Annotated in this window: 113 protein-coding genes and 10 pseudogenes (1 of these 123 only partly in view); 55 read left to right on the top strand and 68 right to left on the bottom strand. The window is 69.8% G+C overall.

What is annotated here, in order from left to right; all coding sequences use genetic code 11:
- Nucleotides 1-648: the 5' portion of a winged helix-turn-helix transcriptional regulator gene (locus tag ABFX50_RS32580; RefSeq protein WP_346151769.1), read on the bottom strand. It extends 54 nt beyond the left edge of the window; the window shows 648 of its 702 coding nt (coding positions 1-648); it begins with the start codon at nt 646-648; its stop codon lies beyond the left edge, outside the window.
- A gap of 111 nt (nt 649-759) precedes the next feature.
- Between ABFX50_RS32580 and ABFX50_RS32575 the strand changes: the two genes are divergently transcribed.
- The 5 genes from ABFX50_RS32575 (at nt 760) to ABFX50_RS32555 (ending at nt 5,418) form a co-directional block, all read left to right on the top strand.
- Nucleotides 760-1,665: an alpha/beta fold hydrolase gene (locus tag ABFX50_RS32575; protein ID WP_346151767.1), complete on the top strand. Its 906-nt coding sequence runs from the start codon at nt 760-762 to the stop codon at nt 1,663-1,665.
- 77 nt (nt 1,666-1,742) lie between these two features.
- Nucleotides 1,743-2,270: a PadR family transcriptional regulator gene (locus tag ABFX50_RS32570; protein WP_183643319.1), complete on the top strand. Its 528-nt coding sequence runs from the start codon at nt 1,743-1,745 to the stop codon at nt 2,268-2,270.
- Nucleotides 2,267-2,977, top strand: coding sequence for an ABC transporter ATP-binding protein (locus tag ABFX50_RS32565; protein ID WP_346151765.1), 711 nt, complete (start codon nt 2,267-2,269; stop codon nt 2,975-2,977). The genes ABFX50_RS32570 and ABFX50_RS32565 overlap by 4 nt, the downstream gene beginning before the upstream one ends.
- Nucleotides 2,974-5,286: an FtsX-like permease family protein gene (locus ABFX50_RS32560; RefSeq protein WP_346151763.1), complete on the top strand. Its 2,313-nt coding sequence runs from the start codon at nt 2,974-2,976 to the stop codon at nt 5,284-5,286. Before ABFX50_RS32565 ends, ABFX50_RS32560 begins: the two co-directional genes overlap by 4 nt.
- A gap of 3 nt (nt 5,287-5,289) precedes the next feature.
- On the top strand, nt 5,290-5,418 hold the full coding sequence (locus ABFX50_RS32555; RefSeq protein WP_346151761.1) for a hypothetical protein: 129 nt from the start codon (nt 5,290-5,292) through the stop codon (nt 5,416-5,418).
- A 10-nt stretch (nt 5,419-5,428) separates the two neighbouring features.
- Here the strand turns inward: ABFX50_RS32555 and ABFX50_RS32550 are convergent, their stop codons facing one another.
- Nucleotides 5,429-5,881 carry a sigma factor gene (locus ABFX50_RS32550; protein WP_346151759.1) on the bottom strand — a complete coding sequence of 151 codons (453 nt, stop codon included), beginning with the start codon at nt 5,879-5,881 and terminating at the stop codon, nt 5,429-5,431.
- Between the two features lie 418 nt (nt 5,882-6,299).
- Here ABFX50_RS32550 and ABFX50_RS32545 point away from each other — a divergent pair, with 418 nt between their 5' ends.
- Complete coding sequence (locus tag ABFX50_RS32545) at nt 6,300-7,439, top strand: cytochrome P450 family protein (RefSeq protein ID WP_346151757.1); 1,140 nt, start codon at nt 6,300-6,302, stop codon at nt 7,437-7,439.
- Nucleotides 7,440-7,690: 251 nt separating this feature from the next.
- On the opposite strand, the gene ABFX50_RS32540 is transcribed toward ABFX50_RS32545, so the two are convergent.
- The 8 genes from ABFX50_RS32540 to ABFX50_RS32505 form a co-directional block, all read right to left on the bottom strand.
- A complete protein-coding gene (locus ABFX50_RS32540) occupies nt 7,691-8,677 on the bottom strand; it encodes an NAD(P)-dependent alcohol dehydrogenase (RefSeq protein ID WP_346151755.1) in 987 nt (328 codons plus the stop codon).
- A gap of 57 nt (nt 8,678-8,734) precedes the next feature.
- Nucleotides 8,735-9,424, bottom strand: a complete 690-nt coding sequence (locus ABFX50_RS32535; RefSeq protein WP_346151753.1) for a response regulator — start codon at nt 9,422-9,424, stop codon at nt 8,735-8,737.
- Nucleotides 9,421-10,557 (bottom strand): sensor histidine kinase, encoded by a 1,137-nt coding sequence (locus ABFX50_RS32530; RefSeq protein WP_346151751.1) that lies wholly within the window; start codon nt 10,555-10,557, stop codon nt 9,421-9,423. The genes ABFX50_RS32535 and ABFX50_RS32530 overlap by 4 nt, the downstream gene beginning before the upstream one ends.
- Nucleotides 10,558-10,717: 160 nt before the next feature.
- Nucleotides 10,718-11,062: a TetR-like C-terminal domain-containing protein gene (locus ABFX50_RS32525; RefSeq protein WP_346151749.1), complete on the bottom strand. Its 345-nt coding sequence runs from the start codon at nt 11,060-11,062 to the stop codon at nt 10,718-10,720.
- A 2-nt stretch (nt 11,063-11,064) separates the two neighbouring features.
- Nucleotides 11,065-11,523, bottom strand: a complete 459-nt coding sequence (locus tag ABFX50_RS32520; RefSeq protein WP_346151747.1) for a hypothetical protein — start codon at nt 11,521-11,523, stop codon at nt 11,065-11,067.
- Between the two features lie 77 nt (nt 11,524-11,600).
- Nucleotides 11,601-13,337 (bottom strand): ABC transporter family substrate-binding protein, encoded by a 1,737-nt coding sequence (locus ABFX50_RS32515; protein ID WP_346151746.1) that lies wholly within the window; start codon nt 13,335-13,337, stop codon nt 11,601-11,603.
- Nucleotides 13,338-13,364: 27 nt separating this feature from the next.
- A complete protein-coding gene (locus ABFX50_RS32510; RefSeq protein WP_346151745.1) occupies nt 13,365-15,173 on the bottom strand; it encodes a serine hydrolase in 1,809 nt (602 codons plus the stop codon).
- Nucleotides 15,170-16,777, bottom strand: a complete 1,608-nt coding sequence (locus ABFX50_RS32505; RefSeq protein ID WP_346151743.1) for an N-acyl-D-amino-acid deacylase family protein — start codon at nt 16,775-16,777, stop codon at nt 15,170-15,172. The genes ABFX50_RS32510 and ABFX50_RS32505 overlap by 4 nt, the downstream gene beginning before the upstream one ends.
- 152 nt (nt 16,778-16,929) lie before the next feature.
- On the opposite strand from ABFX50_RS32505, the gene ABFX50_RS32500 reads away from it, so the two are divergent.
- The 3 genes and pseudogenes from ABFX50_RS32500 (at nt 16,930) to ABFX50_RS32490 (ending at nt 20,828) form a co-directional block, all read left to right on the top strand.
- Entirely contained in the window at nt 16,930-17,910 is a 981-nt protein-coding gene (locus ABFX50_RS32500) for an ABC transporter permease (RefSeq protein WP_346151906.1), read from the top strand.
- Nucleotides 17,903-18,772: an ABC transporter permease gene (locus tag ABFX50_RS32495; protein ID WP_346151742.1), complete on the top strand. Its 870-nt coding sequence runs from the start codon at nt 17,903-17,905 to the stop codon at nt 18,770-18,772. Before ABFX50_RS32500 ends, ABFX50_RS32495 begins: the two co-directional genes overlap by 8 nt.
- Nucleotides 18,769-20,828, top strand: a pseudogene (locus ABFX50_RS32490) (ABC transporter ATP-binding protein). The gene ABFX50_RS32495 and the pseudogene ABFX50_RS32490 overlap by 4 nt, the downstream one beginning before the upstream one ends.
- A 137-nt stretch (nt 20,829-20,965) precedes the next feature.
- Here ABFX50_RS32490 and ABFX50_RS32485 read toward each other — a convergent pair.
- From ABFX50_RS32485 to ABFX50_RS32475, 3 genes are read right to left on the bottom strand one after another with little or no spacing between them, the layout of a single operon-like run.
- A complete protein-coding gene (locus ABFX50_RS32485) occupies nt 20,966-21,208 on the bottom strand; it encodes a substrate-binding domain-containing protein (protein WP_346151740.1) in 243 nt (80 codons plus the stop codon).
- A 9-nt stretch (nt 21,209-21,217) separates the two neighbouring features.
- On the bottom strand, nt 21,218-21,679 hold the full coding sequence (locus ABFX50_RS32480; RefSeq protein ID WP_346151738.1) for a hypothetical protein: 462 nt from the start codon (nt 21,677-21,679) through the stop codon (nt 21,218-21,220).
- Complete coding sequence (locus tag ABFX50_RS32475; RefSeq protein WP_346151736.1) at nt 21,676-22,110, bottom strand: hypothetical protein; 435 nt, start codon at nt 22,108-22,110, stop codon at nt 21,676-21,678. The genes ABFX50_RS32480 and ABFX50_RS32475 overlap by 4 nt, the downstream gene beginning before the upstream one ends.
- Before the next feature lie 19 nt (nt 22,111-22,129).
- On the opposite strand from ABFX50_RS32475, the pseudogene ABFX50_RS32470 reads away from it, so the two are divergent.
- Nucleotides 22,130-22,345 (top strand): annotated as a pseudogene (locus ABFX50_RS32470) (electron transfer flavoprotein subunit alpha/FixB family protein); the annotation flags it as partial.
- Nucleotides 22,346-22,520: 175 nt separating this feature from the next.
- Here ABFX50_RS32470 and ABFX50_RS32465 read toward each other — a convergent pair.
- The 4 genes from ABFX50_RS32465 to ABFX50_RS32450 all read right to left on the bottom strand — a co-directional run bounded on the left by ABFX50_RS32465 (nt 22,521) and on the right by ABFX50_RS32450 (nt 25,191).
- On the bottom strand, nt 22,521-23,486 hold the full coding sequence (locus tag ABFX50_RS32465) for an NAD(P)-dependent alcohol dehydrogenase (protein WP_346151734.1): 966 nt from the start codon (nt 23,484-23,486) through the stop codon (nt 22,521-22,523).
- A gap of 101 nt (nt 23,487-23,587) precedes the next feature.
- On the bottom strand, nt 23,588-24,541 hold the full coding sequence (locus ABFX50_RS32460; protein ID WP_346151732.1) for a permease prefix domain 1-containing protein: 954 nt from the start codon (nt 24,539-24,541) through the stop codon (nt 23,588-23,590).
- On the bottom strand, nt 24,538-24,873 hold the full coding sequence (locus tag ABFX50_RS32455) for a PadR family transcriptional regulator (RefSeq protein ID WP_346151730.1): 336 nt from the start codon (nt 24,871-24,873) through the stop codon (nt 24,538-24,540). The genes ABFX50_RS32460 and ABFX50_RS32455 overlap by 4 nt, the downstream gene beginning before the upstream one ends.
- Nucleotides 24,874-24,942: 69 nt before the next feature.
- Complete coding sequence (locus tag ABFX50_RS32450; RefSeq protein WP_346151728.1) at nt 24,943-25,191, bottom strand: DoxX family protein; 249 nt, start codon at nt 25,189-25,191, stop codon at nt 24,943-24,945.
- Between the two features lie 228 nt (nt 25,192-25,419).
- On the opposite strand from ABFX50_RS32450, the gene ABFX50_RS32445 reads away from it, so the two are divergent.
- Together ABFX50_RS32445 and ABFX50_RS32440 are read left to right on the top strand one after the other, a co-directional pair.
- On the top strand, nt 25,420-26,079 hold the full coding sequence (locus ABFX50_RS32445) for an ATP-dependent DNA ligase (protein ID WP_346151726.1): 660 nt from the start codon (nt 25,420-25,422) through the stop codon (nt 26,077-26,079).
- A gap of 86 nt (nt 26,080-26,165) precedes the next feature.
- Nucleotides 26,166-26,306, top strand: coding sequence for a hypothetical protein (locus ABFX50_RS32440; RefSeq protein ID WP_346117330.1), 141 nt, complete (start codon nt 26,166-26,168; stop codon nt 26,304-26,306).
- A gap of 266 nt (nt 26,307-26,572) precedes the next feature.
- Here the strand turns inward: ABFX50_RS32440 and ABFX50_RS32435 are convergent, their stop codons facing one another.
- Nucleotides 26,573-26,920, bottom strand: coding sequence for a hypothetical protein (locus ABFX50_RS32435; RefSeq protein ID WP_346151724.1), 348 nt, complete (start codon nt 26,918-26,920; stop codon nt 26,573-26,575).
- 463 nt (nt 26,921-27,383) lie between these two features.
- On the opposite strand from ABFX50_RS32435, the gene ABFX50_RS32430 reads away from it, so the two are divergent.
- A complete protein-coding gene (locus ABFX50_RS32430; RefSeq protein WP_346151722.1) occupies nt 27,384-27,509 on the top strand; it encodes a hypothetical protein in 126 nt (41 codons plus the stop codon).
- 321 nt (nt 27,510-27,830) lie between these two features.
- On the opposite strand, the gene ABFX50_RS32425 is transcribed toward ABFX50_RS32430, so the two are convergent.
- Both ABFX50_RS32425 and ABFX50_RS32420 read right to left on the bottom strand, forming a co-directional pair.
- The gene (locus ABFX50_RS32425) at nt 27,831-28,463 is read right to left on the bottom strand and encodes a response regulator (protein WP_346151720.1); all 633 of its coding nucleotides are present in this window, start codon (nt 28,461-28,463) and stop codon (nt 27,831-27,833) included.
- Nucleotides 28,460-29,623 carry a sensor histidine kinase gene (locus ABFX50_RS32420; RefSeq protein WP_346151718.1) on the bottom strand — a complete coding sequence of 388 codons (1,164 nt, stop codon included), beginning with the start codon at nt 29,621-29,623 and terminating at the stop codon, nt 28,460-28,462. Before ABFX50_RS32420 ends, ABFX50_RS32425 begins: the two co-directional genes overlap by 4 nt.
- 45 nt (nt 29,624-29,668) lie before the next feature.
- Between ABFX50_RS32420 and ABFX50_RS32415 the strand changes: the two genes are divergently transcribed.
- A complete protein-coding gene (locus ABFX50_RS32415) occupies nt 29,669-30,763 on the top strand; it encodes an ABC transporter permease (protein WP_346151716.1) in 1,095 nt (364 codons plus the stop codon).
- On the top strand, nt 30,760-31,536 hold the full coding sequence (locus ABFX50_RS32410; RefSeq protein ID WP_346151714.1) for an ABC transporter ATP-binding protein: 777 nt from the start codon (nt 30,760-30,762) through the stop codon (nt 31,534-31,536). Before ABFX50_RS32415 ends, ABFX50_RS32410 begins: the two co-directional genes overlap by 4 nt.
- A gap of 243 nt (nt 31,537-31,779) precedes the next feature.
- Here ABFX50_RS32410 and ABFX50_RS32405 read toward each other — a convergent pair whose 3' ends face one another.
- Complete coding sequence (locus ABFX50_RS32405) at nt 31,780-32,613, bottom strand: SDR family oxidoreductase (protein ID WP_346151712.1); 834 nt, start codon at nt 32,611-32,613, stop codon at nt 31,780-31,782.
- Nucleotides 32,614-32,904: 291 nt separating this feature from the next.
- On the opposite strand from ABFX50_RS32405, the gene ABFX50_RS32400 reads away from it, so the two are divergent.
- Nucleotides 32,905-33,894, top strand: a complete 990-nt coding sequence (locus tag ABFX50_RS32400) for an IS110 family RNA-guided transposase (protein WP_346151710.1) — start codon at nt 32,905-32,907, stop codon at nt 33,892-33,894.
- A gap of 215 nt (nt 33,895-34,109) precedes the next feature.
- On the top strand, nt 34,110-35,075 hold the full coding sequence (locus ABFX50_RS32395) for a helix-turn-helix domain-containing protein (RefSeq protein ID WP_346151708.1): 966 nt from the start codon (nt 34,110-34,112) through the stop codon (nt 35,073-35,075).
- 62 nt (nt 35,076-35,137) lie between these two features.
- Here ABFX50_RS32395 and ABFX50_RS32390 read toward each other — a convergent pair whose 3' ends face one another.
- Entirely contained in the window at nt 35,138-35,329 is a 192-nt protein-coding gene (locus tag ABFX50_RS32390) for a GNAT family N-acetyltransferase (protein WP_346151706.1), read from the bottom strand.
- 576 nt (nt 35,330-35,905) lie between these two features.
- Here ABFX50_RS32390 and ABFX50_RS32385 point away from each other — a divergent pair.
- Nucleotides 35,906-36,952: a serine hydrolase domain-containing protein gene (locus ABFX50_RS32385; protein ID WP_346151704.1), complete on the top strand. Its 1,047-nt coding sequence runs from the start codon at nt 35,906-35,908 to the stop codon at nt 36,950-36,952.
- 70 nt (nt 36,953-37,022) lie between these two features.
- Here the strand turns inward: ABFX50_RS32385 and ABFX50_RS32380 are convergent, their stop codons facing one another.
- From ABFX50_RS32380 to ABFX50_RS32370, 3 genes are all read right to left on the bottom strand, one after another.
- The gene (locus ABFX50_RS32380; protein WP_346151702.1) at nt 37,023-38,249 is read right to left on the bottom strand and encodes a cytochrome P450; all 1,227 of its coding nucleotides are present in this window, start codon (nt 38,247-38,249) and stop codon (nt 37,023-37,025) included.
- A 515-nt stretch (nt 38,250-38,764) separates the two neighbouring features.
- The gene (locus ABFX50_RS32375) at nt 38,765-39,619 is read right to left on the bottom strand and encodes a hypothetical protein (RefSeq protein WP_346151700.1); all 855 of its coding nucleotides are present in this window, start codon (nt 39,617-39,619) and stop codon (nt 38,765-38,767) included.
- 474 nt (nt 39,620-40,093) lie between these two features.
- A complete protein-coding gene (locus ABFX50_RS32370; RefSeq protein ID WP_346151698.1) occupies nt 40,094-40,525 on the bottom strand; it encodes a hypothetical protein in 432 nt (143 codons plus the stop codon).
- Between ABFX50_RS32370 and ABFX50_RS32365 the strand changes: the two genes are divergently transcribed.
- The gene (locus tag ABFX50_RS32365; RefSeq protein WP_346151697.1) at nt 40,508-40,642 is read left to right on the top strand and encodes a hypothetical protein; all 135 of its coding nucleotides are present in this window, start codon (nt 40,508-40,510) and stop codon (nt 40,640-40,642) included. The two genes, ABFX50_RS32370 and ABFX50_RS32365, sit on opposite strands and share 18 nt — an antisense overlap.
- A gap of 52 nt (nt 40,643-40,694) precedes the next feature.
- On the opposite strand, the gene ABFX50_RS32360 is transcribed toward ABFX50_RS32365, so the two are convergent.
- On the bottom strand, nt 40,695-41,240 hold the full coding sequence (locus ABFX50_RS32360; protein ID WP_346151695.1) for an Lrp/AsnC family transcriptional regulator: 546 nt from the start codon (nt 41,238-41,240) through the stop codon (nt 40,695-40,697).
- An 86-nt stretch (nt 41,241-41,326) separates the two neighbouring features.
- Between ABFX50_RS32360 and ABFX50_RS32355 the strand changes: the two genes are divergently transcribed.
- Entirely contained in the window at nt 41,327-42,106 is a 780-nt protein-coding gene (locus ABFX50_RS32355; protein WP_346151693.1) for an aspartate/glutamate racemase family protein, read from the top strand.
- A gap of 761 nt (nt 42,107-42,867) precedes the next feature.
- On the opposite strand, the gene ABFX50_RS32350 is transcribed toward ABFX50_RS32355, so the two are convergent.
- On the bottom strand, nt 42,868-44,124 hold the full coding sequence (locus ABFX50_RS32350) for an amidohydrolase family protein (RefSeq protein WP_346151691.1): 1,257 nt from the start codon (nt 44,122-44,124) through the stop codon (nt 42,868-42,870).
- Nucleotides 44,125-44,209: 85 nt separating this feature from the next.
- Here ABFX50_RS32350 and ABFX50_RS32345 point away from each other — a divergent pair, with 85 nt between their 5' ends.
- Together ABFX50_RS32345 and ABFX50_RS32340 are read left to right on the top strand one after the other, a co-directional pair.
- Entirely contained in the window at nt 44,210-44,824 is a 615-nt protein-coding gene (locus tag ABFX50_RS32345) for a TetR family transcriptional regulator (protein WP_346151688.1), read from the top strand.
- Between the two features lie 54 nt (nt 44,825-44,878).
- Nucleotides 44,879-45,802: an alpha/beta fold hydrolase gene (locus ABFX50_RS32340; protein WP_346151686.1), complete on the top strand. Its 924-nt coding sequence runs from the start codon at nt 44,879-44,881 to the stop codon at nt 45,800-45,802.
- On the opposite strand, the pseudogene ABFX50_RS32335 reads toward ABFX50_RS32340, so the two are convergent.
- Nucleotides 45,760-46,026 (bottom strand): annotated as a pseudogene (locus ABFX50_RS32335) (Tn3 family transposase); the annotation flags it as partial. The gene ABFX50_RS32340 and the pseudogene ABFX50_RS32335 overlap by 43 nt on opposite strands.
- Nucleotides 46,027-46,028: 2 nt before the next feature.
- Complete coding sequence (locus tag ABFX50_RS32330) at nt 46,029-46,172, bottom strand: hypothetical protein (protein WP_346151685.1); 144 nt, start codon at nt 46,170-46,172, stop codon at nt 46,029-46,031.
- A 236-nt stretch (nt 46,173-46,408) separates the two neighbouring features.
- Here ABFX50_RS32330 and ABFX50_RS32325 point away from each other — a divergent pair.
- Nucleotides 46,409-47,325 (top strand): annotated as a pseudogene (locus tag ABFX50_RS32325) (aminoglycoside phosphotransferase family protein).
- A gap of 126 nt (nt 47,326-47,451) precedes the next feature.
- Here ABFX50_RS32325 and ABFX50_RS32320 read toward each other — a convergent pair.
- Nucleotides 47,452-48,132, bottom strand: a complete 681-nt coding sequence (locus ABFX50_RS32320) for a TetR/AcrR family transcriptional regulator (RefSeq protein WP_346151684.1) — start codon at nt 48,130-48,132, stop codon at nt 47,452-47,454.
- An 83-nt stretch (nt 48,133-48,215) separates the two neighbouring features.
- Between ABFX50_RS32320 and ABFX50_RS32315 the strand changes: the two genes are divergently transcribed.
- The 5 genes from ABFX50_RS32315 to ABFX50_RS32295 all read left to right on the top strand — a co-directional run bounded on the left by ABFX50_RS32315 (nt 48,216) and on the right by ABFX50_RS32295 (nt 52,287).
- A complete protein-coding gene (locus tag ABFX50_RS32315) occupies nt 48,216-48,896 on the top strand; it encodes a GAP family protein (protein ID WP_346151682.1) in 681 nt (226 codons plus the stop codon).
- A gap of 36 nt (nt 48,897-48,932) precedes the next feature.
- Nucleotides 48,933-49,751: an alpha/beta fold hydrolase gene (locus ABFX50_RS32310; protein WP_346151680.1), complete on the top strand. Its 819-nt coding sequence runs from the start codon at nt 48,933-48,935 to the stop codon at nt 49,749-49,751.
- Nucleotides 49,748-50,209, top strand: a complete 462-nt coding sequence (locus tag ABFX50_RS32305) for a GbsR/MarR family transcriptional regulator (protein ID WP_346151678.1) — start codon at nt 49,748-49,750, stop codon at nt 50,207-50,209. Before ABFX50_RS32310 ends, ABFX50_RS32305 begins: the two co-directional genes overlap by 4 nt.
- Before the next feature lie 315 nt (nt 50,210-50,524).
- Nucleotides 50,525-51,046 (top strand): SigE family RNA polymerase sigma factor, encoded by a 522-nt coding sequence (locus ABFX50_RS32300; RefSeq protein WP_346151676.1) that lies wholly within the window; start codon nt 50,525-50,527, stop codon nt 51,044-51,046.
- Complete coding sequence (locus ABFX50_RS32295; protein WP_346151674.1) at nt 51,043-52,287, top strand: hypothetical protein; 1,245 nt, start codon at nt 51,043-51,045, stop codon at nt 52,285-52,287. Before ABFX50_RS32300 ends, ABFX50_RS32295 begins: the two co-directional genes overlap by 4 nt.
- A gap of 25 nt (nt 52,288-52,312) precedes the next feature.
- Here ABFX50_RS32295 and ABFX50_RS32290 read toward each other — a convergent pair whose 3' ends face one another.
- On the bottom strand, nt 52,313-52,894 hold the full coding sequence (locus ABFX50_RS32290) for a helix-turn-helix domain-containing protein (protein WP_346151672.1): 582 nt from the start codon (nt 52,892-52,894) through the stop codon (nt 52,313-52,315).
- 56 nt (nt 52,895-52,950) lie between these two features.
- Between ABFX50_RS32290 and ABFX50_RS32285 the strand changes: the two genes are divergently transcribed.
- Nucleotides 52,951-53,598: an HAD-IA family hydrolase gene (locus tag ABFX50_RS32285; protein WP_346151670.1), complete on the top strand. Its 648-nt coding sequence runs from the start codon at nt 52,951-52,953 to the stop codon at nt 53,596-53,598.
- 959 nt (nt 53,599-54,557) lie between these two features.
- Here ABFX50_RS32285 and ABFX50_RS32280 read toward each other — a convergent pair.
- Both ABFX50_RS32280 and ABFX50_RS32275 read right to left on the bottom strand, forming a co-directional pair.
- A complete protein-coding gene (locus tag ABFX50_RS32280; RefSeq protein ID WP_346151669.1) occupies nt 54,558-55,775 on the bottom strand; it encodes an FAD-dependent monooxygenase in 1,218 nt (405 codons plus the stop codon).
- A gap of 23 nt (nt 55,776-55,798) precedes the next feature.
- Nucleotides 55,799-56,725: a quinone oxidoreductase family protein gene (locus tag ABFX50_RS32275; protein WP_346151668.1), complete on the bottom strand. Its 927-nt coding sequence runs from the start codon at nt 56,723-56,725 to the stop codon at nt 55,799-55,801.
- Nucleotides 56,726-56,928: 203 nt separating this feature from the next.
- On the opposite strand from ABFX50_RS32275, the gene ABFX50_RS32270 reads away from it, so the two are divergent.
- Nucleotides 56,929-57,381, top strand: coding sequence for a MarR family winged helix-turn-helix transcriptional regulator (locus ABFX50_RS32270; protein WP_346151666.1), 453 nt, complete (start codon nt 56,929-56,931; stop codon nt 57,379-57,381).
- Nucleotides 57,382-57,408: 27 nt separating this feature from the next.
- Here the strand turns inward: ABFX50_RS32270 and ABFX50_RS32265 are convergent, their stop codons facing one another.
- From ABFX50_RS32265 to ABFX50_RS32255, 3 genes are read right to left on the bottom strand one after another with little or no spacing between them, the layout of a single operon-like run.
- Nucleotides 57,409-58,068: a response regulator gene (locus ABFX50_RS32265; RefSeq protein WP_346151664.1), complete on the bottom strand. Its 660-nt coding sequence runs from the start codon at nt 58,066-58,068 to the stop codon at nt 57,409-57,411.
- Complete coding sequence (locus ABFX50_RS32260) at nt 58,065-59,219, bottom strand: sensor histidine kinase (RefSeq protein ID WP_346151662.1); 1,155 nt, start codon at nt 59,217-59,219, stop codon at nt 58,065-58,067. The genes ABFX50_RS32265 and ABFX50_RS32260 overlap by 4 nt, the downstream gene beginning before the upstream one ends.
- Nucleotides 59,216-60,037 carry a CPBP family intramembrane glutamic endopeptidase gene (locus ABFX50_RS32255; protein WP_346151660.1) on the bottom strand — a complete coding sequence of 274 codons (822 nt, stop codon included), beginning with the start codon at nt 60,035-60,037 and terminating at the stop codon, nt 59,216-59,218. The genes ABFX50_RS32260 and ABFX50_RS32255 overlap by 4 nt, the downstream gene beginning before the upstream one ends.
- Nucleotides 60,038-60,296: 259 nt before the next feature.
- Between ABFX50_RS32255 and ABFX50_RS32250 the strand changes: the two genes are divergently transcribed.
- From ABFX50_RS32250 to ABFX50_RS32240, 3 genes are all read left to right on the top strand, one after another.
- On the top strand, nt 60,297-61,196 hold the full coding sequence (locus ABFX50_RS32250) for an alpha/beta fold hydrolase (protein WP_346151658.1): 900 nt from the start codon (nt 60,297-60,299) through the stop codon (nt 61,194-61,196).
- 110 nt (nt 61,197-61,306) lie between these two features.
- Entirely contained in the window at nt 61,307-62,191 is an 885-nt protein-coding gene (locus ABFX50_RS32245; protein ID WP_346151656.1) for a DUF2268 domain-containing putative Zn-dependent protease, read from the top strand.
- 10 nt (nt 62,192-62,201) lie between these two features.
- Nucleotides 62,202-62,960: a MerR family transcriptional regulator gene (locus ABFX50_RS32240; RefSeq protein WP_346151654.1), complete on the top strand. Its 759-nt coding sequence runs from the start codon at nt 62,202-62,204 to the stop codon at nt 62,958-62,960.
- Nucleotides 62,961-63,053: 93 nt separating this feature from the next.
- Here ABFX50_RS32240 and ABFX50_RS32235 read toward each other — a convergent pair whose 3' ends face one another.
- The 6 genes and pseudogenes from ABFX50_RS32235 to ABFX50_RS32210 form a co-directional block, all read right to left on the bottom strand.
- Nucleotides 63,054-63,485, bottom strand: coding sequence for a VOC family protein (locus tag ABFX50_RS32235; protein WP_346151652.1), 432 nt, complete (start codon nt 63,483-63,485; stop codon nt 63,054-63,056).
- 244 nt (nt 63,486-63,729) lie between these two features.
- A complete protein-coding gene (locus tag ABFX50_RS32230; protein ID WP_346151650.1) occupies nt 63,730-64,722 on the bottom strand; it encodes an alpha/beta fold hydrolase in 993 nt (330 codons plus the stop codon).
- A 226-nt stretch (nt 64,723-64,948) separates the two neighbouring features.
- A pseudogene (locus ABFX50_RS32225) lies at nt 64,949-65,122 on the bottom strand (HAD-IA family hydrolase); the annotation flags it as partial.
- A gap of 48 nt (nt 65,123-65,170) precedes the next feature.
- Nucleotides 65,171-65,848, bottom strand: coding sequence for a carboxymuconolactone decarboxylase family protein (locus ABFX50_RS32220; RefSeq protein ID WP_346151649.1), 678 nt, complete (start codon nt 65,846-65,848; stop codon nt 65,171-65,173).
- 20 nt (nt 65,849-65,868) lie between these two features.
- Complete coding sequence (locus tag ABFX50_RS32215; protein WP_346151647.1) at nt 65,869-66,687, bottom strand: SDR family oxidoreductase; 819 nt, start codon at nt 66,685-66,687, stop codon at nt 65,869-65,871.
- Nucleotides 66,688-66,703: 16 nt separating this feature from the next.
- Complete coding sequence (locus tag ABFX50_RS32210; protein WP_346151645.1) at nt 66,704-67,168, bottom strand: SAM-dependent methyltransferase; 465 nt, start codon at nt 67,166-67,168, stop codon at nt 66,704-66,706.
- A 58-nt stretch (nt 67,169-67,226) separates the two neighbouring features.
- Here ABFX50_RS32210 and ABFX50_RS32205 point away from each other — a divergent pair, with 58 nt between their 5' ends.
- A complete protein-coding gene (locus ABFX50_RS32205) occupies nt 67,227-67,349 on the top strand; it encodes a hypothetical protein (RefSeq protein ID WP_346151643.1) in 123 nt (40 codons plus the stop codon).
- A 90-nt stretch (nt 67,350-67,439) separates the two neighbouring features.
- On the opposite strand, the gene ABFX50_RS32200 is transcribed toward ABFX50_RS32205, so the two are convergent.
- Complete coding sequence (locus tag ABFX50_RS32200) at nt 67,440-68,039, bottom strand: HXXEE domain-containing protein (RefSeq protein ID WP_346151641.1); 600 nt, start codon at nt 68,037-68,039, stop codon at nt 67,440-67,442.
- A gap of 121 nt (nt 68,040-68,160) precedes the next feature.
- Here ABFX50_RS32200 and ABFX50_RS32195 point away from each other — a divergent pair, with 121 nt between their 5' ends.
- From ABFX50_RS32195 to ABFX50_RS32180, 4 genes are read left to right on the top strand one after another with little or no spacing between them, the layout of a single operon-like run.
- Nucleotides 68,161-68,655: a hypothetical protein gene (locus tag ABFX50_RS32195; protein ID WP_346151639.1), complete on the top strand. Its 495-nt coding sequence runs from the start codon at nt 68,161-68,163 to the stop codon at nt 68,653-68,655.
- On the top strand, nt 68,610-69,068 hold the full coding sequence (locus ABFX50_RS32190; RefSeq protein ID WP_346151638.1) for a hypothetical protein: 459 nt from the start codon (nt 68,610-68,612) through the stop codon (nt 69,066-69,068). Before ABFX50_RS32195 ends, ABFX50_RS32190 begins: the two co-directional genes overlap by 46 nt.
- A gap of 32 nt (nt 69,069-69,100) precedes the next feature.
- A complete protein-coding gene (locus ABFX50_RS32185) occupies nt 69,101-69,400 on the top strand; it encodes a hypothetical protein (RefSeq protein ID WP_346151637.1) in 300 nt (99 codons plus the stop codon).
- A gap of 55 nt (nt 69,401-69,455) precedes the next feature.
- The gene (locus ABFX50_RS32180) at nt 69,456-70,172 is read left to right on the top strand and encodes a DUF1330 domain-containing protein (protein WP_346151635.1); all 717 of its coding nucleotides are present in this window, start codon (nt 69,456-69,458) and stop codon (nt 70,170-70,172) included.
- 1 nt (nt 70,173) lies between these two features.
- Here ABFX50_RS32180 and ABFX50_RS32175 read toward each other — a convergent pair whose 3' ends face one another.
- Both ABFX50_RS32175 and ABFX50_RS32170 read right to left on the bottom strand, forming a co-directional pair.
- Nucleotides 70,174-72,894, bottom strand: a complete 2,721-nt coding sequence (locus tag ABFX50_RS32175; protein ID WP_346151633.1) for a LuxR C-terminal-related transcriptional regulator — start codon at nt 72,892-72,894, stop codon at nt 70,174-70,176.
- A gap of 46 nt (nt 72,895-72,940) precedes the next feature.
- The gene (locus ABFX50_RS32170) at nt 72,941-73,828 is read right to left on the bottom strand and encodes an alpha/beta hydrolase (protein ID WP_346151631.1); all 888 of its coding nucleotides are present in this window, start codon (nt 73,826-73,828) and stop codon (nt 72,941-72,943) included.
- Between the two features lie 79 nt (nt 73,829-73,907).
- On the opposite strand from ABFX50_RS32170, the gene ABFX50_RS32165 reads away from it, so the two are divergent.
- From ABFX50_RS32165 to rph, 3 genes are all read left to right on the top strand, one after another.
- Nucleotides 73,908-74,609 carry a TetR family transcriptional regulator gene (locus tag ABFX50_RS32165; protein WP_346151629.1) on the top strand — a complete coding sequence of 234 codons (702 nt, stop codon included), beginning with the start codon at nt 73,908-73,910 and terminating at the stop codon, nt 74,607-74,609.
- 350 nt (nt 74,610-74,959) lie between these two features.
- A complete protein-coding gene (locus tag ABFX50_RS32160; protein WP_346151627.1) occupies nt 74,960-75,670 on the top strand; it encodes a DUF6461 domain-containing protein in 711 nt (236 codons plus the stop codon).
- A 444-nt stretch (nt 75,671-76,114) separates the two neighbouring features.
- Nucleotides 76,115-78,712 (top strand): rifamycin-inactivating phosphotransferase, encoded by a 2,598-nt coding sequence (rph, locus tag ABFX50_RS32155; RefSeq protein ID WP_346151625.1) that lies wholly within the window; start codon nt 76,115-76,117, stop codon nt 78,710-78,712.
- Nucleotides 78,713-78,732: 20 nt separating this feature from the next.
- Here the strand turns inward: rph and ABFX50_RS32150 are convergent, their stop codons facing one another.
- From ABFX50_RS32150 to ABFX50_RS32140, 3 genes are read right to left on the bottom strand one after another with little or no spacing between them, the layout of a single operon-like run.
- Entirely contained in the window at nt 78,733-79,983 is a 1,251-nt protein-coding gene (locus ABFX50_RS32150) for an RNA polymerase sigma factor (protein ID WP_346151623.1), read from the bottom strand.
- Entirely contained in the window at nt 79,980-80,351 is a 372-nt protein-coding gene (locus tag ABFX50_RS32145) for a YciI family protein (protein ID WP_346151621.1), read from the bottom strand. The genes ABFX50_RS32150 and ABFX50_RS32145 overlap by 4 nt, the downstream gene beginning before the upstream one ends.
- Before the next feature lie 43 nt (nt 80,352-80,394).
- Nucleotides 80,395-81,048: a DUF998 domain-containing protein gene (locus ABFX50_RS32140; protein ID WP_346151619.1), complete on the bottom strand. Its 654-nt coding sequence runs from the start codon at nt 81,046-81,048 to the stop codon at nt 80,395-80,397.
- Nucleotides 81,049-81,223: 175 nt separating this feature from the next.
- On the opposite strand from ABFX50_RS32140, the gene ABFX50_RS32135 reads away from it, so the two are divergent.
- Nucleotides 81,224-81,658, top strand: a complete 435-nt coding sequence (locus ABFX50_RS32135; protein ID WP_346151617.1) for a hypothetical protein — start codon at nt 81,224-81,226, stop codon at nt 81,656-81,658.
- Nucleotides 81,659-81,943: 285 nt separating this feature from the next.
- Here the strand turns inward: ABFX50_RS32135 and ABFX50_RS32130 are convergent, their stop codons facing one another.
- Together ABFX50_RS32130 and ABFX50_RS32125 are read right to left on the bottom strand one after the other, a co-directional pair.
- Complete coding sequence (locus tag ABFX50_RS32130) at nt 81,944-82,321, bottom strand: GntR family transcriptional regulator (protein WP_183643179.1); 378 nt, start codon at nt 82,319-82,321, stop codon at nt 81,944-81,946.
- Nucleotides 82,318-83,109 carry a hypothetical protein gene (locus ABFX50_RS32125; RefSeq protein WP_346151614.1) on the bottom strand — a complete coding sequence of 264 codons (792 nt, stop codon included), beginning with the start codon at nt 83,107-83,109 and terminating at the stop codon, nt 82,318-82,320. Before ABFX50_RS32125 ends, ABFX50_RS32130 begins: the two co-directional genes overlap by 4 nt.
- Before the next feature lie 510 nt (nt 83,110-83,619).
- Here ABFX50_RS32125 and ABFX50_RS32120 point away from each other — a divergent pair.
- Nucleotides 83,620-84,924, top strand: coding sequence for an aspartyl protease family protein (locus ABFX50_RS32120; RefSeq protein WP_346151612.1), 1,305 nt, complete (start codon nt 83,620-83,622; stop codon nt 84,922-84,924).
- A 213-nt stretch (nt 84,925-85,137) separates the two neighbouring features.
- Here ABFX50_RS32120 and ABFX50_RS32115 read toward each other — a convergent pair whose 3' ends face one another.
- Both ABFX50_RS32115 and ABFX50_RS32110 read right to left on the bottom strand, forming a co-directional pair.
- Nucleotides 85,138-85,977 carry an MBL fold metallo-hydrolase gene (locus ABFX50_RS32115; RefSeq protein WP_346151610.1) on the bottom strand — a complete coding sequence of 280 codons (840 nt, stop codon included), beginning with the start codon at nt 85,975-85,977 and terminating at the stop codon, nt 85,138-85,140.
- Nucleotides 85,971-86,138 carry a hypothetical protein gene (locus tag ABFX50_RS32110; protein ID WP_346151608.1) on the bottom strand — a complete coding sequence of 56 codons (168 nt, stop codon included), beginning with the start codon at nt 86,136-86,138 and terminating at the stop codon, nt 85,971-85,973. The genes ABFX50_RS32115 and ABFX50_RS32110 overlap by 7 nt, the downstream gene beginning before the upstream one ends.
- A 109-nt stretch (nt 86,139-86,247) precedes the next feature.
- On the opposite strand from ABFX50_RS32110, the gene ABFX50_RS32105 reads away from it, so the two are divergent.
- Nucleotides 86,248-87,114 (top strand): LysR family transcriptional regulator, encoded by an 867-nt coding sequence (locus ABFX50_RS32105; protein ID WP_346151606.1) that lies wholly within the window; start codon nt 86,248-86,250, stop codon nt 87,112-87,114.
- Here ABFX50_RS32105 and ABFX50_RS32100 read toward each other — a convergent pair.
- The gene (locus ABFX50_RS32100; RefSeq protein WP_346151605.1) at nt 87,092-87,223 is read right to left on the bottom strand and encodes a hypothetical protein; all 132 of its coding nucleotides are present in this window, start codon (nt 87,221-87,223) and stop codon (nt 87,092-87,094) included. The two genes, ABFX50_RS32105 and ABFX50_RS32100, sit on opposite strands and share 23 nt — an antisense overlap.
- A gap of 24 nt (nt 87,224-87,247) precedes the next feature.
- Between ABFX50_RS32100 and ABFX50_RS32095 the strand changes: the two genes are divergently transcribed.
- From ABFX50_RS32095 to ABFX50_RS32075, 5 genes are all read left to right on the top strand, one after another.
- The gene (locus ABFX50_RS32095; protein WP_346151603.1) at nt 87,248-88,486 is read left to right on the top strand and encodes a DUF1963 domain-containing protein; all 1,239 of its coding nucleotides are present in this window, start codon (nt 87,248-87,250) and stop codon (nt 88,484-88,486) included.
- A gap of 364 nt (nt 88,487-88,850) precedes the next feature.
- Complete coding sequence (locus ABFX50_RS32090; protein WP_346151601.1) at nt 88,851-89,033, top strand: hypothetical protein; 183 nt, start codon at nt 88,851-88,853, stop codon at nt 89,031-89,033.
- Nucleotides 89,030-90,460 carry an MFS transporter gene (locus ABFX50_RS32085; protein ID WP_346151599.1) on the top strand — a complete coding sequence of 477 codons (1,431 nt, stop codon included), beginning with the start codon at nt 89,030-89,032 and terminating at the stop codon, nt 90,458-90,460. The genes ABFX50_RS32090 and ABFX50_RS32085 overlap by 4 nt, the downstream gene beginning before the upstream one ends.
- Nucleotides 90,461-90,553: 93 nt before the next feature.
- Nucleotides 90,554-91,771, top strand: coding sequence for a cytochrome P450 (locus ABFX50_RS32080; RefSeq protein ID WP_346151597.1), 1,218 nt, complete (start codon nt 90,554-90,556; stop codon nt 91,769-91,771).
- A gap of 18 nt (nt 91,772-91,789) precedes the next feature.
- The gene (locus ABFX50_RS32075; RefSeq protein WP_346151596.1) at nt 91,790-91,987 is read left to right on the top strand and encodes a ferredoxin; all 198 of its coding nucleotides are present in this window, start codon (nt 91,790-91,792) and stop codon (nt 91,985-91,987) included.
- A gap of 77 nt (nt 91,988-92,064) precedes the next feature.
- Here ABFX50_RS32075 and ABFX50_RS32070 read toward each other — a convergent pair whose 3' ends face one another.
- The 4 genes from ABFX50_RS32070 to ABFX50_RS32055 form a co-directional block, all read right to left on the bottom strand.
- Nucleotides 92,065-92,244: a hypothetical protein gene (locus ABFX50_RS32070; RefSeq protein WP_346151594.1), complete on the bottom strand. Its 180-nt coding sequence runs from the start codon at nt 92,242-92,244 to the stop codon at nt 92,065-92,067.
- 163 nt (nt 92,245-92,407) lie between these two features.
- Complete coding sequence (locus ABFX50_RS32065) at nt 92,408-93,640, bottom strand: RNA polymerase sigma factor (protein ID WP_346151593.1); 1,233 nt, start codon at nt 93,638-93,640, stop codon at nt 92,408-92,410.
- Entirely contained in the window at nt 93,637-93,960 is a 324-nt protein-coding gene (locus ABFX50_RS32060) for a YciI family protein (RefSeq protein WP_346151591.1), read from the bottom strand. The genes ABFX50_RS32065 and ABFX50_RS32060 overlap by 4 nt, the downstream gene beginning before the upstream one ends.
- Before the next feature lie 53 nt (nt 93,961-94,013).
- A complete protein-coding gene (locus ABFX50_RS32055; protein WP_346151589.1) occupies nt 94,014-94,622 on the bottom strand; it encodes a dihydrofolate reductase family protein in 609 nt (202 codons plus the stop codon).
- On the opposite strand from ABFX50_RS32055, the gene ABFX50_RS32050 reads away from it, so the two are divergent.
- From ABFX50_RS32050 to ABFX50_RS32035, 3 genes and pseudogenes are all read left to right on the top strand, one after another.
- Nucleotides 94,606-95,097, top strand: a complete 492-nt coding sequence (locus ABFX50_RS32050; protein ID WP_346151587.1) for a hypothetical protein — start codon at nt 94,606-94,608, stop codon at nt 95,095-95,097. The genes ABFX50_RS32055 and ABFX50_RS32050 overlap by 17 nt on opposite strands.
- Nucleotides 95,082-95,770, top strand: a pseudogene (locus ABFX50_RS51430) (Tn3 family transposase); the annotation flags it as partial. The gene ABFX50_RS32050 and the pseudogene ABFX50_RS51430, both read left to right, overlap by 16 nt.
- Before the next feature lie 114 nt (nt 95,771-95,884).
- On the top strand, nt 95,885-97,921 hold the full coding sequence (locus ABFX50_RS32035) for a tetratricopeptide repeat protein (RefSeq protein ID WP_346151581.1): 2,037 nt from the start codon (nt 95,885-95,887) through the stop codon (nt 97,919-97,921).
- An 11-nt stretch (nt 97,922-97,932) separates the two neighbouring features.
- Here the strand turns inward: ABFX50_RS32035 and ABFX50_RS32030 are convergent, their stop codons facing one another.
- From ABFX50_RS32030 to ABFX50_RS32005, 6 genes are all read right to left on the bottom strand, one after another.
- A complete protein-coding gene (locus ABFX50_RS32030; RefSeq protein WP_346151578.1) occupies nt 97,933-98,547 on the bottom strand; it encodes a hypothetical protein in 615 nt (204 codons plus the stop codon).
- A complete protein-coding gene (locus tag ABFX50_RS32025; protein ID WP_346151577.1) occupies nt 98,544-98,855 on the bottom strand; it encodes a hypothetical protein in 312 nt (103 codons plus the stop codon). The genes ABFX50_RS32030 and ABFX50_RS32025 overlap by 4 nt, the downstream gene beginning before the upstream one ends.
- Before the next feature lie 8 nt (nt 98,856-98,863).
- Entirely contained in the window at nt 98,864-100,135 is a 1,272-nt protein-coding gene (locus tag ABFX50_RS32020; RefSeq protein WP_346151575.1) for a CHAT domain-containing protein, read from the bottom strand.
- 408 nt (nt 100,136-100,543) lie between these two features.
- Nucleotides 100,544-100,777 (bottom strand): hypothetical protein, encoded by a 234-nt coding sequence (locus ABFX50_RS32015; RefSeq protein ID WP_346151573.1) that lies wholly within the window; start codon nt 100,775-100,777, stop codon nt 100,544-100,546.
- 287 nt (nt 100,778-101,064) lie between these two features.
- Entirely contained in the window at nt 101,065-101,268 is a 204-nt protein-coding gene (locus tag ABFX50_RS32010) for a hypothetical protein (RefSeq protein WP_346151571.1), read from the bottom strand.
- Complete coding sequence (locus ABFX50_RS32005) at nt 101,241-101,648, bottom strand: recombinase family protein (protein WP_346151569.1); 408 nt, start codon at nt 101,646-101,648, stop codon at nt 101,241-101,243. The genes ABFX50_RS32010 and ABFX50_RS32005 overlap by 28 nt, the downstream gene beginning before the upstream one ends.
- A gap of 339 nt (nt 101,649-101,987) precedes the next feature.
- Here ABFX50_RS32005 and ABFX50_RS32000 point away from each other — a divergent pair, with 339 nt between their 5' ends.
- Both ABFX50_RS32000 and ABFX50_RS31995 read left to right on the top strand, forming a co-directional pair.
- The gene (locus tag ABFX50_RS32000; protein WP_346151567.1) at nt 101,988-102,539 is read left to right on the top strand and encodes an RNA polymerase sigma factor; all 552 of its coding nucleotides are present in this window, start codon (nt 101,988-101,990) and stop codon (nt 102,537-102,539) included.
- Nucleotides 102,536-103,348, top strand: coding sequence for a hypothetical protein (locus ABFX50_RS31995; RefSeq protein WP_346151565.1), 813 nt, complete (start codon nt 102,536-102,538; stop codon nt 103,346-103,348). The genes ABFX50_RS32000 and ABFX50_RS31995 overlap by 4 nt, the downstream gene beginning before the upstream one ends.
- A gap of 148 nt (nt 103,349-103,496) precedes the next feature.
- On the opposite strand, the pseudogene ABFX50_RS31990 reads toward ABFX50_RS31995, so the two are convergent.
- The 4 genes and pseudogenes from ABFX50_RS31990 to ABFX50_RS31975 form a co-directional block, all read right to left on the bottom strand.
- Nucleotides 103,497-105,175 (bottom strand): annotated as a pseudogene (locus ABFX50_RS31990) (Tn3 family transposase); the annotation flags it as partial.
- A gap of 50 nt (nt 105,176-105,225) precedes the next feature.
- Nucleotides 105,226-105,381: pseudogene (locus tag ABFX50_RS31985) on the bottom strand (beta-galactosidase); the annotation flags it as partial.
- Nucleotides 105,382-105,433: 52 nt separating this feature from the next.
- A pseudogene (locus ABFX50_RS31980) lies at nt 105,434-105,514 on the bottom strand (hypothetical protein); the annotation flags it as partial.
- Nucleotides 105,515-105,593: 79 nt separating this feature from the next.
- A complete protein-coding gene (locus ABFX50_RS31975; protein WP_346151563.1) occupies nt 105,594-108,395 on the bottom strand; it encodes a discoidin domain-containing protein in 2,802 nt (933 codons plus the stop codon).
- 346 nt (nt 108,396-108,741) lie between these two features.
- Here ABFX50_RS31975 and ABFX50_RS31970 point away from each other — a divergent pair, with 346 nt between their 5' ends.
- Nucleotides 108,742-109,935 (top strand): tyrosine-type recombinase/integrase, encoded by a 1,194-nt coding sequence (locus ABFX50_RS31970; RefSeq protein WP_346151561.1) that lies wholly within the window; start codon nt 108,742-108,744, stop codon nt 109,933-109,935.
- Between the two features lie 245 nt (nt 109,936-110,180).
- Here the strand turns inward: ABFX50_RS31970 and ABFX50_RS31965 are convergent.
- Nucleotides 110,181-110,265: pseudogene (locus ABFX50_RS31965) on the bottom strand (IS5/IS1182 family transposase); the annotation flags it as partial.

The following is a 110,265-nucleotide window of genomic DNA, read 5'->3' as shown; positions in this document are numbered from 1 at the left end:
CACCGTGAGGTCGCCGTCATCGATCGCCGAGCCCAGTGTTCGTTCGTGGCTCAGTACGGACTGCAACATGAGGTGGTCACCCTCGATGTACGCGTCCGCAGGGCCGGGGTCCTGGCCGCGCGCGACGGTGCCCAGTTCGCCGTCGACAACCTCGACGCGGTAGACGTCGCGCCCCAGGGCGATCCGGTAGGTCGCAGTCCACGACGCCTCCGGCTGCGGCACGAAGAAGGCGCGCAGGCCGAGCAGTACGGTATCGGCACTGATCCCGCCGGTCAGCGGCACGACCGGTGAGCGCATGCCCCAGGTCCGAAGCGCCGCGAACACCGGCTCCAACTCCGCGCCCCATTCGGTCAGCTCGTAGGTCCTGCTGGCCGCAGGCGGTGGCAGCGTACGCCTGCGCAGAACGCCGACCGCCTCGAGATCACGTAGCCGCTGCGCGAGCACACTGGGGCCCAGTCCGGGCAGGGCGGCCTGCAGGTCGGCGTAGCGGCGTGGCCCAAGGCGCAGTTCCCGCACCACCAGCAGGGCCCAGCGCTCGCCGACCATGTCGAGCGCGTGGGCGATGGGACACGCCTGCCCGTACGTGCGCTTTCCGACCTTCTCGCCGATGTTCTCGGAGGTTTCCTCAGGAATCTTCGCGCTCTCCATCGCCACCACGTCCGTAGTCGGCCCTGCTAACTTTGAAAATAGTAGCATCTACTTTGATTTTAGAAGTATGGTCATGACGAGGCACGCTCGACCCGACCCCGGAGGCACACCATGCACGACAGCCGACCGACCACGACTCCGTCCCAGGCCACCGGGGAGGCGACGGTGCACGCCAACGACGTCGACCTGGCCGTACAGGCCTTCGGCGACCCGAGCACCCCCGCGATCCTGCTCATCTCCGGCGCGGAGGCGTCGATGGACTGGTGGGACGACGACTTCACCGCGCGACTCGCCGCGTCCGGCCGGTATGTGATCCGCTACGACACCCGCGACACCGGCCGCTCCACGACGTTCCCCGTCGGCGCGCCGACCTACACACAGGATGACCTGCTCGCCGACGCGGTCGGCGTGCTCGACGCGTACGGCCTCGCCGCGGCGCACATCGTGGGCATCTCGATGGGAGGGGGTCTCGCACAGCGGCTCGGCGTCGAGCACCCGGAACGGGTCCTGTCGCTCACCTTGATGTCCACCAGCCCCGGCGGGCCCGGCGGGCCGGACAACCCCGACCTGCCGCCGATGAGCGAGGCGCTGGCCAAGATGTTCGCCGAGCCGGCCTCCGCCCCCGACTGGTCCGACCGTGACGCGGTCATCGCGTACTTCCTCGCCGCCGAGCACGCCTTCTCCGGCACGATCCCGGTCGACGAGGACCGGGTACGCCGCACCGCCGGGCGTGCGTTCGACCGCAGCCCGGTTCCGGCCGCCGCGTCGAACCACTGGATGATCGAGGGTGGCGAGCCGATCCGCGCCCGTCTCGACGAGATCACCGCACCGACCCTGGTCCTGCACGGCACCGAGGACCCGCTCTTCCCCTACGGCCACGCCGAGGCCCTGGCCCGCGAGATCCCCGGCGCCACGCTGATCCCGCTGACCGGCATGGGCCACCAGATGCCGCCGCTCCAGGTGTGGGACACGGTCATCCAGGCGATCGTCGAGCACACCGAGCCCACCCTGCGGTGACCGACCCCCGGTCGCGATGCCTGACCCCCGCTGCACGTGTCCCTCGCGTATATACCTCCGGCATATAGTGATCTGCCATGACAGTCCCCTTGGCCCTCCTGGGGCTGCTGGACCGCGAGCCCAGCTACGGATACGACCTGAAACGCGGCTACGACACCTACTTCGGCAGGGGCAAGCCGCTCCCCTTCGGACAGGTCTATTCGACGCTCGGCCGCCTGGCCAGGGACGGCAAGGTCACGGCCGGTCAGAGCGAGCCGGGCGACGGCCCCGACCGCAAGCGCTACGCCATCACCCCGCTCGGCAAGCAGGAGGTGGAGGCGTGGCTGGCCGAGCCCGTAGCGGCGGAGCCGTTCCTGCAGACGGTGCTGTTCACGAAGGTCGTGCTGGCACTGATGCTGGGCCACGACGCGCAGAGCTATCTCGACACCCAGCGCGCCACGCACATGAGGCGCATGCGCGAGCTGTCAGAGATCAAACGCAGCGGCGCCCTCGTGGACGCCCTGCTGGCCGACCACGCCCTGTTCCATCTGGAGGCCGACCTGCGCTGGATCGATGTGACCACGGCCCGGCTGGGCGCGCTGGCGGAAATGGTGCGCCCCGCATGACCGTCGACGGCCTTCCCGTGCCGGGCCCGCTGCTGGAGGCCCGTTCCGTCGACCGCTCCTACGGCAGGACGCAGGCGCTGCGCGAGGCGAGCCTGGCGGTGACGGCGGGAGAGATTCTAGCGATCATGGGCCCGAGCGGCTCCGGCAAGTCCACGCTGCTGCACTGCCTGGCGGGCATCTTCACCCCCGACGCGGGCGAGATCTGGTTCGACGGGCGGCGGCTGGACCTCCTGAGCGACGCCAGGCGGTCCGAGCTGCGCCGCACCACGTTCGGCTTCGTCTTCCAGTTCGGCCAGCTGGTGCCGGAGCTCACGGTGGCCGACAACGTCGCCCTGCCGCTGCTGCTCGGCAGGGCCAGGCGCAAGCAGGCCTACCAGCGAGCCGGCGGCTGGCTGAAGCGGCTGGAGCTGGACGAGTTGAGCGAGCGGCGCACCGGCGAGCTGTCCGGAGGGCAGGCGCAGCGGGTGGCGATCGCCAGGGCGCTGGTGACCCGCCCCAAGGTGATCTTCGCGGACGAGCCCACCGGCGCGCTCGACTCGCTCACCGGCGAGAAGGTCATGGAGCTGCTCGTCAGCCTGGCCCGTCAGGAGGGCACGACCGTGATCGTGGTGACTCACGACGCCCGTGTCGCTGCCTGCGCCGACCGGGAGGTCATGGTGCGCGACGGCAAGGTCACCGACCCCTACGCCGGCGCGGCCGTCCGATGACGCTCTGGCTGGGCCTGCGGCTGTCGCTGCGCGGCGGCCGGGAGGCGGCCGTCCGGCTGGCGCTCGTCGCCACCGCCGTCGCGATGGGGGTGACGGTGCTGCTGTCCACGGTGGCGCTGTTCAACGCCTTCCAGGTCACTGCGGACCGCCCATGCTGGGAGTGCACGACCGGCTCAGCACCGGGCGGCCGGGCGCTGGGCGCCACCCCGGGCGCCGTGCTGTGGAACCACCGACAGGACTCCTACGCGGGCCGCCCGATCAAGCGGCTCGACGTCGCCGTCCTTGACGCGAGCCCCACGCCGACCGTGCCCGGCGTCCCCGCACTGCCCGGCGCCGGGCGGTACTACGTCTCCCCCGCCCTCGCCGAGCTGATGGACGCCGTGCCGCGCGAGCAGCTCGCCGACCGCTTCCCCGGCGCCCGCGCAGGCCTGATCGGACGGGCGGCGCTGTCCGGCCCTGATGACCTGGTCGTCGTCGTGGGCCAGACCTCCGACGGGCTGACCGCCATGGCCGGCACCGTGGCCGTCGACGCCGTCGCCGCCACCCCTGTCGCGGACGACACCACGGCCCTCTACGAGCACGGCTTCGGCATCGCCGCCATCGGCCTGATCTTCCCGCTGCTCGTTCTCGTCGGCACGGCCACGCGCCTGGCCGCCGCCCGCCGGGAGGCGCGCTTCGCTGCGATCAGGCTGGCGGGCGCCACCGCGCGCCAGATCAGCGCGATCGCCTCGGTGGACGCGGCGCTCGGCGCGCTGCTGGGCACGCTCGCCGGCATCGCGGTCTTCCAGGCGCTGCGGCCCGCCCTGGCAGGCGTCGCCATCACCGGCTCTCGCTTCTTCCCCGACACGGTCGCGCCCACCGCGCTGCAGTACGCCGCCGTGGTCGCGGGTGTGCCGCTCGCCGCCGCCGGCGCCGCCCTGTGGTCGCTGCGCCGGGTGCGGATCACGCCGCTCGGCGCGGCACGCGAGGTGCGGGCCTCCGCTCCGGGTTGGTGGCGGGTACTCCCGCTCCTGGCAGGGCTGGGATTGTTCGCGGGTCCGGTGTTCGCCGGCGGCGGTGACCCGAACGCGGTGCTCGTCGACGTCGGCCTGGCGCTGATCATGGTCGGTCTCGTGGTGGCCGGGCCGTGGCTGACGATGCTGGCCGCGCGGCTGGCCGCCCGGGTCACGTCCGGCGCGGCGACGCTGCTGGCCGCGCAGCGGCTGGCGGCCGACCCGAAGAGCGCCTTCCGGTCGGTGAACGGGATCGTGCTGGCGGTCTTCATCGGCACGGCCGTCGCCGGCATCGTCCCCGCTGTCGTCTCGGGCCAGACGGCGGCGGGCGGCGGCACGCTGAAGGAGGTCATGCGGGTGTCGTTCGGGTACGGCGAGGCCGCCGAGGGCCTGCCTCTGACGCCTGGCACGGCGTCCGAGCTGCTCGCCGAGGTACGCGCCCATCCCGGCGTCACCGTCCTGCCGGTCTACCGCAGGGCCGAGACACCGGCCTCGCCCGGCGGGCCTCCGCCGTGCGACCCTGGCCCCGGCTGCCGGCTCGACTTCCTGCTCGGCCACGTGGTCGAATGCGGCGCCCTGACCGGCTTCCCTGCGCTCGGCCGGTGCGCCCCGGGTGCCCCAGCGGTGACAGCCGACTTCAATCGGCTGCTGACCAGCGACAACATGCTCTCCGTCGATCGCAACCTGCCGATCGTGGACGCGGCCAACCCTGCCGCACCCCGTGGCTCAGGCAACTCAGGAAAACACGACCGGACCGCCTCAGCCGGCCTGCCCTTGGCGGCCGTGCTGATCCGCGCGCCCGACCCGGCCGTCCATGAGCAGATCCGTACACTGCTCACGCCGTACGTCGCCCGCTCCGGCAGCGCCGAGATGCCCCAGACGTTCGCCGAGGTCGCCCAGGCCCGCGCGGTGCTGCTGGACCAGGTGGAACACGTCGCGCTGGCCATCGTCGCGCTGACCCTGGTGGTGGCGGGCTGCGGGCTGCTGGTGTCGGTCGCCGGCGGCGTGGTGGAGCGCAGGCAGCCGTTCACGCTGCTGCGGCTGTGCGGCACGCCGACACGGACCCTGTCCAAAGTGGTGCTGCTGGAGACTGCTGCCCCGGTGGTGCTGGCCGCCCTGGTGGCGGCGGCCGCGGGTTTCGGCGTGGCCGAGCCGGTGATCGACCAGCTGGCCATCAGGAGCGCGCCGACAGCACTGCCAGGCCCCGCCTACTTTCTGACCGTCGGCGGCGGGCTGCTGGCCGCCCTCCTGGTGATCCTGGCAGGCCTGCCGCTGCTCAGACGCGTGACCGCGCCCGACACTGCCCGCTTCGAATGAGACATGATCATGATCCTGGTCCGGCGGCTGTCCGCACCGCTCGTGGCGGCCCTGGCCGGCGCCCTCCTCGTGGCGGTGCCCGCGCCGACGCGAGCGATCTGGATCAAGGACCTCACCCGGGCCGTCTCTTGATCACGACCCGCTACACGCCCTGGCGCAGCCACCGCATAGCGGCGTCGGCGCAATCCTCGGGGCTGCTGTTGAAGGCGACGGCGGCGTCGGGCGCGTGCTGCCGGACCAGGTTGACCACCTTCTCGAAGAATTCGAGCAACGGCTCGTGCGTGCGGATGCCGCCCCCGATCACCACACAGGCGTAGTCGTTGCGGGTCAGCGCCTCGACGATCGCTCCTTCATCGACCTGACCCATGTGGTCGGCGGGCTCCGTCCTGTCGGGTGGCGACTGCGTCGAGACCTCCGACTGTCTCCAGCGGCGCCGCCACCACGACACATGGACGTTGACGATGATCTTCCTGACGTACGCCTCGCGTTCCTCGCCGATGCGCGGCCAAGCCAGCCACGCCTTCATCAAGGCGGTTTGCACCAGGTCCTCGGCCATCGCCCAGTCCCTGGTGAGCAGGTAGGCGGTCCTGAGCAACCGATGCCACGTCGCCGCGACGAACGCGTCGTAATCCGCTCGATCCGCCGTTCAGGAGCCTCCTCAGCTGTGCCGTTCACCCGGACGACGCCTCCAGCGCTCGAGAAGGTTGGCCTTCGAGGAGGCTGAGTCAGAAGGCCAAGGGTGCGTGGCCCCCCTTGCGGGCCATCGCCGGCACCGATCCGGATGCCCCGGATCTCGCCTCACTCGCGCGGGCGGGCGTCAACTGCGGGAACGCAAGGTAACCGTCACGCTACTGATCACTGACTCGTGTTGTTTGCGGATCACAACGGATGTTGGATGAGATCACTTGTCACTCCTCCCCCAAAGGGGTCAAATGACGCCAAACCTCCCCTCATTCCCTGCCGCTGACGAGAACCTTCTCGATACCTGCATCCGGTTACGGGAGATCGCTCCCGTGGTGGAGGTGGAATTCCCCGGGGGTGTGCCTGCCTACCTGGCACTGACCCACAAGGCCGTACGCGAGATCCTCGCCGGGGACAACAAGACCTTCCTCAGGGATCCCCGGCACTGGCCCGCTCTGCACGACGGATCAATCCCCGAGGACTGGCCGCTTCGCGCCATCGTTCAGGGCGGTCACCTGTCGACCATGGACCGTGGCGACCACAGGCGGCTGCGCGGCCTGGTCAGCAGGGCGTTCACCCCGGCCCGGGTGCAGGCATTGGAGCCGCGGATCCAGCAGATCATCGATGGCCTCCTGGATGACGTGGTGGCCGCCGGTGACGGCGTCGACCTGGTTCCCACCTTCACAGAGGCGCTGCCGATGTGGGTGATCTGCGAGTTGTTCGGTGTGCCCGCCGAGGACCGGCTCCGGCTGCGAAACTGGACCGGCGCGCTGCTGGCGCACACCACTCCGCCGGATGTGGCGTTCACGACGCAGAACAACCTGCAGGCCTTCCTGCACGAACTGGTGGAGCGCAAGCAGCGCGAACCGGGCGACGACCTCACCTCCGGCCTGGTTCAGGCCCGTGACGAAGGTGACAGGCTCACCACCGACGAACTGGTCGGCGTGCTGTGGCTCATGCTCGTCGCCGGCCACGAGACCACCGTCCATCTGCTCGGGCACGCTGTCGTGGCACTGGCCCAGAACCCTGACCAGCTCGGGATGGCGAAGGCCGAGGACCGGTGGGCCGACGTGGTGGAGGAGACCTTGCGCTACCGCCACTCGGTGATGATGACCAGCTTCCGCTTCACGGCGGAGGACGTGACCATCGCTGGGGTGCACATCCCCAAGGGCAGTGCGGTGGGTGTGGTCTACCAGGCGAGCGGCGTCGATCCGGCGGAGTACGGCACCAGCGCGGACCAGTTCGACATCACCCGCGAGCAGGCCGGACGCCTCGGCTTCGGCCACGGCCCGCGGTATTGCATCGGGGCGCCGCTGGCCCGGCTGGAGAGTCGGCTGGCGCTCGCCTCGCTGTACCGGCGGCTGCCGGAGCTCAGCCTCGCGATCGACCCCGACGACATCCCGTACTCCCCGTCGTTCTTCACGGTCGGCCCGATGTCCTTGCCGGTCAACCTCGGTATCGCCAAGCCCTGACGTGGCATCGGATGGCCCTGCAGCCCACGGTTGCCGGGCCAGACCGGTTCCCGCGCGTCCCGCTCACCGGGTCAGCTCTTGACCGGCATGGAGCGGGTGGGCCGACCGGCCTCACGCTCGGCCAAGTGAAGCCAAGATCCACCTCTGCGATGCCGGCTCATCGTCGTTCAGCGGCTTTCTGCAGAAGCGGGAGCAGGCCGCCCACGCGTCGACTCGACCTTCAAGCACATCCGGGGCCGCTGGAGCGACAGCTACTGGAGCCGGGCCCCGATGACGACCTTGCCCGCGGCGTGGCCCTCTTCCTGGTACGCGATGGCCGCCGGGATCTCCTCGAACGGGTAGCTGCGGTCGATGACCGGCATGACCCTGCCGTCCTCGATGAGTTCGGTCAGCGTCATCAGATTGCGCTTGTTCGCGGTGCAGCGGACCACGTCCGTCAGGACCGTGCGCTGCGACGCGAACAGCGATGCCGCGAGCGTCGCGACCATGCGGCCGGCGGGTTGCAGCCACCGGCCGCCCGGTCCGCCGACGAGGACGTGGGTTCCCTTGCGGGTCAGCGCCCGGCGGCAGGCGCGTCCGGAGCGGCTGCCCGCGATGTCCACCAGGAGGTCGTGGCGTCGGCCGGTCCGGGTGAAGTCCTCCTTGGTGTAGTCGACGACCTCGTCCGCGCCGAGCGACCGGACCAGGTCCACGTTACGGGGGCCGCAGACGCCGGTGACCTCCGCGCCGAACGCCTTGGCGAGCTGCACGGCGAATGTGCCCACGCCTCCCGAGGCTCCGTTGACCAGCACCCTCTGCCCCGGCTGGACCCCTCCCTGGTCGCGCAGCGCCAGCAGGGCGGTGCCGGCCGCCAACGGCACCGCCGCCGCCTGCTCGAAGGTCAGGTTCTTCGGCTTGGGCGCGAGCTCCGCCGCCGCCACGAGGGCGTACTCGGCGAAGCCGCCCTGCTTGGGCATGGCGAACACCTCGTCGCCGGGGCGGAAGTCCGTCACGTTCCGGCCGACCGCCTCGACGTGACCCGCGACGTCGGCACCCAGAACGGCGAACTTGGGCTTTCGGAGCCCGGGCCCGCCGCCCATCAGGCGCGCGATGTACGGCTGCCCTCTCATGAAGTGCCAGTCGTACGGTTGGACGGAAGTGGCCCGCACCCGGACGAGCACCTCGTCGTCGCCGGGCAGGGGTTTGTCGATCTCGGCCAACCGGAGAGAACCGTACGAGCGTAGAACGAACGCCTTCATCACCGTCTCCTCATTCACTGCGGAGCATCAGCGTAGAAAGGCCGTCCGCACGGCTCATCAGCCGAAAGTACGCCGGTTCGGCGGCCGATCGGCCGGCTGGACACGGTCGGTCTCGTACGCCCACATGGCGAGCTCGACGCGGTTGCGGGCGCCGAGCTTGGCCATCAGGCTCGCGATGTGCGACTTGACGGTGCTGAGCGAGATGCGCAGCTCGTCGGCGATCTCGCTGTTGGTGCGGCCCCGCGCCAGGGTGGCGAGCACCTGTTCTTCTCGGTACGTGAGCGCCTCGACCGGGTGGACCGAGGGCATGGCGCGTCCGGTGCGGGCGAAGGCGCCGAGCAGCCGCGCGGTGATGCTCGGCGCGATGAGCGCGTCGCCACTGGCCGCGGCGTGGACGGCCTGGGAGAGCAGGGCGGCGCCGGAGTTCTTCAGCAGGAAACCCCGGGCGCCTGCCCGCAGGGCGGCGTACACATACTCATCGAGGTCGAACGTGGTGATGACGACGACGGCGAGAGGATCGGCGACGGCCGGCCCGGCGAGGGACCGGGTGGCCTCGATACCGTCGAGGCCGGGCATGCGGATGTCGAACAGGCACACGTCGGGGCGCAGGCGGCGGGCGAGCTCGACGGCCCGCCGCCCGTCGGCGGCCTCGCCGACGACCTCGATGTCCGGCTGGGCGCCGAGGATCATCGAGAGCCCCGTGCGGACGATCTCCTGGTCGTCGGCGACGACCACCCGGATGGTCATGTCGCCGTCCCGGCCCGGGGCAGCACGGCGGTCACCGTCCAGCCCCGATCGGGATCGGGGCCGGCCACGCAGGTGCCGCCGAGCAGGACCGCGCGTTCGATCATGCCGATGAGTCCGTACCCGGACGACCCGCTCTGGCGGCCCGCGTGGTCGCCGTCGTCGCTCACGCGCAGGCGCACCGACGTGTCGTCGGCGGACACGCGGACCTCGATGCGGGTGGCGTGCCGCGCGTGCCGCCGGGCGTTGGTGACCGACTCCTGGGCGACCCGGTAGATCGCCGCGGCGACCGACGGAGGGAGATCGTCGAGGTCGCCCGAGAGCTCCACGTCGACGGTCAGGCCGGACGGGTCACGGCCGGCGAGTCGCGGGAGGTCGCCGATGCCCCGGCCGGGCGCCAGGTCCACCGGCTCGTTCCGGCGCAGGACGCGGACCATGGCGTTCATCTCGGTGAGGGCGCGCGCCGCCTCGGCCTCGATCACGCGCAGCGCCTCGATCGCGGAGTCCGGCCGCGACGCCGCGGTGGCCAGGCCCGCCTGCGCGCGGATCGCCATGGCCGAGACGTGATGCGCGACGGTATCGTGCAGGTCGCGGGCGAGTTGCTCGCGCTCGAGCAGTTTGACCTGGTCGAGCTCGCGCTGCCGTGCCCTGGCCCGGTAGCGGAACGCGGTGCCCAGGGCGATGGCAGCCACCATGACGGCGCCCGCCCCGACCGCGTCGGCGGGGCCGATCCGGCCGACGGCGATCGACAGGCCGAGCGAGACGAGCATCAGGGCCAGCCCGGTCACGGCCGCGCGCCCGGACCCCCACCGGAACAGCGCGTACACCAGCAGCAGCAGGTACGCCAGTGTGTACGTCTCTCCGGCGTCGCCGCCGGTCAGCAGCGCGACCACGCTCGTGACGCCGAAGGCGATCGCGAGCATCGGCAGCGGCCGGGTCCGGCGCCACAGCAGGGTGGGCACCAGCGCGACGGTGACGGCCACCGCGAGGACCCACCAGGGCAGGTCGGGCCGCAGGAATCCTTCCAGCACCGCGACCGGCACGAGCACGCCCGCGAGCGCCCAGTCGCGCCCCACCCGCGCCGGCGGGTCGGGGGGAGGCGGCTCGTTCCACACGGAGCGCATGAGGCCGTGCACGCCCTCATGGTACGGGGGCGTCTGCCGTTCAGCCGGTGGTCAGGTCCCCGAACTACGGCTTCATCGCGGGGCTGCGCCGCACTGAGGTGTGACCTGCTCCATGCCCGTGGGGGCACAGCACACCGGACAAGTCCGGTGCCTCACACAGGTTCGTCCCTGCTCAGTGCGCCAGCAGGTCGTCCAGTTCGGCTGCGAAGAGCAAGGCAGGGTCGAAGCCCATTCCGGTGAAGTGGCCGGCGAGTTCCAGGGACAGGACACCGTGCAGCCGGGTCCAGAAGCTCAGGGCCTGGTGCAGGACCGCGGGCGGGGCGGGGTGGCTGCCCGCCCACTCCCGGTGGTGCTCCAGATGGCTGTCGAACGGCGTGGCGGGGCGTTCCCGGGCTGACGCCGAGCCGGCGTCGAGCAGCATCGCCATGATCTCGGATGAGATGAGCGTGATGTCCTCGGGCGCTTGGTAGCCGGGGACGGGGGTGCCGTAGATGAGGAGGTACCGCTGGGGCAGCACGGTCAACTCCTCCTGTTTTCCTTGCCCGACACCCGCTTGAAGGCGTTGATGAGCTCCTCGGTGACCTTGCGCTCGGCCCGGGCGCCCACCCGGTGGACCGTGGCGATCAGTAGGTCGACCAAGGCGTCGGTGACCTCGCGTTCCCGCTCGACCAGCAACGCCGCCAGCAGGGTGATGGTGGCTTCCGGGGCGTTGTGCGCCCGCGTACGCAGGTGCGACGGCGATTCCACCGGGGCCCGGAACCGCCACCCGGCCAGCACCTTCGGCGCCACGTCGGCGAATAAGTCGGCGGGCAGGCCGATGGCCCGGATGGCGGTGAGCTTGCGGATCTCGGTGAGCATGGAGTCGAGGCTGACGTTGCCCGGCATCGCCTTGATCAGGGACAGCACCGATCCCTGATCTTCGTCCAGGTCGTTGTCGGTGTCCTCCTCCTCGGCCTCTGGAGCCTGGTCGGCGGCCACCAAGGCGAGGATGCGGGCGCTCGTCTCAGCGCCCAGTCGCGTCGCGATTCGCGCGAACCGGCGGCTCCCTGGCCAGGTCAGGACCCGTTCAGCAAGCCCCACTGCTCGCTGTTGTAGGTAGGGAACGACAGGCTGTTGTCGCGGATGTTGCCGAGCTTCGCGTCGTACGCGAGGAACGACCTGTTCTGGTAGAGGGGCAAGATCGAGTAGTCCGATGAGACGAGCTTGTCGGCCTCCTGCAGCTTCTTCGTCGCCTCCTCGGAACTGGTCGCGGACAGGGCTGAGTCGAGGAGCTTGTCGACCTTGAGGTTGCGGTAGTTACCCAGGTTGAAGCGGCAGAAGTTCACCCCTTCCTCGCAGCTCAGGAAGTATGGGATGTTGCTGGTCGCGGTGAACGGCGACTGCGACACCGTGCCGACCGTCATCGCCCAGTTCCCCTCCTGTACGGCGTCGACGGTGTTGGACACCGTGGCCACCTGCACCTCGATTCCCAGCGGGGCGACAGCCGCCTTCACCAACTGGGCTTCAGAGGCGCGCAGCTGGTCGCCGGCCTGGACGGCGAAGCGCAGCGCGGGTACGGGCTTGCCGTCCGGTGCCACCAGTTTCGAACCGACCCCGGTGTATCCGTCATCGCCCAGCGTCTTCTTCGCCTTCTCGGGGTCGCCTATGCCGTACTCGAATTCGCTCACCACGTCGGCGTAACCGGGCGCGCCGCTCAGGAACATCTGGCTCAGCCGGGGCTCGGCCGTACTGTCGAACTGGCCGATCGTCTTGGCGATCAGATCCTTCACGTTCACTGCCTGGAAGATCGCCTTACGCAGGGCGACGTCCTTCAGGGCCGGGGCGTTGTGGTTCAGCCAGATCTGGTGCACCGACGCGCTCGGTGACACCTGGTAGCGGACCGCGGGCAGATCGTCGACCTGCTGGACGATGTCGACCTGCGGGTTCGGGTAGATCACGTCGACCTCCTCGTTGGCGAGCGAGGTCGGTTGCTGGGAGACGTCCGTGATGAGGCGGAAGATGAGTTTGTCCAGGTTCGGGGGCTTGCCGTACCACTTCTCGTTGCGGACCATCACCACCGAGCCGTCCGCCGTGAACTCCTCGATCCTGAACGGCCCCGCCGAGAACTTCGGCACCGACTTGGCGAGGCCCTCGTTGAAGCTCTTCTCCAGGCCCGCGGGGGTTTCGGTCGGGCCGTAGGTCTTCGCGACGTGGGCGGGCAGGATCGGCGAGAACAGCGCCTTCCAGTCCACGTACGGCCGGTCGAACACGACGGTGACGGTACGGCCCTGCTCGGAGCCCTTGACGGACTTGATCCGGTCGTAGCCGGCGTTGTTGGCCGCCTGGCATTTCGGGCACGTGCGGGGGTCGAGGGCTCGCCAGGTGTAGGCGAAGTCGTCGGCCGAGATCGGAGTGCCGTCGGACCAGACGGCCTTCGGGTCGATCGTGTACGTGATCGTCTGTGGTGAGTCGGCGGTCTTCTCCGCGCTGGTCACGAGTGTCGCGTTCTGGGTGACCGAGCCGTCGGGCTGGAGGGAGAACGCGCTCGGCAGCAGCACGCTGGAGATGTCGATCACCGAGTACGTGGCGCCGCCGGTGTTCAGCACGTTCCAGTTCGAGATCGGATACGTGATCGTGTAGGTCACGGTGCCGCCGGTGCCGACGGGCGCGGTGTTCACCGTGTTCAGCTCGCCGGTGACGCGGCCGTCGCCGGACGTCGCCGTCTTCGTGCCGCCTCCGTCCGCGCAGGCGGCGAGCAGGAGCGCCAGGGCGCCGGCGGTCAAGGCCATCGAGTGTGTGCGACGCAAAGCCATGTTCCGCTCCAAAGGGGTTGAGTTGGATCAGTGGCGCTCGCCGCGCAACTGGGCGACGGCTTCGGCGGCCGCCCAGCCAATCAGCGCGTCGAGGTGCGGGGCGTTGGGGGTGGGGTCGGCGGCGCGGGTGAAGACGCCCACGGCGTACCTGCCGCCGTCGCGGAACTCGAGCACGCCGGCCTCGTTGCGGATCAGCGGCAGGGTGCCCGTCTTGCCGCTGATCACGACGTCATCTCCTGGGAATCCGCTGCTCAGGCGGTGTGGCCAGATCTGGGCGCCCATCCAGCCGCGTACCAGGGCGCAGGCCTGCGGCGCTGCCGCCTCCTCGCGCCAGATGCCGGCCAGCAGGCGGGTGATCTCCTCGGGCGTGGTGCGGCAGGTCTGAGCCGGATCGAGCGCGCGCAACGTTCGCAGTCGCTCAAGCGGCACCGCGACAAGCTCGCGTTCGTCGTCGCCGTAGGCCTCGCCGAGGTCCTCCGCGACAGTGCCCAGAATCTCGGCGCAGTTCTGCGGTACGGCGGTGCCCTCGAGACCCAGCTCAGCCAGAAGAGCGGCCACCCGGTCCTTGCCCACCCGATCGAGGACCAGGTCGGTGGCCACGTTGTCGCTGATCACCATCATCAGCTGGGCCAGGTCGCGGTAGGAGACGACGACGTGGTCACGGTGTGCGGCCAGGCCGTAGGGCGACGGCACCTTGCCCTCGGCCGGGACGGTGACGCGCTGGGTGAGGTCGATCTCGCCGGCCGCCGACTGGCGGGCCAGTTCGAGGGCGACCGGCACCTTGAAGACCGAGGCGGTGACCAGCGGGGTGTTCTCGCCGATGCCGACCGACTCGCCGGTGTCGAGGTCGCGCGCGTGCAGCCAGATCTCGGCGCCGAGCCTGCTCGCCTGCTCTTGAATCGCCTCGGGCGTGGCCGCCCTGACCGTGCCCGGTCTCCGCGCGCCACTCCTCCGCGATCGCAGGTGATCGGCCGACCACACGAGCTCGTCCGAGGAGCGCAGGTGGTCGACGGCGAGTCTGCCGAGGGTGCCGACGCAGGCGTCGGCGGCGGGCTGGCGGTAGCGGTGGTCTTCGGTTCTGAGGAACACCGCTACCGCATACCTCCCGCCGTCGACCTCCACCACCCCCGCCTCGTTACGCCAGAACGGCAGAGTCCCGGTCTTGGCGCTCACCCGCGCCCCAGGCTCGGTGAACCCGGCCCGCAGCCGATGCGGCCAAGCCTGCAGCCCGAGGATGCGCCGCATCTCGGCACACTCGCCCGGCCCAGCCGCCTCGTCCCTCCAGATGGCAGCGAGCAACCGGGTCACCTCGCGTGGCGTACCGGAGTGCTGGGTGCGCTCAGGATCGACCGCCCGCGCGGCACGCATCGCCTCAGGACCCGCGCCTTCGGGAACGTCCTCGTACATCGTCTGGTAGAGGTCGTCGCAGGTGCCGTCGACCCTGGTCCTGGTCAGGCCAAGCTCGCGCAGTGTCGCGTTGATCGCGTCGACGCCCAGCAGGCCGACCAGGATGTCGGTGGCCGCGTTGTCGCTGACGCTCATCATCCAGTAGGCCAGGTCACGCAGCGAGAGCTCGATCGGATCGGCCATCACGGACAACCCGGTAGGCCCGGCCGACCGCCCCGAGGCGGGAACATCAAGCCGTTCGGCCGGGGACAGCCGCCCGTCCCCGAACCGCCGGAACAAGTCCACCAGCACCGGAACCTTGAACACGCTGGCCAGCGCGACCAGCCCGTACTCGCCGTACCCGACCTCGGAGCCGGTGTCGAGATCGACGGCATGCACCCAGGCTCGCGCGCCGAGAGGACCGAGGACCTGCTCCACCTGCTCCTTCACAAGAACCTCCCCCGCCGCAGCGCGCGCCCGGCCAACCGCCCGGTGGGAACACCGTCGGCGAACGCCGTCTGGCCGTTGACCACCACGTGCCGCATCCCACGCGCGTACTGGTGCGGGGACTCGTAGGTGGCCAGGTCACCGACGGTCTCGGGATCGAAGACCACGATGTCGGCATAGGCGCCGACGGCGAGCCGGCCACGGTCACGCAGACGCAGGTTGTCGGCGGGCAGGCTGGTCATCCTGCGTACGGCCTCGCCGAGCGTGAGCAGCGACTGCTCGCGGACGTACCTGCCGAGGATGCGGGCGAACGTGCCGTAGGCCCGCGGATGCGTGGGCGTATCGGTGTAGGGCGGTTCGGCGGCGAAGGTCTCGGCGTCGGACCCGACGGACACCCACGGGTTGCGCAAGGCGGTGCGCAGCACGTCCTCGTCCATCATGAAGTACATGGCGTCCAGCCCAGGCTCCTGCTCGACCAGTTGCAGCAGCATCTCGACGGGATCGGCGCCCCGGTCCTGGGCCGCCTGCCGAAGGCTCAGGCCGCGGTAACGGGCGGCGGGGCCCTTCGGGTCGGGAAGGAGCATCACACCGTCGGCGCCGCCCGAGGCCAGGTAGATGTTCTCCCAGCGCTCCGACGGCGTCCGCACCCCTTCGCGGATGAGGGCCCGCTCGGCCGGGTCGGCCAGCCTGGCCGTGAGCGCCGCGTGGCCGCCCTCGTGGAAGTGCGGCGGGATCGAGGCGGCCAGGCTGGTCTGCCCGGCTAGGTAGGGGTAGATGTCCGCGGTCACCATCTGCCCGGTGGCGCGGGCGGCCTCGACGCGTTCGACGGCGCGGGCCATCTTCGGCCAGTTGTCCCGTCCTGCGGCCTTGAGGTGGTAGATCTCGGCCCGAGCCCCGGACCGGCGGCCGATCTCGATCAGCTCGTCGACCGCGTCGAGGAAGTGGTCGCCTTCGCTGCGCATGTGCGAGATGTACATGCCGTCGTGGCGGGCGACGACCTCGCACAGCGCGACCAGCTCATCGGTCGGGGCGAAGCAGCCGGGCGGGTAGATGAGCGCCGATCCCAGGCCCAGGGCGCCGTCGGCCATCTCCTCGTCGAGGATGCCGCATACGTGGGAGAGCTCGGCCGCGGTCATCGGCCGGTCGTCCGAGCCCGCGCCGATCATGCGCAGGTTGTGCGCGCCGACGAAGCTGACGACGTTCTGGACCACCCCCTTGCTCTCGAGGTGGGAGAGGAACTCCGACAGCCGCTCCCACTCCATCGGCGGCCCGACGAGGCCGAAGCTCGCTTCTAGCTCCGCCCTGATCGCGGGGGTGAGCGGCCCGATCGACACTCCTTCGCCGAAGACCTGAGTGGTGACGCCCTGGTAGAGGTCGGACAGGCCACGGCCGTCCTTCTCCAGGGCGAAGTACGCGTGGCTGAGCACGTTCACGAATCCGGGGGCGACCACCAGCCCGGTGGCGTCCAGTACAGGCGCGTCGTGGCCGCCTGCCGAGGGGCCTACGGCGACGATCCGATCGCCTTCGACCAGGACGTCCGCGACCCGGCCAGGGCCGCCGCCGCCGTCATGAACCGTGCCACCGCGAATCACCAGAGAAGCCGACATGCGGGCATCTTGCGACGTCACGCTCACCGAATGTTCATCGAATCCTATGAAGTGGCGCAGATCTTACGTCGCATCCGACGAAGTGCGAGCGAGGCGGAGCGACTGCACTGGGTAACCAAAGCCCCTGCCACAGAGAGCCGGTGACCCCTATCGTGCTCACCTATACCTTCCGCCGTCTCCTGATCTCCATCCCGGTGATCGTCGCGTCGACGTTCGTCGTGTTCCTGCTCGTGACGATGTCCGGCGATCCGCTGGCCAACCTCAAGGGCCGCAACCCGCCGCCGTCCCCGCAGGTCATCGCGGTCGAGGAACACCGGCTGCACCTGGACCAGCCGGTGCTGCAGCGCTACTGGACCTGGATGACCGGCGTGGTGCGCGGGGACTTCGGCCCTTCGGTGCGGACCAACCTGGACATCGGCCACGAGATCGCTGCCCGATTCGGCGTCACGCTGCGGCTCATCGCGGTGGCCGTCGTCCTCGCGCTGCTGCTGGCCGTGGTCGTCGGCGTGCTCAGCGCGGTAAAGCAGTACTCGAGCATCGACTACGGGTTCACCTTCGCGGCGTTCCTGTTCCTGTCGATGCCGTCGTTCTGGTTCGCGGTCCTGCTCAAGCAGGGCGGGATCTCGCTCAACCAGCTCGTCGGCGACCAGGTGGTGTACACCATCGGGGAGAAATCGGTGGTCGTGGACGGCGGCGTCTGGGCCCAGCTGGCCGACGCGGCGGGCCACATGGTGCTGCCGACGATCTCGCTGGCGCTGATCTCGTTCGGCGCGTGGAGCCGGTTCCAGCGGGCCTCGATGCTCGACGTGCTCAACAGCGACTACGTCCTGTTTGCGCGGGCCAAGGGGCTGACGCGTCGACGCGTGGTCGTACGGCACGCACTGCGCACCGCGCTCATCCCCATGACCACGGTGACCGCGCTCGACTTCGCCTCCCTGATCTCCGGCGCGGTGATCACCGAGACGGTTTTCCAATGGCGCGGGCTCGGCGACTTCCTCGTCTCCTCGATCAACCAGCGCGACGCCTACGCGGTGCTCGCGTGGCTGCTCGTCGTGGCCGTGGCGGTCATCGTGTTCAACCTCATCGCCGACCTCCTGTACGCCCTCCTCGACCCCAGGATCCGCTATGAGTGACGACAGAGTGCGCCAGCGCACTCAGCGCGAGCTGGTGCTGCGCCGATTCCTGCGGCACCGGGCGGCCGTGGCCAGCCTGGTGCTGTTCGCCGCCGTCGTCCTGCTGGCCTTCGCCGGCGGCGCCCTGTGGCGCTACGACTACGCCGACATCACCTCGGCGGTGTCCGTCCCGCCCTCCCTGGAGCACCCGTTCGGCACCGACAACCTCGGCCACGACACCTTCGCCCAGGTGCTGCGCGGCACCCAGCGCTCGATCGAGATCGCCCTGCTCATCGCGCTCCTAGCGGGGTTGGTCGGCACCCTGTGGGGCGCCTTCTCCGGCTACTACCGGGGCGTCACCGACAGCGTGATGATGCGCATCGCCGACCTGGTCCTTACGCTGCCGCTGCTGGCGGTCGCCGCGGTGCTGACCCGCGGCACGTCGGGCTCGTGGTGGTTCGTCGCCCTCGTCATCGCCTCCCTGCAATGGGCCTACGTCTCCCGCGTGGTGCGCGGCGTCATCCTGTCGCTGCGCGAGAAGGAGTACGTCGAGGCCAGCCGCGCGCTCGGCGCCACTGACCGGTGGATCATCTTCCGCCACCTGATCCCCAACGCGCTCGGGCCGATCATCGTCAACGTCACGATCCTCGTGGCCGCCGCCATCCTGGTGGAGACGGCGCTGTCGTTCCTCGGGCTGGGCGTCCAGCCGCCCGACACCTCGCTCGGCCTGCTGGTCAGCGAGGCCGACACGGCGGTCAGCACCCGGCCGTGGCTGTTCTACTTCCCCGGCGCGTTCATCGTGATGATCGCCCTGACCATCAACTTCATCGGGGACGGGCTGCGCGACGCCTTCGACCCGACGCAGCGGAAGGTGCGCACATGAGCGAGCACGAGATCGTGCTGGAGGTCGAGGACCTCACCGTGTCGTTCCCCACCGAGGACGGCCTGGTCAGGGCGGTGCGCGGGGTCAGCTACGCGCTGCGGCGGGGCGAGGTGCTCGGCATCGTCGGCGAGTCCGGCTCGGGCAAGTCGGTCACCTCGATGGCGGTGATGGGCCTGCTGCCGGGATCGGCGAAGGTCGGCGGCTCGGTCCGCTTCCGCGGACAGGAGCTGGTCGGGGCGCCGGACAAGGAGCTGCGGGCCATCCGCGGCGGCCGGATCGCGATGATCTTCCAGGACCCGATGACCTCGCTCAACCCCGTCCATCCGGTGGGCGACCAGATCGCCGAGGCGGTCAGGGCGCACAACGCCGTCAGCGCCGCGGCGGCCCGCGAGCGCGCGGTCGAGCTGCTGGCGATGATGCAGATCCCCCGGCCGAAGGAACGCGCCCGCGACTACCCACACGAGTTCTCCGGCGGTATGCGCCAGCGCGTGGTCATCGCGACCGCGATGGCCAACGACCCCGACGTCATCATCGCCGACGAGCCCACCACCGCGCTCGACGTCACCGTCCAGGCGCAGGTGCTGCGGGCGCTGGAGACCGCGCGGGCGGCGACCGGCGCCGCCATGGTGCTGATCACCCACGACCTCGGCGTGATCGCGGGAAGCGCCGACCGGGTCCTGGTCATGTACGCGGGCCGGCCGGTGGAGCTCGGGGAGGTGGACGCCATCTACTACGAGCCGCGCATGCCGTACACGCTGGGACTGATCGGGAGCCTGCCCCGGCTGGACGACGCCCGCAGGGGCGAGCGGCTGGTCCCGATCACCGGCTCGCCGCCGTCGCTGCTCGATCTGCCGCCCGGGTGCCCGTTCGGGCCGCGCTGCCCGATGCGGCAGGAGAGGTGTCATAGCGCCGAGCCCGAGTTGCTCGCCACCGCCCCCGGCCACCTGGCCGCCTGCCACTTCTCCGCCGACCTGGAAGGCCGCCGCCCCGAGGACGTCTTCGCCCTGACCTCGGCAGACCACGATGGAGGCGCAGCATGAGCGGGTCGCCGCTGCTGTCGGTGCAGGACCTGGTCAAGCACTATCCGGTACGCGGAAAGGGCCTGATCCCGCGCACCACGGGACAGGTGCACGCCGTCTGCGGAGTCTCCTTCGACCTGCACCGGGGCGAGACCCTCGGCCTGGTCGGCGAGTCGGGCTGCGGAAAGTCGACCACCGGCCGGGCCGTGCTCAACCTGCGGCCGCCCACCTCCGGAACGGTGCGGTTCGACGGCCAGGACCTCCGGAGCGCGAGCGCCGCGGAGATGCGGCGGCTGCGCCGGCGCATGCAGATCGTGTTCCAGGACCCGTACGCCTCCCTCGACCCTCGGATGACCGTCAGCGACGCCATCGCCGAACCGCTGCGCATCCACGAAACCTACCGCCGGGAGGGCCCGGAGCGGGTACGCGAGCTCCTGGCCACCGTCGGTCTCAACCCCGAGCACGGCAACCGGTATCCGCACGAGTTCTCCGGCGGCCAGCGCCAGCGCGTCGGCATCGCCAGGGCGCTGGCGACGCGGCCCGAGCTGATCGTGCTGGACGAGCCGGTGTCAGCGCTCGATGTGTCGATCCAGGCAGGCGTGGTGAACCTGCTCCAGGACCTGCAGGAGCAACTGGGCCTGGCCTACCTGTTCGTGGCGCACGACCTGTCGGTGGTGCGGCACATCGCGCACCGGGTCGCGGTCATGTACCTTGGCCGGGTCGTCGAGGTCGGCGACAGGGACGAGCTGTTCGAGCGGCCCGCCCACCCCTACACCCAGGCACTCATCTCGGCCATCCCGCTGCCCGACCCGCGCCGCGAACGCGTCAGGGCGCGCGAGCGGATCGTCATCGGCGGCGACGTGCCCAACCCGGTCAGCCCGCCGAGCGGCTGCCGCTTCCGCACCCGCTGCCCGAAGGTCACCCGGCTCAGCGAGGGCGAGCGGGCGATCTGCGTCGAACAGGCGCCCGAACTGATCGACCGCGGCCACGGTCATCCGGCCGCCTGCCACTACGCGGAGGTGGCCGCCGTCGTTTGACGCTCTACCGCTACGGCTCGCCATGCTCGTCGCCGACCTCAGCGCGAGAACACCACCTCGATCGGGGGTGGGGGCACCGTTCCGCCGACAGTGGTGTACCCCTCGACCAGGGTGCAGTCCACAGTGAACAGTCCCGGTTAGTGGTCACCGCCGATGGCCCGCAGCAGATGTCCCACAGCGGCCGTGCCAACCTCCTCCAGGTTGGGGTCGATCGTGGTGAGCAACCGCTCGTGGACGCTGGTGATCCGGCTGACGTTGTCGTAGCCGACGATGGCGACGTCTTCGGGCACCCGGAGCCCGGCGCGGGTGAAGGCGGCGTAGGCGCCCAGGCCGATCTCGTCGTTCCCGGCGAAGAGGCCGTCGACGCCGAATACCGTCAAGGCGACGCATCAGAGCGAGTCCAACCTCATCATCTGGGCGCTGGACAGCCACTTCTCCTGCAGCAGGTCAGGCATCCGGTAGCTGGCGGCGAGCTTCACGCGGGGTGCGTAGTAGCCCAAGGGGTCCGTGGTCCCAGTCGGCAGTGTGACCACCTCGGGAGCCGATACGACCTTGCAGTCACCGAGGCCGAAGACGTGGTAGTTCTTGGAGTTGTCGCGGGACCTGCGGTAGTCCAGGTCAGAGAAGGATGCGACCGCGATGCGCTCGACGCTGATCGAGTCCGCGAACCAGTGCCCGTCGTGGCTGATGTCCTCCAAGTGGAAGCCGGACTTCTTGTCCACGACACCGGTCATGGCCCAACCGGTTCCGTTGGTGTGAGCCTTGGTGAGCGCACGAACAGCCGACAGCGACATCCAGCTAGTGTCGCCCAGAGCCGACACCAGGCGCACACCGGCACGCCGCAGCCTCACGATCGCGATTTCAGGCCTCGGGAGCGCTCATCGATGCAGGCCCCGACGAAGTACGTCGGCAGACTGGCGCGCCCGGGTTGCCATGTGCCGTCATGCAGCTTGAGCAGGTAGGGGTCGATGGCGTCGAGGAGGATGTGGACGGCCAGGTCGCCACGTTCGTCGGCAGATGCCCGCAACACCTCGTGCTCGTCAGGAGTGAGAGTGAGGACGGCGCGACCGAGGCGGGTGTTGCAGTCGCTGACGATCTCGCGCGTTTGGATCTTGCTCAGAAGTGTGGGCCACGCGTAAGTGAACACGTGGTTAGTGATCGTCCGGGAGATGCCGCTGGGGATTCCCGCGTGTTGCAGACGGCTCACCCACTCCTCTCCGTCGCGCAGGTGGTCGGCCGCCCATGCTGCTGCGGTTCTGGTGCCGTCAGGATCGTCGTTCATCAGGTTGAGGGTTTGCTCCGGCCAGACGGGCAAGGCCGTCTCGCCGCAGCTGTACATCGCCGCCGGCATCTCGGGCGCGATCCAGCACAGGGCCGGCATGCAGACCGCGAAGACCATCGTCGCGATCAACAAGGACCCTGAGGCGCCGATCTTCGAGCTGGCCGACTTCGGCGTGGTGGGCGACCTGCACAAGGTCGTCCCGCAGCTCACCGACGAGGTCAGCAAGCGCAAGTAGGTCGATCGAGCGGCGGCCCCCTGCTTCATCGGGGGGCCGCTTCTCTAGTTCTGGACGATCGTCTCCGCCCACCCGGTCAACGCCTGCCTGAGCTCGCCGGCCTCGTCCGAGTGCAGCACCGGACCTATTTCGGGGTCACGCTCGACTGGCTCCCGGCGCGCCCAGCTGAGCGCCGTCACACGGTGAGCACGATCTTGCCGCGCGCGTGTTCGGCCTCCAGGGAGCGGATGGCGTCGGGGGTCTCGCACAGCGGATACGTCCGCTCGATCACCGGGGTGATCCGCCCCGCCACGACGAGCGCGGCGAGATGGGCCAGGTCCTCGACGTCGTGTGTGGCGAACAGGCCGCGGAGCCGCTGGCTCACGAAGGGCGAGACGAGGGTGGCGGCGACCAGCCGCGGGATGGGGCCGAGCACCGGGCCGCCGCTGCCGCTGGAGGAGACGTAGACGCCCTTCGGCGTGAGCACCCTGCGGAACGCCGAGAGCCGGTGGTTGCCCACGAGGTCGATGACGGCGTCGAACAGGACCTTCCCCCGGGTGACGTCCTCGCGGGTGTAGTCGATCACGTGGTCGGCGCCGATGGAGCGCACCAGATCCACGTTGCGGGTGCTGCAGACGCCGGTCACCTGCGCGCCGAGCTTCTTCGCCAGTTGCACGGCGAAGGTGCCGACCCCGCCGGAGGCCCCGTTGACGAGTACTTTCCCGCCGGGCGCGACCGCGCCGAGCCGTAACGCCCGAAGGGCGGTCTCGGCCGCCACGGGAAGGGTGGCCGCCTGCTCGAAGGTGACCTCCGCAGGCTTGGCGGCCAGGAGGGTCTGCTTCGCCGCGACGTACTCGGCGAAGCCCCGCTGGTTCACCTCGCCGAACACCTCGTCGCCGACCTTGAACCGCGTCACGTCGCGGCCGGCCGCGTCCACCGTCCCCGCGACGGCCCGGCCCAGGACGTTCTGCCTGGGGCGGCCGATCCCGAACGCCAGGCGCCCGAGGCGGGGGGAGCCGCGCATGGCGAACAGGTCGCCGTGGTTGATCGAGGCCGCGCTGACCCGTACGAGCACCTCGTCGTCGCCGACGGAGGGCTTGTCGGCGTCGGTGTAGCGCAGGACGTCGGCCGAGCCGTACTTCTCGTAGACGATCGCTTTCACGGCTGTTCCTCATTTCGCTGGGCGGTTCGAGATTCCGATGGGCAGTTCGGGATTTCGGTGGGCGGTTCCAGGGCAGGAGAGGCCAGCGCAGGGGACGTGGCTCAGCGGCGGCGCGCGCGGGCGAGCCCGTCGAGGACGGTGTGGACGAGCGTGCCGATGGAGAGCACGACGAGCCCCGTGGTGATCCACCGCGGAACGCTCGGCGGCCAGCCTGTCGCCTGGACGAAGGCGGGGTTCAGCAGCCTGTCGTTCGCCGCCAGCCAGATCAGCATGAGCGGGCAGGCGAGGTCGACCAGCGAGCCCGCGACGGCGAAGGGAACGCTCCAGCGGACGTGGTGCCTGGCGTAGGCGAAGGCGAGACTGGCGATCACCAGGGCGATGAAGAGGTGGACTTCGCCCGTCTCCCACAGCCGGGGTGAGAACAGGCCGATGGCGTCGCCATCCGCGTCCGTCTCGGTGCTCACCACGGGCGAGAGCAGGATGAAGGTGGTGAACAGGACCGTCACCACGGTCAGGGCGATCAGCTCGCCGTACCTGGCGCGGCGGCTGGGCGGCGGATCGGGTAGCGCGGCAGGAGTCCATGGCCGTGCGGGGGTCCCGCGCGAGGCGGCGGTGCGTTCGATGATCATGAAGACGAGCGTCGTCCAGAACGCGATGTGGAGACCGGCCGTGAGAGCCGCGCGGAGAGTGTCGCCTGCCACGCTCGGGGCTGGGGCGCCATGGAGGCCCCGCATGAGCCCGACGACGGCGGCGACCGCGGGCACGACCGTCGCGAGCAGGGCCGTCAGCACGCGCACGTAGTCGAGGTAGAGGCCTGGGCCGATGAGATGGAGCGGGCGGTCGGCGTAGCCCGCGGCCAGCCGCGCGGGGTCGCCGAGCTCGGTGAGGACCGCGAGCTCCGCCTCCGCCGGGTCGCTGCCCGCCGCCAGGTGGTCGTCGACGGCGTCGGCGATCGAGGCGCGTAACTCCCTCTCGATGTCGGGGCGCTGCCTTCCCGGCACGCGGCGCAGGGTCGCCTCGACGTAGCGGTCGGTGAGGGTGCGCGAGGTGGTCATGACTCGCCTTTCAGCGTGCGGAACGCGGTGTGGAGCGCGTCCCAGTCGCGGCTCAGGGTGTCGGCGAGCGCGACGCCCTCGGCGCTCGTCCGGTAGAACTTGCGCGGCCTGGACTCCTCGGTGTTCCAGTCGCTCGTCAGGAGCCCCTGCTTCTCGAGGCGGCGCAGGAGGGGGTACAGCGTGTTGGCGTCGACGGCGAAGCCGCGCCGGTCGAGCAGGTCGAGCAGCGCGTACCCGTAGTTGGGCTGCTTGAGGATGAGCAGGCAGGCGAGCACGACAGTTCCTCTGCGCAGTTCCTGCAGGTGCGCCGAGAGGAGCTCATCGCTTGGCATGTGTGTCACAATAGTGTGTGTCGCACAGTATGACAACATGCGCGGCGGCCCCCCGTACCAGCGGGCCGGTCAGGCCGTTCGGGGAGGCGTGACGGACTTGCGCCCGCGCGCGCGTGCCAGCAGCGTGTCGAGCGCCCACGCCCCCGGACCCAGTGCCGCGATCAGCAGGAACGACCAGGAGTAGATCGCGGCGAGCTCCCCCTCGTTCTCCAGCGGCCACAGCGCTCGGGGTTGGTGGACGACGAGGTACGCTTCCGGGAGCGCTCGGTCACCGACGCCGACAAGCTGACCGACTTGCTGGCCATAAACGTCGCCCATGCCGAACGGTTCCCGAGCGGGTGCGGGAGGGGTTGCTGGCTCGCCGGAACGCTGGAGGAACGCGGCGACGTTGCCCCTACCGTGTAAGCGCAGGTGGCCCGGTGTTGCTGATGCCGTTCCCTTCCGCTGTACCGGGGTAGGCCCTAACCACAGGTCATAAGCGACAAAGGCATCACCTCCCCCGAGTGAACAGGGGACGAGGTGCAGCTCCGAGGCGCGATTGAGCCGATGCGGGCCAAAGCAGTCGACCGACTGCCCGAGGGCCCGGCGGGGAGCTACCTGTACGAGCCGAAGTGGGACGGGTTCCGCTGCATCGCCATGGTCACCGAGGACCGCGGGGTGCACCTGCAATCCCGGCGCGGGGCCCACCTCAACGACCTGTTCCCCGAGGTGGCGTGGGCGCTGCATGAGTACCTGCCCGCAGCGACGGTCGTGGACGGGGAGATCGTGCGCTGGGCGCCGGACGGGCGACTCGATTTCACGGCGCTCCAGCGCCGTAACATGGCCGGTCGCCGGGCTGAAGACCTTTCCCGAACCGAGCCGTGCCACTACATCCTGTTCGACATCCTGCGTACCCGAGGCCGCGACGTGGCAGGACTGCCCCTGACCGAACGCCGACGGATCCTGGAAAAGCTGTTCGTGGCTGTGCCCCCGGCCTCGGTGCTGGCACTATCGATGCAGACCGCCGATCCGATCGAGGCTTGGACGTGGTTCTGGTCACTGCATGTCGCAGGCGTTGAAGGGCTGGTCATCAAACCCGCCTGGTCGCGCTACAAGCCCGCGGCACGGGGCTGGTACAAGCTCAAGCACCGCACCACAACGCTTGCCCTCGTCGGCGAAGCTGGCCAAGGCATCGGCCCGGCTCGCGGTGGCAGTGGAGGTGCTTGAGCACGCAGACGGGGTCTTCTGCCCCTCGTGCAGGTCAGGGCGGTGGCGGGGCCCTTTCTGGGTAGGGGGTGCGCATGATTTCGCTCATGGACAAGGTGCGCGCGTACCTGTGCCGTCCGCGCAAGCGGGACGTCGAGAAGGTCAAGCGGGTGGCCGGGGATCCGCACGCCAAGCAGAAGGCTCACCACTTCTTGGATAAGGTCCGCTCGCGGCGTCACCACCACTGAGTGTCGCGTTTTCTGCCCGCACCGGCGCCGGCGCGGCGCGGGGCGGCCTCCCGTGTGTCCAGGGTGAGCGACCAGTGTCAGCTGATGCCTGCTAGGTCACCCGCCGTAGCGTGGATGAGAAATCCCCGGGGTCAAGCACCTACTGTGCGTCACATCCACGGTGTGGCGGGGATCGCCGGCAAAGCGAGTTTGCCCGGAGACGAAAGAGGTTTGGCCGCACCGCCTCAGCGGTAGGGCCAAACCTTCAACCGAGCCGACGACGGCAGTTATGCGATGTAGCTGATGAGGAAGGGAAGCTGCTGGTTTCCGTCCTCCACGGTGCCAATCGTCCCGTTGGGGTGGAGCACGACGTTGCCCTCGCCATAGCTGTCACCCCTCCAGGAGAAGATCCACGCCGGACCGTCGAGGTATGTGGCAGCACTGGTGCGCCATGAGTCGGAGGGGATGTCGGCCAGTTGGTGCCCCTCCCCCCGGGAGGCGGCGAAGGCATAGGCCTCGTTGCGCGTCTTCTTGTGGCCCATCCCGTACCAGTACAGGCGGTAGGTGCCCTGGGCGGTCGCCTCGTCCTCAGCGTCGGCGAGGGAAATGGGAATCTGTACCAGCTGTTCGGTCATCGCTGCTCCACCTCTCACTTGGGGGATGTGCGCGGAGCACCATCCCCACTGTTACCCAATGCTGTATTTCCGTCACTTAGGGTAGTCAAACGGTGGAAGGGGCGGCGCTTCCTTCGGCGCGGGCACGGACGGTAACCGCTTCCGCCTGTCACCCTCCCGCCCATGGCCGCTGCGACCCTGGACCTGCTCATCGAGCAGGGCACTAACTACGAGCTGGCGCTGACTCTCACCAGCAAGCCGCCCGACCCGGGCCCGTTGGACCTGGCAGGCTGCCAGCTGCGCGCCCATGTGCGGCCGCACCACGGCGATGACGCTCCCCAGCAACGGCCGGATCGTCATCACTTCAGGAGTCGGCTGGGTGGGAGTGGCGGCAGGCCGTCTACGGTCTGGAGCTCGTGGACGCAGGCGGCCGCCAGAAGCGGCTCCTGCAAGGCGTGGTCCGCGTCGATCCCGAGGCGACCCGATGACCGGCCACAGCGTGGACGCCTCCCTCGACGGCGGCGTCGATCTGACTGTCGTCACCGGCGGCGGCATCGGCATGCTCGTCGAACCGGCCGTCACCCACGTCGAGGTCACCGTGGCCGTGTGAGAGCCCGGTCCAGATCTGAGCTGCCCGAAGCACACCCCATCCCCACCGCCACCCCGCTCCTCGAGCACCGGCCTCTCCCGCGCAGCTGCACGGGGGCCTTCGCATCACCCTGAAGAGAGGACCACGATGTTCCCCCGGCATCGCAGCACCAGCGCAGAAGCGGCCAAGCTGCCCGCCGAAAACGGTTCGGCAGCCGCGGCCGGCCGACCAGCCCCGACAACGAGCGGGTCGACATCACCTCCACCCTCGCGCGATCCAGTCGCGGTACGTGTCCCATCGGCGATCGGCAGAGTACTGGTGGTCTTTCACATCCCAAGTGACTCACGAGGGCCGGATGAGTCCCTTTCGAGTGGCTGTGGCGACCGCGGCTGTTCTCGAGTCGACCCCGAGCTTGGCGTAGATGTGCACCAGATGCGTCTTCACGGTCGTCTCGCTCAGGAACATCCGCTTGCTGATCTGCCGGTTGGACAGCCCCTCGGCGACGTGGCCGAGTACCTCCAGTTCCCGCGAGCTGAGGGTGGTGTCAGGCCCCCGTACCCTTCCGAGCAGCCGTGACGCGACGCTCGGCGCCAGCGCGCTGCCGCCCGTCGCGGCGGAACGGATCGCGGCGTGGAGGTCGTCGGAGGGGGCGTCCTTGAGGAGGTAACCGATCGCGCCCGCCTCGATGGCGGCGAGGATGTCGGCGTCGGTGTCGAAGGTGGTGAGCACCAGGACCCTGGGCCCGTCGAGTGCGACGATCCGCCTGGTCGCCTCGCTGCCGTGGATGCCCGCGCCGAGCTGGAGATCCATCAGGACCACATCGGGGGCGAGGGCGACCGCCGCCGCGACGCCCTCCTCTCCGGTGGCGGCCTCGCCGATCAGCTCGAAGTCGTGTTGCCCGGCGAGCATCGCCCTGAGGCCCGAGCGGACCACAGGATGATCGTCCACCAGGAGGATCGTGATCGGCGCGGTCACCGGCCCTCCTCGCTGAAGGGCAGGGGCAGCGTGGCGGCGACCGCGGTGCCCTCCCCCGGGGTCGACTCGATGGTGAGGCTGCCGCCGAGCGCCGTCACCCTGTCGCGCATGGCGCGCAGACCGTACCCGGTGCCTGCCGTACCCACCTGGGTCTGGGCCGGGTCGAAGCCGCGGCCGTCGTCGTAGATGTCCAGCACCACCAGGTCGTCCAGAAAGGTGAGGGTCACTCCGGCGTGCTCGGCCTCGGAGTGGCGGCTGACGTTGCCCAGCGCGCCCTGCGCGATGCGCAGCAGCGCGAGGTCGTGGTCGGCGGGCAGTGGCACCGGCTCGCCCGCGACCTCGAAGCGCACCCGCGTGGCGGTGCCCACGGCGGCCGAGTCAGTGATCCTGCGCAGCGCGGCGGTCAGCGAGGAGTGCTGCAGGGCGGGCGGGGCCAGGGCGCGGACGAAGTTGCGGGCCTCCTCGAGGTTCTCCTGGGCGGCCCGTTCGGCCTCGGTGATGCGGAGCTCGGCGTCCGCCGGCCGGTTCGTGAGGTCACGGCGGGCCGCGCGCAGCAGCAGAATGATGCTGGACATGCCCTGGGCCAGCGTGTCGTGGATCTCTCTGGCCAGGCGCTCGCGCTCGGCCAGCCTGGCCGTCTCGCTCTCCATCCGCACGAGCTTTCCGCGGGTACTGACCAGGTCGTCGATGAGCAGCCGGCGCTGCTCGCTCTCGGAGTAGAGCGCCTTGTAGACCAGCGCCATGAGCGTCGCCACCGCCGCGCCGGTGGTGGGACCGATCACCTGCGGAGGGGTGAGGCCCGCCGCGTGCCAGCCGGCCGCGGCGATGGCCGCGCCGGTGAGCAGGACGACGCCGGGCAGCGCCGCGGCCAGGGGCAGCAGGTGCAGGTAGGCGAAGAAGAGCGGGAAGGCGAGCCAGACGAACTGCGGCGAGTTCACCGCCAGCGCCGCCCAGCCCAGCGTCACCGCCGCCAGCCAGATGCGTCCCAGCCACAGATGGGTGGGACCGCCGACGTGCGGCAGCCGCCCTTCGACGACGATCCCCGCCGCGTACAGGATCCCGAGCAGCACCCCGCACGTCACGAGGGCCGTACGGCCCGCGTACGCGACCCCGGCGACCGCGTCCTCTTCACGATGCGCCCGAGACGGTCGCTCCCGCACGCTGGGCAGCGTCCAGATCAACTCAGACCAACGGGGGGATGCGCCGTGTTCGTGGCGCTCAGAGACCTGCGGTTCGCCAAGGGACGATTCGCCCTCATGGGCGCCGTCGTCCTGCTCACCACACTTCTGGTGACCATGCTGTCCGGCCTCACGGCCGGGCTGGCCCAGGAGAACATCTCCGCCGTCACGCAGCTGCCCGCCGACCGCATCGTCTTCTCCACCGGCAAGGGGCCGGACGGCGAGCCCGCCAAGCCGTCCTTCTCCGACAGCCGCATCACCGAGGAGACCTGGCGGGAGTGGCGGAAGGCGGCGGGCGTCGCAGCCGCCGAACGGCTCGGCATCACGATGGGACGGCTGACCCACGGCGAGACCGGCGCCGCGGCCGCGATCTTCGGTGTGCAACCGGGCGACGAGCTGGCCAAGGCGTACGGCGGGGCCGTCGGCACCGGCAGGGTCGTGCTCTCGACCGGCCTCGCCGAGGAGAGCGGGCTGACGGCGGGAGACGAGGTACAGATCTTCGGCCGCGACTTCACCGTCGCGGGCACCGGCGCGACGGCCTCCTACAGCCACACGCCCGTCGCGTGGATCAGCATCGGCGACTGGGAGTGGATCGGCCGCCAGGGCGGGGCCGACACCGTGGCCACGGTCATCGCACTGCGCACGGACCCCGGCCTCGATCTCTCCGCGACCGACGAGCGGCTGGGCACCACGGCGGTGCCGCTGGACGCGGCGCCGACCGCGATCGGCTCCTTCTCCTCCGAGAACAGCTCGCTGCAGCTCATGCGCGGCTTCCTGTTCGCCATCTCGGCGCTGGTCATCGGCGCTTTCTTCACCGTCTGGACGATCCAGCGCAGCGGCGACGTGGCCGTGCTGAAGGCGCTGGGCGCCGGCACCGGATACCTCATGCGCGACGCGCTCGCCCAGGCCGTCATCGTGCTGCTGCTCGGGGCCGGCCTCGGCGGCGCGATCGGCGCGGGCGTCGGCGCGCTGGCCGAGGGACTCGTCCCGTTCGTCCTGTCGGCCGCGACGACCGTCGTACCCGTCGTCGTGATGATCCTGCTGGGCGCGCTCGGGGCGGCACTGGCCATCCGCAAGATCACCTCCGTTGACCCGCTGACCGCGCTGGGAGCCTCCCGATGACTCTGAAGCTCACCGACATCGTCCTGACCTATCCCGACGGCGACCGCACGCTGACCGCGCTCGACCACGTCGATCTGACGGTCGAACGCGGCGAGTTCACCGCAGTCGTCGGCCCGTCGGGCTCGGGCAAGTCCAGCCTGCTCGCCGTGGCCGCCACCCTCATCACCCCCGTCTCCGGCACGGTGTCGGTCGCCGGGCACGAGGTGTCCGGCGCGAGCCAGGCCGCCAGGACGCGGCTGCGCCGTGAGCACATCGGCATCGTGTTCCAGCAGTCGAATCTCCTGGCCTCACTCACCGCGCTCGACCAGCTGCTCGTCATGGCCGACCTGTCCGGCCGCTCGACGAGGGAGGCCGCGGTCCGGGCGCGCGAGCTGCTCGCCGCCATGGACCTTTCCGACAAGGAGGACAAGCGTCCGCACCAGCTCTCCGGCGGCGAGCGGCAGCGCGTCAACATCGCCCGCGCGCTGATGAACGAGCCGGAGGTGCTGCTGGTCGACGAGCCGACGAGCGCGCTCGACCAGCACAGGGGCGAGCGGATCGTGTCCCTGCTGGCCACGCTCACCAAGCGGAACGGGCTGGCCACCGTCATGGTCACGCATGATCTGGCCACGCTGGCGCGGGTGGACACCGTGCTGTCGATGGCTGACGGCAGGCTCACCGCCGGTCCTGTGGATGGGGCTTCCCCCGAAGACGGCCGACCCGACCGCCCGAGCACATCGCCCACACGCCATCAGGCGACGAAGAACTCCAGTAGTTCAGGAGCGAGGGCCTGAGCGGCCACGTGCCAAGCCGAACCCCGGCGCCATCGCGTCGGTCCACTCCGCCTCAGCGACTTCGAGATGGCCGCGGTGAAAATCGCCGCCGCTCGCGACGACATGAACGTCAGGGCCTTCGCCGCGTCGGCCGCGGTGGACGTCGCCGGCCGGTGGTCATGGCCTGGCCCGCGCTGCCGGCTCCGGTGCCGTTTCCCGGCCAGCGGGTCAGCTGCCGAAGGCGTACCGGGCGGGGCGCGTCGCTCAGGCGTGGGTGTCGTCGTAGGCCAGGTCGCCGCCCAGCCCGCGTGAAGCCTCGGCCTGGGCGAGGAGCTCCTGGGCCTTGGCCTGGACGGCCTCGATGGCGTCCGCGCCGGCGACAAAGCGCTGCGGCGGCTTGTCCTGGTCGGCGAGGGTCAGCAGGGCGCGGGCGAGCTTGGCGGGATCGCCGCCCTGCCGGCCGTTCATGCGCTTCCAGCCCTCGATCGTCGGGGCGGTCCGCGCGGCGTAGTCGTCGATGGACAGTTCGGGCCAGGTGGTGGAGCCGTCCACGAGGAGTTCGGTGCGGAAGAAGCCGGGCTCCACGACCGTGGTGCAGATGTTGTACGGCTCGACGTCGTAGCGCAGCGACTCCATCCAGCCCTCCACGCCGAACTTGGAGGCGGCATAGGCGGCGCAGAACTCCATGCCGACCAGGCCGGCGGTCGAGGAGATGGTGATGACATGGCCGGCGCGCCGTGCTCGCATGACGGGCAGGACGGCGCGGGTGACGTTCATCGGGCCGAAGAGGTTGGTCTCCATCTGCCGGCGCATCTGCGCGGGCGTGATCTCCTCGAAGTAGCCGGCGTAGAAGTTGCCGGCGTTGTTGATCAGGACGTCGATGCGGCCGAAGCGGTCGATGGCGGCCTGGGCGTCCTCGAGGCTGGTGACGTCAAGTCTGGTGACCAGCAGGTTGTCCTGCGGCCCGCCCAGGGTCGTCTCGACCTCTTCTGGGCGGCGGCCGGTGGCGACGACCTGGTGGCCCACGGCGAGGGCCTGGCGGGCGATATCCGTGCCAAGACCGCGTCCGGCACCGGTGACAAGAATGACCTTGCTCATGGGCTTTCCTAATCAGTGTTAGCGAGTCGCCTTGCGGCAGACTCGGTGGTTGGTAGCCGCCCGGTAGGTGAGCACTTGGTTGTCCTGGACTTGGAGTCCTGCTGAAAGACAGTGCCCCCGCCGGTTGGCCGGGAGAGTTGATCGCTTCTGGGATGTCGTTGCCCACCGTGTTGGTGTGAGCACTGCTTGATTAGGTCGCTGATGGTTCTCCCGCAGGCTGCTGGTGGTGATCGTTTACTGGGTGGGGAGAGCTGTTGCGACTGTTCGTTGGCGATGACTGGGCCGAGGCGGGTGTTCGCGGTCAACCCGTTGCAGGCCGCCCGCTACCGGGAGCGGCTGGGGATCTCGGGTGCCAAGAGCGACGCGGCCGACGCGCACATGCTGGCCGACATGGTCCGCACCGACTCCCACCAGCTGCGCCCGATCGCCGGTGACAGCCCGCAGGCCGAAGCGATCAAGGTCGTCGCCCGCACCCACAAGACGCTGATCTGGGAACGGACCCGGGCTGGGCAACGGCTGCGGCACGCGCTGCGTGAGTACTTCCCCGCCGCCCTCGCGGCGTTCGAGGACCTGGATGCCGCCGAGACGCTGGACCTGCTGGCCAAGGCGCCCGACCCGGCCTCGGCTGGGAAGCTGACGGTCGGGCAGATTAGCGCGGCCCTCAAGCGCGCCCGCCGGCGCGGTGACCTCACCGCCCGCGCGAGTGAGATCCAGGCGGCGCTGCGCGCCGAACATCTGGGCCAACCCGAGGTCGTCACCGCTGCCTACGCCGCGTCGGTCCGGGCAATGGTCGCGGTCCTGGCCGTGATCGGCGAGCAGGTCAAGGTCCTGCAGGGGCAGGTGGAGGAGTGTTTTGGCCAGCACCCGGCCGCTGAGATCATCGTCTCCCAGCCCGGGCTGGGACCGATCCTCGGCGCCCGGGTGCTCGCAGAGTTCGGCGACGACCGCAACCGCTACGCCAGCGCCAAGTCCCGCAAGAACTACGCCGGGACCAGCCCCATCACCCGGGCCTCGGGCAAGAAGAAAGCCGTCCTGGCCCGGTTCGTGCACAACGACCGGCTTATCGACGCCCTCATGACCCAGGCCTCCATAGCCATGCGCGTCTCGGCCGGCGCCCGCGCCTACTACGACAAGCAGCGAGACCGCGGAGTCGGCTACAACACCGCGCTGCGCCAACTGGCCAACCGGCTCGTCGGCATCCTGCACGGCTGCCTGAAAACCGGCACGCTCTACGACGAAGCAACCGCTTGGTCGCATCATGTCCAGAGTGCTACGGCTTGACATTCAAAACTCCTGGGATGTCTTTCAGGCGCTGACACCCAGCAGCCGGTGTGTGCGGCGGTGAAGCACGAGCGCCGCCGTATCCGACCCCTTCACACCGCCGTGGGTTTCTCACCATCAACAGAACCGGTTGTCGCGGGAGTGTGGGGGTCCCTGATGAGGGGGTCACTGAGAGGGACCCCCTGGCAGAGGGGCGCGCTCGTAGAGTGGAGCACATGGCAGGCAGAAACGGCCCCTATGGCACTGATCGCGACATTCGTGGTGATTTCCGTGCGGAGATCCGGGAATTCCTGGCCACGCGACGGGCCAAGGTCACCCCCGCGCAGGCCGGACTGCCCGCCTACGGCGGAGAGCGTCGGCGGGTCACCGGGCTGCGCCGCGAGGAGGTGGCCCTGCTCGCGGGCATCTCCAGCGAGTACTACACCCGGCTGGAGCGCGGCGACGCCACCGGCGTCTCCGAGAGTGTCATCGAGGGCATCGCGCAAGCGCTGCAGCTCGACGAGGCCGAGCGCATCCACCTGCTCGACCTCCTGCGCGGTGCCGGCACGACCCGTCCGCCGCGCCGCCGACCGGCCCAGCAGCGCGTACGGCCCGCGGTGCAGCGCGTCCTGGACTCAATGACCGGCGCGCCCGCCTTCATCCTCAGCGGATGCGGGGACATCCTGGCCGCCAACACCCTGGGGCGCGCCCTGTTCTCCCCGGTCTACGCCGACCCGGTGCGGCCACCGAACAACGCCAGGTTCGTCTTCCTCAACCCGCGTGCGACCGAGTTCTTCCGCGAATGGGACAAGGTCGCCAACGACACGGTCGCCATGCTGCGCGCCGAGGCCGGCCGCGATCTCTACGACCGGCGGCTGACAGAGCTGATCGGGGAGCTGTCCACCCGCAGCGAGGACTTCCGCCGCCGCTGGGCGGCCCACAACGTCCGGATTCACACCACCGGCGTGAAGCTTCTCCACCACCCGGTCGTCGGCGACCTCGACCTGCCGTTCGAGACCTTCCCCCGTGGGCACCGACCCCAGCCAGTTCCTCCTCACCTACACCGCCGAGCCCGCGTCACCCTCGCAGGACGCCCTGAATCTGCTGGCCAGCTGGGCCGTGACCCACGACGCCGAGTCGGCCGAGTCGACCGAGACACCCGACTGACGGCCGGCACGCCGCGCACCGCACTCGGCACCTGACGCCGGTAGGCCTCGTGGACCTCGCGGATGCCGGTGGCGCCCAGGGCCTGTTGCGGAAGTGGTCAACGGCGTCGGTTCACAGGGGTGACGGCGTATTCGGTGAACTGTCCGCAGGAGCGGAAGCCCAGACGGCGGTAGACGGGCTCGCCGTTCGTGGATGCCTGGAGGACCGCGATGCGGTGGTGGTGGCGGGCGGTGTGCAGGGCGGCGAGCGTGATGGCGCCTCCATAGCCGCGTCGGCGGTGCACTCTCATCGCGGAAGGGGGTCTTCATCGAGTCCACGAGGATTGATCCCATCACGAGCGCACCGCGGCGGGGAGGACCCACCACCGCGCTGCGAGCCAGGGTGTACCACTCCTCCGTGTTCCGGTGCCATCTCTCGAAGACCTTAGCTTCCAGGACGGCGGCGAGCGCACCACCGGGTGGCGGCGTCGGCTGCGGCAGTCAGCGGAGCCGTATCCGGACCGGGACCAGGACCTGGGTCCTGGTCCTAAGCCGAGGGGAAGGATCCAGGGCCCCGATCCGGATCATCCGTTGCCAGGAGGTTCGCCGCCTCTCGCGGTGATGGACTGGATATCGGGCGGGAGCCTCCGGCGGATGTTCGTGTCCGTCCGCCGGAGGACATCGTGATCCGCGCCCTGACCGGATACCCCACCAGACATTCATGGGTGGGCAGCATCGAATCTGCCGGGAGGCAAAGAGTGTTGATGAAGAGTGTGGGCCGGCGTCGTTTTCATGCGGTCGTGGCGTCAGCGGCCGTGGCCGCGTCCGTCGGTGCGCTGGCAGTGGGTCCCGCTCACGCATCGTCGCCCGGATACGATCGGGCGGCCTTGCAGGCGGATCTGAACGCGATCCGCGACGCCGGCACGCTGGGAGTGCAGGCGCGGGTGGTCTCACCCGGCGGTGACCTGGCCGCGGCGAGCGGTACGGCGGTGCGGGGCCGCAAGGTGCCGATCCCGCTCGACGGGCACTTCCGGATGGGCAGCAACACCAAGACCTTCGTCGCCGCTGTGATCCTGCAGTTGGAGGCGGAGGGCCGCCTGTCCCTTGACGACAGCGTCGAACGATGGCTTCCCGGGCTGGTGCGCGGCAACGGCAACGACGGGCGCGCGATCACCATCAGACATCTGCTCCAGCACACCAGCGGCCTGCATGACTCCGTGGGCGACATCGAGAAGAAGATGCACACCGAGCGGGGCTACCGCACCTACCGGTTCCTGCGCATGAACCCGCGGCGGCTGGTGGCGCTCAGCGTCGGCCACCGTCCGCTCTTCTCCCCCGGCTCCCGCTGGAGCTATTCGAACATCAACTACCTCTTGGCCGGGCTGGTCATCGAGCGGGCCACCGAGAACTCCTGGCGCAAGGAGGTGAAGCGCCGGATCATCACGCCGCTGAGGCTGCGGAACACCACGTTGCCCGGCGACTCCCCGCTCCTGCCCAAGCCGCACGCACAGAGCTACACCGAGGACGCCAAGACCTCCCGCCCGTTCCGCGCCACCGTGCTCAGTCTCGGCTGGGCCGGCGCGGCGGGCGAGGCCGTCACCACCACCAGCGATCTGAGCAGGTTCTGGCGGGCGCTGCTGGGAGGGAAGCTGCTGCCGCAGCGACAGCTGAAGAAGATGACGACCACGGTTCCCACCGGCGCGCCCGGCAGGGAGTTCGGCCTGGGCATGGCCAAGCAGCAACTGAGCTGCGGGGTCACGGCCTGGTCGCACCCCGGCGGCACACCCGGGTTCATCACCGACAACGCTGTCACCCAGGACGGCCGCACCAGCGTGATCGTCTCACGCACCACCTACCCCGGCACACGAGAGCAGGGCCAAGCCACTGCCCGCCTGATCGACAACGCGCTCTGCGGCACGTCGCCGACCGACTGACGCTCATATCAGGCCTGGCCGTTCCGCGTTCATCGATCGGGGTGGAGCCCTGGCGGTCCCAGCGGTCGGGTCAGCTCCATGCCACTGGCAGGCGCTGCAGGCCGCTGATGATGATCCCCTCTTTGCGGACGGCTTCCCCGGCCAGACGCAGGGTCGGCAGCTCTCGGGTCAGCAGCCTGATCGCTGTCACCACCTCCAGATGGCCGAGGTGCCGGCCGATGCAGTGGTGGGCTCCGAAACCGAAGGAAAGGCGTCGGTGGGGCGTGCGCGCGAGGTTCATCTGGTGCGGATCGCTGAAGACCCGAGGGTCGTAGTTGGCGGCGTCATGCGAGGGAATGGCCAGCTCGCCGGCGCGGAGTGAGGCGCCGCCTGGCAGCACCACATCGCGCATCACCCGGCGCGGCATGGCGTCCGCTGCCGCGGTGGAGTACATCCGTTCCAGCTCGGTGACCGCGAGCTCGACCTCCTCGGGGCGGTCGGCAAGGTAGCCATAAGCGCTGTCGTGCCCGCCGTACGGATGGGTGAGCAGCACCTCGGTGAAGGCCCCGATGCTGCTCGCGGTGGTCTCCCAGCCGCCGACCAGCAGCGCGAGCGGGAGCTTGATCACTCTGTCGGGCGGCAGATGTGCTCCCCGTGTGGCGATCGTGGAGAGCAGGTCGTCAGCGGGCTCGGCCCGCCGTTGCTCGATCAGTCCGGCGAGATAGCCGACCATCGCCATCTGGGCCGCGTCGGCTTCGGCTCGGCTGAGGGTGCTGGTGGCCAAGAACGCCTCCCCCCACTGCCGGAACTGCCTGCGGTCCTGCTGAGGCAGGCCGAGCATGTCACTGATCGTGTCGAGCGCGAACGGCAGCGCGAATGCCTCGATCACGTCCACGGGCTGCCCCTGGGCGAGCATGGATGCCAGGTGGTCGGCTGCGCGCCGCTCGATCTGCGCGCGGATCTTTTCCACCGCTTTCGGGGTGAAGTGGTCGGTGACCACGCCGCGCACCTCGGTGTGCTCGGCCCCGTCCAGGCCAAGGATGGTGCCCTCGACGTCGACTTCGTCGTCAGTGAGCGCGGCCTGTCGGGAGAAGGTGGCCTGGTCGCGCAGGAGGTGCACCACGTCGTCATAGCGCGTGACGAGTTTGGCGCGAGTGCCGTTGGGACGGACCACCTCCGCCACCCCGGTGCCGCTCTCGCGGACCGTGTGATACGTCGGATGGAGATGGAGACCCGGCCGGTTCACCCCGTCCTCGCCGAGGTCGAAGGGATAGGTGAGGGGAGAAGTCGAAGTGCCGTGCACGGGCGACCTGGTCATCCATGACCCCTTCGTGGAAGATCTTCCGCCGTAGAACAAGATCGTTGACCGCAGCGTAGATCGAGAGTCGAACCGTAGGAAGCCCTCACTCCCTGCCGTTCACGGACATCAGTTCTCGCATGGCACCGTCGAGGTAATGGTGGAGGGCGACCTCGCCGCCAGGGATTCGGGCGCGCAATTCTCCTTCGGCTATTCCTAGGTCGCGAAAGCCTGGCGTGCAACTGGGACCCCTACCGTCAGTAGCAGAGTGTGATCAGGCAGGTGACCACTACGGGTGGCTGGTCGTGCTGCCGCCCGTGCTCGCCGTGCTGAACTGGGCGAGCCGGGATCTCCGCTGACGAGACCCGGACAGGGCGCTTCGGTGGGCCTCTGGCAACTCGACCGCATTACCGGAGTCGTCCGGCCGGCTCCCTGTCGCACACCTGCCACCCGGTCCCGATGGCGTCTCACAACGCCGACGAAATTCCAGCTCAGAGGCAGCTTGGCAGCTCATCGCACACTTCTTGGCGGCACCCCTACACCCGCGCAAGCCACGCGGCCGTGACAGGACGCAGGCTGTCGAGGAGCGAGAAGAGCTCCTGAGGGGTCATGGCTATGCCATCAGCCTGGACCAGAGCGCCCCCGTGCCAGGCGAACGCCGCAACCTCCCCGTTCGAGTCCTCGCGAATCCACCGGTCACCCCCTGACGGGGTGCAGGAAACGCCGTCCGTGCCCCACGTGAGGCGAGGGTACGGTGAGCCGCACGCGGCCCTCGGCGCGGCGGCCGTGGCGGGACGGAGGAAAACTTGGACCTCCATCCGGCCCGGGCGCGTGTACTCGAGCAGGATCGCCGTTCCGTCCTCCTCGCCGGTCCACAGCTCGGCTCGACTGATGGTGTAGCCCGGCCTCTCCGGTGCGAGCAGCGGGATGCCCGATCGCCGGAAGGCCAAGGCCTCCTGCCATTCGTGCAGCGGATCCCGCACCTGGCCCGAGATCACGTGCACCGACAACAGCAGGCCGGTGACCGTGATCGCGACCCACCGGTCGCGGGCCCACCAGGCTGCCGCCACGTACCCGAGCACCCCGGCGACGACCCACACCCCTATGGTCCACATCTCGTCGAAGCCGAAGAGGTAGAAGTCGGGGATGACCTGCATCAGCGCCGCCCCCAGTACGGACGTCGCGATCGGTCCAGCGATCGCCACGGCGCCCCAGCGCGGCATCCGCAGCAGCGCCGCGCCCGCCGCACCGAGCGGGAAGGGGACCAAGAACATCAGCGCAGTGTTGAGAAGCGTGCCGAGCTCGTGCTCCTGTGCGATCTCGTCGGCGTAGATGACCGCCACGACCGCCCCGACCACGAGCCCCACCGCCGCGCCCCTGAGCGATCTCATATCGCAACATCCCACCACATTTCTGGACGGTTACCGGTTGAAACGCGCACGGACGTAACCAACCAGGGTGAGGGCCAGGCACCACGGTCTTCGACCCCCGCCCCAGCGCGCTGGCTGACACTCTCGCACCGCCGGACCGCTCACAAAGGGTGTCACCGGAATACTGCTGGGATGGGCCGCGGTCTTCTCGGACGTAGGTTCCTGGACGGTGTTCGTGCAGGTGAACTTCTCGTCCCGCAACGTGTACGTTTCTGAACACCGGACCTCTGGAGGCATAGAACCGCAGGCCAGATGGGTAGGCGGCCCGAATCTGCCGTATTCCGGTGGCACCCCCAATAAGCCCAGGCCCCTAGGTTCGTGCTGGTCAGCTCGGATCGGTTCCTTCGGCGATCGCTCGGCGCCGTCACTCCTCATCCTCCCCCGGCTCCTCATCGAGCTCAGGAGCCTCGAAACGCTTCTCGCACAGTCCGCAGATCAACGGCCCGTCCTCCAGGGCCTTAGGCGTGAGCTGGATACGCCGGGGTGGGGTGCAGCCGCACTCGGCGGCGACGCGCCGGCCGCTGCGCCGCCGCTTGGTCGTGGTGCCCAGCAGAGGCAGGCTGCCCGGAATGGGCTCGCCGCCCTCCTGGTCGTCGTCGATCCAGTGCCCGTGATGACCACGCTGTTCAGCAGCTCGTCAAGGTCCACCAGATAGGCGAGCGCGGCCGCGTCCATCGCCTCGATGGTCGACGTGTAGGCGGCCGCGGTGAGGTCCCCCAGCGTGCAGGCGGAGAAGCCAATGCCGGTGTCGGGCTTGTCCGGCGGGGTGAGCCCGAGTTCGCGCGCCAGTTCCACGAAGCGCTTGTTGTGGTAGCGGCCCTCCCGGGAGGTGTCCTTGATCTTGCGTGTGTGAGCGAGCGCATGCACGGCCTCGTGGAGAAGAGCCTGCAGGGTTCGGCGGCCGCCCTTGGCGAATCCGTCGTCTACCCCCTGCTGTACCTGGGCCCGGTGATCGCCGCCTTGGCGCTGGGATACATCGCCTGACAGCAATCAAGAAGCCCTCGCCGGTGCCCTACCCGACGAGGGCGAAAGGGACTTAGCAACTACGGCCTGTGTGAGGATGCGCATCCAACAGCCGGCGGATCAACGGAGCGGTGCGGTAGGCGACGATCTCGCGGGTGACCACTGACGTCGTGGTGCGTTCGACGCCCGGGATGGCGAGCATCATCCCGGCGATGCGGTACAGGTCGTCGCCGTCGGCGGCCACGGCGTGTACCAGCAGATCCGTTGGACCGCTGACGCTGTAGACCTGGAGCACTTCGGGGATTCCGGCCAAGGTCTCTGCGACCTCATCGAGCATGCGCTGAACCACCTGCACCGCAGCGAAAACGGTCAGCGGACAACCGAGCCGCCGGGGGCTGACCCGGCGTTCGAAGGACTCAAGCCCGCCTCCCTCTTCCAGTTTCGCAAGCCTGGCCTGCACGGTGTTGCGGGACAGGCCGATCTGATCCGCCAAGGCGACGGTGGTAGAGCGCGGATGGTCGATCAGAGCCAGAAGCAAGCGGGCATCCGTGTCATCGATCCGATCACCACTGGGCATTCCGCTCTTCTCCTCACCATGCACGTCCTGAACTTTGCGCATAATGCTGAACTCTTGAAGTGCAACTTGTGCATATTAGCCACCCATGCTGTGATCTGCAGGCATTACGCACGGATCGAGGGAGTTACGTGAAACATCTCGGCATCATCGCGCACAGCGTCGAAGGCGCAGCGCTCTGCTTTCAGACGTTCTGTCAGGAAGGGTTCCGCCAGCTCGGCCCACACGAGCACCCCGACGTCAGCCTCGACTGCATCGCCATGGGACGCAGCATGTCCCACTGGGACAGAGGGGAGTACGGGCCGATCCGCTCGATACTCGCCGAGAGCTCGCGGCGGCTCGCCGCTGCGGGCGCGGACTTCTTCGTCTGTCCTGACAACACCGCGCACATGGCCCTCGAACTACCGGGAGACGATCTGGCCATTCCTGGCCTGCACATCGCCGACGTCGTCGCCGATCGTGCGGCAAGCGAAGGCCGTAGGCGCGTCGGCGTCCTCGGGACCAGGTATCTCATGGACGGCCCCGTGTACGGCAGGGCGCTCGCGGAGCGGGGCATCGCATCTGAGGTCCCTCCCGCCACCGACCGCGAGACGATCAACACGATCATCTTTGACGAGCTCGTCAACGGCGTGTTCACAGAGAGCTCACGCCAGGAATACGCGCGTGTCATCGCGGACCTCGCCGACGGGGGCTGCGACGCCGTGGCCCTCGTGTGCACTGAGATCCCGCTCCTGGTGACGCCGGACGTCTCCCCGCTGCCCACCCTGGATTCCACTCGCCTCCTGGCAGGCGCCGCGTTCGACACCGCTATCGGCCGGCGTGCCCTTCCCTCATGGCGCGGCGGCCCCGTTCGCGGTCGCGACCCCCGGGCTCAGCCGACGGGCGGAGCAACGCCGACCCGTTCATCTTGAGGTCCAATCCCTTGCGATCGTGTACCAGGTAGAGCGCGCGAGGGGACAGCCCGAGCCGGGGAAGGAAGGTTCCGATATAGGGGCCAGCCCACATGTACGGCCAGTCGCCAGGTCGATCGGCCGATCAGCGGCAGCGCGACGAACTACAGCCGCGTTTATGCCGCCCGCCCACAGGTCACTCACTTCCCCACAAGATCACTTTCCACGCCTGCAGAGATCCCCCTGCCGCGATTCGGCCTCCTCCTCCCGAACGTGTCCCCCGCCGCCAACTAGCGACGCGGTCCTCTTCTCGGAGGCGCCGAGCTGGTGTTTCACCTCTCAGCCGTGCGTGTTCTCAGAAGTCGCGAGCGTCTCCGCTTCCGAGAGCACAATCTTCTCGGAAGGCAGGTGACCTGCGCGGATCGGCTCACCTTGGGGCTGGGGGCGCATTCGGGAGAAGACCCCCGAGTTGGAAGCCAAGCGGGAAGATGATTTTCCCAGCTGAAGGCTTTGAGTCATTACCTCCAGGTGGAGATCGCCTACAAGCTACGGGAACGTGGTGAAGTGCCGCAGTTCTTCCATCGGGCGCCCTGGGCCGTCCAAGTAACTCCGCAGGGGAACGAGGCTGGTCGGCGGGCGGGAGGGGTTCCACTAGGCTCGCGGGGTGAGGTGGGTGGATCACTCGCGGTGGCTCTCAGCAGGCTGGGTGCTCGCCGTGGTGTCAGTGGTGCCGGTGGTCGCCTTGGCCGGGTGGTTGCTGGCCGGGGTACCGCTGCTGCTGCTCAGCTGGCTTCACCCGGTGCCGGCCGTTCTGTTTGGGGTCGGCCTGGCATCGCCGTGTGGCGGCACGGTACCCCGCCCCGCCACACGCCGAGGATGTCGAGTGTGTGCCCGATGTCAGCGGTCGGGTCGCCGTCCACGAGCACGAGGTCGGCGCGCAGCCCCGGCGCGATCCTCCCCCGATCGGTCAGGCCGAAGCGGCCGGCGGGCGCCGCGGTGGCCGCCGTGAGCGCCTCGCTCGGGGTCAGCCCCGCGCCGACCAGCCGCGCCATCTCCTCGTGCAGCGTCGCTCCATGCGCGGTCCCCGGGTTGGAGGCGTCGGATCCGGCCAGTACGGTCACCCCTGACCGGCGCAGTTCCCCCAGCGTGCGGATGGCCACCTCGTAGTCGTGCCGCGCCCCCTCGCCCAGCGGGAACGGCCCCATTCCGAGCATCCTGCGTGCCCCCTCACCCAGGTACGGCGCCACTCTCGGGTCCGCGGCGACCCGCCGTCCCCCTGCCCTGCCGAACAGCTCTCCCAGGACGGCGAGCGTGGGAATGACCGCCGTACCCCGTTCGGCCAGTTCCTCGGCGAACTCGGGATCAGGCCGGTCGACGAACAGGTGCCCGAGCACGTCGGCCCCCGCGGCCACGGCCAGACGGGCGGAGGCGGCCGTCAGGGCGTGCGCCACCACCAGCTTGCCGCGATCGTGAGCGGCGGCCACCAGCGCCCGCAGCGTGTGCGCGGAGATCGCGGGTGCCGGCACGCCCACGGTCGAGCCGTCGTCGATGAGGACCTTCAGGTAGTCCGAGCCCTCGGCCAGCCGGTCGGCCACGAAGGCGTCGGCCTGGCCGGGGTCGGTGATCGTCGGGAAGGGCGGCAGCAGCCCCATCTCGACGAGGTACCACCCGTAACCGCCGGGGACCGTTGCCGCGGTGCCCGCCGTGCGCAGGTCGGCCATGGCCGGGGTCACGTTGGCGGTCTCGCGCAGCCCGGACGCCTGGACGGGGTCGGCCATCATGTCCAGGACGGTCGTCACCCCGAACAGCGCGGCCTGCTCCAGGTCGCCGGGGAAGACGTGGGCGTGGGCGTCGACGAGTCCTGGCATCAGGGTGCCGCCGCGCCCACGCACCACCTCCTCCGCGCCCTCCTCCGTGCTGTCGCGGAACGCCTGCCGTGGCCCCAACGCCCGGATCACTCCGTCGGCGACGAGGACCGCGTCGACGCCCTGCAGCACCTCGACGCCGTCGAACACCCTGACATCCGTGAAGAGCACCATGCCCGCTCCTTTTCATACGTGCTGTCATGTATGTAAACCACGGGAACCGTAACATACATGTCGGCACGTATGGCACACTGATCCGGTGCGACGAAGTGCCGAAGAGGCGGCCGCCACCCGCAAGGCCCTGCTGGTGGCGGCGCTGAGCGAGTTCGCCGAACTCGGCTACGCCAGTGCCACGCTGGCAGGGATCGCCGCTCGCGCCGGTGTCACCCGCGGCGCCGTCCACCACCACTTCACCAACAAGGCGACCCTCTGCCTGACCGCCATCGAGGAGCTGTGGGCCGAGGCGGCCACCCCCGTCTGGGCCAAGCTCGACGGTCCTGAACCGCCGCTGCGCCGCGTCGGCGAGTTCCTCGTCGCCTTCTTCACCGCGCTGGAGAAGGACACGACGTTCAAAGAGGTCTTCGCGCTGTCGATGCAGAGCGTGGAGGGCGCGCCCGAGCTGACCCGCGGCCTCACCGACAAGCAGGCCGTCATGGACGGCTGGCGCCGGCAGCTGGTGGACCTGCTGCGCACGGCCGACCTCCGGCCAGGCCTCACCCCTGAGACCGCCGCCATCCTGATCATCACCGCGGCCAACGGCGCCGCGGCCACCTGGCTGGCATGTCCCGGCCTGTTCTCTCCCGCCGAGCAGGCCCGAGCCCTCACCGACGCCATCCTGCACGGCCTCCACCCACCTACAGGGCGATCCGCCTGAAAACCGCGCCGCGGCCGCCGGGGGTGGTGACGCGGGCGTCATGTCCTCGCTTTCATGATCGCTGACAGGCTCCACCGCTGGAGCCCTCGCTCGCGCATCGGAGATCGAGGACCACATGCGACGATCAGTCCTGCTCGCATTCGTACCGGCCGTCATGGCCGCCCTGCTCCCACTCGGATCGGCGCGGGCCACCCCGCCGCCCACCCAGATCCCCGCCCAGACCCCGATCCAGGCCGTCGCCTGGACGCCGTGCGCCGAGGACGCCACCGCCAAGTGCGGCACGCTGAAGGTGTCGATCGACTGGGACGATCCCGGCGGAGCCACCATCGATCTGGCCCTGGCCAGGCGCAAGGCCACCGATCCCGCCGCCAGGGTCGGGTCGCTGGTGATCAACCCCGGCGGCCCCGGCGTCTCGGGCGTCGAGTTCGCCCTCATGTCGGGGAGCTACCTCAGCAAGGAGCTCACCACGAAGTTCGACATCGTGGGCTTCGACCCGCGCGGTATCGGCCGCAGCCATCCGGTCGTCTGCTCCTCGGCGCTGCTGGCCAAGGCGCCGCATCCGCTCATGAAGAATCAGGCCGAGCTGGAGGCCAGGCTGGAGTACAACAGGCGGCTGCGCGAGGACTGCAGGGCGCACGTACGGGGCCGCTGTTCGACCACGTCAGCTCGCTCAGCGTGGCACGCGACCTCGACGCCCTGCGCGCTGCGCTGGGCGAGGGCAAACTCACCTACTACGGCGTCTCCTACGGCACGATCATCGGCCAGCTGTACGCCGAGCGCTTCCCTCAGCGGGTCAGGGCGCTGGCACTGGACGGCAACTTCGACCACAGCCTGGGCACCGCCGCCTACCTCGACACCGCGGCCGTCCACGCGGAGAGCTCCTTCGACGAGTTCGCTGCCTGGTGCTCCAGGACGCCCACGTGCGCGCTGTACGGCAGAGACATGGTGTGGCGGGACATGTGCTCCAGCGGCCCGTAGCTGGCGGCGGTGTTGGTGCGCCACAGCCGGGTGTCGGCCAGGTCGGCGATGCGCGGGGAGAACTGGTAGCCGCAGATCGCGAACAGGCCGAAGACGATGTCGGAGTAGCTGGCGTTGTCGGTGACCACGGTCTCGGGCTTGGGCCCGCCATCGAGGTTGAACAAGGCGTCCAGGATGAACAGCGAGTCACGCAAAGTGCCGGGCACCACCAGGCCGCCGATGCCCATCACGCCACACCGGTGCCGCTCTCGCGGACCGCGTGATACGTCGGATGGAGATGGAGACCCGGCCGGTTCACCCCGTCCTCGCCGAGGTCGAAGGGATAGGTGGGGGGAGAAGTCGAAGTGCCGTGCACGGGCGACCTGGTCATCCATGACCCCTTCGTGGAAGATCTTCCGCCGTAGAACAAGATCGTTGACCGCAGCGTAGATCGAGAGTCGAACCGTAGGAAGCCCTCACTCGCTGCCGTTCGCGGACATGGCCCCGAACCCCTACAGCTATGGCGAAACCGCCACCCGGGGAGCCAGCCGCCCGTGCCCTTCACAGAGCTGGTCCCCTCCGCGGCAACCCGAATGGGCTGCCGCCATCCGGCTACTGTTGCTCCGCATGACCCACACCGAGATCGAGATCACCGCGGAGTTGGTGCGGGATCTGCTGCGTGACCAGCACCCCGACCTGGCCGATCACCCGTTGCGGCTCGGCGCGCGGGGCTGGGACAACCAGCTGTGGCGACTCGGCGACGACCTCGCCGTCCGGTTGCCCTGGGCGACGGAGTCCGCGGACGCGCTGCTGCGCAAGGAGCACGCCTGGCTGCCCGTCCTCGCCCCGGGCCTTCCTCTGCCGGTTCCCGTTCCGCAGCGCCTCGGCGAGCCCTCCGCACGGTTTCCGCGCCCCTGGATCGTCACCACCTGGGTGCAGGGCGAGCCCGCCGACCGCGCCCCCGTTACACGCGCAGCGGAGGCGGCCACCACCCTGGCCGCCTTCCTGACGGCTCTCCACCGACCCGCCCCCGAACAGGCGCCCGCCGGCCGGGACCGCGGAGGGCCGCTGGCCGACCACGCCGAGAGTTTCACCCAGGGGCTCGCCGAGGCCACTGAGAGGGGGCTCATCCCCGACCCGGACGCCGTCCGCGCGGTCTGGGAAGACGCCGCCGCCGCGCCCGAATGGGCAGGCCCCGCGCTATGGCTCCACGGCGACCTGCATCCGGCCACGTCCTCACCGCGGACGGCACCATCTGCGGCGTGATCGACTTCGGCGGCCTCTTCGCGGGCGATCCTGCCTGCGACCTCGCTGCCGTCTGGATACTGCTCCCGGACGGCGCCGCCGACCGCTTCCACGCCGCCTACCGGCCGGCTCCGGACGCCGCGACCCTGCGCCGCGCCTGCGGCTGGGCGGTGCTGAAAGCCCTCGCCTGCATCCTCATCGGCGAAGCCGGCGTCCGTGGTCGCCCAGGCGGCAAGGCCACCTGGGGCCCACCCGCCCACGCCGCACTGCGACGCCTCACCGGAACGACCCACCACTGATCAACCGCCGCCCGTGAACCCGTTGGGCGTGCGCGACGTGCCCGGCCAGCCCGTCGGTCAGCTTGTCGGCATCGGCAACCGCGCACCCCTGAAAAGCCGAGATGCTCGCCGATCTCGCGACGCCCGTCAGTGGGCCCGCGTTGTGCTCTCCGCTCGCGGTCGGTGCGCACCCTGATCTGGCCGTGCAGGAGGTACGGCTTGCAGCAGTGAACGCAGCAGTTGTGCGGCGGTGTCGGCGGACACTTCGCCGGGTGTGTTCATGATCTGGGCGGCGAGTCCGTCGACGAACGTGTGCAGGAGCGCCGCCCAGAGCTCGACCTGGGCATCAGGGTGCGGAAGCGTGGCCTGACTCGGTTCGCGGACCGGCTCGTATGCGCGGAGGACGGCGACGCATTGCCGGTACACCGCCCGTTGGTCGTTCCACGTCACAGAGCCTCCCTCCGGAGGGTGTTGACGTTCCCATGCCACGACCGCTGACCACAGCGCGTACTCCTCGCGCCGTTCGGCATCGAGCGGCAGCATCTCCTCCACGATCGTGGCGATCCCTTCGACCACCGAACTCGCGGTGCGGGGCCGCTGGACGCGTGGGAGGACCCGTCGACGGAGGGTGTCGGTGGTGGCCTGGACGACGTAGGCCTGCAGTTCGTGCTGATTGCGGAAGTAATGCCGCAGGGACCCGGTGGACCAGCCGGCTTCGGCGGCGACTCCACGGACGGTCACCCCGGCAAGGCCTTCGCGCAGGATCACCCGGATGGCGGCCTCACCAAGCTCGGCCCGTCGCCGGTCATGATCAACGAGTCTTGGCACCTCCACATGCTAACACCCCTGTGCTATTTTAACTGACACGGACGTGTTATTACGATTCGCCGGCTCCCCGGAGGGAGACAGTCTTGTCGATCGAGACGATCGGGGCGGTCCTCGGACTGGCCCTGCTCGACACGCTGAGCCCCACCGTGATCGGGATAACGCTCTATCTGCTGCTGACCAGGCCCCACCGCGTGGGCGCGCTGCTCGGCGTCTACCTCGGATCGGTCGCGATCGCGTACTTCGCCTTGGGCGTACTGCTCATGCTCGGCCTGGGCGCTGTCGCGCCACTTGTCGATGACACCGTGTGGGCCTGGGGCCAGGCCGTCCTCGGCGCCGCGCTCATCGTGGGGAGCTACTTCATCCCCGACAAGAACCCCGAACGGGCGTCCATCCGGGCCCGGTCCTTCACCATGCAATCCATGCTGCTGTTAGGGCTGGGGACCTGGCTGTTCGAGTTCGCCACCGCCGTGCCGTACTTCGGCGCGATCGGCATCATGACCTCGGCCGACCTGCCTGCCGTCCAGTGGTCGCCGCTCCTCGGCGGGTACGTGACCATCATGGTGATCCCAGGCATCCTGCTCCTTGTCGCCTGGGCCGCCATGGGCGAACGACTGCGTGCCCGGTTCGAAAGGTGGCAGAACAAGCTCTCCTCCGGATCCCGCACAGTGGTGAGCTGGATCGTCTGGATAGCAGGATGCCTGATCCTCCTGGAAGCAGTGGACACGCTGTTCACGGAGGTAACCGTCGCTACTCCGTGGGGATAGCGCATCCACTCACGAGATATTCACTATATTCAGAATATGGTGAATCTACCGTCCGTGCTGTCTCTCCGCGGCTGTGACCTGCGCTACGCCGACAGCGGCAGTGACGGCGTCCCGCTGGTGTTCTCCCACGGGGCCGGGGCCGACCACGTGATGTTCGACGACCAACGGGACTACCTGCAGGCCCGGGGGTATCGGGTCGTCACCTGGGACATGCGCGGCCACGGCCTCTCGCGCTCGGCCGGTGTCCGGTTCACCGCCGAGCAGGCGATCGCGGACCTGCGCGCGCTCATCGAGCACCTGGAACTGGACCGGCCGGTGCTCGTGGGACAGTCCCTCGGTGGCAACCTCAGCCAAGCCGTCGTCCAGCGGCATCCCGACCTCACCCGCGCCTTGATCGTCATCGGCGCGACGCCCAACGCCGCACCGTTGTCCTGGAAGGAACGCCTGCTGGTGAAGGCGGCCGCGCCGATGCTGTTGACGATGCCGGCCAAGGACCTTCCGCGGCTGATGGCCAAAGCCTCCGCGATCACCCCGCACGCGCAGGCCGATGCCCGACGGGCCTTCGGCCAGTTGTCGAAGCAGGAGTTCGTCCAGGTGTGGCGGGCAACCGTCGCGTTCCTCTCCCCCGACCCCGGCTATCGCACACCGGTGCCGCTGTGCCTGATACGCGGCGCGCAGGACCGTACCGGCAACATCGCCTCGGCCATGCCCCGATGGGCCGAGAACGAAGGCATCGAGGAGGTCGTCATCCCCGGCGCAGGCCATATCGCCAACCAGGACGATCCTCAGGCGGTCAATGAGGCGATCGACGCGTTCCTGCGCACGATCCCGGCCCCGAACCAGGCACAGCGATGAGCGCGGACGGGCGGCAGACGTTCATCACCTCGGTGGGTGACCTGCTGGCCTCATGGAACCTCCCGCACGCGACAGGGCGCACCTACGGGCTGCTGCTCCTCAGTGAGCAGCCGCTCTCTCTCGACACGATCGCTGCCGAGCTCGCCCTGAGCAAGGGGGCGGTGAGCACCGCAGTGCGGCAACTGGATTCCTGGGGACTGGCCAGGGTGATCCCACAGCCCGGCAGCCGGCGGCTCCTGGTCGAAGCCACTGGAGGAATCGAGTCGCTGCTGGAGGCCAGCCAGGTGCGGGCCAGAACCCTGATAGCCGCCCTGCGCGAGGGCGAGGCCCTGGTGAATCCCGGCCCGGCACAGGAGCGACTCCACGAGGTGATCGGATTGTTCACCAGCTATGTCGACGTCGGCAGTCAGATGCTCGCCGAATACCGCCGGCAGCAATCCGGACCCGCCCAGACCTGACGACGCACCTGCTCCCCCCCTCGCCGGACTGGCCGTGGCCTTCCTCGGGTACGTCCTCGGCTGCGTCGAGCTCGACCGGGAGAGCGACGGAAGCATCGAGATCGGCCCGCCCGACGCCGGTTTCGGCGGCCCGCAGCCCACCCCCCGGACGGGAAAGCTCCGGCTGCGATGCCAACGCCACCGGCCGCGATTGACGCGCATCCCGTCGCCGCGAGGGCCGCGGTGGCGACGATCCGGTGGAAATGCCGGGGCCCAGGCATAGCGTCATCCCTCCTGGAGCGTCTCAAGGGCGACAACCGAACTGTGGAGGTGATCGTGGACGCCGCAGAAGAGCGACGTTTCCGCGACTTCGTTTCGGCGCGCTCCCCCGCGTTGATGCGCCTGGCGTTCCTGCTGGCCGGCGGTGACCAGCACGCGGCGGAGGACCTGCTCCAAGCGGCCCTGGCCAAAACGGTCGCCAGGTGGCACGCCGTGGACGCGCCCGAGGCGTACGTGCGCCAGGTGATGTACCGCCAGCAGATCTCCTGGTGGCGCCGGGGGGCGTTCCGCCGGGAGACCACGGTCGCCGAGCCGCCTGAGTGGGCCGTCCAGGATGCGACGCACGCCGTCGAGGTGGGCATCGTCGTCCGGCGCGCGCTGGCCAAGCTGGCGCCCAGGCAGCGGGCGGTGCTGGTCCTGCGCTACTTCGAGGATCTGCCGGAGGCCGAGGTCGCGGCGGTTCTGGGCTGCTCCGTGGGCACCGTGCGCAGCACCACCCATCGTTCGCTGGCCAGGCTCCGGGTCCTGGCGCCAGAGCTGGCCGAGCCGTACAAGATCATTGGGGAGGCGATGGCGTGAAGATCGACGATGTCGTGAAGGAAACCCTCGGCCGATGGGCCGAGGAGGCCACGGTGCCGCAGGGGCTCGCCGATCGGGCGCTCCGCAGGCGCAGGCGGAACCGGGTCAGGGCGTTCGCGGTGATGGCAGGGGCCACCGCGACCGTCGTGGCGGCGGCTCTCACCGTGCCGGCCCTGGTGCAGCGAAGCGGTGGCGAGGCCGGTGTCATCCTCGCCGAGGGGAAGCCCGCCGACGATCCCGCGATCTCCCTGACGGGACCTCCGGAGGTGTCGGCCGACCCGGACGCCACGCCGCCCACCAAGCTGGTGGCGACCGAGAAGACGGCCATGTACGCCTACTACACCTGGGACTACGAGAAGATCTCGGACACCCGGCAGATCCTCAAGCAGACCTGGTATCTCTACGACCCCGACTCGGCGACCTACGAGAAGACCCCGTGGGCCGCCGTCGACGTGGCGGCCGGCGGACACGTCGCGGTGCTGGAGGAGCCCCAGGCCCGCCGGGTCGGTCTGCTGGGGCCGGAAGGCCAGGTGCGGTGGATCGACCTCGAGCAGCCCGCCTCCCAGCTCAAGTGGTCCCCCGACGGCGGGAAGCTGCTGCTCGTCAGCTACGCCGCCAACCCCAACGAGCAAGGCGTGTTCGACGAGGACGGCTCGTCGAGAGAGATCGTCCCCGTCACGCGCACCGGCTTCTCCGTCGTGGACGTGGCCGCCGGTCAAGCGTCCTTCCGCTCGCTCCCGGCCGGCGGCGACGCCTGGGGCCGGAGCGTGGACCTGCACTGGAGCGACGACGGAACCCTGATCTGGGACTGGGACACCGGCAGCGAGTCCTCTCCGCCCCCCAGGCGGTTCTACGACCTGGAGGGCAGACCGCACGCGGCCCCGCCGGACCCGGCCGACACCGGTCAGGAGGCCGGACTCTCGCCCACTGGCCGTTTCTCGGCCATCCACAGCCCTGACAGGAGCGCGATCGCGGCGGTACGGGACACCTCCTCCGGCGCGATCACTCCGCTCAAGCCCGTCGCTGGGCACTGGATCGAGCAGGCCATCGCCTGGTCCGGCGACGACCACCTGATCACGTGGGCGTGCGAGCTCAAGGGCTCGGCCGGTTGCGAGGTCAGCGAGTTCCGCAACCGCCTGCTGCTGGTGAGTGTCGACGGCAGGCAGGCGGTGCCGCTCACCGGGTTCCGGCAGAACAGCCAGAAACCCGGCTCGTGGGAGCCGCTCTTCGCCCGCCGCTGAGACGTCCGCCCGCACCCGGAAGGCGTCACTGCGCTGTTCTGGGATACCGGCCGTCGTGTGCGCCGATGTAGATCACCACGACGGTGTAGCGCGCCGTCCGGTCCTCGGCGGCGCGATAGGTGTGCGGCCGGTCGCCACGCAGGGAGAGGGCGTCGAGGGCCGGGACGACGAAGGTGGCGCCGCCGATGTCGACCTGGAGGACGCCCTCGGTGACGTGGATGAGCTCCTTGGTGCCGGCCGGATGCCCGGTGTCGTGGATCGCGTCGCCGGGGTGGAGTGTGTGCTCCCACAGCTCGTGGCGACCGTCGCCGACCAGGAGCGCGGTGGTGCTGCGACCGTGCCGGGAGACGAGGGCGTCGGCGCGACGAGCGAGCGAGCCGAGTTGCGTGGGCGTCTCCACCAGCTCGCTGATCGGGATCTTCAGGGCGTGGCACAGCCGGGCCAGGGTCGCCACGCTGGGGTGCGTGCGAGCGGTCTCGATCTGGTGGATCATCCCGCGGCTCACTCCACTGGCCGCGGCCAGGTCGTCCAGCCGCCAGCCACGCAGTCCGCGGGCGGCGCGCAGGTTGGCGGCGAGGGTCTGCCCGACCTCTTCGACGATGTCCACGATCTCTGCCCCAATGCCAAAATAGTGATATTGACGTCCATAATAGTGTGACAGGCATGAAGTGGTCAGGGAAGTACGAAGCGATCTTGTTCGATCTGGACGGCGTGCTGGTCGACTCGCTGGGCGTGATCGAGCGAATCCTGCGGGAATGGGCGGCCGAGCACGGCCTGGACGGCGACGAGGCGGTGGCGCTGTCGCACGGCCGTCGCGACATCGACCTGATCCGGTTGCTGGCGCCGCACCTGGACGCCGAGGCCGAGACCGCACGCATCGTGGCCACGGAGGAACGCGACACGGCGGGGCTGCGAGGGCTGCCCGGCGCCGCTGAGTTGCTGGCCGCTCTGCCGTCCACGCTGTGGGCCGTGGTGACCACGGGCACGGGAGCGGTCGCCGCCGCGCGCCTGCGCGCGGCGGCGCTTCCCGCGCCCACGCTCCTGCTCGGCGCGGAGGACCTGCCGGTGGGCAAGCCCGACCCGACCGGCTACCAGTGGGCCGCGCGGCTGCTCGGCCGCGGCGCGCGGCACTGCCTGGTCGTGGAGGACGCCGAGGCCGGCGCCAGGGCCGCGGGGGCAGCCGGCATGGACTGCGTGGGCGTCGGCCCCGCCCTCGAGGGCCGTCGGGACCTCACCGTCGCGCACGTGCCGGACCTGAGCCACCTTCGCGTCTCCGTCGAGGGGGACGTCCTGGTGGTCGGCGTGCTCTGAGGGATGCGCGAGCGTGCGGGCCGGGTCGACGTCACTGAGCCCGCTGCGGCGGGGTGTGATCGGGAGCATGGCGGGACACACACCGGGACGCCTGAGTTCTCAGTCGTTTGGCTGCGGGAACAGAGAACGGGACCGACCCGACCCCACCGGGATCGCATCGAGGTCAACACCGGCCTGGCCCCAACCCTGGTGACGTGGCCCGCCGCGTCAGAGCACGCATCTCCCCCAACCCGGAGATCCGCCGCTTGGCCCGGCGGCGGATGACAGGTGGTAGACGTCAGCAGTTCATGTCGAGTCGATCAGGTTGCGGTCTACCAGCCTGATGTAGGCGGTGTCCCCGGCCCCAGTACAGGGTTCGATTACTGCCAGGACCCCAAGGCCGATGCTCTGACACAGGTGGTGGGATTCCGTTACCTCTGGGCACGCGATCGTGCTCTCGATCGTTCCACCACCTCTTCATAGCGTTCATGGCATGGCCGAGGACGGAACGGGACGGGTGAATGGGCACTGGAGGAGACTCCCGGACGGGCGCCGCGTCTGGGTCAGAAAGCATCGTCGGAGGCTGCCCAAACCCTCTCCCCCAACTGTTGTCGCTGGTGGCAGTGGTGTGCTGGTACTGATCGTGGTCCTACTGGTCTTACACGCCTGCTCCCCCGCCTCTCCTCCTGACCCGCCTACGCCCACCATGCCCTCACAGGTGAACAGCGGCCCTCCGGAGCCCCCTCAGCCACCCACGCCCCCAGAGCCGCCGCCTCCGCCGCCGGATCCTCCTGGATGGCCGGGCGGCGGCTGAGCGTCAGGGCGAGCGAAGAATCCATGCGCTGGTGGCCAGGGGCCCCGGGGCCGGGCCGCCGACCGGTGGGGTCCCAGCCGCAGGAGATGATCCGCTTTCGGTGCTACCCATGGCTACGAGCGCGAACTCGGGAACGCTGTCCGGGCGGGCGTCACGGGAACGGGCATCAGCCGGCGTGGGCGATGTCCAGTTCCCTTTGTCGGATGGACTTGCTGCTGCTTCGCAGGGAGCGCAAGGCGTTGCCGATCACTGGGAGCCGGAGGCTGCGCGCCATGATCGGCCGGAGGGCGATCTGCCGCTGGTTACCGGGAGTGACAAAATACCGCTGTTCGACGCCGTTGGCCTGGTAATACGACATGTGCGGGCGGAGCTGTGCCTCCCAGGCGCGCAGAGCGCCGGGGATGTCGCCGGGGTGACGGTGCAGCATGCTGCCGAGCAGGTCGGCTCCGGCGAGCCCGGCCGAGACCCCCATGGCGGCGTACAGGCTGGGACACCACGCGGAGTCGCCGACCAGCACCACCCGCCCTCGCGACCAGGAGTCCATGCGGGGCTGCTCCACCGAGTCGAACAAGAACTCGTCGGCGGCGTCGAGCGCGTCAAGCGCCTCGCCGAGCAGCCGGCCCGTGGGCTGAGGGCCATACGCGGCACGGACCCGCTCGACGGGCCGGCCGGTGAACTCGGCGTCGACGTCGTCGGTGCGGTACGAGAAGAGCACAGTGGGCGGGTGGTCGGCGAACGGAAAGATCCACATGGCCCGGCCGGGCTCGAGGAGGCCCGCCCCCTCGTGCGGCGAGAGCCCGCCGACCGGGCCAGGCAGCGTCGTCGCCGCGATCATGTAGCCGAGCCGATGCAGATATCTGTCGTGCGGGCCGAAGACGAGGCGCCGAACCGTGGACCGCAGCCCGTCGGCGCCCACGACGAGGTCGAATCGCTCGGTCTTGGATTCACCGTCGTGTTCGAGCGTCACCTCGACGCCGGAGGGGTCCTGGTCGATGCGGGTGGGGGTCGTCGCGTATCGGATCTCCACGTCGTGTGGGAGCGCGGCGAAGGCGGCGCGTTCCACGTCGCCGCGCAGCATCATGCGGGGCGCAACCGGCAGGTCCCCGAAGCCCAGGCCGGGTTTGCGGACGCCGGCGCGGTCCACCGTGTAGGTGACGCCGCCGGGCGGCGAGCGGTCGGGGATGGCGTCGAGGATGCCGAGTCGCCGCGCGGCGGCCTGGCCGGCGCCGAACAACACGACGAAGTAGCCACCTGATCGGCGGCCCGGCGCTCTCTCCACGATGACGGGATCCCAGCCGATACGCCGAAGGCCGATCGCCGTGGCGATGCCGCTGGCGCCGAGGCCGACGACCAGGGCCCGTCTCCTGCTGCTCGGTGAAGTCATGGCTTTCTCCTCGAAGGTGACGGCTAGGGGACGACAACGATGCGGTCATCGGTCTCGGCGGTCCATGCCTGCGCGACCTGGGCGAGGGGCACGGTGCGGGCCCGTACGTCGATCGCGCCCGCGGCCACCGCTGAGGCCAGCTCCGGCAGCTCGGCGAGGAAGTCCCGGGCGGGGACCGAGCCGATGCCGCTGCCGACGATCTGCAGGCGGGCGGAGCGCAGTGCCACGGAGGGGACCGGCGCGGTCTGGCCGGTGAGGGATCCGATCTGGATCCATGCCAGCGGGGCGGTGCGGTCGGAGCGGGCGGTGAGCATCGCCATCATGGCTCCGGCGGCGGGTTCACCCCACACGTAGTCGATGACCACGTCGACGTCGGCTGCGTGGCCGATCTGGTCGAAAGTGATCGTCTCGTCGGCGCCGAGCGCGGTCAGCGCCTTCAGGCGGGCGGTGTCGCGGCCGACGGCGATGACCTGGCCGGCGCCGAACAGCTTGGCGATCTGGACCGCCATCCGTCCGGCGTTGCCGGTGGCGCCGAGGACGAGGACGCGCTGACCGGCGTGGAAGTCGACGCGCCGGCGCAGCGCGACCCAGGACGACATGGCCGGGTTCATCGCGGCGGCGATCTTCACGGGGTCGATGCCGTCGGGCAGGATCACGCTGCGGTGCGGGTCGATGAGGGTGCGGTCGGCGAACGTCCCCAGAGGGGTGTCGTCCAGGGCCACGTAGCGGAGGTTGCCCTCCTGGTCGCGCACCACGCCGTCGACGCCGGGGACGAGCGGATAGCCGCCGCTGCTGGAGTAGTGCGAGCCGTTCGCCTTGGCCCGGGTCAGATGGTGCAGGCCGGCCGCGAGGACCTCAACGACCATCTCGTCGCCGCGGCGTGGCGCGGGGTCGGGGTGGTCGCGATAGACCGGCGGGGCGTCGGCTGCCGAGATGACGGCAGCGTGCATGGTGGCCTCCCAGAAAATGGTTTGTTTTACCAACTACCTTCATAATGGTTGGTAATACAAACCATGTCAACGGATGCGGCGCGGTCGATGTCGTATCCGTCGATCACCTGGCGCGGGATCGCGCGCTTTCCGCGGCGGCGGTGCCGGCCTTCCTCGCTCCGGCATGGTTGGTACTGCCAACCATGCCGGACTAGCATGACCGCATGACCGCCACTGACGATGTCGTGGACGCCCTCGTCAGGACCACCTTCGAGGTGGCAGGCGTGCTGACCCGCATCGGCGGAGAGCACGATTTGTCGCTCACCCAGCTACGGGTGCTCGGCATCCTCCGCGACCGCCGCGCCCGCATCACCGAACTGGCCGCCTACCTCGGCCTGGACAAGTCCACGATGTCCGGCCTCATCGACCGCGCCCAGCGCCGGGGGCTGCTGACACGCGGCAAGAACCCCGAGGACGGCCGGGTCGTCGAGGTGTACATCACCCCAGCCGGGCTCGAACTCGCCGAACGCGTGGAGGACGACATCCGGCGCGCCCTGGCGCCCGCGACCGGCCGCCTGGACCCGGAACAGCTCGATCGGCTCGTCAACCTGCTCAACGTCGTATCGGCCCGCTCCTCGCGCGCACATACCGCAGCCGAGTCGACGGCCGAGTGCTGACGGTCGAGAGGGCCACGGAGGGGCGTCTCAGGTGACCAGGCCCCTGCGGTAGGCGTAGACCACCGCCTGCACGCGGTCGCGCAGGCCGAGCTTGGTGAGGATACGCGACACGTACGTCTTGACGGTCTCATGGCTGATCACCAGGGTGGCGGCGATCTCGCTGTTGGACTGACCGTCGGCGATCAGGCGCAGCACTTCCAGCTCGCGCGGTGTCAGCGCGCTGTCGTCCGAGGTGCCCTCGGTGGGGCGGATCCGGGACGCGTACCTGCCGACGAGCTGCCGGGTCACCTCGGGGGCCAGCAGCGCGGCGCCGGTGGCGACGGTGCGGATGCCGTGCAGGAGCTGCGCCGGTGGAGCGTCCTTGAGCAGGAAGCCGCCGGCCCCCGCGCGCAGCGCCTCGTAGACGTACTCGTCCAGGTTGAATGTGGTCACCACGAGCACCTTGACCGGATGCTCCACCCCGGCGCCGGCCAGCAGGCGGGTCGCCTCGATGCCGTCGAGCACCGGCATCCGCACGTCCATCACCACGATGTCGGGGCTCAGGCGCCGGGCGAGGTCGACCGCGGCGCGGCCGTCGCCGCACTCGCCCACCACCTCCAGGTCGGGCTGCGCGTCGATGATCGTCGCGAAACCGGTGCGGATCAGCGCCTGGTCGTCGCAGACCAGGACCCGGATCGGCGCGGTCACGACGGGCTCCCCGCAGGGATGCGGGCCCGTACGAGGAAGCCGCCGCCCGCCTGCCGGTCGGCCCGGAACTCGCCGCCGAGCGCTTCGACCCGCTCGCGGAGCCCTGCCAGGCCGCGTCCGCTCCCGCCGGGAGAGGCGGCCAGGGAGCCGGAGCCGTCGGTGCCGACCGCCACGCTGATCTCCTTCTCGCCGTAGCGCACGCGGACCACGGTGGGGCTGCCGTGGGCGTATTTGAGGGCGTTCGTCAGGGCCTCCTGGACGACCCTATAGGTCACGAACTCGGCGCTGCCCGCCGATTCGGCCGGGCTGCCCTCCTCGGTGAACTCCACCGGCTGCCCGGCCCGGCGGGTCTGCTCCACGAGCGTGTGGAGCTCACCGGCGGTCGGCATGCCGACGTCGGTGTCGTGATCGGCCCTGAGGAGGTCGAGCATGTGCCGCAGGTCGGAGATGGCCCGCCGGCCGGTGTCGGTGACGGCGCTCAGGGTCGCGTCGAGGCGGTCGGGCGCGGCGGTCAGGTAGCGTGCGGCCTCGGCCTGCACGACCATGGCCGTCACGTGGTGGGTCACGACGTCGTGAAGCTCGCGGGCGATGCGGGTCCGCTCGGCGGCGCGGGTGAACTCGGCGACGTGGCGGCGGCGCTCGGCCTCGGCGGCCCGGGTGGAGCGCAGCCGGACGCCGATGCCCCACGCGAGGGCCAGCGCCAGGTAGAACACCACGTACCCTTCCGGCCTCTCGGGCGCGCCGAGCCGGCCGAGCGCGACCGCCAGCGGCACGTACGCCATGGAGAGGAGGAGTACGGTGACGCGCCGGTGGCGCTCCAGATGGGCGCCCGCGCTGATGAGCGCGATGGGCAGCGCGTTGCTCGCCAGCACGTGGTAGGCGAGGAGCTGGTCGAGGGCGAAACCGAGCGACACCAGGACGAGACAGACGGCCGGCCACCGCCGGCGCACGGCGAGCGGAAGGCACTCCAGGGCGATCACCACGAACGCCAGCGCGTCGAAGGGACGAGCCGGCAGGTCGCCGACCTGCGTCCCCTTGCCGTGGAGCGCCGGCAGGAGCGATGCGACGGCCATCAGCAGCCCGAACGGAAGATCCCGGACCACGACGTCGCACCGCCGCCACAGGTCCGTGAGCCGCCGTAGATCGATCATCGGGCGAGCGTAGCGGTCGCGCCGCGCCGAAGCGGAACCACGTTGCCGCGCCGGCGGGCCAGCCACATGAACCCGACCGTCAGCATCAGGCCGAACACCACCGCGTACGGGCTCGCCTCCGGCCCGAACGCGCCGCCCGTGAGCAGGGCAGGGCCCGACGTCACGCCATGGAGCAGCCCCTGCGTCACGCCGTTGCCCGAGACCTCGGTGCCGAAGATGCCAGCCGCCGCGAAGTTCCAGCCGAAGTGCACACCGATCGGCACCCACAGGGTGCGAGTGGCGGCGTAGGCGGCGGCGAGCATGCCGCCCGCCTCGATCGCGATGGCGATCGCGCCCCACAGGTCGGCGTGCGGGTTGAACAGGTGCGCCAGGCCGAACAGCGGGCCGGTCAGTGATAGCGCCGTCCACGTCCCCGCGCGTTCCTCGACGATCCTGAACAGGATGCCGCGAAACAGCAGCTCCTCCGTCACCGCGGCGGCGGCCATAAAGCCGAGGAGCCCGACCGCGCCCGCCGGCGAGCCCAGGCCGTCGATGCGGTAGCCGCCCACGAGAGTGATGTTCACGATGACGGCCGCGAACAGCGCGACACCGATCAGCGCCCCTCGTGCGATCGCGCGGGCGGCGCCTTGCGCCGCCACCTCCACCGGCGCGCGGCGCTCGGACCACCGCACCACGCGGGCGTACACGAACACTGCGAGCACGGCCGTCGCGACGCCGAGGACCAGGGTGAGGTACGGATTTCCCCCCACTGCCTGCACGCCCGCGCCGCCGACGGCGGCCACCGCCGCGACGGGCACGAGCTGCTTCAACAGACGCATGACGACTCCCTTGCGACCTCCCGCGGCCGGTGCGCGCGGGTGCGCCGACAAACGCTAGGGATCCGGCGCTCCGGGATCGTCCCCACACCGTGGACATTCGCCGGTAGCTCGCACGGGGGACAAGCGCATGTCCACTGTGCGGGGACGATCTCGGACCGCGCGATCCGTAGCGTTACGACGCAGCCACGGCGCCCCGCCCGCTTTCCCGCCACGCCGCCGTGTGCATCACCCGGCGTCGACTCCCCCACTGGAGGACCTCATGCTCCGCAAGATCAAGACATCCGTCGTGGCCGCGCTGTGCTGCATCGTGGTCGGCGCGGGGGCCGCCGGCTGCGATGGCGACGCGGTGGAGAACTGGGACCCCTTCGCCTCCGCCACGCGGTCAGCCGATGCCGCCCCCATCTCCGGGACCGAGAAGATCGAGGTCGCGGGCCGTTCGGTGAACGTGTCCTGTTCCGGCGACCCGGCGAAAGGCAAGCCGGTCATCGTGCTGATGCACGGAGGGGGCGATGGGCTGGACAAGCTGGCCGCCGTCCAGAAGACGCTGAGCGAGCAGAACCGGGTCTGTTCCTACGACCGGCTCGGCGCGGGCGCGAGCGACCAGCCGGACGGCCCGCAGGACATCTCCAGCGCGGGGAAGATCCTGACCGGGGTTCTCGATCGCGTCGCCGGTGACCGCCCGGTCGTCCTGGCCGGGCACTCGCTGGGCGGGCTGATCGCCGCGAGGTACGCCCCTGACCATCAGGACCGGGTCAAGGGGCTGGTCCTGATGGACGCCACCCCGCCCACGATGCTGGACGACATCACGAAGGCGATCCCCGAGTCCGCCAAGGGTCCGGCGGCCGAGTTGCGCGCGCAGAATCTCGCGATCTTTCAAGGACAGAACCCGGAGAAGCTCGTCATCCCCGATGGCAAGGTCCGCTCCGCAGGGAACATCCCGGTCGAGGTCATCACGCACGGCAAGCCGTACCTCCAGGCCCTGCCCCAGTACGGGCCGCGCCTGGAGAAGGCGTGGGCCGCAGGCCAGCGCAGGTGGCTCGCGCTGTCCAGCGGCAGCACCCTGAGCACGGCCGCCAACAGCGAGCACTACATCTACGTCGATCAGCCCGATGTCGCCGTCCAGGCCATCGAGCGCGTCACCGCGCAGGCCGCACGTTGAGCGCAGGCGATCGCCGGTCATCGCGGTCGTGGTGCCGTGTCTGTCGGGTCCTCGGCGAAGAGCGCCGCTGGTTTGACCTTGACGCTGCGTCAACTTCTAGCATCGCAGGCATGTCGATCACTGTTCTTGACACCTACTCCGCCATGAAGCGGATCCTGCTGGCCCCGGTAGCGGACCGCGCTGACCTGCTGCGTTCGATGCTGGAGCCCATCCGGGACATGTACCGCTACTACCCCGGCGAGGCCGACCTGGTGGCCATACACCTCCAGACGTCCGGGTTCCCCATCGACCGCGACGAGGAGCGTTGCCTCGACGCGCTCGAAACCCTGGCGGCGGCCGGGGCCTGGGAGCGGATGCAGCGCGCGCTCGACAACGCTCTCGCCGTCCTGCTGGAGGCGACGCCGGGGCTGGAGGCCCCGGACATCACCGTGCTGTTCGTCCTCGGCGATCCGGCTGACAAGCACTTCATGGGTCCCTGCCTGGGAGTGACCGGGTTCGGCGGCATCTCCGGCCAGATCGTGATCACGTTCTGGCCCTTCCCGGAGAACGTGGAGCGGCTGGAGGCCACCGCCGTGCACGAACTGCACCACAACCTGCGGTGGAGCCCGGGCGGGGTGGTGTGGGACCCGATGACCGTCACGGTCGGCGATCACATCGTCGGCGAGGGCCTGGCCGACGCCTTCGCCCGCCAGCTCTACGGCGACGAGCTCGGCCCCGCCCGCATCGGCGTGCCGCACCTGCACGATGACGAGATCTTCGCCAAGGTGCTCACCGGGCTCGACGTGACAGGCATGCAGAACTTCACTGCCTGGGTGCACGGCGACCCCGGCGCCGAGCACCTCGGTGTCACCCCGGTGGGATTGCCGATGGGTGCCGGTTACGCCGCGGGCAACCGGCTGGTCGACACCTACCTGGCGGCGACCGGGCAGACGGCGGCGCAGGCCCTGCACGCCGACAGCTCGGAGGTCATCGCAGCCACGCTGCGCCGCGGGTGACACTGGAAGGATGGAGTGGACGATCCAGGAACTCGCGGCGAGAGCCGGCATCAGCAGTCGCACCCTGCGTCACTACGACCGCGTCGGGCTCCTGGCCCCGTCCCGGGTCGGCGCGAACGGGTACCGCTACTACGACCCGGGCGCGGTCGCCCGACTGCAGCGGATCCTGCTCATGCGCCGGCTCGGCATGGGCTTGCCGGCCATCGCCAAGGTCCTGGCCGACGAGGTGGACACCCACGAAGGGCTCCGCGCCCACATCGCCGCGTTGGAAGAGGAACGGGACCGCCTCGAACGGCAGATCCGATCGGTGCGCCACACGCTCGAGGCCCTGCAGGCGGGGGTGGAACCGCGGATGGACGTGATGTTGGCGGGGTTCAACGACCACTACAAGGACGAGGTGATCTCACGCTGGGGCGAGCGCGCGTTCCAGGTGAGCAACGACTGGTGGCACGGCAAGACCCTTGACCAGCAGCTGGCCTGGAAGCAGGACACCGAGGACCTCGTCGCCGCATGGGTCGCCGCAGCGAAGGCCGGGGTTTCCCCGACATCGGAGCACGCTCGTTCACTGGCTGCCCGGCACGTTCAGTGGCTGAGCCAGATCCCGGGTACTCCCACGGCCGAGGGCGATCGGGAGCGTTCGATCGAGATGGTGATAGGCCTGGGCGACATGTACGTCGACGACCCTCGCTTCGCCGGCATGTACGACGACGCCGCGGGGGCGGTGTTCGTCCGCGACGCACTGCACACGTACGCGCGGACCCAGATGTAGCTCGTGCTCATCGCACGAACCCGAGTGGGGCCAAGGTGTTTTCCGGGGGCGCATGGGTGCGTCCCCGGGAGTGCGGCATGAGACGGCGCGTCGTCAGGTGGCGAAGACCTGGGAGTCGTCGGCGAACGCCTTGAACTCCAGGGCGTTGCCCGCCGGGTCGAGCAGGAACATCGTCCACTGCTCGCCGACCTCGCCCTCGAAGCGTACGTACGGCTCGATGACGAACGCGGTGCCCGCGTCGCGAAGGCGGTCGGCGAGTTCGTGGAACTCCGGGATGGTCAGGATGAGGCCGAAGTGCGGTACGGGGACGTCGTGGCCGTCGACCGGGTTGTGGATGCGCTGGGTGCGGCCAGGGGCGAGATGGGTGACGAACTGGTGGCCGTGCAGGTTCCAGTCCACCCAGGTCTCGGCGCTGCGGCCCTGCTCCAGACCGAGCACCTCACCGTAGAAGCGGCGCGCCGCGGCCAGGTCGTCGACTGGTACGGCCAGGTGGAAGCGCGGGATCGGGGAATCGGTGGAGGGCATGGCGTGAATGTCCCTTTCTGTTTTGCGTTCCTGAGTGCTACCCGTGCCGGCGGATGGGAGACGACCAGGTCTGTTGACGGTGACGTCGGTGGACCGCGGACCTGTTCCACGAGCCGGCTTGCCCCGGCAACGGCTGGGGCCCCCGCCCCGCCCCCTGCCGGGGTCCTTGATCACGTCGGCATGAAGGCCCGCATCGTTGGGGGCTTCCGCAAGCAGCTCACCATATGTACGCGTGGGTAATGGGTCACTGTGAGTCGGCGAAGAAGGTCTGGAGGTGGTGGTTGACCGGTTCCGGGCAGTCCAGCTGGGGGGCGTGGCCGCAGCCGTCCAAGACCACGAGCTGCTCGTTCGGGAGCAGTTCGGCGAAACGGTGGGCGCGCTCGACAGGCTGGATGGTGTCCTGCTTGCCCCACAGCACCAGGGCCGGGGTCTTGGTGATGGGGAGGGCGCGTTCGGTCTGCGCCCAGTCCAGACGGCGTTCCAGCAGGTAGGTGGCGCGGATGTTGTCGTAGAAGGTCATCGGCGCCCACCACTCGTCAAGCAACTGCTCGGTAACGCGGCCCTTGTTGACCATCATGCCCTTGGCCAGGCCCCGGACGGTGGACTTGCCGGTGGACAGCTTGACGGCCAGCTCTCCGATGACGGGAACCTTCAAGGATTCCCACATCAAGGTCCCCGGCAGGTCCAGGCCAGTGGCGTCCAGCAGGGCGAGCTTGGTGACGCGATCAGGGTGGCGCTGGGCGAAGGCCAGGGCCCAGCCGCCGCTCCAGGAGTTGCCCGCCAGCGCGGCCTGCCGTACACCGAGGTGGTCCATGAACGCGCCGACGGCAGAAACCATCGCGTCCAGGTCGAAGGCGAAGTCGGCGTCCTTCAGCTGGGTGTAGCCCTGGCCTGGCAGGTCGACCACGTACACGGTGTGGTCGCGAGCCAGCACGGTGAGCTGATCCTTCCAGCCGATGACCGAGGTGCCGCCGGGCGAGAGCAGGATCACCGGCGTGCCGGATCCGGCCTGGACGTAGTGGAAGCGCGCGATAGGGGTGTCGGCGTAGCGTGAGCCGACCTGGGCCAGGTACGGCGAGCGGAAAGCGCGACCGTCTTCGGCCGGCTGCCAGCCGTACGCGCCGAACAGCAGCGCGGCCACCAGCAGGGCTAGCGCAGCCGCCAGCCAGCGGCGCCAGCCTCGCTTGTGCACCGGCTGAGGATCGGTGGTCTGAGGTGCGTTGTCCAGGCGTGTCATGGTGATCCTTTGGTTCAGTCGCGGGGAGTCCCCCATGCGTCTGGACGGGCCAGCGCGACGATCCGTGACAGCCATGTCGAGTGATCCAACGCACACCCCGTGCCCATTGTGCTGAGCGCATGGCGACGATCAGCGGCGGAGTCGAGGCGGTCTCGCAGGCAACCCGCCACCGCCGTGCCAGGTCCGCGCCGAGATCCGCCACCGTCCGGTAGTGGAGGCCGGTCATGCCGAGCGACCTGGCCGCCTCCACGTTCTCCGGCCGGTCATCCACGAACAGGCACCGCCGCGGTGCGCCACCTGTGACCTCGGCGGCGATCTCGTAGATGCGCCGATCAGGCCCTGCACGGTAACGCCCAGCGGCCTGCGTGCCTTGTCTCGGACTCGCACCGGCGGGCGGCAACTCCAGCCCGGGGAGTTCTCAGGAAGGCGCCTTCGCCTCCTGCAACCCTCAGGTGGCGGTCCCCGACCCGGAACCCCGCTGAGGAAGGAGGGCCTTGGCGGCGGCCCAGGCTCGGGGTAGCCCGAACTCGGCCAGGCCGCGGAGCAGATCGCGCAGTGTTTCCTCGGTGGCTCCGGCCGCTTTGGCCAGTTCGGCGTGCAGGCGGAGGGATTCGCCCAACGTCTGGTAGAAGACGTCCACGACCAGACAGGCGATGGCCCGCTCGCGGACACTGAGGTGGGTGCGGGCCCAGCGCTGGGCGAGCTGGTCCTCGGTGAAGGCGGCCAGGCCCGGGTCCACGTCCTCGAGGTCGCGTACGGCGCGGGCCAGCGGCCCGGTCAGCGGCACCGGCTTGACCGCCTCGGTGTCGGATGCTTCCGGGAGGCCGAGCTCAGCCAGACGCTGGAAGGCCGGGACGAGGATGGGGTAGCCCACATAGGGGGCCAGGTGGCGGTAGAGCTCCCGGATCGACTCGGGTTCGACCCCATTGGCCAGGGCCATCTGCACGTGCATGGCCAACGGCAGGTCCAGGTGGGGGTGGCACAGGTCGGCGGTCAGGCAGACGAAGGCCTTCTCTCGCAGCGTCAGGTGGGTCAGGCCCCACAGGTTGTGGCCCGCACCGACGGCGAGCCGGGCGAAAACGGGGTCGAGCGCGACGAGAGCGTCGGCTCCGGCGAGCTGGGGCATCGGTGTGCTCCGTTCGGGGTTCAGGACAGGCCGAGCGCGCGCAGGCGCAGGCGGTCGAGGGTGTACTGGGGGACGATGCGGCCGAGTGTGCTCATCAGCCGGGACTTCTTGCCGACCGGATAGCGGGAGCGGGGCTTGCGCGCGGTCAGGGCGTGCAGCACCGCGCGGGCGACCACGTCGGGGCTGGAGCCCGAGCGCTCCTCCTTGAGCCCGGCGGTGGTCATGGTGCGGTAGGCAGTGCCGTACAGCTGCCTGCCCTCGGGGCCGAGAGAGGCCAGGCGGGGTTCGACCTCGTCTTCCAACTTGTCCACCGCGTCTGTGTGAATGGAGCCGGGTTCGATGAGTACCGCGCGGATCCCCCAGGGTTTGACCTCCATGCGCAGCGCGTCGTTCAGCGAGCGGATGGCGTGCTTGGAGGAGCACAGCGGACCGCCGAAGGGCAATGTGATCCAGCTGCCCACCGAGCCGACTGTGACCACGCGCCCGCGCGAGGCCCGCAACATCGGCAGCATCGCCTGGGTGACTGCCACCTGGCCGAAGACATTGACCTCGTACTGCCGGCGCAACGCGTCCAAGGGGACGAACTCCAGCGGTCCGGTGACGCCGATCCCGGCATTGTTGACCAGGGCATCGAGATGGCCCAGGCGCTCGGCGGCCTCCGCGGTCTGGCCGGCGTCGGTGACGTCGAGAATGATGGGTGTGACAGTGGGGCCGAGTGCTTGGCCGTCTGACTCCTTGCGCACCCCCGCGTAGACGGTGAAGCCCTCGCGGGCCAGCAGCAGCGCGGTGGCACGCCCGATTCCGGTGGAGGCGCCGGTCACCAGGACGGTCTTCGACATGAGAGGTTTCTTCCTTTCAGTAGTAGGTGCGCATCAGCTCGGTGGCCCACTCCGGCTGCACCGTCTCGCCCTGCGGGCCGAACTCGGCCATGTAGGGCTTGATGTCCAGGACCGGGCTGCCGTCGATGGCGTCCAGGCCGCGGACATGGAGGTCCAGGCCGTCCACGGCAACCACCCGGCAGCGCGAGACGCCCAGCAGGTTCGGCCGGTTCTTGCCCCGCTGAGCGAAGATGCCGACCTTAGGCCAGTCCGGGTTGCCCCGGGGGTGACGGGCGGAGGTGTTGATCGAGGATGGGTCCACGAGGTGGAACTGAAACACCACCTCCAGGTGCGAGAAGGCGTCCAGCCCGGCGAGCGCCTCCGGCTCGAAACGCGTTCCGTCGAGACGGATCAGCGCATTCTCGACATTCCAGTCGTCGTCAAACGCCTCAACGCGTCCACCGACGACCGTTCCTACCGGCTGCACGACGATTGGTTCCATGTCTCCTCCAGTCGGGTCGAAATCATCGAAAAGCCCATCAAACGTCCAGGGGCGACAAATGAGGTCGCGGGCCGTGCGGCTGCGCGAGGTCCTCGGCGCGCAAGCGCTGACGATCGGCGCCTTTGCAGGGCAGTGGGCGATGCCCAGGGTGGCACTCGTGGCCTCCCAGATGCCGGGATGACGCTGTGTCGCCACATTTTGAGATTCCTCCCGCGGTCGACCTGGCGGCGGATGAGGAGGTGATCGAGTGGCTCGCGTCGACCATCCAGCGCTACCTGACCAGCGACTGAACCTGCTGCTGCTCCTCCGCCTTGAGCAGGCGGTTCTCTTTGATGAGTAAGTAGATCAGCAGCCCGCTCATGATGAAGTGGCCGCCGGCGGTGTACAGGCCGGGGAAGTAGCCGCCCTTGAGGATCGGGAAGACGAAGTGGGCGATGCCGTTGAGCAGGCCGGCGCCCAGGGCGTACCACCACAGGAAGAAGTTGGCCACGCGGATCCGGTAGAGCGCGCCGGCGCCGGCGAAGAAATAGAGAGCGCCGAAACCGAAGACGAAGACGAGCAGAAACTCCTTCTCCGGCCAGTCACGCGGTGAGTCGAACAGCTCGACGATCTCGTGCGGGAAGCCGCCGGTGTACTCCTCGGCCATGTGGATGAGCTGGAAGCCCACCGCGCACAGGTAGACGGCGATCACCTTCCTGGACTTCACGGGGCGGGTGTAGCTGAAGGCGATCCAGCCGCTCCAGCCCAGCACGCTGGCCACCACGAGGATGACGGCACCCTGGATGGGGAGGGTGAGCAGGGCCCAGGTGCAGAAGGCGGCGGCCAGGATTGCCATAACGGTCGCCGAATAGGGTTCAGGTCGCTTGGTCATGGCCGGAACTCTAAGAAGATTGCGCTGCCCATCGCTTCCGTCAGGTGACTGACGTGTGCTCGGGGCACGTCAGTCACCTGACGGAGGCGATGGGCAAGGACGGCGTCCTAACGTCTCCGTCATGAAGTCGATCAAGGGCTGCATGCTCGGTGTCCTTGTTGCCGCGTTCCTGCTTGTGCTGTGGCCGGTCGCTACGGCCCGGGCGCATGTCGTCGAGCCTGGAGTAGATCTGCGGGTGACGCAGACCTTCGGCGCGAGGGAGGTCACGCTCGTCATCGCCGGGGCCTCGCAGGTGCCGGGGCCGCTGCGGGTGAGCGCGCATGCGCCGCAGCCTGTGAGCCTGGAGCTGGAGTTGCGCTCGCTGACCGACGGCAGCAGGTCGACCGGTTCGGTGAGCGCCGGTCGGGAGCCTGCAGCGTTGCGGGCCGAGCATGCCGGCCCGCACGAGCTGTGCGTCCGTGCCGGTGCTGAGGTCTCGGTGATCCCGTTCCGGGTCGTGGTTCCCGAGAGCGCTCCCTGGACGATGGTGATGGACGGCGCCTTCCTGGTGGCCGGGCTGTCTTCCGGCACGTGCACCCGTTGCGGACCGCGCCGGGCGTGCTGGCCGTACGGCTGAGCCTGCCGCGTCCGGGTCGCTACCTGGCCTACGCCGAGATCGAGCGGCAGGAGTCGGGCGGGCAGCTGCTTACCGGAGCCTTCGAGGTCTCCGGTACGGCGCGGCCGGACGCCTACGTCCAGCAGCCCGTCACGCCCCGTCTGACGCCGGCCGTCCTCGTCGCCGGAAGCCCGGTGACCATCGAGGTCGACACGCAGGCGCCGGTCCAGCCCTGGCTGGGCATGCCTGGCCATCTGATCGTCAGGAGCCGGGACGGCGCACACCTGGCGCATGCGCACGGGACGGCGGCCGGGACCTCCGCACTGCGCTTCACGCTCACATTTCCCGAGCAGGGCCGCTACCTGGCCTGGGCCCAGTACGCCGCCGGAGGCCGTCTCATGACCAGGCCCTTCACCATGGAGGTAGATCGATGAAGTATGCGGGTGTCTGCCTGCTTGTGGCGGGGGTGCTGTTCGCCGTCGTTTCGCGCTGGCTCGGCGGCGGCCCTGAGAGCGTGCAGGCGGCGGGTACGAACTACACCGTCACCGTGCTGCCGGCCGATCCAGTCGAGGTGCGGGTGACCTCGGGCAAGGCCGAAACGGTCACGCTGGCTGCGGCCATGCCCGGCATGGGCCACGCTCTGCCGCCGGTCGGCACCGTCCAGGCCGGTCAGGCCGCTTCGTCGCCGCAAAGGAGGTGTTCCATCACCGTCGCCGAGGCTCAGGAACAGGAGACCATCATCATCCGCACGGTAGTCGGCCGGTGAACATCAGTCAGATGACGGAGGCGACCCCCGAGGGCCTCTGGCTAGCGTCGGCGCCATGAAACTGATCAATGACCATCTGGCCGTCAAGGCCCAGGCGCTGCCCGCAACCGGTGACGGCTTCGTCATGCTGGCCGGCGAGGTCGGCTCCTGGCGTGGCCCCTTCGCGTCTGCTCCCACACGACTAGCCGCCCGGCTCAAGGCGCTGGTCGCGGGGATCGAGGCGCGCGAGGCGAACGTGTTCCGCGCGGTCCTGCGCCCACCCGGCGAGGGCGGGGAGGTGCTGGCCGCCCGGGGTATCCGGCCGGCACGCTTCGACGTCGTCGTGCTGATCCGCACCGCGTCCGTGGAGGCCGCTCTGGAGCTTCGCGAGAGCGCCGCCTACCAGGAACTCGCCGAGACGCTCCGCGCGGCCTCCCGCCGTACCCACCAGATCGTGGCCGACAACGCCGGACGGCTCGGCGATGTGGACCACAGCCAGGACCACTGCTACCTGTTCAACTACTTCCACGCCGACGACCGCGAGACCCTGCTGAAGGTGTGGGAGTACACCGCCGGGTGGTTCCAGGCCAAGACCGCGCTGCCCAACTCCGCGCTGATGCGGCCGGTGGAGGGCGAGCCCGCCGACTACGGGCTGGTCAACCACGCCAGCTGGCCCACCTGGCGCACCTTTCTGCCCAGCCTGATCTTCCGGCCGACGTTCCGCACTTTTGTGCTGGCCAACTTCAAGGCCAACGGCGTCGCCGCCCAGCCGATCATCTACCGTCGGGTCTGACCTATGCCAGCTCCAGTCTGGCCAGCTCGGCGCGAGAGGCGACTCCCAGCTTGGGGAAGGCCTTGTACAGGTGGGAGGCGACGGTGCGGGGACTCAGGAACAGCCGCGCGCCGATCTCGCGGTTGGACGCGCCAGTGGCAGCCAGCCGTACCACTTGCAGCTCCTGCGAGGTCAGCACGGCCAGCGGATCTGCGGCCTGCGAGCGGTCCGGCAGGCTGAGCCCGGTCGCGCGCATCTCGGTGGCGGCGCGAGCAGCCCAAGGAGTGGCGCCCAGTTGGTCGAAGGCCTCCATGGCGGCCTGGAGCTGAGTGCGCGCCTCAGCTCGCCGCCTGTTGCGGCGCAGCCACTCGCCGTAAACCAGGCGGGTGCGTGCCTCGTCGAACGGCTGCCGGTCCTGGGCGTGCAGGGCCAGCGCCCGTTCGTACAGCGCCCCGGCCGCGCTGTCGGGGCTCAGCAGCGCACGTGCCCGCTGGAGGAGGGCGAGCGGTGCGGTCCTGCCCGCTGCCTCTGCGGAGGCGGCCAAGCTGTGGAGCAGGTCCTGGGCGCGCCGTGGCTTCCCCACCCGGACAGCGGCCTCGATGTAGTCGGGCCAGGAATACCGCCACAGGAAGGCATGGCTCGTGGGACCGCTCATCGCCCGGTCCACCCGGTCAAGCATCGCTTCGTAGCGGCCCAGCCCGAGGTCCAGAATCGCACGGGCACACTCCCCCCAACCGGCTCCGGGCATCCACCTACGGTGGTCGGCGTCACGGATCGCCTGCTCGGCCATCGCCTCACACTCCTCCTGCGCCCCGGCGACTGCCGACAGCCAGGCGTGGATGCCCGCCAGGTAGCCGCGCCACATCGGCTGGCCCACATCGGAGGCCAGGGCCAGACCCGTGGTCACCGTGGCCCGCGCGGAGGGATGCCGGCCGCCGAGCACCTCGGCGATGGCCAGGATCACCATGGCCTGGGGCAAGCGCCCCAGCCGTCCCTCCACCCGGCATTCCTCGACGAGCGCGGTGGGGGCGTCGAGCATGCCGGCGATGTCCTTGCCGACGATCCCCTGGAAGACCTGAAGGCAGCGCAGCTCGTAGGGGATGTGGTCGTCCCGTCCTGGCCTACCGGACAGCAGCGTGGGGGTGGCGTCGCCCTCCAGGACCCGGCGGAAGGAGTGGTTGACGGTGCGCACCGCCTCCACCTGCCCCTCGCCGTCCGGGCACAGTTCCTCGGTACGACGGGCCAGGGCGAGCTGGTCGGGGTGGGTGGCACTGGCCCAGGTGTAGTAGCCCGCCATGGCCAGCAGCGACAACTTGCTGGGCAGGTCGTCGGTCGCCTCGGCCCCGTCGTGCAGCAGCCGTACTCCATCCAGCGGCCGGCCCGCCTCGACCTCCAGCTTGGCGCGCACGTAGGCGAGTTCAGCCTGGGCAGACCCCGTCAGCGTGACCGTCTCGGCCCGCTGTCGCGCCCTGGTCACCAGCTCGCCCGCGCGCTGCCATAGGCCCGCCTCGATCGCGGCTTGGGCTGCGGCGGTCCACCGGCGCACGGCCCGGCCGGGGTCGGGTGACAGCTCCGCCGCGCGGGCGTAAGCCGCCGAGACCGCCGTCTGCCCGCCGCGGCGCAGCGCGAGCAGCGCCAGGTTCTCCAGTTCCCCGGCCACTTCCTCGTCGGGCTGCAGAGTGAGGGCGGCCCGGTGCCAGGCGCGCCGGTCGTCGTCGGCGGTCTCGGCCAGCGCCTGGTGGGCGGCCATCCGGTCGCCGATGTCGCAGGCCAGCAGCACCGCGGTACGCACCAGCGGATGATGGAAGGCAACGCCGTCGGGCCCCACCCGGACCAGACCCGCGCGCTCGGCTTCAGCGAAGTCGACCAGCGAGGCCCCGAGCCGGCTGACCGCGCGCGCCAGCACCTCCAACCCGCCGTGGTGGTCCAACGCCGCCACCAACAGGCAGGAGCGGGTGGCGGCGGGAAACGTCGAGATGCGGACGCGGAACCCCGTCAGCACCCGGTCCGTCACCGGCTGCGCCGTACCGGCGAAGAAGGTCAGCGGAGCCATGGCGCCCTTACGCTGCTCAGGGGTGAGCATCCGGGGCAGCTCGATCAGTGCCAGCGGGTTGCCCCCGGCCTCGGCCATCACCTGGTCGCGCACGGTAGGCGGCAGATCCGCCGCCTGCTCGGCGAGGAGGTTGCCAGCCGCCTCGGCATCCAGCTCCCGCAGGCGCAACTCGGGCAGCCCTCTGGCGGGGAAGTCGCCGTCCCGCACATCGCCGTCCCGCGCGGCGAACAGGACGGCGACGGGCTCGGCATGCAGACGGCGTGCAGCGAACAGCAGCGCATCGGCCGACTCGCCGTCCAACCACTGCGCGTCGTCGACCAGGCAGAGCACCGGGCCCGCGGCCGACAGCTCCACCAACAGGTTGAGCGTCGCGAGCCCGACCAGGAAACGGTCGCCCCGGGTGGCACCGCCGAGGCCGAGCGCACCGCGCAACGCCTCCGCCTGTTGGCGCGGCAACGCCTCGACGTGCTCGAGGACGGGACGCAGCAGTAGATGCAGCGCGGCGAAGGGCAGGTCGGCCTCGGACTCGACACCGGACACCCGTAACACCTGCGCCCGTGCCCCAGCCGCAGAACACTCCAGAAGGGCCGACTTGCCAATGCCCGCCTCACCGCGCACGACCAGTGCACCGCACCGGCCTTCCACCAACTCGGCAATGACGGATTGCTCCGCCTGACGTCCGTGCAGCATGGTTCTCCCAAAAGTGGAGGTGCGCGAAGTCACCCCTGGTGAACGCTCACCTTGTCACAAATGTCCGGCGATAGAAGTCGACCTGGTCGGTGACCACGCGGTCCCGGAAGCTGAGGTCGGTGTAGAAGGTGAAGTGGCTGCCGGGGTAGACACGCAGCTCGCCTTGCGGCGCACGATCGGCCAGCACCCGGCTGTTCTCCAGGGGTGTTTCGCGGTCCTCGGCGGCGACGCAGACCAGCAGCGGGCAGGTCAGCCGCGCGGCGGCCTCTGCGGGCCGGTAGCGCATCATCTGCAGCAGGCCTCTGGGCGCGACGCTGTTGCGCCACAGCGTCTTTCCTCCACCGGTCAGAGTCTGGATGTGCTGGTCGGCCTCGGGGGTGGCGGTCACGGCGAGTTCTCCCGGCCGTCCCACCATGGGGATGTAGGCCGGACGGAGCCCCACCTTGCCCCGGATCGCGTCCCAGACGATGGCGCCCAGCAGCCGTAGCGTCTCACCCGTCGAGCGTCCCTCGACCTTCTTCGGGAATCCGTTGAAAGGGATCTGCGCCACCACGGCGGCGATCCGGGGATCGCTCGCGGCCACGGTGATGACGTGCGCGCCGCCCAGCGAGTTGCCCCACAGCAGCACCTTGCCGGGGTCGATCCGCTCGTGCGCGCGGGCGAAGGCGACGGCGGCGCGGACATCGACGAGCTGGCCGTCGATGTCGGGGACCTGGCGGGGCTCGCCATCACTCTCGCCGAAGCTGCGGTAGTCGAACACCAGTGACGCGAAGCCTTCGGCGGCGAAGCGTTCGGCGTAGTCGAAGAGCCGGTCCATGGTCCCGCTGAAACCGTGGCAGAGCACCACACACGGCACCGGCCCGGAACCGGTGGGCAGGTAGAGGTAGCCGGCGCACCGGACGCCGGCGGCGGTGAAGGACACCTTGGTTCGCATACAGATCATCCCCGCAGCAATAGACTGACTGCCGGTAAGCACTCTAGCGAATACACTGACCTCAGGTAAGTGAGATCGAATGACATCCGAGCGAATCTTGGAGGCGGCGCGCGCCCTGTTCGCCGCCCGCGGCTACCGCGCCACCTCGATGCAGGCCATCGCCGACGAGGTGGGCATCAGCAAGGCCGCGCTCTACTACCACTTCGATTCCAAGGAGGAGATCCTCCGCCGGCTCACGATTCCGCTGCTGGACGAATTGGAGGCGGTGCTGGCCGAGGCCGAGTCCTGCGACAGTGCCGAGGAGGTGCGGTGGCGGGCGATCGAAGGCTACGTCGATGTGCACCTGCGCCACCGCCAGACACTCACCATGCTGGTCAAGGACATGACGCTGCTGGTGCAGGCGCCGATCGCCGACCGCTTCCGCACGGCGATCGCCCTGGCCAACGAGCTGGTGGCTGGTCCAGGCTGTGGGCTCGAGCAGCGGGTGCGAGCCTGTCAGGTGGTCGCCGGGCTGGCCGATCCGGTGGTGCTGTTCCGCGACGCACCGGCCGATCAGTTGCGTAGCACGATCCTGGACGGGGCGCGGGCACTGCTGGGCGCCCCGGTCGCGCCCCGGGCGCGCGGGCTCCCCCGAGGACGCAACGGCGGACGACGCGCCATCCTCACCGACGAGCAGGTCACACAGGTGCGCGCCCTGTACGCCGAGGGCTGCAGCGGCGAGGAGATCGCCGCCCGTTTCGACGTCTCCAGGGCCACCGTCTATCGCCATCTCAAAATCTAAAGAATGTGAGATTTGATTTTGAGACGGCTGCGCCGCCTCGGCGTCGCGGGCATCGTTGTGCGGCGCTCCAACCGCTCTGTGACCCATGCCATATGCAGTTCCTGTCAGCAATCAGGGCGTCGCCGGCCGCGGCCAGGGGCAGCACCCGTTCCCGGGCCTTGGGCGCCACCAGCGGCATGCGGACAGCGCGCAGCGGCCCGCCGCCGTCACGCGCTGAGAGCTGCCAGGTGAGCCGGCTCCCGTCACGCGGTGTCTGGACTGTCATCCAGCCCGTCACCGCCACTCCCACCCTCGCCGAACTCCTGGAGCGCATGGGGTTGCGGGAGTCCGACCTGGAGCCAGCACGCCCCGTGGACCTGAAGGGCGTGCTCGACGGCGGCATGTTCATCGGCCGGTCTGGATCCTCCTACGTCGTCCTCGAACCCAACGGCTACCAGACCTCTCTGCCGGAGGTTCTGCTCCGCCTCAGCGTGGGCGCCCGGGTGTGCAGCGTCTCCTGGGGCGTCACCACTCCCGGTGACCTGTCTTACGCCGTCTATGGCCGGCTGCTCACGAGCGTGCCCATCCACTCGCCCGAGTGGCGCTCCGGGCTCCAGCCGCGCGCCCTCGACCAGGACCTTGCGGTCCTCGAGCAGGTGACTACCTCCATCCGTGACGGTCATCTCACGTATCCCGCCCACGCCGTCGCTCATGAGGCGGGAGCGCGTGCGGTCCGCCAGGCCATAACCGATGTGCTCGCTCGCCATGACCTCTTGGACTCACCCGGCGTCCGGCCCGCCCTCGACCTGCTGGCGTCCGGCCAGGCCGCAGCCCAGCCGCCGGGACTAGAAGGTCCCGGCTCGCTCACCAACCAGTTGCAGGAAGAGTTCGAGGCGCGCCGGTTCGAGGTGGCTCCACATGACGACCCTCGCTTGCGTCGCTGGCAGGCGGCGATGGCTCTGGCCAGAGCGTTCAGCCGGTTCCGGGACGACGTCCTCGATCCGCTGGGTTCGGTCTATCTCGCGGCAGGCGACGAGTGGCCTCACATCCGCACTACGCTGCTGCGCCTCCTGAACTCCTGATCCCAGGAGATTAGAGGGCTGTTCGGCGTCCGGATGTCAGGTGGGCTGGAGGCCGCCGGAATGACCGCTCGGATACCACGCCTGCGCAGGTGGAGATCCCTCTCCTTGCCACTCCTAACGTATAGCGCACCGGGGGGCTTGCGGCAAGACCCGGGTCGTGCCGCAGAATCGTCGGCCGAGGCCACACCCTGCGGAAAAGAGGGCTCGACATGGGACGCGGTGACGTCGAACCGGTGGTGGGACTGGCGGTGCGGTTGCGGGCGCTCGGGGCGGAGGCGCGGGTGTGCGCGCCGCCTGACCTGGCGGAGCGGAAGGCCGACTGGGCACAGGGAAGGCAACGGAGATGGCGACGTGCTCAACAAGGGGGTTCGACAGAGCGCGAGGCACCGGTGATCCGATCGGCCGGTGCGGTGCGGCGCAGCACGGCTGCCGCGGAGGTATCGCATGATTGAGCAGTACGTGATGGGTCTGCAGGAGGTTGACGAGACGCAGGTCGCGGTCGTGGGCGGCAAGGGCGCGCATCTCGGCGCGCTGTCGCGAATCGAAGGGATCCGCGTGCCGGCCGGCTTCTGCGTGACGACGGACGCCTACCGGCGCATCGTGGCGCAAGCGCCGTCGATGGCCGATCTGCTCGACCAGCTGGCGCACCTGAACCCGGATGACCGGGAGGCGATCCGCACGCTCAGCGCGGAGGTCCGCCGCACCATTGAAGGGATCGCGATCCCTGGGGGTCTCGCGGCGGAGATCACCCGCGGGCTCGCCCAGCTCGGCGAGCAGGCCGCCTACGCCGTGCGGTCCAGCGCGACGGCGGAGGACTTGCCGACGGCCTCTTTCGCGGGCCAGCAGGACACTTACCTGAACGTCGTGGGCCCGGCGGCGATCCTCCAGCACGTCAGCCGGTGCTGGGCGTCGCTGTTCACCGAGCGGGCGGTGACCTATCGCCGGCGCAACGGGATCGACCACCGTACGGTCGGCATGGCCGTGGTCGTGCAGCAGATGGTCTTCGCGCAGGCGGCCGGCATCCTGTTCACGGCCGACCCCGTCACGGGCGATCGGAAGGTCGCCACCGTGGACGCCGGCTCCGGCCTCGGCGAAGCCCTGGTCTCCGGGCTGGTCAACCCTGACGTGTTCAAGGTGCGCGACGGCGAGGTCGTCGCCAAGACGGTCGCCGCCAAGCGGCGTGCCATCCACCCGCTGCCGGGCGGCGGGACGCAGGAAGTGGTGATCGACCCGCAGCGCCAGGAGCAGGCGGCGCTGACGGATGCGCAGGTCGTGCGGCTCGTGCAGCTCGGGCGGCGGATCGAAGCGCACTTCGGCCGCCCGCAGGACATCGAATGGTGCCTGGTCGATGATGGCTTCCAGATCGTTCAGAGTCGGCCGATCACCACGCTGTTCCCCATCCCCGAGACCGGCGACCAGGACAATCACGTCTACGTCTCCGTCGGCCATGGGCAGATGATGACCGACCCCATGAAGCCCTTGGGGCTCTCCGTGTGGCAGCTGACGGCCCTGGCGCCGATGCACGAGGCAGGCGGGCGGCTGTTCGTCGACGTCACCCGGCGGCTGGCGTCGCCCGCGAGCCGCGCCGGCCTCCTGGAGATGATGGGGAGGTCCGATCCGCTGATCAGGGACGCGCTGGAGACCGTCCTCGACCGCGGTGACTTCGTCCCGTCGCTCCCGGACGGAGGGCCGGTCGGGCCGCCGACCGGCGGCGCGCCCGCCCCGATCGAGACGGATCCGGCCATCGTCAGCGAGCTGATCGAGCGCAGCCAGGCGTCCATCGCCGCCCTGCGGCGCGACATCCGGACGAAGACCGGACCGGCGCTGCTCGACTTCCTGCTGGAGGCCTTCGAGGAGCAGAAGCGAGTCCTCACAGATCCGCTGAACGCTCAGGCGATCATGGCGGGGATGGAGGCCACGTGGTGGCTCAACGACAAGCTGTACGAGTGGCTGGGCGAGAAGAACGCGGCCGACACGCTCACGCTGTCCGCCCCGGACAACGTCACGTCGGAGATGGGACTGGCGCTGCTCGACGTCGCGGACGTGATCCGGCCGCATCCGGAGGTGGTGGCGTTCCTGCAGGGTGTCGAGGACGAGGGCTTCCTGGACGAGTTGCCGAAGTTCGCGGGCGGGTCTGAAGCGCGCGACGCCATCGAGGCGTACCTCGACCGGTATGGCATGCGCTGCGTCGGCGAAATCGACATCACGAGGCCCCGCTGGCGCGAGCGCCCCACCACGCTCGTGCCCGTGATCCTCGACAACGTCAAGCTCTTCGAGCCGGGCGCCGCCGAGCGGCGCTTCGAGCAAGGGCGGCAGGAGGCGGAGAAGAAGGAAAGGGACGTGCTGTCACGCCTGCGGGCCCTGCCGGACGGGGAGCGGAAAGCCGACGAGGCCAAGCGGATGATCGACCGGGTCCGGACTTTCATCGGCTACCGGGAGTACCCGAAGTACGGCATCGTCAGCCGCCTCCTCGTCTACAAGCAGGCCTTGCTGGAGGAGGCCGAGCGTCTCGTGCGGGCCGACGTACTCCCTGAGAAGGAGGACATCTTCTACCTCACATTCCAGGAGCTCCACGACGTCGTGCGCACCAACCAGGTGGATGACCGGCTCATCGGGCAGCGCAAGGACGCGCACCGGTCGTACCACGCGCTCACGCCGCCCCGGGTGCTCACCTCGGACGGCGAGGCCATCACCGGGGCGTACCGACGCGACGACGTGCCGGCCGGTGCCCTGATCGGCCTACCGGTCTCCGCCGGAACCATCGAAGGCAGGGCCCGCGTCATCCTGGACATGGCGGAGGCCGAGCTCGAAGCCGGCGACATCCTGGTCACCGCCCATACGGATCCCAGCTGGACGCCCCTGTTCCTCGCCGTCTCAGGCCTGGTCACGGAGGTCGGAGGATTGATGACGCACGGGGCCGTGATCGCACGGGAGTACGGTCTGCCGGCCGTCGTCGGTGTGGTGGACGCCACCCGGCTGATCCGGAACGGGCAGCGGATCCGCGTACACGGAACCGACGGGTACGTCGAGATCCTGCCCTGAAGCGTCGCGTCCGGCCGAGATCAGCCGAGGCGGTCGGCCCGGTCGAGCAGATATCGCTGCTCGACCTGGTTGCCGGTCAGGGCGGCTGCCTCGCGGTACAGCCGCGCCGCGCCGGCCGCGTCACCGGTCATGTGGAGCAGGTGGGCGCGCACCGCGCGTTCCCGTTGCCGGGTCAGCGGTTCCTGATCCAGCCGGTAGCGACGGTTGAGGTCGTCGAGCAGCGCCAGTCCTCGGGCCGGCCCGTACGCCTGGGCCACCGCCACCACCCGGCTCAGCCGCACCGGCGCGGTCGGGCTGAGCCGTTCCAGCCAGAGGTACAGCGCCGCGATCTGCGGCCAGTCCGTCTGCTCCGGCGTCGCGGCTGTGGCGTGCACGGCCGCGATCGCGGCCTGCAGCTGGTACGGGCCCACCTCGCGCCTGCTCCAGACGCTGTCGATCAGCTCGGTGCCCTCGCGGATCAGGTCGGGATCCCACTGCGTCCGGTCCTGCTCGTCCAGCGGCACCAGCTCGTCGTCGCCGCCGGTGCGGGCGGCGCGCCGTGAGTCGGTGAGCAGCATCAGCGCGAGCAGGCCGGCCACCTCGGGGTCGTCCGGCAGGGAGTCGCGGAGCATGCGGGTCAGCCGGATCGCCTCGCCGGTGAGGTCGACGCGGGCGAGTTCGTCGCCGGCGGACGCCGTGTAGCCCTCGTTGAAGATCAGGTAGAGCACCTGCATCACAGCGGTCACTCTGTCGCCCCGGTCGGCGCCGGTCGGCGGGGTGAAGCGGGCACCTGCGCGGGCCAGTTGCTGCTTGGCGCGGCTGATCCGCGTGCCCATGGTGGGTTCGGTCATCCCGTAGGCATGCGCGATCTCGGCTGTGGTCAGGCCGCCCACCGCCCGCAGCGTGAGCGCCACCTGGGAGGTGGCGCTCAACGCGGGGTGACAGCAGAGCAGCAGCAGGGCGAGGCTGTCGTCGGTCTCCTGTGGCGGATCCGCCTGGCGGGCCGGTTCGTGCATGGCCAGCTCGGCCATCCCGGCCTCCTGCTCGCGCCGGCGCCTGGCCTGCTCGGAGCGGAGCAGGTCGACCATCCGCCGGTAGCCGATGCGGATCAGCCAGCTGCGCGGGTTGTCCGGCACGCCGTCGGCCGCCCACGTCCGGCTCGCGGCGAGCAGCGCCTCCTGCACCGCGTCCTCCGCGACGTCGAAGTGGCCGAAGCGCCGCACCAGCGCACCGAGCACCTGCGGCGCCTCCGTGCGCAGCAGGTGCTCCACGTCCCCGGTGCGGCCGGTCATGCCGCGAAGTCGTCGCCCATGATCGGGCGGATCTCCATCGGCTCGCCCAGCACCTCGACGATCCGCGAGACGATTTCGACGGCGCGTTCCCTGCTGGCCACGTCGATCACGGCGAAGCTGGCCAGGACCTCCTTGAGCTCGGCGAACGGCCCGTCGGTCGCCACCACGCCGTTCGGGGTCCTGCGGACGGTGGTGCTGACCACCGGGTGGCCGAGGCCCTCGCTGCTGACGAACTCGCCGGTGGCGATCAGCTCCTGCTCGAACTTCTGGTACGCGGCGAACGCGGCCAGTGCCTCCTCGGATGGGGTGTCGGCGGTCGCGGCGTCCCAGGCAGCGGCCGGGGTGTAGCTGAGCAACAGGTACTTCACGTGAATCCTCTTCCTGGTCGTGCTCAGACGAGCGTACGCGTGGTCAGGCGGAGCGGCGCAGGGACAGCGCGAGGACGGTCGTCCAGGTGAAGGCGACCAGGCCGTTGACGGCGACCTGGATGCTCATGTGATCCGGCGACATGGGCAGCAGCAGGACGAGCGCGGCGGCGCCGCTCGACACGGCAGGCAGCACGGCCCGGCGGCGAGCGTACCGGACGGTCAGCACGATGGCGGCGACGGCCAGCGCGGCGAAGGAGACGGCGGCCGCGACCGAGTGCGCCACGCCGTGCCAGGACATCTGGGCAGCCGGTCCGTCAGGGGTGCCGGCGGGGAAGCCGTTCTCCGGATCCATGGTGAACAGGCCTGCGCAGACCAGCCCGGCGCCGAAGATCCCGACGAAAATCGGCAGCGCCCGCCTTCCGACCCCCTCGGTGATGGTGCGCCCGACGCCCGCGGCCAGCGCCAAGCCGCCGAGACCCGCGAGCACGAACGTCGCGATCTGGATCCAGCCGAGGTCGCCGGTGGCGAGCTGGCTGATCGGGTGCCGAGTGATGTCGAAGCCCTCACGGGTGAGCACCTGAGCGATGGCCGAAGCGAAGAAGGCCGGCCCGGCGAGGGCGCCGGCGAGCAACAGGCGGCCGGACGTAGCGGGGACGGCGGGAGTGGTGTGGACGGCGGGGGTGGCAGCGGTGGCCATGACTTCCTCCTCGATGGTTGCTTGGCAGGACCCCTTCGACGGGTTCCTGTCGCTACCTCGTGGCCGGAACCGGGATCTCAACATGAGCGCGATGTGATCTAAGTCACATCTCAAAGATGTCGAGGGCGGGGGATCGCCTCCGAGGTACCGGCAAGCACTCACCAAGGAGGACGAGATGGACACGATGTCTGCCACCAACCAGCCGAGCGCCGAGATGAAGGCCCTGGACCGCCTGGTCGGCACCTGGGCGGTCACCGGCGGCGCAGAGGGAACGGTGCGGTACGAGTGGATGCCCGGCCGCTTCTTCCTGCTCCAGCATGTCGAGCTCACCCAATTCGGCCAGCAGGTCACCGGCCTGGAGGTGATCGGGCACCTGCACCCCTTCGGCGAGCCGGTCGGCGCGGACGTGGTGTCGCGCTTCTACGACTCGACCGGCAACACCCTCGACTACGCCTACGAGCTGACCGGCGACAAGCTGACCATCTGGGGCGGCGCGAAGGGCAGCCCGGCCTACTACGAGGGCACGTTCAGCGCCGACGGCACCACGGTCACCGGCGAATGGGTCTACCCCGGCGGAGGCGGGTACACATCGACCATGACCCGGGTCTGAGGTCGGCTCGCCACGCTCCCCCTGAGGGGAAGACAGGCGCCCGGCTCACCATCGGCGAGTCCCGCCACAACCTGGCCCGTCGCCGGTGACGAACGCGGGACGGAGAACCAGCTCGGCTCCCTCGGTCTCGGCCTGCACGCGATCACCTGGTGAAACCGTGTCGTGCTGCTGTCGAGGGAGCCGGCCGGCGCACCGATGCCTGGAGCAGCCGATGCGGCGGCTCGGACGCCGCCTGATCGGCCGGCGTCGTGCGCCCGGTGACGTGTCCACGCGGCCGGGTCGCGATCATGACGAGGCCGGTGCCGCCGCGCCGGACGTCAGAGCCGCCTGCACGATGCGGATCGCCTCGCCCGCGTCGATGCCGACGCTGGCGATCACGGCCGCGTAGTCGGCTGCGGCCCGGCGGGCCCGCTCCCTGCCCTCCTCGCCGGCGGACGACACGAACGAGCCCGCCCGCCCGCGCGTCTCGATCAGCCCCGCCTCCTCCAGCTCTCGGTAGGCCCGGCCGACCGTGTTGACGGCCAGGCCGAGGTCGGCCGCCAGGTGGCGGATGGTCGGCAGCCGGGCGCCCACGGCCAGCGTGCGGTCCTGGATCTGCCGGGCGAGCTGGGCCCGCAGTTGCTCGAACGGCGGTACCGGCGAGGCCGCGTCGATGATGATCATCGGACGCTCATGGCCCGCTGGGCCACCGTCGCGCACGACGGCGTCCTGGCATGGAGCGCGATGCACGCGGCCAGGCTCAGGATCAGGTAGGCGAACGCGGCGGCGCCCCACCAGCCGGGCGCGGTGCCGAACAGCACCACCGGCAGCGTCCACTGCACGCTCGGCGTGGTGAGCTCGCGGGCGTCCTCGACGCGCATGATGACGTCGGCGGTCAGCGACTCCGCGTCCTCCGCCACGACCGGGAACCTGAGCAGGTGGCGCAGCTGCATGGCGGTGATGGCCGTCGCGCCGAGCAGGCCGATCAGCACGACGACGGCCATCTGCCGCACGGTGGGCTCGGGAACGGCCAGGGCGCTTGCGGCCAGCGCCATCGCGCCGGCGAACGTGGCGACCGCGAAAACGGCGAACGGCCGGCCGAGCAAGGTCCGCCAGCCGGGCTGGATCGGATGGGCGGCCCTGCGCGACAGCGTCGCGCCCGCCCGCTGGTCGACGCGTCGCACCCACCGGTCGAGCAGGGACTGTGCCAGCAGTAGCCCGGCCACCGACGCGGCCAGGGCCAGCAGCGGCAGCGGGCGATACGGCTGGAGGCCGCCGAGAGCGGAAGTGGCGACGAGAGCGCTCACGATGATCAGCGCGGCCAGGATGACGTAAGTGGCCAGGCGGGCGCGTCTACGGACCGCCAGCCGGCTGGCGAGCAGCGGGGTCGGGCGGGTGTCGGCCAGGTCGTGGTGGGCCAGCCACTCGCCCGCCATGCGCAGATCGGTGTCCGGTGACGGTTCACGGGTCATAGCGCCTCCTTTGTCGCAAACTTTGTAGCAACATGGTGCGTCATACCTTGCGACAAAGTCAACGCCCCGTGGGCTCTCGGCCTCCCGGCGGCGCGAACCCGGGCTCACCGTCGCCGTGGACATCAAGCGGACGGCCGCCCCGCTGCTGGCCACGACCCCTCCCCCAGGCGCGCCCGGACGGCCGAGGCCGAGCTCCGCGAGCGTCGCTTCCGGCGACCGGTCGCCGGTGGCAGCCCAGCGGGGCGGTCGGGCAGTAGCGCGGCGAACCGGTCCCACCGCGGGTTGGTGAGCCACGACGGCAGGGCAGGCACAGGTTGTCGAGTGCCCCGCTGGGCACAGCCGGACGGCCTCGGCCTCGTACAGCTCCTCGGGGGCAGGCCGGCAGGAGTCCGCGACCAGTCCGTCGTCGTGCGCTTATGCCAATCAAGCACCCCCTGGTGTTGCTTGTCCTCATGCCCGCAGTGATCACTGCGGAGGACGACCTCTCGACCAGCACACGAGGAGCCCGGTATGCCCATACGAGCGGAGTCCCACGACGTCGACCGGCGGACGTTCCTGCGACGAGCGGGGTCGGCGGCGGCCGCGGGCGCGATCCTTCCCCTCCTGGATTCCGTCCCGAGCGCGGCGCACGCCGCCGTCGACGACCCCGATCAGCTCTTCAAGGGGGGCCGGTTCGCCGCCGCCGAGCGCGGCTACCGGCGTCTCCTGCGCAGCGATCCGGGCAACGTGCACGCGTGGGCGCAGATCGGTTACATCGCCCTGCTGGCCAACCGGTTCGGCGACGCGGAGCGGCACCTGGCCAAGGCCCTCGCGCTGCGGCCCGGCGACCTCGCCTCGGCGCAGCGGCTGGCCGAGTGCTTCGTGCGGCAGGACCGGCTCGCCCACGCGATACCTCTGCTCAAGAGCATCGACCGCCCCCGCGACCAGGCCCTGGCCACGCTCTACTCCCACATCAGCGGCACACCCTGGCAGATACACGGGGCGCGGAGCGCGCGCGTGCCGTTCTTCACGCTGGACCCGGTACCCGGCGTCGAGGCCGTCGTGAACGGCGGGACACCCAAACGATTCTGGCTGGACACCTACGCGACGCTCGACCTGTCGCAAGAGGTGGCAGAGGAGGCCGGCGTGCGTGCCCTGGCCAGCTGGTCGGGAGGGTACGCCAACAACCAGCCGCTCACGATCTGGGTCGGCGTCCTGGACTCGTTCAAGATCGGAAACATCGAGATCCGCAACCTTCCGGTGCAATGGAGCGACGTGGACCGGCCACCCCTGCCCGACGGGTCACCTGCGGCGGGCGCGTTCGGAACGACGATCTTCTACCACTTCCTGACCACGATGGACTACGCCGGTCGCGCCCTGATCCTGCGCCGCAAGGAGAGCACTCCACCGCCGGTGCGCCACGGCGACCGGCTGCCGTTGTGGCTGGCCGGAGACCACTTTCCCTGCACGCTGGGCAGCCTCGGGGACTACGGGCCGCGGATGGTCACCGTCGACACCGGCGGCATCGCCAGCGGGATCGAGACCACCCTGGAGATCGCCGAGAAGGCAGGTCTGAAGGTGGACTACGACGATCCCATCGAGCAGAACGGGCACAAGCGCTACCGGATCATGGCCGAGCGCCTGAGTCTGGGCAGGACGGTCAGGCGCGATGTACGCGGCTACGCGTTCGAGAAGGTCGTTCCAGGCATGCCCGGGCCCGGACAGTCCGCCCAGTTCGGCTTCGATCTGATCGCCAACTTCTCCCACGAGTTCTTCGAACCCCTTGCCATCACCTTCGACTACACCTCCATGCGGTTGTCCGTCACGCGAGGGTGAGACCTGCAGGTGAGCGCGGCGAGTGCGGGGGCCCTCCCGGAGGGACACTGGTGGCGAAGTAGATCAAACAGCAGCGGCCCCATGATCACGCCCGTGATCATGGGGCCTCCACAGGTGCTGGTGGTCGGCTGCGGTACCGCGAGATCGCCGACGCGCCCTGTTCGACGGCCAACGGTGTGAGCCGAGATGGAAACGGGAAGCTGATTCCGCAGCTCAGAAGCCGGGCGTCCCGTCGCGCTCGCTTCTTCGGGCGAGGCGCTGGGCTTGCCCGTTGTGCACATCGCTTACCCACTCCCAGCCGGGCTGGGGCGATGGGCCGACCCGCGGGTCACTGGGAACATGGCCCTCACGCAAGGCGAGCACGTACGCCCGATCCCGCTCGATCCGTGCGTGTACCTGATCGGCTCCGCCGACTGACCCGTGGCCAGGGACGAGGACATCGACGTCACCCGCCACGCCCTCCAGCAGCCGCAGCGCGGCGAGGTAGTCCTCGATCGGGTCAGCGGTGTCGTCCAGGTCGAGCATCGGAACCAAGACATCAGACAGCATGTCGCCGGCGACGAGAACCCCGCGTTCTTCGATGAACAGCGCCGCATGGCCCGGTGCGTGCGCTTGGTGCTCGATGATCCGGACGTGAGGGCCATCCCATGGAATCCGCGCCGTCTCGGCGGGCAGGGCGGTGATGAGGCCGTACAGGTCCAGCGGGACCTGGTCGGCTATGCCCGTTGGGCCCAGGTGGGCGGTTATCTCGGCCTTCGCACCCGGGTCGGACAGCTGATCACGGACGGTGGCCGCGCATCGGGCCGTGCCGTAACGAGGGGCCGCGCCGAGGCGGGGGTGCCAGAGCAGGTGATCCCAATCCGGATGCGTCGAGAAGCCTGCCACAACGGTCTGCCCCAAATCGGACGCGTCGTTCGCGAGGCAGGCCATTTCGTGGTCCTGCACCCCAGGGTCGATGAGCAAGACGCCATCCCGGCCCCGCACGACAACGGCGTTACTCTGGCAGAACTCGCTCTCATGGACCAGCACACCCTCCGCGACCTGCCTCAGCACGAGCTCGCCTCCCTTGCACCCCGGACGGCGTAGCGATGCATCGTGACGCCCTTCCCGAACGATCGCAGCTCGAGCAGTTCGCGCTCGATCGACACGTCGTAGTCGTCGAACAGCGGCCTACCCGTGGGCGTCGACCTGTTCACCGCGCTTGTGTTCGCCATCGTTCTCCCTGTGGTCGTCGCTTGCCGACACATCGTCGCGTTCACCATCGAGCTTCATCAATGACGAGATAGGGAACAATTGTTTGGCACTACTGAAGAATGAGGAGCGGTGGAGCGTCAGGACATCGAGGTGTTCCTCGTACTCGCTGAGCAACTGCACTTCGCGCGTACGGCCGAGCACCTCCGTGTCTCGGCTGCAACCATCAGCCAGACCATCGCCAAGCTGGAGCGCCGGTTCGGCGCGCCGCTGTTCTACCGCACCACCCGCCGGGTCGAGCTGACCTCGCTCGGCAGGCAACTCCGGGACGATTTGCAGCCCGCGCACGCACAGATCCAGGCCGCGATCGCACGAGCGATCGCGGCGGGGCACGGCATCACCGGCACGCTGGAGCTGGGCTACATGTCGGCCGCGGTGGCCCAAGTCGTTCTGCGGCTGGCTGACAGTTTCCGCGACCAAGTGCCGGGGTGCCGGGTGGCCATCCATGAAACCGCGCTCGCCGATCTCTTCGGCCCCCTGCGCCGGGCAGAGGTCGACCTGTCGGTGCTGCCCTTGCCGGTAGAGGAGCAGGACCTCACCGTCGGGCCGGTGCTGCTGTCGGAGCCGGCGATGCTCGCCGTGCCCGCGGACCATCGGCTGGCGCACCGCATCCGCGTCGGTCACGATGAGATCGCCCGCGAGAGGGTGTTCTTCGCCGAGACCCTCCCCGGCTACTGGATCGACCACCACCTACCGGTGCCCGGCCGTCTCACCGAGTCCCTGCCCGGCTTCCAAGAGATCCTCGCCTACGTCACCTCAGGCCACGGCGTCGCCCTCGTCGGCGCCCAGACGCCGCACTTCTATCCGCGTCCCGGCTTGCTCTGCATCCCCGTGGAAGGCGATGCCGCGTTCGACTACGCCGTGGTCTGGCGCACCGATCGGCTCAGAACTATCGCCGAGACCTTTCTCCGCCACATCACGCCGCTGACCAGTAGCTGAGCGATGGGCCGTCCGCCGGCAGTTCCTGGTCGAGATCGCTGCCGACGGGCAGACCGCCGGCAATGAAGTCATCGCCGGCGAATAGGTCGGCTGGTACCTTGCGGATCATGATTGCCCGGCACGGGGACAGGACGTGAACCTGGAAGCGCTGGGAGCGCTGTTACGAGCAGGCTTGCCCGCCAAGCATGCGCAGACACGCTTGGAGCTTGCCGAGCCTGGCCTCGTTCTCGCGAGCGACGGATCCCTCAGCGTGAGATTGTGCCTGCACAACGACGACACCGGCGAATGTGCAGAGCAGACCGTCCCGCTGGTCCCGGCAGGGCAGACCGTCGGGCGAAGCCACGCCTATGTTCAGGCATGGGTTCAGTCGCTGCCGTCCCTGCTGGCCTGCGTCGTCGACCGGACAGGCGGACTGTCCATGACCCCCGGCATGCTGGAATTCCCCCAGGTTGTGCTGAACGACGAACAGGCACAGACCACGATGCAGTTTCTTGAGCGGTTCGCCGATCCGCACACCTTGCAGGCGTGGGCCGCGGAGGCCGAGGGCGCCAACGACGAGCACTGGATCCGGGCTGTGTGCCAGGACCTCAGGCTGGGCGAGTACGCGGACGCCCTGGTCGCATTGCGCCGCACCGGGATCAGCCTGACTCCCCGCCGCGACCGCCTGACCGTGGGCCGTACCCACCTGGGTGGCGTCCCCGACCTGCCGCCGCGCGCACTCTGGCCACACCGCCGCGACCACCCCATGACTCTCCTGGCGCAGATCGACCTGGCCGAGACGAGTCACTGCGATGACGAGCGACTGCTACCCCCGGCCGGACTGCTACAGATCTTCGCCGACCTCACCAGCGACATCGCCTGGGATGACACGACCCACGGCCCTGGCGTCGTGGTGATGACCCAGCCACCCGAGGCTCGCGACCTGATCGTCACACAACCGCCCGCAGGAACCGAGACGCTCCCGTACCGCGCGGTGATCCCGGCGGTGGATCCGTCGTTGCCCCCGCTGGACAGCCCCTTCTACCACGACCTCACCGAGCTGGACCTCACCGGCGATGACCCGACCAACCCAAGCGAGGAGTTCGCGGCGTTCATCGAGTTCCTCAACGAGTTCCATCCCCCGTTGGACGACGATGACCGGCCCCGGCACCGCCTGCTCGGCTACGCCGACCCCCTGCAGGACGATCCGTGGCGACACTGCGCAACCGCCGAACCGAGCACGCCGCCCACTCAATGGCAGCTCCTGGCCCAGATCGACTCCGAACCGGACGCTCAACTCGGCGACAACGGCCTGGTGTACATCTTCATCCCACGTGACGCGCTGGCGGCGGGCGACTTCACCCGGACCCACGGTGTGTGGCACATGCACTGACCGCCTTCAGACCTTGCCGTTCTCAGCCGGAACGGCAAGATGCGCATAAGGCCGTCAGCCTGCACACCAAGACCCCGCGGCTTCACGCCGCCGGGGTCTTCTCATGCCTGCCCGTCCTCACCTTGAGTGACGCGTTCATCACCACGTTGAGTGTCCGCGGGGTCGGCGAAGGATCGCAGCGCGGACAGGTGCTTGTTCCACGTCGCCGGGGCGTGCTTGATCGGCTGCTCGCATGGCCTCGACCACGGGGAGCAGAGCGGCATGGTTCGACCGCGGCTTGAGGCTTTCCCGGCTACCGGCCCAGAACGGTCCACGAAAGGCGGCGAAAAGTCTCCGGGCTCCGTTCAACGACAGCCTTGAAGTCATGAGTGCTGATGACCACGAGCAGCCCGGCGCGGAGCCTGCCATCGAGACCCGCAGCCGGCGGCCACATCGCGGACGGATCGATGCGCGGAACGCCTCCATGGCCGTGGCCGGCGAGTCCGAACCCGAAAAACCCGGAAAGCCCGCCGCAGCCCCCGACGACCTGAGCGAGATGACCACGTGATTCCTGATGCAACCCCCACCCCGCCTGCCTGGCGGGAACTGCTGGGCCCCCGACATCTCGGAACTGCGGTCGTGCTGGCGGGCGGCGTGCTCGTCGGTGCGGTCAATATCTATCTGGCCTCGAGCCTGCTGCCGACCGCGGTGGCCGACATCGGCGGCGCCGGCTTCTATGCCTGGAACATGACGATCTACCTCGTCGCCATGGTGATCGCGACGATGCTGGTCAGTCGGCTCCTGGCCCGGTGGGGGAACGTCGGCGCCTATCGCCTCGGCTTCGCCGTGTTCCTGGTGGGCTCGCTGGCCTGTGCGGCGAGCCCGGTGATGCCGGTACTGCTGGCCGGCCGCGGCATCCAGGGATTCGGGGCGGGGGTGCTGTCCGGGCTGGGGTTCGCCGTCATCCGCTCGGCCCTGCCGCGCCGACTGTGGACCCGGGGCAACGCCCTGATGTCAGCGATGTACGGCGTCGGCAACTTCGTCGGCCCGGCGCTCGGCGGCCTGTTCGCCCAGTTCGGCTCGTGGCGCCTGGCGTTCGTGACGATGGCAGCGATCGCGGCGGCGTGCTGCGCGGTCGTGCCCCGGGTGCTGCCGCGCGGCGAACGCAGTGACGCGCGGGCGCCGGTCCCGGCCGTGTCGCTGCTGCTGGTCACGGCGGCCACGGCGGCCGTCAGCCTGGCCGGAGTGCTGCCTGGCACCCTGGCGATGGTGGGCAGCATCGTGGTGGCACTGCTGCTGATGGCCGTCTTCGTCACCCACGAACGGCGCAGCGAACTGCGGGTCTTCCCACGCACGACCTACCAGGCCGGTTCCCCACTGAAGTGGATCTACCTGACGCTCGGGCTACTGGCCTTCGGCGTCGCGGTCGAGTCGTTCGTCCCGCTGTTCGGCCAGCAGCTGGGCGGGCTGCCCCCGCTGGCGGCCGGCCTGTTCGGGGCGGCCATCTCGCTCGGCTGGTCGCTGACCCAGCTCGGCAGCTCATCGGCCACCAGGGAGCGCACGGTACGCCGTTTGCGCATCATCGGCCCGCTGCTCCTGACGTCCGGCTTCCTCCTCCAGGGACTGCTGCAACGCGAGGACACGCCGACCTGGCTGGTACTCATCTGGGTACCGGTGTTGTTCATCGCGGGTTCCGGCATCGGCCTGGCCTACCCGCACCTGTCCGTGGCCGCCATGTCCAGCACCCAGGATCCGGAGGAAGGACGCAGGGCCGCCGCGGCGATCGCCACCGTGACGAGTCTGTCGATCGCGTTCGGCACGGCCGTGGCCGGAGTCCTCGTCAACCTCGGCGACCCGTCGATGCTCGACTCGGCGCGGTACGTACTGTTCGGATTCGCGATCATCTGCGCGATCGGCGCCATCACCGCACACGCGGCGAACCGTTCGAGCCGCCCGGAGCCCGCCGACCACACTCCGCTCCAACAGGGCTCGTGACTCGCGATCTACCGACATGACGTCCACCCCCGGGAACGACCTGCCCGCGTGCCCGAGATCACCCGATGACCGCATTCGATGCGAGGAGATGCCATGGCTGACGCCCTGCCAGAGATGCCGACCTTTCCGATGGCCCGCGCGACGGGGTGTCCCTTCGACCCGTCGCCGGAGTTGAGCCGACGACTCGAAGACGCGCCGGTTTCACGAGTGAGACTGTGGGATGGCAGCACCCCGTGGATGGTCACTCGCCATGCGGATGTGCGTGCGCTGCTCGCCGATCCGCGGGTCAGCGTCGACGTGGCGCAACCCGGCTTCCCGCACACCAACGCGGTGAGCAAGGCACGCGACGCACACATGAAGACGCTGATGCAGATGGATGCGCCGGAGCACATCGCCCAGCGACGGCTCCTGACCTCGGACTTCACGATCAGAAGGATGGAGGCGTTGCGGCCGAGGATCCAACGGATCGTCGATGACCTCATCGATGAGATGCTCGCCGGCCCGAATCCGGTAGACCTGGTGGAGGCGTTCGCGCTACCGGTTCCCTCACTGGTGATCTGCGAACTGCTGGGCGCGCCCTATACCGCCCGCGACCTCTTCCACCGGGTGTCCCGCACGCTCGTCATGGACGAACCCGATCCCGCACAGGCCATGGCCGTCAGCGAGGAACTGAACGCCTACCTGGAGGAGTTGGTGGACACGAAGAATGCCGAGCCCGGCGACGACGTGTTCAGCAGGCTGGCCGTCCAGCAGTACAGGACCGGCGCGATGACCCGGCGTGAGATCGCCACGGCCGGTCAACTCCTTCTGGTGGCCGGGCACGACACCACCGCGGCCATGATCGCGCTGGGCACGACCGCACTGCTGGCGCACCCGGACCAGTTGAGCGCGGTCCGCGACAGCGGCGACCCCGCACTGGTGACCAACGCCGCCGAAGAGCTTCTGCGCTACCTGTCCATCACCCATACCGAAGCCCGCCGGGTCGCGCGGGAAGATCTCGAGATCGGCGGCCGGCTCATCCGCGAAGGCGACGGCATCATCGCGGTGAAGAGCATCGCCAACCGCGACTCCTCGGCCTTCCCCGACCCCGGCACCCTCGATGTCCGCCGCAAGGCCCGCCACCACGTCGCCTTCGGTTTCGGCACCCACCAGTGTCTGGGCCAGCCACTCGCCCGAGTGGAACTGCAAGTCGTCTACAGCACCCTGTATCGACGCATCCCCACACTGGCCCTGGCCGTACCGCTGGAACAGCTGACGTTCAAGGAGAACGCGGTCTTCTACGGGGTGCGCGAACTACCCGTCACCTGGTGAATCACGAAGGAGAAACAGATGAAGATCACCATCGACCAGGACGCCTGCGTCGGCTCCGGGCAATGCGTACTCAGCTCACCTGAGGTATTCGACCAACGCGACGTCGACGGCATCGCCGTGCTCCTGCAGGACAGCCCGGAGCCCGGGCTACAGGAGGACGTCCGTGAGGCCGCCCGCATCTGCCCAGCCCTGGCGATCACGCTGACCCCGTCGTAAACCAGTCATCTCGAATCGTGGTCGTGGGTGTTTCGGCGGCGGGTCTGACCGCCGCCGAAACCCTGCGCCGGAAAGGTTCACCGGCGCGTTGACCATGGCCGGTGAGGAGCCGCGACCCCTGCGATCGGCCGCCGCTGCGCAGCCAGCAGCGCCGATTCGGCCTGCGGCGCGGCCTTCTCCTCATCCCGGCCCGCCCGAGCCGGCGACTTCGTCGCCATCAACAGATCGAACAGCGACAACGCGTCATCGACCGACACGTACCGCGCGAGTCGCGGCCGGTCGACGACAGGCCGGGTCTCTACGGCCGCCGAATCCTGCGCCGTTGCTCGGTGAGAAGGGTTGGCGTCTGACCATGTCAACAGCGCAGCGTTCCGCGTCGCCTTTCATCGCCGTATCGAGTGCGCTCCTCAAGCGCTGGCGCTACTGCAGTTGGTCGCGGCGGCGGGTGAGGTAGGCGGTCTCGCCTGTGTTGCCGGCCAGCTCGATGGCCCGGTCGTAGGCCGCGCGTGCCTGCTGACTTTGGCCCAGCCGACGCAGCAGGTCGGCGCGGGTGGCGTGGTAGGCGTGATAGCCGGCCAACGCCTCGGTGAGGCGGTCGACGATGGCCAGTGCCACCTCCGGCCCGTCGAGCTCGGCCACGGCGATGGCCCGGTTGAGGGCGATGATCGGCGAGGGGTCGAGGCGGACGAGCTGGTCGTAGAGGGCGAGGACCTGCGACCAGTCGGTGTCGCGGATGTCACGGGCGGAGGTGTGCACCGCGTTGATCGCGGCGAGGATCTGGTAGCGACCCGGAGCCACCCCGGCAGCGGCAGCGGCCAGGCGCTCGCGCACCAACCGATGACCTTCGGCGATCAGTTCCGCGTCCCAGGCTCCACGGTCCTGCTCGTCGAGCGCGACCAGTTCGCCGTTCGCCGAGATCCGGGCGGTACGGCGGGCCTCGGTGAGCAGCATCAGCGCCAGCAGCCCGGCCACCTCTCCGTCCTGCGGCAGGAGCGCGCGGATCAGGCGGGTGAGCCGGATCGCCTCGGTGGTCAGGTCGTGTCGTACGGGATCGGTGCCGGGACCGCTGGCCAGGTAGCCCTCGTTGAAGACGAGGAACAGGACGGCCAGGACACCGGAGACACGAGCCGGCAGATCGTCGGCGGACGGCATCCGATAGGGGATGCGAGCCGCCTTGATCTTGGCCTTCGCGCGGGTGATTCGCCGCTCCATGGTGGTCCCCTGCACCAGGAAGGCGCGGGCGATCTCGGGCACGGTCAGACCGCCGACCATGCGCAGAGTCAGCGCCACGCGCGCTTCCACCGCCAGCGCCGGGTGACAGCAGGTGAAGAGCAGCCGGAGCCAGTCGTCATCGATGGCGCCAACAGGCTCGAGCGGGACGTCGTACGTCATCTGAGCCTCCCTGTGCTTGTCATCGCGCTTGTTCTCACGCCGGATCCGGTCGATGGCCTTGCGGTTGGCGGTCGTGGTCAGCCAGGCGCCGGGATTGGGCGGTACGCCGTCGGCCGGCCACCGCTCCACGGCGGTCGCGAACGCCTCGGCAGCCGACTCCTCGGCGATGTCGAGGTCACCGAAACGCCTGGTCAGCGCAGCCACCACCCGCGCCCACTCGTCGTGGTGGGCCCGGGTGATCGCCTCCTCGACGTCGCTCACAGGAACGGCCGCACCTCGACCTTCCGATCGCAGACCTTCGACGCCTCGGCGGCGAGCTTGAGCGCCACATCCAGATCGGGGGCCTCCCACACCCAGACGCCGGCGAGGTACTCCTTCGACTCCACGAAAGGCCCGTCGCTGAACACCGCCTGCTCGCCCCGGTTGTCGATGACCGTGGCCGCGTCGGTGTCCGCGAGTCCGCCCGAGAAAACCCAGTAGCCCTCGGCGATCAGTCGTTCGTTGAAGGCGCTGATGGCAGGCCGCCTGTCCGTGCTGCCGGGATTGCTCTTGTCATCGATCACGGAAACCAGGTACCGCATCTGAAGATCCTCTCCTGTGGTGTCAAGACAGCGTGGTTCGGTGGTCATGGACTTCAGGCCGTGGCATACCGCGGGCGCCCGGCCGGCCGGTAGACCTGGATCGCCACACCCTTCGAGTCGACTCGCGACTCGACCAGGTCGAGCGCGAGATCCGGGCCGATCTCCGGGAACAGTCTCGCGCCCTGGCCGAGGATCACCGGGATCACGATCAGAGTCATCTCGTCGACCAGATCGTTCTCCAGCAGCCATCGGGTCAGGATGCCGCTGCCGTGCACCTGCAGCTCACCCCCGGGCTTGGCCTTCAGCTCACTGATGGCCGCCGCGAGGTCGCCGCGGAGAACGGTCGTGTCCTCCCAACGCGGCGCGGTGAGCGTGGTCGAGGCAACGTACTTGGGGGCCTCGTTCAAGGCCACGCCGATGGGATGGGCGCGCATCTGGTCGATTGATCCCCAGGAGCCGGCGAACAACTCGTAGGTGCGCCGGCCGAACAGGAACGCCTCTGCGCGCTGGTAGGTCTGCGCGATGAACGTCCTGGTCTCGTCGTCGCCCTTCCCCAGGGCCCATCCGCCGCGCTCGAATCCGTTCCTACGGTCATCCGTCGCCGCGCCGTTTCCCTGCATCACTCCATCGATGGTGACCTGAGTCATGGTCGTCAGCTTCATGATCCGCGGTTCCTTCGCCTTGGCGCCGCCCCTTGTGGGCGGCCTCACCCCTGCTACGAACACCACCGCCCCGATCCGACACCGCCTCCCGGATTTTTTTCACCTGATGCCGCGCATCCGCAACTTCAAGGGTGGGCGCGATGAGCCCCAAAGCAAAAGCGTTACCGCCGTCCAGGACCTGGACAAGCTGCCCATCGCCGAGCAGATTTCCGCCCGGATCGAGGCGGCCCGGACCGCGCTGGCGGCCGCGGCCGGGGTCGGCGCCGCGGTGACGCTGATGCTCGCCGTCCGGCGGCAGCGCCACCAGAAGCTGGCCACCTGGCACACCACGCACGACGCCGCCGAGCGCCGAGTGACCGAGTTGTACACCAAGGCCGCCGAGCAGCTCGGCAACGCCCGGGCCCCGGTCGGCCTAGCCGGCCTGTACGCGCTGGAGCGCCTGGCCCAGGACACTGCGTGCTGGCCGAGCGGCTGATGCTGCTGATCTATGCCTACGGCACCAACTGGGGGATCCGGTCGGTCACCCCCGGCGCGCACCCGCATACCGAGGAGGAACTGCGCTACGTACGGCGCCGCTACCTCAACGCCGAGGTGGCGCGGATGGTCGCCATCGAGATCGCCAACGCCACCTTCGCCGCCCGCGACGCCGGCCTGTGGGGCGTCGGGTCGACGGCGGTCGCCTCCGACTCCACCCACTTCCGGGCCTGGGATCAGAACCTGTTCACCGAGTGGCACTACCAGGCGATGCTGGAGATCGGCCGCGCCCAGCGCACCATCTTCGTGGCGCGCTACCTGCGCGATCGCGACCTGCAGCGCGAGACGAGGAAGGCCTGAACGTGGTGGAAGCCTGGAACGGCGCCAACGCCGTCATCTGCTACGGCCGCGGCGGGGAGTTCTCCACCAACCGGCGCGAGGAGGTGGAGATGACCGCGCTGTGCCTGCGCATCCTGCAAGCCGCCCTGGTCTACGTCAACACGCTCATGCTGCAGGACGTTCTGGCCGAACCGCAGTGGGCGGCCCTGCTCACCCCGGCCGACCGGCGCGGCCTGACCCCGCTGTTCTGGCAGCACGTGCGCCCCTACGGCGAGGTACGGCTGAACATGACGGCTCGGCTGCCGATCGCCGGGTCCACTGGAGTGCCACGCTGACGGCGAGCCGCCGGAATATCTGACCCGAGAGCCATCGCCTGGCACTCTGAGGACATGTCTCTCGAAGAGGACGCTGTCCGGGCGGTCGAGCGAGCATCGGACATCCTGCACGGGATGCCTGACCCGGCGGAAATCGACCAGGCCGTGGCCCTGCTGCGGGAAGCACGTTCGGTCCTTCCCGACGGGCATCCCGAGCGGGCGAAGTGCCTGGGCAACCTCGCGGCGGCCTTGCAGCTGCGCTACAGCCGGACGGGTGCCGTAGACGATCTGGACGAGGCCGTTGACACGGGCCGGCTGGTCGTGGCCAAGGAACCCGACCCCCTGGATCTGTCCACCCTGTGTAACGCGTTGCGGCTGCGCTACGCCCGGCTGGGCGATCCTGAGGATCTCGACGCGGCGGTGGACGCCGGGCGGCGGGCGGGGAGCATCGTCGAGCCCGACGACCCCGTGCTCGGGGGCTGCCTGAGCAATCTGAGCGGCGCCCTTCTGGCCAGGTACGGAAGATTTCATGATCCCGCCGATCTGGAGGAGGCCGCCGAGATCGGCCGACGGGCGGTGGAGGTCACCGAGCCCGGCGATCCGGAACTTGCCCAGCGCCTGTCGGACCTGGGCGGAGTGTCGCAGCGGCGCTACCTCCTGACGCTGAAGACTCCCTATCTGGAGGAGGCGGTGAACGCCGGGCGCCGGGCGCTGGACCTGATACAGCCGGGGCATCCCGCGCTCGGCATGTACCTGTCGAACCTCGCCGGCAGCCTGCAGCTGCGGTTCGCCCACGACGGCGACAGGGCGGACCTGGACGAGGCGCTGGATCACGCGAGGCGGGCGGTGGCCGTCACCGGGGCGGACCACCCCGACCTCGGCCTTTATCTGACCGGTCTCTGCGGGCTGGCGCAGTTCCTGTTCTGGCACACCGGTGCGGCGTTGGACCTGGACGAGGCAGTGGAGACAGGACGACGGTCCGTGCTCGTCACCGCCCACGACAATCCCGATCGGGCAAGACGGTTGTCCAATCTGGCCGGAGCCCTGCACTTCCGGTTCCGCGCCTCAGGGATGCTGAGCGACCTCGACGAGGCGCTGACCGCCGTACGGTCGGCGGTCGCGCTCACGCCCGCCGACGATCCCGAGCTGGCCAGGCGGGTGAGCCTCCTCGGTACGCTGCTGCTCGCCCGTTTCATCCTGGCCGGGTCGCTGGAAGATCTGAACGGGGCCGTCGAGGCAGGCAGGCGGGCGGCGGTTTCGCCGCTGCTGAACGACCTCACCAGGGCCGGTTACCTGTCCACGCTCACCCAGGCGCTGGCGATCCGGTTCCACAACACCGGGCAGGTGGCCGACCTGGACGAGGCCGCGGAGCACGGTGCCCGCGCGGTGGCAGCGGTCTCCGTCAGTGACCCCGCCAGGTCCTGGTATCTGTCCAACCTGAGCAACATCCTGCGGGCGCGGCACGCGGCCACGGGGGCGCCGGACGACCTCGACGAGGCGTTGCGGCTGGCCAGGGAGGCGGCCTCCGGTGACGACACCTACCGCGGCGCGTACCTCGTCATCCTGTGCCAGGCACTGCAGTTACGGTACGACAGGACCGGGCTGGCCGCCGATCTGGACGGGGCCGTAGCGGCGGGGCGAGAGGCGCTGTCCCTGACCGCTCAAGGTGTCCCCGACCGGGCCACCTACCTGTACCAGGTCGCCACTCTTCTGCTCGATCGGCAGGGGCCCGGCGACCTGGAGGAGGCGGCGGAGATGTGCCGCGAGGCCGCCGGGATGGCGGCGGCACCGCCGTCCGCGCGAGTGCAGGCGTCGCAGGGGTGGGGCATCGCGGCGGCGCTCGCGGGAGCCTGGGCGACGGCGGCGGAAGGATTCGCCACAGCGGTGGAGCTGCTGCCGCGCGCCGTATGGCGCGGCCTGCAGCGGATGGACGGCGAGCATCACCTGAGGCAGTTCGCGGGCCTCGGCAATGACGCGGCCGCGGCCGCGCTTCTCGCCGGCCGGGTGGAGCAGGCGGGAGAGCTGCTGGAACAGGCGAGAGGCGTGTTGTGGGCACAGCGCCTGGACACCTGGACGGACCTGGCCGCGCTCAGCGAGGCCGCACCTGAGATCGCCGCCAGGCTGGAGGCGATTCGCGCCGAGCTGGACGCCCCCGCTCCCGCAGGAGGGTGAGGCGGCCAGGATCAGCCGGTCGGGCACGTCTCTACCGCGCGGATCCCGGTCGTCGTGGCCAGTTCGACGCCCGTCTCTCCGCCGGCGGTCTTCAGCGTCAGCGTGCCTCGCGCCATGCGTACGATCGAGCCGCACACGTCCCCGTCGGGCGTCGTCACCTGGAGCCTCGGCGCGTCCTTCGCGGGGCCGTACCAGGTCACTCCCACCGCGGCGACGAGCAGCGCCGTGCACAGGAGAGTCAGCACGATGCCCCGGTCGAGGGCACGCCGCGCCCGCATGGCCTCGTCGTGATCGTCCCCGGCCTTCAGCTTCCGCCGCTCGACGGCGGCGGGCCTGCCGTGCGCCGCCCAGAGCAGCATGAACGCGCCGAACGCGCCGGCCAGGAGCGCCGCCAGCAGCAGGCCGCCGACCACGACGTCCCATGGCGGGGCCAGCCTGCTCACGTCGGACCTGCCCTTGATCAGGCTGAAGCCGAGCAGACCGGCGAGCAGTCCCGCCAGGCCGTTACGCCAGGCGGTCGCGGCGGCCCGGACCCGCGGCAACTCGTCGCGGAGCAGGCGCTGGACGGCCTGTGCGGTCCGATGGCCGGAGACGGTGGGCTTGCCGCCCGGCGACAGGCGGATCATGACTCGGAGATCTTCAGGTTCCAGTACGCCCCGCAGCCCACGTTGCCGTCCGGCCGGTCGGGGTGGTCGGCGCCGCACGTGCACAACATCGTCTCTTCTGTGGTCTCCGGCTCACCGCCGGAGCGGTCGAGGCGGACGCGCCGGCGTACGACCTGTTCGGTGATCCTGTAGTCCATCACGTGACGGCAGCGCGGGCAGGCTCCGCGTAGGAGGATCGTGTGCGGGTCGGGCTGCTCCACCTGGAAGGTCCTGGCGACCTCCTCGGCGAAGGCCAGCCGGGTGACCTCTTCGTACGGGGTCTCGGTCAACGGTCCTCCTATGGCCCGGTGTGGGTGAAGGGTGTCCAGACGCTCGGTGTGCCGAGGTAGCGGTCGCGCAGGGCGCGGGTCGCCCTGTGCAGGGCGTACGGACTGCGCTCTGCCCGCATCCTGCCGTCCGCCGCCAGGTCTTGATAGATCGTCTGGAACAGGTCGCTGGTTCCGGTGGTGTCGTAGACGGACCACAGTGTGCCGATGACGTGGCGGAAGCCGGTGTAGTGCAGCGCGGCGGCGAGCGTGATCGCCTCGTCCAGGAGATCGACCCCACCCGTCGCGGTCTTGCAGGCCGACAGGCCGGCGAACTCGGCGTGGTACTGCCCGGTGCTGATGTCCGTGATGGTCAGCATGTCGTCGTGGAGCACGAGCCCGCCCTGGGAGGGATCGGCGAGGTTCTGGTCGCCGTGACAGCTGAAGTGCACCCAGCGGTGGCCGGGCAACTCGCGCCTGACCCTCGCCCTGGTGGCCTCCTCCCCCTGCAGCAGGGTGGCGGGGAACAACCTCGTCAGCAGGTCGACCTCATCCGCGACACCCGCCAGGTGGCGCTCGCCAGGTGTGTCGGCCAGCGCGACGATCAAGAAGCGGTCGTCTCCGGCGGCGGGACCGAGCGGCTCGCGAGCCTTCAGCAGGGCGCGCAGAGTCGGCGTGTACGAGGACACGACCCTGTCCATGACCGTCGCCCTCTGCTCGTGGCGGCCTGCGGCGTGCAGCGGCAGCAGGGTCAGCGGCCCGGTCGGGCACCACCACAGCCGGGGCCACGGCCCATCGGGAGTGCCGTGGAAGCCCAGCTCGGACAGCACGGGCTCGGCGATCGTGTCCCAGAGCCACGCCAGCAACTCGGTGAGCATCGTCTCGGTGGCGGCTCGCGCCTCGTCGAGTGCGCGTTGCGCCCGGTAGGCGGTCTGCCTGTCGGCCATCGTGCCGGTGGCCCTGACCCGGCGCCTGGCCGTTTCGTACGTGTCGGCCGTCGTCTCGGCCTCGGCCAGCGCCCCCAGATAGCGGTTGACCTGATCCGCCGCATCCTGCACGGTCAGGCCGGTCAACGGCCGCACCGTGACGCCCTCCGGCCGGACGAGGAGCGCGTCGCACCGCCACTCGCTGACATTGACGATCACGACCGGTCCGCCGCCCGCGGCGGGAAGCATTCTCTCCATGCTGGGCGGCCTGAGGAAGTCCACGAAGCCATCCAGCTCGCGCACCCGCTCGACGAGGTCGTCCCACTCCCGCGCGAGCGCCATCCTCCGGTCCACCAGCTGCGAAACGTCCTCCGGCATGCCCTCGCGCATTGTTCGGCGAACCTCTATTCCGCAGGAACAACGGTCATCGCCAGATGATAGGCATCCGGGTCCACTTCGACGAGCCTGGCCGGAAAATTCTCATTGTCGCGGACGGTCGACTACCGAGCCAGAGCGACCGGCAGGCACGGGCAGGAGAGGAATAATACGCTATGAGCGGCTTTGTCTCTTCCTGAGTGCTGCAATCAGCTGACTAATCCACTGAAAGGGTGTGGCGAACGCCCATGAAATTTAAGTGGCTGGTCCCAATGTCATCGAGGACGCCGGCCCCGCCGCGGACCCCGCGGACGGGAAGACCGTGCCGGAACCACTGACCGGCCGGGTGGAGGAAGCGGTCGCCGCCGAGCGCGCCGCGCGCACCCGCGCCGCCGGCCGCCGGGCCTGCCGCTACGCGGCGGCGCCCTGCCACCGGGCAAGCGCGCCGACGCGCTGGACTGCAGCCCCGATCACCGCACCCGCTACCACCGCGAGCGCGTCGCGGCCGAGACCGCCGCCGCCCGCGACAGCGGCCCGGTGCGCCTGGAACAGGCCCAGGCCGTGCTCGGGCCGCTGGCCGACCAGATCGCCGCCGCGGCGGCCGACCCCGACCGGGTCCAACCTCAGGGGTTCAAATCGGTACACCCGAGGCAGGTCGCACGGCGCTAGATGCAACTGGCAGCCACCGTCAGCGCACAAACCCCTGCCGGGGCAATACCCCAAGGGCTACGTGCACGGTGTCTCCGTCGGATATGTCGATGGATACCGCAATTACGGCCACGCCTACTGAACCGCAGTCCGCACAGCCCCGGCGCCGAGGCCGCCAATCTCGGCCACCCGGTGCAAGATCGGGGTCGAGGAACCAGGAGCAGCCGTTGGCGCTGAGAATGATCTTGCATAAAGGTGGTGTTCAGCTTCCGCGTGTGACCGCTCTACCTGGAGGTTTCTGGCCCGTGGATGATGCGGTGGATGGTGGAGCGTCCGACGCTGTACTCGGTGGCCAGGTCGGCCAGGGACACCTCGCCCTCGGCGTATCGGCGGCGGATGGAGCGCCGGGCGGGTTCGGGCAGTTTGGGTTGCTTCCCCTTGAGCTTGCCGTTCTTCTTCGTCAGGGCCATGCCTTCGCGGGTTCGCATGTGCCCAGGTTGGCCTCGAATTCGGCGACCATGGCGAGGGTCTGCAGGAACAGCCGCCCGAACGGGTCGTTCCAGTCGCAGACGTTGGCGCCCAGGCCGAACAGGACGCCGCGCCCTGACAGGCCGGTGAGGATCTCATTGGCCTCGGCCATGTTGCGGGCGAACCGGTCGAACTTGGTCACGGTGAAGACGCTGCCGTTCCACACGGCGGCGAGGGCCTGGTCGAGGCCGGCACGGTTGCGGCGGGTGGTGCCGGAGAAACCGCGGTCGATGTAGATCCGGTCTTCGGGCACGCCGAGGGCCATGAGTTGCTCGGTCTGGATGATCACGTCTTGCTCGTCGGTCGAGCAGCGGGCGTAGCCGACGCGGGTTCCGTTCACCCCCTCCAGTGTTCCGTATAGCCCCCCTTCAGCGGGACAGTCGGCGGAACACCTATACGGAACACCCTGACCTGGGGCGCTGTCTCGGCCGGTGGGTGTTCCTGTGGGGGATCCCCTTACGGAACACCGCCATGATCACGTGGCCGTCATCCTGTGGCCCCCGTCTTGAGCCAGACGCGGTCCGGCAGGCTGGGGCGGTACTGCATGCGCTGGAGTCGGGGCCGGATCAGGGCGCAGGGGCCCGACAACCGGATTCTGGCGGCACTGAAATCATCCAGTCTCTGCAGGACATGTGTGGGGTGTCGGATACCCCTGGTCTTGTAGAGAGGAAGTGAGTTCGTGCGACCACCTGACAACAGGCGTCGCCGCTTCGAGGAGTTGTACCAGGCCAATCATGATCCGGTGCTCGGGTACGTGGTACGGAGGACGGCGAACGGCCATGATGCGGCAGACATCCTTGCCGAGACCTTTATGACCGCATGGCGGCGGCTGGACGACGTGCCTGCAGACGAGAAGGCCCGCCTCTGGCTGTTCGGAGTCGCGCGCCGGGCGCTCGCGAATCATCACCGCGGTGAACGGCGGCACACGGCACTGACCGCCCGGCTGGCATCCGAGCTGAGCGCCATCCAGCTGCAGCCGAGGGAGGAGTCGGCCGCCATGGATGCCCTGGCGAAGGCATTCGCGGACCTGCCCGATGGCTACCGAGAAGTGCTGTCGCTTGCGGATTGGGAGGGCATGTCCATCGCCGAGATCGCAGTTGTGCTGGGCTGTTCGGCCAACGCCGTACGGATTCGCCTGCATCGGGCCCGTCGCCGCCTGGCCCGCGCTCTCTCGATAGACCCTCCAGGACGTGCAGCGCGCGCCCAGGTACCGGAAGGAGACTCCGCATGACCAAGATTTCGATCAGCCGCCTCAACCCCGTCACCGACAACGAGATTGCCGTGCTGGTGAGCACAGGGGCCAGGGACGAGCTGGCAGAGCACATCACAGCGGCTCCCCCGGAACCTGCACCCCGGTCTTGGTGGCGTCGGCGCCTGATCGTCGGCATTGGGCTCATAGGGGTGGCGACGGCCGCCGCAGTGGTCGCATTCTCGTCCGGCTGGGTCGGGCCGCAGCGCGCCGAAGCAGCGGCCCTCTCCTTCCAGCGAGAGGACAGATACCTCGTCGTCCGAGTACAGGACCCGAACGCCGATCCCGAGCGTTACCGGGAGGAGTTCCAGCAGCGAGAAATGAACATCGACCTCAAGCTAGCCCCCACCAGCCCGGACAAGGCCGGCAAGGTGCTGTTCATGGAGGACCGCGACGACCCGGCCGGCCGAATTCAGGCGATTGAGGGCTCGTGCGGGGAGCGCGCGTGCTCGGTGGCTGTCAAGGTGCCAGTGGGCTACCGATCGTACGCCAGCATCGTCTTCGGCCGTGCGGCGGAGCAAGGGGAGATGTACGACACGGGTCCGGGCGACGAGCCGGGCGAGGGCATCGGCCTGCCCGGCATCGACAAGTACACCGTGCCGGAGGCGGTCGCCATCCTCCGCGCGCGTAACGTACCCATCGAGTACCGCTATCAGTATCGTGGCTCTGACCGGCCGTATCCCAACGGCATCCCCGCCGACAAAGTCGATCCCGACTGGTACATCCACGAGGGTCTGCCCGGCACGGAGAACCAGGCCATTCTGTTCGTAGGCCCGGAACCCGAGGGTTGAGGCCGCCGCCGAGATCGTCATCGCTGCCCTGGCCCCGCAGGAGTTGTAGGTGGCCACGATGGACTGGCAGGTCGCCGATGCTGCCCCAGTCGCGGGCGGGGGCTGGTGATCCGACCGCCCGGTCGTCTTCTCAGTTCCTGCCCGCGCTCTACACCCCCTCCTCATCCACGCCGCCATCAGGGAGGTCGGGCATCTCGCCGAGCTGCCTCAGGCCTTCGGCCGGGGCGGAGGAGGAGATGGAGTAACGGCCCAGGACGTTGAGGTGGGCGCGGCCGAGCGGGCTGAGCCGGGCGGCGTCCTCGTCCTCGACCGGGACGCTTTGGGCGCGCAACTGATCGACCGCGGCCGACAGGTACTTGGAGTTCCAGAGCGCGACCGCGTTGACGACCAGCCCCAGAGCCGCTAGTTGATCTTCTTGCCCTTCGCGGTAGGCCTTGCGGATCTGGCCGCCTGCGCCGTGGCAGATCCTGCGGGCGAGTCGGTGCCGGGACTCCTGGACGGTGAGCTGCTTGTTCAGCTTGCGGCGGTAGGTGTCGTCGATCGGGTCCAAGATGGACAGCAGGTGCAGGGTCTTGTCGATCCGCCCGTACTCGGCGAACGCCTGCCCGAGCGGAGTGGGCCGCCCGCCGCGGGCGAACATGCGCAGCAGATCGTAGGCGCGGACCTGGTTGGTCACCAGCGATCCGGCAACCCGCGTCATGTCCGACCACTGGGTGCAGATCTTCTGCCTGTTGATCTTGTTGCGGGCGATCGCCTCCAGCGGCCCGTACGTCGACACCGTCCCGTCGGGCAGGTCAGCGCGCCAAAACCGCTGGTCGCCCAGGTCGGCGAAGCGGGGCGCGAACCGGTAGCCCAGCATGGAGAAGATCCCGAACACCATGTCCGAATCGGACGCCTGGTCGGTCGTGACGACCTCGGGCTGCGGTCCCGCGTCGATGTTGATCAGGCTATCGAGGATGTACAGCGAGTCGAGGGGCGTGCCGGGCACGACCATCTGCCCGATCCCCATCACCTGGTCATTGACTGCGTTGAGGAGCGTGATACCGCGTTTGTAGCCGAAGTACTTCGGCGATGGGGCGGCGTTGATCGTCTGGACCGGGACGACGAACCGCAGCCCGTCGACCGAGGCGAGCAGCCCGCCGCCCCACAGTGCCACGATGAGCACGCTGCGCTGGGCCTCGATCAGGATCGCGTTCGCGGCGGCGTGCGTCTCGGCCCGCACGTAGTTCTGGTCGACATGCGACAGGCGGCCGCGGGTCAGCGCCTCGTCCCCGTCCTTGATCACCGGGGCGAGGCCGACGTTGCAGGCCTCCGCGATGAGCAGAGCCACCAGCGATCTCGGTAGATCGTGCATGCGGGTGGACACCTCGGCCAGGTGCACGTAGGCGTCCAGAAACCCGGTCCAGGAGTGCACCTCGAGCAGCAGCTCGGGCAGGTCGATGCGCGGCAGCATCGCCTGGCAGGCCGCCCGCAGCCACGTCAGCGACGGGCTTTCGCCAAGCGCGCCGAGCTTCTCCACCGACAAACGGGCGTGCCCGTCCGGCGGGGTGACCACCCGGACCAGGGCATCGTCCCCGGCTTCCTCGAGCCGGCCCGCCATCTGCCGCCACGCCGCATCCAGGCCAGCAGCTTGGTGTCCAGATGCGCCTCGACCGGGTCGGTGAGCGACAGGGAGGCGAGCACGTCCTCGCTGATCGCCTCCCACGCCTTGCCGTCCAGCAGGTGGGCGCGCGGGTCGGCCCACCGCAGCGACGGCGTGGCGAAGACGTCCCGGACCTGCAGCGCCCGAAACAGCCCCTCCAGGACACACGCCACATACGCGTCGCGGTGCGCAGGCGGCCGGTGAGCCAGGAGGGCAGCCCGCCGTTGTCCCACTCGGCGCAGATGTACGGTCCTGGCCGCACGATGGCCAGCAGCCCTTCGGCCGCGGCCGCGTCCAGGAACGCGCTCAGTTCCTCCATCCGGTGGAAGTCTCCCAGGCGGGGCTCGTGCAGGTTCCACGGCACGTACGTCTCCACGGTGTTGAGCCCCATGCGTGCGCAGCATCGCCAGGCGGTGTCCCCACTGCTCGGGACGCACGCGGAAGTAGTGCAGCGCGCCGGACAACACTCTGAACTCCGCGTCGTCCAGCCGGAACGACCCGTTGTCGTAGGAGAAGACGCCCATGAGAGGCTCCATGGTTGTGTTCTTCGGCGTTGGCCGGCCGGGGCCGGTGCGGGCGGGGAGTGCCCGCACCGGCCGGTGGTCAGTTGAGCGTGACCTCGGCGAGGTCGTAGCCGCCGGTGGAGCGGTCGACGATCACGTAGAAGGCGTCGCCTGTCACGCGGCCGGGCAGCGGGACGGTGATGGTGTCACCGGTCCAGGCGAGGTCGGTGGCGGCGAGCACCTGCTTCCACGCTCCGCCTGTGAGGGCCTGAACCCGGATGCGCAGGGGCCGGTGGCCTACCGGCGCGGTCAGGGTGATCGACGAGACCGTCTGGGGCGCGCCGGGGTCGACCTGGAGACCTGTTCCTGCCGCGTCCGGTCCCCGCCAGGTCGTAGCGGGGTCGCCGTCGGTCGCGTGCCCGGCGTAGGGAAGTTTGTCGGTGCCGGGATTGTCGACGACGGGGGTGGTTCCGGAGTAGCCGGCGAACTCGTAGATCGCCAGGTGGCCCCACCACAGGTTGGCCGCCTTGACGACGAGCCGGATGCCGTGGGCCCGCACCGGGGCGGGCAGGGCGATGGACGGCGACTCGGGTGTGGTGCTGTTGAGCTGCCAGGTCAGCGGGTGGTCGGCCACCTGCGTGACCCAGGTGCCGTCGGCGGCGCGGGTCTGCACGTCCACCCGTGTTGGTCCCTGGCCCTGGCCCCAGGCGACGGTCAGCCGCACGGAGTCGATGGTGTGGGCCTTGCTCCAGGTGACGCTGACGCTACCGGGCAGCTTGGGGTTGTCGGCCGAGGCCCAGGAGGTGCCGGGGTTGCCGTCGGTGATGGCCTGGATGTCGCCGATGGAGGTGCCGAGCGTGGTCTGGGCGTTGCCGCCGGCGTGGGCGCTGGCGGCCGCGATCTTGCCCAGAGAGCCGCGGACCTCGTGCAGGGTGATCCGTTCGCGGTCGCCGGCGGAGAAGAGCAGGCGTACCTCGTCGGTGGTGACCGGGCCGGCGAACGGGATGCGCAACCACTCCAGGTCGCCGCTCCAGGTGAGCTCGTGGTCCTCCGCGCGGGTGACCCACTCGCCGGCGGCGTCGCGGGTCAGGACGGTGATCTTGGCGGGGCCGTCGCCCTGGGCGGCGAGGTGGAGGCCGTCGATCGTGCGCGGCTCACCGTATTTGATCATGATTTTCCCGCCGGCCTTCGTGGAGGTCCACGAGGTGGCCGGGTCGCCGTCGGCCACGGGGCCGGCGTGCGGGCCGGCGTTGCTCGTGACGTGCGTCTTCACCGGGTGCTGGACGGCTCCCAGGTCGGGGGCGCCGGCCGGGACGGCGGTGCCGAGCACGTCGGTGGCCGGAGCGGTGGCGGCGGAGAGACCGGCGTCGCGGGCGGGCGAGTCCGCGGCGGGGGTGTAGGCGCGCAGCACGGTCAGCAGCTGCTCGCGGCTGATCCTGCCGGACTCCGGCAGCCGGGTGCCGGGGGCGGCCAGCCGCGGGTCGCCGACGATCGGCTCGGCGTCGCCTCGTGGCAGCACCGGGGAGCCGGAGGTGTCCCAGTAGAGGTTGTGGCTGTAGTTCATCGGGACGTCGCTGCCGTGGTCGCAGGAGCGGCGGCAGTCGAAGGTGGCCCGGGCGGGGTTGTAGAAGATGTTGTTGAACAGCACGTTGGAGGAGCTGCTCTGGCTGCGGACGAAGGCTTCGGTGTCTTGTTGGAAGGTGGTGCCGTCGGGGCGGTGGCGGGTGATGGTGTCGGTCGTGCCCCAGATGGTGTTGTTGTAGCCGCGCAGGTTCCAGCAGCCGCTCCAGATCGAGAACGGCCGGAAGTGGTCGTGGTTGCTGACGTTGTAGCGCACGGTCACGTTGTTGGCCGAGATCAGGCACATGAAGAAGCCGCCGGCGTTGGAGTCGGAGTAGTTGTACTGCACCAGGCTGTTGCTGCTGCCCATGTCGGCGTCGAAGGCCATCCCGTCGACCGGGTCGGGGTAGTTGAAGCTGTCGTAGCCCTGCCGGCGCACCACGTTGTACTGCACCGTGATGCGGTTGGTGCCCTGCCACCAGATGCCGGCGTTGTTACCCGCGCGGACCTTCAGGTGTGAGCCGGCCTTGTCGACCGTGTTGCCCTCGACCAGGGCGTCGTCGATGTACTGCGGGGTGATGCCGCCCGCGGTCACGTCGTGCACATAGTTGTCCCGGAAGACCGCGGCGGTGAACGCCTTGCGGGTGGGGCTCACCTCGCCGGCGGGGATGCCGGTCTCGGCCGAGTAGATCTCGCACGAGGCGCACCAGGTGGTGAAGGTGGAGATGCCGTAGGCGTTGATGTCGGCGACCTCGTTGCCCTCGATGCGCAGGCCCGAGTACCAGGTGGGGGTGGTGTTGCCGCGCACCCCGACGGCGATGCCGCCCTTGCCGATGACCGGGCCGCCCTTGCCGTCGACGTGGTGGACGTAGTTGTCGGCGATGACGATGCCGGGCACCTCGCCGATGTCCTTGGCGATGGCGAAGATGCCCCGGTAGGTCGTCGTCTTCGACACCGACAGGTCGGTGCCGTTGGTGACCTCCAACCCTCGTACGGTCACCTCGCGCACGTTGTCCAGCAGCACCGCCGCGTCCACCAGCGTGTCACCGGCGATCAGCGGACGGCCCTGCCCGTAGGAGGTGACCGTCACCCCGGAGGACTTGATGACCAGCCCGCCGTGCCAGGCATCACCGCCCTGGAACCGGATGATGTCACCCGGCTGGAAAGTCGTGGCGTTGACCTTGGCCAGCGATCTCCACGCGCTGTCGGGGCTGGTGCCCGCGGCGGAGTCGTCGCCGTCGGCATCGACGTAGTACGTGGTGGCGGCTACCGCATGGGCAGTGGTGGGCACGAGGGTGGCGGCGAACATCGCCGCGACGAGCCCGGCGCGTAACAAGAACATGCGTGGGTCCTCCATCGAATGGGGATGTGGAGGACCAGGCCGCTGGCACGGCCCCGGTACGATCAGGCCGGTCGGGCTCCGGCCAAGGCAAACGCTAGGCACTGGCGATCAAAGCGTCAAGATAGCGCGTGCCGGGGAGCCGATCTAACCTCGTCACGCTCCGCCCGCCTGTGGGCGACGAGCTCGTCCTCTCATTGGTCCCATTTGACTATCCGAGCGGGGCAGAATTCCGCTCGCGGTGATGGCCTGCTTCTCTGAAGATCACGGAATCGGCCGAAACCGGGCACCGATTCGGCTCTTTTCAAGATCGCCGGAGGGGTGATTGTGGTACCCCGTAATGCCTCTTATGGAGTACGACGACCCGGAGTACGGTGCTGCACCCGGCACTCCGCGCCCGACGGCCGCCTCGACCGCCCCGCACCCCGCCTCCGCCGACCTCGCCGCTTCGGCGCGTATAGGCGAGATGGTCGGCGCGGTCGTGACGGCCGGGCTGGACGCCGTGGCGCTGAGCGCCGCCGCGCTGGCCCGCCTGCCGGGCGGCGACCTGCGCGAGGCGGTCACCGCCGCGGTCGCCGCGCTGCCCGGCCTGGGCCCGCTGCGGCTGGCCGACCGCTACGGCCTGCACCGGCTGACCGCCGTCTGGCTGCACACCCGGCCCTCGCCGGCCACCACCGCCGCCTACCTGGCCGACCTGACCGGCTACCTGCGCTGGTGCGCCGGCCAGCGGCTGGACCCGCTGCGCGCCTACCGCGCCGATCTGGACCTGTGGGCGACCACGCTGGCCGAGCGGTACGCTCCGGCCACCGTCGCCCGCAAGCTGGCCGTCGTCTCCTCCTGGTACGGCTACCTGCTCGCGCACGAGGTGGCCACCCGCAACCCGCTGGCCGGCCTGGACCGCCCCGCGCTCGATCGCGACACCTCGGCCACCGTCAGCCTGTCGCGCGCCGAGGCCGCCGACTTCCTGGCCGCCGCCGGCGCCGACGCCCGCCCGCGGGCGCTGCGCACCGCGGCCCTGCTCGGCCTGATGCTCACCGAGGGGCTGCGGGTGGCCGAGGTGTGCGGCGCCGACATCGCCGACCTCGGCCACCACCGCGGCTACCGCACGCTGACCGTGCGCCGCAAGGGCGGCAAGACCCGCGCCTACCCGCTGGCCCCGCCGATCGCCGCCGCCGTCGACGACTACCTGGACGACCGCGCGGCCTGCGGCGGCACGCCGCGGGAGAGGCTGGCCGGGCCGCTGTTCGTCACCGAGCCGTCCGGCCCGCACCCGGGCGGCAAACGGCTGGACCGGTGGGGCATCACCAAGCTGATCCGCCGCATCGCCCGCCAGGCCCGCATCCCCGCGGCCGCCCAGCTGTCCCCGCACAGCCTGCGCCACAGCTTCGCCACCCTGGCCCTGGACGCCGGCACCGCGCTGCGCGACGTCCAGGACGCGATGGGCCACGCCGACCCGCGCACCACCCGCCGCTACGACCGCTCCCGCTACCAGCTGGACCGCCACCCCGCCCAGCGCATCCTGGCCTACCTCACCGACGCCTGAACTCACCAGGGCAGGCGGGTCTCCGCGCCCTCAAGGGCGGAGCCTCGTACCCCTCCTCGAGGGTGTGGGGCTCCTTGGCCATTGATCAGCTTCCGGTGAGGCGGAGAACCGCTGGCTGTCTCAACTCCTGCGCCCCTACGTGTTGAGGAGCGGGACCAGCGAAGTGCAACGGAATCCCCGACGGGAACGCCCTGGATGACCAGACGCCTGGGGTCTGTTTCATGGACCCTGACTTAGACGTTGACTCATTTGGTAAGTCGGCGGTAGCAAATGAGGGCTGCAGCGATGGCGACGAAGGATGCGAAATGGTCCGCCCGGCGTTCGTAGCGC

This window comes from Nonomuraea recticatena (genome assembly GCF_039533245.1).
GTDB classification, from domain to species: domain Bacteria; phylum Actinomycetota; class Actinomycetes; order Streptosporangiales; family Streptosporangiaceae; genus Nonomuraea; species Nonomuraea roseola.
Note: the sequence above shows the minus strand (reverse complement) of the source record. Positions and strands in the feature narration are given on the sequence as shown.

Excerpts from the sequence above, each read along its gene's own strand:
- ABFX50_RS32575 (WP_346151767.1), top strand. The coding sequence starts at position 760 with ATGCACGACAGCCGACCGACCACGACTCCGTCCCAGGCCACCGGGGAG.
- ABFX50_RS32570 (WP_183643319.1), top strand. The coding sequence starts at position 1,743 with ATGACAGTCCCCTTGGCCCTCCTGGGGCTGCTGGACCGCGAGCCCAGC.
- ABFX50_RS32565 (WP_346151765.1), top strand. The coding sequence starts at position 2,267 with ATGACCGTCGACGGCCTTCCCGTGCCGGGCCCGCTGCTGGAGGCCCGT.
- ABFX50_RS32560 (WP_346151763.1), top strand. The coding sequence starts at position 2,974 with ATGACGCTCTGGCTGGGCCTGCGGCTGTCGCTGCGCGGCGGCCGGGAG.
- ABFX50_RS32555 (WP_346151761.1), top strand. The coding sequence starts at position 5,290 with ATGATCATGATCCTGGTCCGGCGGCTGTCCGCACCGCTCGTGGCGGCC.
- ABFX50_RS32540 (WP_346151755.1), bottom strand. The coding sequence starts at position 8,677 with ATGAAGGCGTTCGTTCTACGCTCGTACGGTTCTCTCCGGTTGGCCGAG.
- ABFX50_RS32535 (WP_346151753.1), bottom strand. The coding sequence starts at position 9,424 with ATGACCATCCGGGTGGTCGTCGCCGACGACCAGGAGATCGTCCGCACG.
- ABFX50_RS32515 (WP_346151746.1), bottom strand. The coding sequence starts at position 13,337 with ATGGCTTTGCGTCGCACACACTCGATGGCCTTGACCGCCGGCGCCCTG.
- ABFX50_RS32505 (WP_346151743.1), bottom strand. The coding sequence starts at position 16,777 with ATGTCGGCTTCTCTGGTGATTCGCGGTGGCACGGTTCATGACGGCGGC.
- ABFX50_RS32495 (WP_346151742.1), top strand. The coding sequence starts at position 17,903 with ATGAGTGACGACAGAGTGCGCCAGCGCACTCAGCGCGAGCTGGTGCTG.
- ABFX50_RS32475 (WP_346151736.1), bottom strand. The coding sequence starts at position 22,110 with ATGAACGACGATCCTGACGGCACCAGAACCGCAGCAGCATGGGCGGCC.
- ABFX50_RS32460 (WP_346151732.1), bottom strand. The coding sequence starts at position 24,541 with ATGACCACCTCGCGCACCCTCACCGACCGCTACGTCGAGGCGACCCTG.
- ABFX50_RS32455 (WP_346151730.1), bottom strand. The coding sequence starts at position 24,873 with ATGCCAAGCGATGAGCTCCTCTCGGCGCACCTGCAGGAACTGCGCAGA.
- ABFX50_RS32450 (WP_346151728.1), bottom strand. The coding sequence starts at position 25,191 with ATGGGCGACGTTTATGGCCAGCAAGTCGGTCAGCTTGTCGGCGTCGGT.
- ABFX50_RS32445 (WP_346151726.1), top strand. The coding sequence starts at position 25,420 with ATGCGGGCCAAAGCAGTCGACCGACTGCCCGAGGGCCCGGCGGGGAGC.
- ABFX50_RS32440 (WP_346117330.1), top strand. The coding sequence starts at position 26,166 with ATGGACAAGGTGCGCGCGTACCTGTGCCGTCCGCGCAAGCGGGACGTC.
- ABFX50_RS32435 (WP_346151724.1), bottom strand. The coding sequence starts at position 26,920 with ATGACCGAACAGCTGGTACAGATTCCCATTTCCCTCGCCGACGCTGAG.
- ABFX50_RS32430 (WP_346151722.1), top strand. The coding sequence starts at position 27,384 with ATGACCGGCCACAGCGTGGACGCCTCCCTCGACGGCGGCGTCGATCTG.
- ABFX50_RS32410 (WP_346151714.1), top strand. The coding sequence starts at position 30,760 with ATGACTCTGAAGCTCACCGACATCGTCCTGACCTATCCCGACGGCGAC.
- ABFX50_RS32405 (WP_346151712.1), bottom strand. The coding sequence starts at position 32,613 with ATGAGCAAGGTCATTCTTGTCACCGGTGCCGGACGCGGTCTTGGCACG.
- ABFX50_RS32395 (WP_346151708.1), top strand. The coding sequence starts at position 34,110 with ATGGCAGGCAGAAACGGCCCCTATGGCACTGATCGCGACATTCGTGGT.
- ABFX50_RS32390 (WP_346151706.1), bottom strand. The coding sequence starts at position 35,329 with ATGAGAGTGCACCGCCGACGCGGCTATGGAGGCGCCATCACGCTCGCC.
- ABFX50_RS32380 (WP_346151702.1), bottom strand. The coding sequence starts at position 38,249 with ATGACCAGGTCGCCCGTGCACGGCACTTCGACTTCTCCCCTCACCTAT.
- ABFX50_RS32375 (WP_346151700.1), bottom strand. The coding sequence starts at position 39,619 with ATGAGATCGCTCAGGGGCGCGGCGGTGGGGCTCGTGGTCGGGGCGGTC.
- ABFX50_RS32360 (WP_346151695.1), bottom strand. The coding sequence starts at position 41,240 with ATGCGCAAAGTTCAGGACGTGCATGGTGAGGAGAAGAGCGGAATGCCC.
- ABFX50_RS32350 (WP_346151691.1), bottom strand. The coding sequence starts at position 44,124 with ATGGTGCTCTTCACGGATGTCAGGGTGTTCGACGGCGTCGAGGTGCTG.
- ABFX50_RS32340 (WP_346151686.1), top strand. The coding sequence starts at position 44,879 with ATGATCGCTGACAGGCTCCACCGCTGGAGCCCTCGCTCGCGCATCGGA.
- ABFX50_RS32330 (WP_346151685.1), bottom strand. The coding sequence starts at position 46,172 with ATGACCAGGTCGCCCGTGCACGGCACTTCGACTTCTCCCCCCACCTAT.
- ABFX50_RS32310 (WP_346151680.1), top strand. The coding sequence starts at position 48,933 with ATGGTGAATCTACCGTCCGTGCTGTCTCTCCGCGGCTGTGACCTGCGC.
- ABFX50_RS32305 (WP_346151678.1), top strand. The coding sequence starts at position 49,748 with ATGAGCGCGGACGGGCGGCAGACGTTCATCACCTCGGTGGGTGACCTG.
- ABFX50_RS32285 (WP_346151670.1), top strand. The coding sequence starts at position 52,951 with ATGAAGTGGTCAGGGAAGTACGAAGCGATCTTGTTCGATCTGGACGGC.
- ABFX50_RS32280 (WP_346151669.1), bottom strand. The coding sequence starts at position 55,775 with ATGACTTCACCGAGCAGCAGGAGACGGGCCCTGGTCGTCGGCCTCGGC.
- ABFX50_RS32275 (WP_346151668.1), bottom strand. The coding sequence starts at position 56,725 with ATGCACGCTGCCGTCATCTCGGCAGCCGACGCCCCGCCGGTCTATCGC.
- ABFX50_RS32270 (WP_346151666.1), top strand. The coding sequence starts at position 56,929 with ATGACCGCCACTGACGATGTCGTGGACGCCCTCGTCAGGACCACCTTC.
- ABFX50_RS32260 (WP_346151662.1), bottom strand. The coding sequence starts at position 59,219 with ATGATCGATCTACGGCGGCTCACGGACCTGTGGCGGCGGTGCGACGTC.
- ABFX50_RS32255 (WP_346151660.1), bottom strand. The coding sequence starts at position 60,037 with ATGCGTCTGTTGAAGCAGCTCGTGCCCGTCGCGGCGGTGGCCGCCGTC.
- ABFX50_RS32250 (WP_346151658.1), top strand. The coding sequence starts at position 60,297 with ATGCTCCGCAAGATCAAGACATCCGTCGTGGCCGCGCTGTGCTGCATC.
- ABFX50_RS32245 (WP_346151656.1), top strand. The coding sequence starts at position 61,307 with ATGTCGATCACTGTTCTTGACACCTACTCCGCCATGAAGCGGATCCTG.
- ABFX50_RS32240 (WP_346151654.1), top strand. The coding sequence starts at position 62,202 with ATGGAGTGGACGATCCAGGAACTCGCGGCGAGAGCCGGCATCAGCAGT.
- ABFX50_RS32235 (WP_346151652.1), bottom strand. The coding sequence starts at position 63,485 with ATGCCCTCCACCGATTCCCCGATCCCGCGCTTCCACCTGGCCGTACCA.
- ABFX50_RS32230 (WP_346151650.1), bottom strand. The coding sequence starts at position 64,722 with ATGACACGCCTGGACAACGCACCTCAGACCACCGATCCTCAGCCGGTG.
- ABFX50_RS32220 (WP_346151649.1), bottom strand. The coding sequence starts at position 65,848 with ATGCCCCAGCTCGCCGGAGCCGACGCTCTCGTCGCGCTCGACCCCGTT.
- ABFX50_RS32215 (WP_346151647.1), bottom strand. The coding sequence starts at position 66,687 with ATGTCGAAGACCGTCCTGGTGACCGGCGCCTCCACCGGAATCGGGCGT.
- ABFX50_RS32210 (WP_346151645.1), bottom strand. The coding sequence starts at position 67,168 with ATGGAACCAATCGTCGTGCAGCCGGTAGGAACGGTCGTCGGTGGACGC.
- ABFX50_RS32205 (WP_346151643.1), top strand. The coding sequence starts at position 67,227 with ATGAGGTCGCGGGCCGTGCGGCTGCGCGAGGTCCTCGGCGCGCAAGCG.
- ABFX50_RS32200 (WP_346151641.1), bottom strand. The coding sequence starts at position 68,039 with ATGACCAAGCGACCTGAACCCTATTCGGCGACCGTTATGGCAATCCTG.
- ABFX50_RS32195 (WP_346151639.1), top strand. The coding sequence starts at position 68,161 with ATGAAGTCGATCAAGGGCTGCATGCTCGGTGTCCTTGTTGCCGCGTTC.
- ABFX50_RS32180 (WP_346151635.1), top strand. The coding sequence starts at position 69,456 with ATGAAACTGATCAATGACCATCTGGCCGTCAAGGCCCAGGCGCTGCCC.
- ABFX50_RS32175 (WP_346151633.1), bottom strand. The coding sequence starts at position 72,894 with ATGCTGCACGGACGTCAGGCGGAGCAATCCGTCATTGCCGAGTTGGTG.
- ABFX50_RS32170 (WP_346151631.1), bottom strand. The coding sequence starts at position 73,828 with ATGCGAACCAAGGTGTCCTTCACCGCCGCCGGCGTCCGGTGCGCCGGC.
- ABFX50_RS32165 (WP_346151629.1), top strand. The coding sequence starts at position 73,908 with ATGACATCCGAGCGAATCTTGGAGGCGGCGCGCGCCCTGTTCGCCGCC.
- rph (WP_346151625.1), top strand. The coding sequence starts at position 76,115 with ATGATTGAGCAGTACGTGATGGGTCTGCAGGAGGTTGACGAGACGCAG.
- ABFX50_RS32150 (WP_346151623.1), bottom strand. The coding sequence starts at position 79,983 with ATGACCGGCCGCACCGGGGACGTGGAGCACCTGCTGCGCACGGAGGCG.
- ABFX50_RS32140 (WP_346151619.1), bottom strand. The coding sequence starts at position 81,048 with ATGGCCACCGCTGCCACCCCCGCCGTCCACACCACTCCCGCCGTCCCC.
- ABFX50_RS32135 (WP_346151617.1), top strand. The coding sequence starts at position 81,224 with ATGGACACGATGTCTGCCACCAACCAGCCGAGCGCCGAGATGAAGGCC.
- ABFX50_RS32130 (WP_183643179.1), bottom strand. The coding sequence starts at position 82,321 with ATGATCATCATCGACGCGGCCTCGCCGGTACCGCCGTTCGAGCAACTG.
- ABFX50_RS32125 (WP_346151614.1), bottom strand. The coding sequence starts at position 83,109 with ATGACCCGTGAACCGTCACCGGACACCGATCTGCGCATGGCGGGCGAG.
- ABFX50_RS32120 (WP_346151612.1), top strand. The coding sequence starts at position 83,620 with ATGCCCATACGAGCGGAGTCCCACGACGTCGACCGGCGGACGTTCCTG.
- ABFX50_RS32110 (WP_346151608.1), bottom strand. The coding sequence starts at position 86,138 with ATGGCGAACACAAGCGCGGTGAACAGGTCGACGCCCACGGGTAGGCCG.
- ABFX50_RS32100 (WP_346151605.1), bottom strand. The coding sequence starts at position 87,223 with ATGATCCGCAAGGTACCAGCCGACCTATTCGCCGGCGATGACTTCATT.
- ABFX50_RS32090 (WP_346151601.1), top strand. The coding sequence starts at position 88,851 with ATGAGTGCTGATGACCACGAGCAGCCCGGCGCGGAGCCTGCCATCGAG.
- ABFX50_RS32080 (WP_346151597.1), top strand. The coding sequence starts at position 90,554 with ATGGCTGACGCCCTGCCAGAGATGCCGACCTTTCCGATGGCCCGCGCG.
- ABFX50_RS32075 (WP_346151596.1), top strand. The coding sequence starts at position 91,790 with ATGAAGATCACCATCGACCAGGACGCCTGCGTCGGCTCCGGGCAATGC.
- ABFX50_RS32060 (WP_346151591.1), bottom strand. The coding sequence starts at position 93,960 with ATGCGGTACCTGGTTTCCGTGATCGATGACAAGAGCAATCCCGGCAGC.
- ABFX50_RS32050 (WP_346151587.1), top strand. The coding sequence starts at position 94,606 with ATGGTCGTCAGCTTCATGATCCGCGGTTCCTTCGCCTTGGCGCCGCCC.
- ABFX50_RS32055 (WP_346151589.1), bottom strand. The coding sequence starts at position 94,622 with ATGAAGCTGACGACCATGACTCAGGTCACCATCGATGGAGTGATGCAG.
- ABFX50_RS32035 (WP_346151581.1), top strand. The coding sequence starts at position 95,885 with ATGCCTGACCCGGCGGAAATCGACCAGGCCGTGGCCCTGCTGCGGGAA.
- ABFX50_RS32030 (WP_346151578.1), bottom strand. The coding sequence starts at position 98,547 with ATGATCCGCCTGTCGCCGGGCGGCAAGCCCACCGTCTCCGGCCATCGG.
- ABFX50_RS32020 (WP_346151575.1), bottom strand. The coding sequence starts at position 100,135 with ATGCCGGAGGACGTTTCGCAGCTGGTGGACCGGAGGATGGCGCTCGCG.
- ABFX50_RS32010 (WP_346151571.1), bottom strand. The coding sequence starts at position 101,268 with ATGCGAACCCGCGAAGGCATGGCCCTGACGAAGAAGAACGGCAAGCTC.
- ABFX50_RS31995 (WP_346151565.1), top strand. The coding sequence starts at position 102,536 with ATGACCAAGATTTCGATCAGCCGCCTCAACCCCGTCACCGACAACGAG.
- ABFX50_RS31975 (WP_346151563.1), bottom strand. The coding sequence starts at position 108,395 with ATGTTCTTGTTACGCGCCGGGCTCGTCGCGGCGATGTTCGCCGCCACC.
- ABFX50_RS31970 (WP_346151561.1), top strand. The coding sequence starts at position 108,742 with ATGGAGTACGACGACCCGGAGTACGGTGCTGCACCCGGCACTCCGCGC.